This is a genomic window from Pseudarthrobacter sp. 10T415 (genome assembly GCF_056394175.1).
Genome location: NZ_JBFTHJ010000014.1, coordinates 1 through 110,501, shown reverse-complemented (window position 1 = coordinate 110,501; position 110,501 = coordinate 1). Strand labels below are relative to the sequence as shown.

Below are 110,501 nucleotides of genomic sequence, written 5' to 3'. Positions count from 1 at the left end.
GGCGCGGTGGCCAGCAACGTCCGGATCACCGGCAAGGGCGTGGTGGACGGCAACGGCTGGAAGCGCACCAGCGCCGGAACAGTAACAGATGAGGCGGGCAATGAGCTGCCGCAGTACGTGGCCAGCAGCGCCGGCAAGGTACTGGATGACGGGCTGCTCGCGGCCAACCAGTTCCGCAACGCCAAGGCCAACCCGGACGCCCTGACCGGCATCGTCAACAGGCCGGACACATTCGAGGATTCCGTGCTGTACGGCCAGTACCGTTCCAGCCTGATGACATTCATGGGCGTCGACAACCTGTACCTGGAGGGCGTCACGGCGGACAATCCCGCGTTCCACGGCGTGATGATCGTGGACAGCGAGAACACCACTGTCAACGGCATGCGGCACACCACCTACAACACCAACAACGGTGACGGGCTGGAGTTCGGCGGCACCAGCAACGGGATCGTGCTTAACAACTTCTTCGACACCGGCGACGACCAGGTCAACTTCGCCGCCGGCCAGGGCAAGTACGGTGCCCAGGGCAGGCCGAGCGAGGACGTCTGGATCTTCAACAACTACATGCGGATGGGCCACGGCGGCATCGCGGTGGGCTCCAACACGGCGGCCTGGGTGCAGCGCGTGCTGGCCGAGGACAACGTCATGTACAAGGTGGAGACCGGCGGGCTGCGGATGAAGAGCACCTCGGACATGGCCGGCGGCGGGCGGAACTTCCTCTTCCGGGACACCGCCATGGCCTGCATGGGCAGCAGCGCGTTCATCATGACGCTCAGCTACAACCAGTCACCCAGCGGGTACGTCGTCGCTGATTCGGCCACCTTCAAGGACGTGGTGGTCCGCAACGTGTCCGTGGACGGGAACAACTCGCCCAGCTGCGGCATGGCCGTCTCCGACAGCAAACCGGTCATCGACATCCAGGCCGGACCCGCCCTCGGCGAAGGGACTGCCACGCTCAGCAACTTCACGTTCCAGGACGTGGTGTTCCGGAATGTCAACCCTGCCAACATCAAGGGCCTCACCAATTCGGTGTTCGACGGCGTGACGTTCCAGAGCGTCCGGAACAACGCCAACCCCTGGCGGTTCGACCGGTACTCCACCGGCAACGCGTTCACGGACGTGTCGCCCGCGCCCGCGGCGCTTCCGGCCGGCTAGGAGCTCTCCGGCAGAGCGTACGACGGCGGCACCCGGCCTGGGTGCCGCCGTCCGCGTTGGGGGAGGCCCTAGACTCGGAACATGTCAGCTTCTGGGGGGATGCCGGCCCGGCGAACGGGGTTAATGTTTCTAGCAGCCTTTGCGGCGGTGGTACTCACCGGCTGCGAATACACGGGCCCGGAGGAGCCGGCCGCGGCAGCCTCCTCGCCGGCGGCGACCCGGCTTGAGACCCCACCACCCGCATCCTTCGAGCAGAACGTGGAAGAAGTCGCCAGGAAGCTCAAGGCTGCCCCCACCGACGCCGGGATGCCATCGGACGCTGAGCCCGCCGGGAAGCTGGTCCTCGACCAGGGCCCGGGGGACTACACCATCACCGGAGCCTGTGCCGGCGTGTACGGGGCGAAGCTCACCGTCATCCGGGAGGATGGCGTGCCGGAGGCGGCGTACTTCGAATGCAAGGACACGCTGGACAAATTCTTCAGGCACGACGGCGGACCCCTCACCATCAGTGCGGTTCCACCGGAAGGCAAACCGGCAGCGACGGGCGTCTCTGTCCAGCGCAACCAGGACCCCAGGGCGTCGGCACTCGAGGACTTTTCGGATTGGTCTGGGGAGCAGTTGCAGCCGCCGGTGCCCGGGGAGCTGCGCGGGGCCAGCAGCGGTAACGGGCGCACCGGAACGACGTTGATGGCAGACCCGGGCCAGTACCACCTGGACTTCCTCTGCGCCGGACCGTCCTTTGCCGAGCTGTCCGTGTCCACGGCGGCCGGGGCGGAAGTGCTCGCACCGGTCCGCGTCCCCTGCGACGGGCAGGCCGTCAGGATGCCCCTGCAGCTGTCCACCCCGGGGGCGGACTTCAGCATGAGCCCGCTCGAGGGCATTGACGGCAGGTACGCCTACCGCCTGGTGCCCGCCGGGCAGCCCTGACCGGCGGAGCCCGACGCTTCCCGCGAGACCGGCCCGGGCTCAGACTAGCTGCAGCCCGTCAGCCACCACTCCGCCGCGGTGGATCACGGTGCGGCCCGGAAGCTTGTCCATGACGGCCGCCGCCACGGTGTCACCCTCCACGAGGACCAAGTCGGCGGGGTCACCCACCGCGAGGCCCGGCCGGTCAGCCACCGAAGTCAGCCGCTGCGCCCCAGGATCGATCACGCTGGCGCCGCCCATGGTCGCCACGGCCACGCAATGCTCAATCAGTTCGTCCGCCCGGAACCTGTTGGTGAACGCCAGCTGCCAGGTACGGTCCAGCATGTCCGCGTTCCCGTAGGGGGACCAGTAGTCGCGTTGCCCGTCCTCGCCCAGGCCCACGCGGATGCCTGCGGCCGTGAGCTTCTCCAGCGGCAGGGGCGTAGCCGGCGCAACGGTGGCCACGGAAACATCCAGCTCGGCCATCTCCGCCAGCAGCCCGTCCAGCTGGCCGTGGGGCAGATCAGCAAGGGCGAACGCATGCGAGATGGTCACCAGCCCCTGCATGCCCAGCGCCCGCGTCCGCTCCAGGATCAGTTCGATGCTGAACAGTCCCAGCTGGCCGGGCTCGTGCAGGTGGATGTCCACCGGCCGGCTGTACTTCTGGGCGAGACCGAACACGATATCCAAATGCTTCACGGGGTCCCGGTCCAGGGCGCAGGGGTCGATCCCGCCCACCACGTCAGCCCCCAGCTTGAGCGCCTCCTCCAGCACTCCCGCGCTGCCCGACTCCCGCAGCAGCCCTGCCTGCGGAAACGCGATCACCGCAACGTCCGCCCGGCCGCGGTGCGTTTCACGCGCCGCGAGGACGGCTTCGAAACGCTCCAGGCCGGCGTCGGCGTCCACCTGGGCGTAGCTGCGCACCCGCGTGGTGCCGCGTTCGATCATCGCGCCGAGGGTGTGCGTGGCCCGCTCAGTGATGGAGGCTTCGGCGTCCCGCCAGTTGTTCCGGTCGTTGAGCATCAGGTTCCAGACGCCGGGTGAGCCGGTGTGCGGGCGGAACGGCAGCCCCAGCCGGGTGGAATCGAGGTGTACGTGCACGTCGGAGAAGGACGGCAGCAGGATCCGGCCGCGCCCGTCCAGCGCGCCGGCTCCTGGCGCGGTGCCCGCGTCCGCCGAAGCAGCCCTGTCCTGGGCGGCGGGGACGACGGCGGTGATCGCGCCGCCGTCGAGCGTCACGTCGGAAGCGGTTCCGCCCCAGGGGCGGACGTTGCGGAGAACGAGGGGCATGCGTGCGTTCCTCTCGAAAGGCTGTAGGGGGTGGATTTCAGTCTAGGGCCCGGGCCGGGACGGGGCGGGGAAGCTTGGCGCGGCAACGCAAACCCATTGCACCGTCCGGAAGCGCGGTCCAGTATTAAGGCGCGGGAAGGCTGGGGCCTCACCAACAGTGCCCACCTGAGGATCAAGGATTCGCCATGACCAGTGGTTCCGTTTTGCCCACCCGCCGCACGCTGCTGAAGTCCGCCGGGATCGGTGCTGCCGGCGTGCCCTTCCTGACCGCCGGTACTGCGCCGCCGCAGCGTCCCGCCTCGGTTCCCGCGGCGCTGCTCCCCGCCCCGCCGGGGCAGGTCCCGCCGCTGCTGAACAGCGCCAAGGTGAACCGGGCCGTGGCGCGGCTGGACGGGTTCGTTGAAGACGCCATGGCGCAGACCGGGCTGCCGGGGATGGCCGTGGCCGTGGTGTACCGGGACGAGGTGCTCTATGCCAAGGGCTTCGGCGTGAAGGAGGTGGGCAAACCGGGGAAGGTCACGCCGGACACGGTGTTCCAGGTGGCATCCGTGTCCAAACCGCTGGCATCCACGGTCATCGCGGGCGTGGCGGGGCAGAAGGTCCTCGCGTGGACGGACCCCGTCATCAACTACAACAGGGACTTCGCGCTCAACGATGACTACGTCACCCGGAACGCCACCTTCGCGGACCTGCTCTCGCACCGCAGCGGGCTGCGGACCGGCGCGGGCGACCTGCTGGAGGACCTCGGCTTCGACCGGGAATACATCCTGTCCCACCTCCACCAGCAGCCCCTGGACGCGTTCCGGTCCAGCTACCACTACAGCAACTTCGGTTTCACGGAGGCCGGCCAGGCGGCCGCCGATGCCATGGGCACCACATGGGAGGAGCTCGCGGACCGGGTCCTGTTCAGCAAACTGGGCATGTCCTCCTCCAGCTACCGGCTCGGCGATTACGAGAAGGCTGCGGACAGGGCCGTGCTGCACGTGCCGGTGGGGGACCGGCAGTGGGCGGCGAAGTACCGCCGCGATCCCGACGCCGAAGCCCCGGCCGGCGGCGCAAGCTCGTCCGTGCGGGACCTGGCCCGGTGGCTCCGGCTGCAGCTGGGCAACGGCACCTTCGAGGGCCCGCCGGTGATCGACGCCGCAGCCCTGCAGACCACCCATGTGCCGCACTCGGTGTCCGGGCCGGCCGCGGCACCGGCGGCCCGCTCACGCTTCTACGGGCTGGGCTGGAACGTCTCGTACGACGATGAGGGCCGGGTCCAGCTGGGCCATTCGGGCGCCTTCAACCTGGGTGCCGCCACCGCCGTGTCCATGCTGCCCGGTGAACAGCTGGCCATCGTGGCACTGACCAACGGCCGCCCGCAGGGTATCCCGGAGGCGGTGAACGCAGACTTCTTGGACACCGCGCAGAACGGCGCGCCCACGGTCGACTGGCTGACCTTCATTGCCGGCATCTTCCGGCAGCAGGACGAGGCCGATAAGCCCGGGGTCGATTACACGAAGATCCCGCCCAACCCCGCCCCGGCCGGGCCCAACCGCCGGTACACGGGCACGTACGGCAACTCCTACTACGGGCCGCTGGTGGTCTTCGAGGACGGCGGCGGGCTCGTCATGAGGATGGGTCCGGAGGGCCGGCAGACGACGTTCGCCCTGACCCACTTCGACGGCGACACGTTCAGCTTCGGGAGCATCGGAGAGAACGGCAACGGCCTGGCCGGCGCGATTTTCGCGGACGCACGCCACAGCTCAGCGCCGCAGGTCACGCTGGACTTCTACGACAGCACCGGGCTGGGGACGTTCACCAGGCGCGGGCGGTAACTGGGGACCCTACGGCAGGGACGGGTGGCCGAAGAGCGGACGCTGGCCGGACCTGTAGGCAAAGTCGATGACGGGCTCCAGTTGCTCGTACACGGTGTCGCTTCCGGGGAGGACCACGTGGGCCAGGAACTCCGATTCGAGGGTGGCAATGCCAGCGGACGCTGCCCCCAGCTTGGCGTCGATTGCCGAGGCCAGGGCCTGCCAGGATTTGCGGTTGGTGCGTTCCAGGCTTTTCGCCTTCGCCTCCCGGAGCTGGCCGTCCGCGATGTCACTGCGGACTGCAAAGGCGCCTTCAGACTGCAGTAGCTGCATGACAATCCTGTACTGCCGGCCGTCACCCTTGAACGCCACCGCTCCCAGGCTGCCCCGCTGACCGAAGATGATGTCCGTCGCACCGTAGTTTTCGAGGGCGTGCTTGATCTGTTTCCGGGAAGCCTCGCTGCTGTAGGAGTCACCTCGGGTGTATGGACCTGTCATTGTCTAACTATGCGCTCTTTTTCGGCCGCCGGGTGGTGCGCCGGCTTTCCGGTGCGCTACCCGGCTGCGGCGAAGACCTCCTTGGCGACGGTGATGGCGCTCATGGCCTTGGGCCAGCCGGCGTAGAACGCCAGGTGGATGATGGCTTCCTTGAGTTCGCTTTCGGTCAGCCCGTTGGCGCGTGCCCGGGCCAGGTGCCCGCGCAGCTGGTCGGTGCTGCCGCTGGTGACCAGGCTGGCGACGGTGATGAGGCTGCGGTCCCGCGGGGAGAGCTCGTCCCGCTCCCAGATGTCCCCGAACAGCACGCCGTCGGTGAGCTCCACGAGTTTCGGGGCGAAGTCGCCGATGAGTTGCTGCGCCCTGGTCTGGGACGTTGGTGCTGAGGGCTGGGGTGAATCGCTCATGGGTGGTCCTTTCGGGTTTGTGTTGATCAATCGGGCAAGAGGCCGGTGCTGCGGAGCCAAGCCTCCACGGCTGCACCGGCGTCGCTGACTTCCTCGCCTTTCACGGCGAGCCCGTCACCAACGGCAGCGCCGGGACAGAACCGGGCGTAGTCGCGGCCTGTGGTGCCCAGCCCGCTCATGGCGTGGGTGGTAACGGGGTAGACGGTCTTGCCGGTGAAGTCGAGGCTTTCGGCGAAGGTGGCCATGATCATGGGTGCCCTGACGTTCCAGATGCCGCTGGCCAGGATCACGCTGCTGTACTGCCCGATGCCGGGCAGCGGGTTGGAGATGGCCGGGCGGGCGTTTAGGTCCTGTTCACGGACATTGCGCGCCACGGTGTCGTCATACCCATCAGGGTAGGGATCGGCCGCCTCGATCCGGTGCACGTCGCAGGGGACCAGCGCGCTGATCATGCCGGCCAGCACCTCGGTGTTGCCGACCTCGAGATTCCGCCGGCCGCCGTAGTGGTAGTTCTCGCCCGGGCGGGAGAAGTAGGCCAGCAGGATCCGGCCGCCGGTGCTGGGTGAGGGAACCGCGGTCGGTGACGGCACAGGATCTGTTCCTTTCGGGGCGCAGCCGGCGGTTCCGGCGGCGAGCAGGGCTCCGGCCAAGCCGGCGGCCCCGCCACGGAGGGCGGACCGCCGGCTGAAGTTCAACGGATTGGTGGGCACGCTTAGCTGTACCGGCGGCCGCCGAGCCAGCTGACCATGTTGGGGTCACGGTGGTCGAAGAACTGGCTGGCGCCGGTGTCCAGGGCTGCGATGCGGCCCATCTGCTCGTCCGTGAGGGTGAAGCCGAAGACGTCCAGGTTCTGCGCCATCCGCTCGGGCCGGACTGATTTGGGGATCACGACGACGTCGCGCTGGATGAGCCAGCGGAGCACCACCTGCGCTACCGACTTTCCGTGTTCCCCGGCGATGGCGCTCAGCGCGGGATCGGTGAAGAGGTTGTTCTTGCCCTCGGCGAACGGGCCCCAGGATTCGATCTGGACGCCGCGCCCGCGCATCAGTTCCTGGTCCGCGGCCCGCTGGTGGAACGGGTGGGTCTCGATCTGGTTCACGGCCGGGGCAATCTCGTTGTGGTCGATGAGGTCCACCAGCCGGTCGGGGTGGAAGTTGGAGACGCCGATGGCCCGGGCCCGGCCTTCCTTGTTGATCTCCTGCATGGCGCGCCATTCGCTGTAGTAGTCACCCAGCGGCTGGTGGATCAGGTAGAGGTCCACGTAGTCCAGGCCGAGCCGGTTCAGCGAGTTCTCGAACGAGCACTTGGTGTCGTCAAAGACGCTGCCGGTGGGGGCGTGCTGGATCCACAGCTTGGTGGTGACGAACAGTTCGTCGCGGGCGATGCCGCTGGCTTTGATGGCCGCGCCCACCGCCGCCTCGTTGCCGTAGGACGCGGCGGTGTCCAGGTGGCGGTAGCCGGTGGCGAGTGCCGCTTCCACGGCGGCCTGGGTTTCGTCGTCCGGGATCTGGAAGACGCCGAAGCCCAGGATGGGCATTTCGACTCCGTTGTTCAGGGTGACATTCTTCATGGGGTGTTCCTTAGCGTTGTTCGGTGGTGGGCGGCCTGGTAGTCGTGTTCGGTGACGGCTTCGAGCCACGTGGCCGTGTGGCCGGCGTCGTGCTCCACCATGGCGAGGTGGCACATGTGGCTGTCCCGAGTGGCGCCGTGCCAGTGTTCCTCCCCGGCGGGGGTGTGCACGGTGTCACCGGCGCGCATGAGGATGGCGCCGCCGTCGCGGGTTGCCACCAGCCCTGTGCCCTCGGTGCAGTAGAGCGTCTGGCCCAATGGGTGGGAGTGCCAGTGGGTGCGGGCCCCAGGCATGAAGCGGACGACGGCGGTCCTCAGGCGGGAGGGCTCCTCACCGGAGTGCAGCGCACTGAGGCGGACGTCGCCGTCGAACTTCTCGGCAGAGCCTTTGGCCGCGGCGCCTGGAATGGCGAGGTGCATGGCTGCTCCTTGGGTTGGCGTCGGGGTTCTGATTCAAGGAAACCAGCTCCCGGGCGGGCGTGGGAGTGTCTGTTGTGAGGTGTACTGGCAGTTCCTGTCAGGACTGCCCGTCCCGCCGTAGCGTAGGAGCATGGACAACACCAAGGACGTCCGGGAGTTCCTCATGAGCCGCCGGTCCCGCATCACCCCGGCGCAGGCGGGGCTGCCCGCCTACGGTGGAACCCGGAGGGTGGCCGGTCTCAAGCGTGAGGAGGTGGCCATGCTCACCGGTGTGAGCACCGAGTATTACGCCCGGCTGGAGCGGGGCAACCTGCGGAGTGTGTCCGACTCGGTCCTGGATTCGCTGGCCCGGGCCCTTCAGCTGGACGAGGCGGAACGCGCCCACTTGTTCGACCTGGCAAAGGCCGCCGCCCCGAGCCCGTCCGCCGGCACCCGCCGGGCGAAGACCGAGGTGCGTCCCAGCATCGAACGGCTGCTGGCCGGCATGACCGGCACCCCCGCCTACGTCCGGAACGCCCGTACGGACGTGGTGGCCGCCAACAGCCTCTGCTTCGCCCTGTACACGGACATCCTCAAACCGTCCGCGCTGCCGTTCAACCTGGCACGGTTCATGTTCCTGGACCCCCGCTCGCGGGAGTTTTTCGTGGAGTGGGAGAGCCTCGCGGACGACTTTGCCGCGGCCATGCGCGCCGAATCCGGCCGCAGCCCGCGCGACCGTGCACTGAACAGCCTCATCGGAGACCTCGCCGCGGGCAGCACCGAGTTCTCCATCCGGTGGGCCCGGCACAACGTCCGTTTCCACCGCACGGCCCGCAAGACCCTGCACAACCCGCTCGTGGGGGACATCGAACTCACCGGCGACGCCCTGGAGCTCCCCGGCGAAGGGCTGACCATGATTGCCTACACGGCCGAACCCGGCAGCCCGGCCGAGGAAAAGCTGGCGTTCCTGGCGAGCTGGAGCACCACCAACATTGGCAGGGCTGAACCTGCGCCGGTGGAGCCGCCCACGGTGTAGCGGCGGCCTAAGCCGGGTGGAAGGCAGTGCGGGAACGTCCCGGGGTTCCCTGCGCTCGCCGGTGGATGAAGTATTCCGCCACCGCCAGGCTGAGGACCCAGGAGGAGCCGATCAGGAGGGCACGCGACAGCTCGGTCACCGGCCCCACCAGGGCGATCCAGGGGATGGTGACCACAACGATGGTGCCCTGGGCGATGCCGATGGCGTACGCCCGGGACATCCATTCCGAATGCCGGACGTAGTTTCTGCGCCGCACGGCGATGAATCCCAGGACAATGAAAGCCACCATGGCGGACCCGAACACCAGCCGGAGGGCCAGCAGCAGGGGCCCGTCCAGGGGCGGCAGGTCGTAGAACACTGCCATCCACAATCCGGACAGGGCGGCCAGCAGCCCGGTGGGGACCAGGATGCGTCCGGCCGTTTTATGCCAGCTGGCCCGTCCGCGCTTGCCGCGGCGAAGCGGCGGCACGAACTGGAACGCGCCGAGCACCAGGTACACGGTGACGGTGGGGATGTGGATCAGGACTGGGACCGGAGAATCGAAGAACCGGGCGTTGTCCGGTGTGACCTGGCCTGCCGAGAGTTCGGTCAGTCGCAGGGACCCGGCAATGATGGGCACCATGCTGAGGAGGATGAGGGCGGCGGGGACGAGCCACCGGGTCTGGGGACGGCGGCTAAGGGAAATGGGTGCAAGGTTCATGGGGCGGCTTCCCTGGCGTGGCTGGGTTGTGCCCGCGTTTGTTCGCCACTGTTGCAGGCGGACTGCAGGCGTTCGGCCACCGGAACAGCGCTGCCCAGCTGCGCGTGTTCGCACGGTGTATGGCCAACGTACTGCACCGGCTGCCCATCCGCGATAGGTGGAAGCGCGGTGGGGAACCCGCGGTGCCCGCGCCGTGCCGCCGTCGTCCGCTTTTTATGCTTGCGGCGCCACGCCCGCAGCGGGATGATCGGGAGAGTTGGGCTGCTGGGGGACAGGTGAGCCGGACGAACGCCCGGCCCGGGCCCAGCGGACGAACGATGCGGCGGTGAACGGGCAATGACAGAACACAACGGGCTGCGGCGGCTGAAGGTCAGCGACGTCAACGTGGTCAACCAGCGCACGCTCAAGAAGGCGCTCGGCGGCACCATCGTGGGCAACACCATGGAATGGTACGACGTCGGCGTGTTCGGCTACCTCATCACCACCATGGGACCGGTGTTCCTGCCCGAGGCGGACAAGGCCGTGCAGAACCTGTTCCTGCTGGGTACCTTCGCCGCCACGTTCATCGCCCGGCCCCTGGGCGGCATCTTCTTCGGCTGGCTGGGCGACAAGATTGGCCGGCAGAAAGTCCTGGCCATGACGCTGATGATCATGGCCGCCGCCACGTTCGCCGTCGGCCTGCTGCCCGGGTATTCGGTGCTGGGCATCTGGGCGGCGGTGCTGCTGGTGGTCACCAAGCTGGTGCAGGGTTTCTCCACCGGCGGCGAGTACTCGGGCGCCACCACGTTCGTGTGCGAGCACGCCCCGGACCGGCGGCGCGGCTTCTACGTCAGCTTCCTGGACATGGGCAGCTACCTCGGGTTCGCCGTCGGCGGGCTGGTGGTGTCCGTCCTGCAGCTGGTGCTGGGGCAGGAGCAGATGGAGGCGTGGGGCTGGCGGCTGCCGTTCCTGGTGGCCGGCCCGCTGGGCGCCGTGGCCGTCTACTTCCGGATGAAGATCGAGGAGTCGGCAGCCTTCAAGGCCACCATGGAAGCCGAAGCCGTGGTGGCGAAGCATCCCGAAACGGGGGAGGACCTGCGGCCCGTTGGCCCGTGGGGGATCCTGAAGGCGCACTGGCGGCCCATCCTGCTGGCCATGATCCTGGCGGCCGCCGCCAACACGGTGGCCTACGCCCTGACCTCGTACATGCCCACGTACCTGACCAGCAACAAGGGCTACAGCGAGGTGGACGGCACGCTGCTGACCATCCCGGTGCTGGTGGCGATGGCGCTGTGCATCCCGTTCACCGGGCGGCTCTCCGACCGGATCGGCCGCCGCAAGGTGTTGTGGATCGGTGCGCTGAGCACGGTGGTGTTCGCGATCCCGGCGTTCCTGGCCATCTCAGCGGGCAGCGTCCCCATGACGTTCCTGGGCCTGGCGCTGATCGCCTTCCCGGTGGCGTTCTCGGTGCCGAACCTCGCTTCAGCCTTGCCGGCTCTGTTTCCCACGGAGCACCGTTATTCGGCCATGGGCATCGCCTACAACTTCGCCGTGGCCATCTTCGGCGGGACGGCGCCGTTCATCATCGCGGCCCTCATCGAACTGACCGCGAACGACATGACCATCGCCTACTACCTGATGGGCGTGGCCCTGATCGCCGCCGTCGCCATCTTCTTCCTGCCCGAGTCCGCCGGCCGGCACCTGCCCGGGTCCATGCCCAGCGTGGACACGCAGGAGGAGGCCCGGCACCTGGTGGACACGCAGGACAACAACCCGCTGCTGGACCTGGAATCGCTGCCGTTCGAGGAAAGCTTCGCGGCTGCACGGGAGTCGCACAACCGGAAGCCCACCGTCATGTAGGGAAGGACGTACGACGGCGGCGCCGGGGTTGGGTGCCGGCAGCTACGCCTGACGCTTCTCCCGCTGGTAAGCCCGCACGGCCTCGCTGGTGGTGGGGTAGAAGTGCGCGGGGGAGAAGCGGGCGCCCATCCCGTACCGCAGCAGCCTGTCCTTGACCGGGCCCTTCATTTCTGCGAACACCAGGTCCACGCCGTGCCGTTCCAGCCATTCGTCCAGCTCCACCAGCTCGTCCAGGGCGGTGGTGTCGATCCCGGTCACGGGCTCGGCGGCCAGCACCACGCGTTCGGTGCCGGGCGGGGCCCCGTCCAGCTCGTCGCGCACGAAGGATCCCAGCAGCGCACCGTTGCCAAAGAACAGCGGGGCGTCGAAGCGCAGGATCAGCAGGCCGGGGATGCGCTCGCCGTCCGGGTGGCGGGTCACGTCGTGGTAGCCGGGTACACCGGGCACATCCACCAGCTCTGCGCGGTATGGGTCCCAGGCCCGCCGCAGGAAGTCGAGGATGGCCAGGCCGACCGCCACCACGATGCCCGGCAAGACACCCAGGATGGTGACCCCAAGGAACGCCGCGAGCATCACCAGCGTTTCGCTGCGGCTCATGCTCACCAGCCGGCGCACTCCCGCGGGGTCGGCGATTCCGGCTGCCGCGGCGATGACGATGGCGGCCAGGGTGGCGGAGGGCAGGAATTCCGTGACGCCGGGCGCTGCGAGCATGAAGCCAAAGACCAGGAGGGCACCCACCACTCCGGTCAGCTGGGATTTCGATCCGGACTCCACCGCCACAGGCGTGCGGGAAGTGCTGGCGGAGATGGGGAAGCCGCCCAGCAGGCCGCTGGCTGCGTTCGCCGCGCCGAGGGCCGCCATCTCATGGTTGCCGGACACTTTGCCGTTCCTGGCCGCAGCCAAAGACTGGGACAGAGTTCCGGTGTCCACAAAGACGATCAGGGCGATGCCGGCGGCGGCGGGCAGCAGCGCCAGGACGTCGGCCCAGCCGATCCCGCCGAGGGCCGGCGTCGGGAGTCCCTGGGGGAGGGCCCCGGTGACCTTGACGTCGTCGTGAAGACCCAGCAGTGCCACGGACAGGCAGGAGACGACGACGGCGATCAGCACGCCGGGGACCTTCCACTTCAGCCACCGCGGCACCAGGATGAGCGCCAGCGAGGCGAGTCCCAGCAGGAGCGCGGCGAGGTTGGTTTCGCCGTCGAGCACTTTGGGGACCGCGGCCAGGAGTTTGTCCCAGGGGGTGTCACCGTCCACGGGGATGCCCAGGAGGACGGGGAGCTGGGACGCCACTACCAGCAGGGCGATGCCGTTGAGGTAGCCCAGCCGGATGGGCTTGGACAGCAGTCCCGTGACGATGCCCAGCCGCAGCGCCGATCCGATGAGCATGATGGCGCCGATCAGTACGGCCAGGAGTCCCGCCAGGGCAACGGACCGTTGCTCGTCCGCCGCAGCCAGGGGAATCAAGGCGGCGACGATCATCGGGGCGAGCGCCGAATCGGGACCCAGTACCAGCACCCGTGACGGCCCCACGATGGCGTAGGCGATCAGGGGCACCACCGTGGCGTAGAGGCCGGTCACGGGTGGGAGTCCGGCGGCTTGCGCGTAGGCCATGCCGGCGGGGACCAGAACCGCGAAGAGAGCTGCCCCTGCCACCGCATCGTGCCGCAGCCACCCGGGCTTGTAGCCGCGTAGGGCCGGCGGGACCCACCAGGGCTGGGGGATTCCGGAGCGGCTCATGCTCCGATCATGGCCCATCCCGGCGGAGCCCGCCATCAGCCCGAGGGCTAAGCGGTTTCCTGCCTAGGAGTCCTGGTCCACGGCGACGATGATCTTGCCGCGGGTGTGGCCTTCCATGTTGGAGCGGAAGGCATCGGCGGCCTTCTCCAGCGGGAAGACCTCGGCCACCTCCACCCGGAACTTCCGGCTGTCCACGAGGTCGGCGAGTTCCTGCAGGTCGGCGCCCACCGGGTTGACCCACATCCAGTCCCCGCCGTGCTGCTCCACGTCGCTGTCGGCGATGGAGGCGTGCCGGCCGCCGTCGGCGAGCACCGCCAGGGTGGCCTCGAGGTTTCCGCCCACGAAGTCGGCCACCACGTCCACGCCGTCGGGGCGCAGCTCACGGACGCGGTCCGCGAGCCCGTCGCCGTAGGCCACCGGCTCGGCGCCCAGGGAGCGGAGGAAGTCGTGGTTCTTCTCCGATGCGGTGGCAATGACGCGTGCGCCCAGAGCCACGGCGATCTGGATGCCGAGCGAGCCGACGCCGCCGGAGCCGCCGTGGATCAGGACCGTTTCGCCGCCCTTCAGGCCCAGCCGGTTGAGGACCTGGAAGGCGGTGAGCCCTGCCAGCGGCAGGCCGGCCGATTCGTTCCAGCCGAGCGAGGCGGGCTTGCGGGCCAGGAGCCGCTCCGGCAGGGCGATGTACTCGGCGAAGCTGCCGCCGTGGACGTAGTCCTTCCGTCCGTAGGAAACTACTTCATCGCCGGGCTGGAACTGCCGGGCATCGATGCCCACCGATTCCACCACGCCGGCCACGTCCCAGCCGGGGATCGCGGGAAACTGCAGGTCCATGACGGCGTCCAGGCCGCCGGCCATGATCTTCCAGTCCACCGGGTTCACCGCCGCTGCCTTAACTTTCACCAGGACCATACCCGGTCCGACTTTCGGCATCGGCTGCTCGCCGTATTCGAGGACGTCGGGGTTTCCGTATGAGTTGTACGTGATTGCCTTCATGCCTGCGACAACCACGCGGTCCGGCGTCGCTATTCCTGATAAACGCCGAAAGTGGCCTATGGCACGGGCAGGTGAACCAGCAGCGATGCAATGCCGTGTCAAATGACTTCAAAGCTAGTAGTGGCTCGGGAGGACGGTTGGTCCCGCGGTCTGGAGCGCACTTCCGGTTTGCAACTGTACGGGCCTGACCACATGTTTTAGTCTGGACCTCAGCGCATCCCGCGCTTAGGCACTTGTTCATGGGGGAGACATAATGCGATTTTCAGCGAAACTTGGTGCCGGTCTAGCCGTTGGGGCACTAACTGCGCTCGCGGGCGTGGCCGCCCCGGCACAGGCTGCCACGGGTTGGGATCGTTGTCCGGAAGCTCATTTCTGCGCGTTCGCGGGCCCGAACGGCTCTGGTCTCATGGCGGCGTACCAGGTCGGTGACCCGAACCTAGCGGACGGGTATGGCCCTACTGGGATGAACGACAACATTGAGAGCATCTGGAATCGTACCGGCTCGCAATGGGGTGTATGGCGGACTATCGGCGGACAGCAAGGGCTCGCCCTTCCCGCGTACTTGAAGTACAACATGCATAGTGAGTTCGTTAACAACATCTCTGTGATCCAGCGGTTCTGACCGAGCTAGCGCGTCCCAGCGCGGAGGGTTGGAGCGCCCAGCCCCCGATCAGCGCGCCATTTGTGCGCAGGACGTAGGTCTCCTTCGCTGCCGATGAGCAGGCGACCGCTCGCAGAACCTTTGCTGCTTCGTTGGCCTCAAGATTCAGGGAGTCAGGGGCAGGTGGAGTGGCCATCGTCCTGCCCAGGGCATCACAAAAGCGCGGCCACCAATGTGCGCCCGCACGTGGCCCTGCCTTAATCGACCCCTGCCCAGCATGTTGTCGGCGGCGCTCCACGGACAGCACCGCTGCGGAAACGGTTTGGCCGGTCACGGGCGGGCTCATGACAGGTCCACTGGACCACCCGTCAGCAGGTGAGGGAGGCCGATGCCCTTAAAGAGCATCGGCCTTCTTCGTTCTGACTTCGTGCGGTCAGGTCTGTAAGTGCGCCTTTTGAATACAGTTTCCCGAAATAAGCTCCACGTGAGCCCGTAGGGCCGGAGTCAAAGGGCGCAGTTACTCTGCAGTCGCGAAATCTGGATCCGGGGCGAGCTAACCCGCCACCGCTGCCTTCGCTGCCCGGGTGGCGTTCATCCACTCAGTCAGCCACGGTGCCCGGACGCTGGACGTGATCCGGCAGTCCGCCACGAATGTGCCGCGGGCGCCGGCGTCGATCCAATCCTGCAGCGCGGACAGATCAGACAATGACCGGATGACAGCCGACTCGGCACCCAGAGCCCGCGCAACACCGCTGAAGTCCACCTCGGGGATCAACATGGGCTTCTCGGTCAGGCCCTGCGATCCGTACTGGTGAATCTCGGCACCATACGCGGCGTCGTTGTAGATCACCGCGATTGCGCTGCGGGCCGCGCCTATCAGCGATTCGAGGTCGGCCAGGCCCATCAGGAACCCGCCGTCGCCGGAGGCCAGCACCAGGGTGCGGCCGTCCTCCACCGCGCGGGCTGCCCCGACGGAACTGGCCAGGCCCAGCCCGATCGACTGGAACGCGGTCCCCACCATCACTAGGTCCTGCGGCCGCGGGATGTTCCAGTACATGGGCGCCCACCCGATGAAGTGCCCGCCATCCTGCACCACCGTGCGGCGCTCCGGCAGCACGGCATCCAGCGCGGAGGCCAGGGCCCGCGGGTCCAGCCGGCCATCCACCGTCTCAACGGATCCAGCAGCGTGGCCCGGCCCAACAGCCAGACGCCGAGCGGCCTCAGCACGCCACGCCCCGGCAACAGCCCTGCCATCAAGCAAAGTCAGCAGCCGCGAAGCAGCAGCCTTCACATCCGCCTGGACGAACAGGTCCACCCGCGGATTCGTAGGTTCCACCGCGGTGTCGATCTGAATGACCGCGGCATCGGGGCCGAGCAGATGCCCGAACCGCATGGTGAACGGGCTCAGGCTCGCCCCGGCCATCAGGACCACGTCGGCCTCGCCCATGAGCCCGGCCGCGGTGTCGGTGCCGAAACCGCCGGCCACGCCCAGGTACCCCTCGCCATTGAGGAGGTTGAGCGCCAGGGCAGTTCCGGCGGTCAGCGCGCCGAGCCGGTCGGCGAGTTCGCGGAGCTCAGGGCCGGCGCCGGCGAGGTGCGCGCCCCGGCCGGCCAAGACCAGCGGCCGCTTCGCCCCGGCGAGCAGGCGGGCGACCTGCCCAAGGTCCGTGCCGCCGTCGTCCGTCACCTTCAAAGTGGCCGGCTCCGGAAGGTCCCCGTCTGCAGCTTCGAGTGCGGCGAGGTCGTAGGGGATGGCGAGCACGACGGCGGTGCGCCGGGTGAGTGCGTACTCCACCGCCTGCCGGGTGACGGCGCCCGCGGCATCGCGGGTGACCGTGAAGGTGGCTGCGCCGAGGCCCGCGGCGATGGCCGCCTGGTCCACGTCCCAGGGCCGGGCGCCGGTGGTGGGGGCGTCGCCGGTGACCAGCACCACCGGGATCTGCGCCTGGACCGCCTCGGCGAGGGCGGTGAGCGCGTTGGTGTAACCGGGGCCGTAGGTGGTGGTGCCCGCGGCGAGCCGTCCCGAGGCGCGGTAGTAGGCGTCGGCCGCGGCGATGGCGGCGCCCTCGTGCCGGACGGGCGTGAAGCGGAGACCCTGCTGCTCCGCGGCGTCCAGAAAGTAGACGTTGCCGTTGCCCATGACGCCGAAGACGTCGCTGACATAGCTGCTGAGAACCTGTGCCACGCGGCCCGAGACGGTAAGAGTAGTCATGCAGGCATCGTGTGGCTTGCATCTCACGTTTGCAATACCGCAGGATTCAGCTGGGACTTTTGGCAGCAGGGGAGCTGGAAAGTGACAATACGCCCACTTGTGGTGCGTGTCATGCCACCCGCTCAACGAGTGCCCGGAACGTTTCCAGCTCACCTTTGAAACTGCCCCGGTACGAGCCCGTGGCGAAGATCCAGCCGAAAATCGCGGACACGATCCCGCGGGTCGTGAACACCTGGTCAATGCGGGTGCCCGCGCCATCGGGGGTGAAGGTCACGTCCGACTCGCCCTTCAGGATGGCGTTGCCGAAGCGGGTGCGGATGTGGCGGGGCCGCTCGGCCTCGAGGACTTCGGTGCGGCTCATCCGCCCGCACTGCACCGTCTAGCGGCTGCCGGCCTCACCGGCAGGACCGACGCGGTCGGTGACGCCGGTGACTCCGCCAATCCATTCATGGAACCTGTCGGCATCGGTCCAGGTGGCGAAGACGCGCTCCGGCGGCGCTGCTGCAAACGTGGACAGCCGGAAGGTTGGCATGCGTTCAGTATGCGCTCACCGGCACGCGGAGGCGAGGGTGGCGGCTTGCCCTCCCGCCGGTCAGGCCGCAGCGACGTACGCCGCCCGATGCGGTCAGTCCGCAGGGCGCGCTTCCTGCTCCGACAGCCGGCTGATCAGCCCGTCGTACCGGGGCGGCATGAGTTCCAGGATGGAGATGGCTGTGCTGGTCCGCTGGATCCCGTCGATCTCCAGGATCTGGTTGGTGATGCGGTAGAGGTCGGTGGTGCCGCGGGCCACCACCTTGGCCATGAGGTCCGCGTCGCCGGTGGTGGCGTGCACCTCGATGACCTCCGGGATGGCAGCGAGGCCGTTCTCCACCGACCCGGTCCGGGTCTGGCTGATGGACAGCGAGAGGAAGGCCATCAGTTCGTAGCCCAGCGCGGCGGGGTCCAGCCTGCGGCTGAAGGAGCGGAGCGCGCCGCTGCGCTCCAGCCGCGCCAGCCGGGCATGGACGGTGTTGCGGGCGACGCCGAGTGTCCGGGAGAGTGCCAGGGCGCTGGCTTCGGGGTCCTTGTCGAGGGCAAGGATGATCCTGCCGTCGAGCGAATCGAGGGTGCGAGAGTTCGCGATGGTCATATTTTCACCAGAGCTACTAGAAGTTGAGCAGAAGTCCCAAGCACGGAAGCGTACCTTGCATTGTGGCCCGGGTCACTTCCATGATCGGTCTTCATGAGCCCTGATCAACTCCTGGCCCCGCCGGCAACAAAGCTGCCCACCCTCCGCAGCGCGGTCACCGGACTTCCCGCCTACGTACCAGGCCGGCGAAGCCTCGGCGCGGACATCGCTGCCCTCGCCAGCAACGAAAGCCACTACGAGCCCCTGCCCGCAGCCGCCGCCGCGGTGGTCGAAGCGGCCGGCAGGATGAACCGTTACCCGGACATGGCCGCCGTCGAACTCCGCGAACGGCTCGCCCGGCACCTGGGCGTCACCGCCGAGGAGGTGGCGGTGGGGCCCGGCAGCGTGGGCGTCCTGCAGCAGATCATCACCGGACTGTGCGACGCCGGGGACGAGGTGGTGTTCGCATGGCGCTCCTTCGAGGCCTACCCCATCCTGGTGGAGCTGGCAGGCGCCCGGCCGGTCCGCGTCCCGCTGGACGACGCCGAGGGCCACGACCTCGACGCCATGGCCGCCGCCGTCACCGGCCGCACCAAGGTGATCCTGCTCTGCACGCCCAACAATCCCACCGGCGTGCCGCTCAGCCACGGCCGCCTCGAGGCCTTCCTGCAGTCCGTCCGCTCCGACGTCCTGGTGGTGTTCGACGAGGCCTACGTGGAATACGCCGACGCCGGCAGCGGCCCCGATTCCCTGGCGCTCTACCGCCGGTACCCGAACGTCTGCATCCTGCGCACCTTCTCCAAGGCCTACGGGCTCGCCGGCCTGCGCGTGGGCTACGCCGTTGCCGCGCCGGCGATTGCCGACGGTCTGCGTCGCACCGCCCTGCCGTTCGCCGTGAGCGCGCTGGCGCAGAAGGCGGCCATCGCGTCGCTGGATGCGGGGGAGGAGATGGCAGCGCGTGTCTCCCTGGTGAAGCAGGAGCGCGCCCGGATGGCTGCCGAGCTGGAAGCCCAGGGCTGGAACCTGCAGCCGAGCCAGGGGAACTTCCTGTGGATCCGCGCCGACGATCAGCTGCTTGCGCGGCTGGTGGACGCCTTCAATACCGCCGGGATCATGGTCCGCGCGTACCAGGGCGACGGCGTGCGGATCACTGTGGCCGACCCCGCCTCCAACAACCGCGTGCTCCGGCTCCTCGCAGCCCACGCGGCCTGACACCTTTCTGACTTCTCTCCACTCCGTTCCACCTACAACCAGAGGAATTTCCATGGAACAACAGACAACGACGTCTGCGCGCCCCCTCGGCGCAGCCCTCAAACCCCGCCAGCTCACCATGATGGGACTGGGCAGCGCCATCGGTGCGGGCCTCTTCATCGGCTCCGGCGCCGGCATCCAGGCCGCCGGCCCGGCGGTGCTGATCTCCTACCTCGTGGCCGGCACGCTCATCATCCTGGTGATGTGGGCGCTCGGCGAGATGGCCGCCGCCAACCCGGACAGCGGCGCGTTCTCCGTCTACACCGCCAAGGCGTACGGGCCGGTGGCCGGCGCCACGGTGGGCTGGCTGTGGTGGATCCAGCTGGTGGTGGTCATCGCGGCCGAAGCGCTCGGTGCGGCCGGGCTCCTGGCCATGATCTTCCCGGCGCTGCCGGTGTGGCTGATGGCCCTGGTATTCATCGTGGTGCTCACCGCCGTGAACCTGACCAGCGTGAAAAACTTCGGTGAGTTCGAGTTCTGGTTCGCCTTGCTCAAGGTGGCAGCGATCGTCGGGTTCCTGCTGGTGGGCTTTGCGCTGCTCTTCGGCTGGCTGCCGGGTGTGCAGTCGCCGGGCCTGAGCAACTTCATGGGGGAGGGCTTCGCGCCGAGTGGGTTCGGCGGGATTGCGACGGCGCTGTTCGTGGTGGCGTTCGCGTTCGGCGGTACCGAGATCGTGTCCGTGGCAGCAGCCGAAACCGCGGAGCCGGCACGCAGCGTGAAAAAGGCCGTCCGCACAGTGCTGTGGCGCATCCTGGTGTTCTACATCGGTGCCATCTTCGTCATCGCGGCCGTGGTTCCCGTTGGTTCTGCGGGCCTGAAGAGTCCGTTCGCCGCCGTGCTGGACGCTGCCGGCCTGCCCGGTGCGGCCACGGCGATCACCCTGGTGGCCGTCGCGGCCCTGCTGTCCGCCCTCAACGCCAACCTCTACGGCGCCTCCCGGATGGCGTTCTCCCTTGCGGAGCGGGGCGAAGCGCCGCGTCTGCTTGCTGCGGTGTCCAAGGCACGGGTCCCAGTGGTCGCGGTCCTGGCCAGCGTCGCGTTCGGCGTTGTTACGGTGGTGCTGGAGCTGATGTTTCCCGAGATGGTCCTTGGCATTCTGCTGAACATCGTGGGGTCTACGTGCCTGCTTGTGTGGACGTCCGCGCTCCTGGCCCAGCTGGCACTGCGCCTGCGCGCCGACCGGGAGGGGACGGAGCTTCCCCTGCGGATGCCCGGCTTCCCGTGGCTCACATGCTTTGGCTTGGTCATCCTCGCGGCGATCTTCACGGTGGGCTTCATCGGCGAGGATTCCCGGCCGCAGCTCTTGAGCACTTTCGCGCTCGTTGCGCTTTTGGCGGTGGCGAGCTGGCTCCACCACCGGAACCGGAAGGTTGCGCTCGTATTGGAACCTTCCGATCACGCCAAGCCTCCGGTGCTCATCGACTGAAACGGTGCGTAACACTTCGCGGATTCGACAGATGAAGGGTGCGTCCGGCCTAGCTGGACGCATCCTTTTGCAACTAGTGCCAGACCAGCGCGCTTATTACCTGAAGGTGGGGCTCTCAAAGTTTCCTGGAGCGGTTACGAGAAAGCTCAGCCAAACGAATCGCGGGTGGCAAGCAAATCAACCCCAATTTCGCAGGGTCATAGGAAATCAAGTCGCATCCTTATCCATTTGTGACATCTGTTAGTAGCGCGAGTTGAATTCTTCTCAATTATGCTGAGCAGACTTCGTTCGCACGAGTCCAATGGGGGACCACATGAAATACAAGTACCTAGCCGCCATTGCCCTGCTCCCCCTGCTTTTGGCAGGTTGCGGTGAGGCGCCGGCGGCAAGCCCGAGCGCGCCCTCGGTTGAACCCGCAACACAGGCACCCGTAAAGAGTGGCGCAGCCGCCGGGGCCAAGTCCTCCCGAGGCAACCTGATCAAGAAAGTCGGGGAGGGCGCGTCTGTCACTGACAAGGACAAGACGGTCGCCAGTTTCGTGGTGAACTCAATTCAGGTGGACCCCACCTGCACCAATACGATGACGATGCCCTCGGAGCACGGTCACTTCGTAGCACTGAACGTATCCATGGAAACTGACCCCGCGCTTGCCGAGTCAGTAAATCCTCAGTTTGGTCTGGCAGGTTACGGATGGAAGGCGATCGCTGACAATGGCACGACTTTCAATGGTAATATCACCACCTTTGCTGCGACCATGTGTCTTAGCGACACAGAGCGCTTCCCGTCAGCGCTAGGCCCGGGGGAGAAGGCAACCGGAACAATCATCATGGACGTACCAACGCCTACCGGCGTTCTGGTCCACCAGCAGGGCTTCATGCCCTTGGGCTGGGAATGGGAGTATCCCGCCAAGTAGTCGATTACAGACTCCTGAATTCTTAATTCGAGAAGACTCTTCTAAGCAGCATGCTGTGCTGCTGGCCCCCTGAACTCATATCGACTTAGTGTCATGACAGAACATTCTAGAGATGCAGATACAAGGGGCCTATGGAAATTTCAACCACAACATGGAGTTCCACAGTAGGAAAGCTTCTGGAAGAAATCTCATAGGAGAACGTCAGGAACTATAGAGCCGGGGGACAGGGGGGTGAGAACGTATTGACCGCAGAATTGCTCGTCGGCTTGGAGTTCTTGCCGAGGCAGGAATTTCTCGGACGCATCATTCAATTGGCACACGGCGCAGACGAAGTCAGATCAAAATTTGCGGCCGAAGCAGAAGAGCCGCAAGTTCATTCTCTTCCGGGTGACCCGGGGCCGGTTCCGGGTGAGCACAAGGGGCGACTTTACGTGCAGCCCAACGCGATCTTTGAGGCACCAAAGTACATACGCACTAGTCAAAGACAGACGAATACGATGTGGAAGCTCTCAGCCGGAGCAACGCGCTCGTGAAAATGTGGCACACTTGTCCAATGCGGGACCAGCGAAACCTATCCTCTTGCTTCTAGGTGCCATGTTACGGCGCGACACGCCCGGTTGGTTATGAGCACCACCGTCAGCGGAGAAGAAGACCCCGACGACTTCAACTACTTCGCGGGGATTGACGCGTACAACGCTGCTAAAGAAGTGGCTGACCGGATGCGGGAATACACTTCCGGCCCCCAATTCCAGACTGATGCCATAGAGGCAATGCAGTCGATGAGTGCAAGAATGAGGGAATACACCTCCTCGGCTCAGACCCAATTCGACGCCATGGAGGCTGCTCGGGCGGCAATCAAACGCATGCGGCACCAGGCGGCGGCGTTGGACAGCCTTAACCGACCGAAGGCTCATTTAGCAGTTCGTGCAAACGAAGATTGGCTAAAGGCGGAAGAGAGAAAAAGGGCACTCGCCGACGCCAAGCGGGACGACGCCGAAGACGACGACAGCCAGCAGGACGAAGGTCCCGCCGCGCGGCGGCAGGCGGACGAAGCAGCCACACGCCGCGAGGAAGAGGCGACGGCCGAGCAATTTCATGCTGTGGAGATGCTTGCCATGCTAGAGGGCATCCGCACATGGACGCAGGCGTCGGCGCAAAGCCTGGAAGGGTCAGCGCAGAGCCTGAGGGAGATTCGCAGCGCCCACGGCCTCGCCGAGCGGCGCCAGGCATTGGCAGACCAGCGGCAAGTCTTGGCGGAAAGCCGGCAGCGTTCGCAGGAAAAAGTTAACTCGCGCTTCACCATCTTCGGACTGTCTTTGGCAGGCATATCGTTAGTCGCCGCAGTGGTTATGCCGATGATCGAACACTTCGTTTGGGATGCTGAAAAGGAGAAGCGGGAGGCTGCTAGAACCACCGCCCCGACCGCGTCTCCGACGATGGATTCATCCCCAATGCAGCCCACAGCCCCGGGTAATGATTGCCTCCCTGATATGCCACCCGCCCAGTTCTTGTCCTGCTTGGTACCGCAACGGTGAACTAGTAGTTCTGAGAATTTTCGAGATCTGCCGGACGACTGGCTGGGACGGACAGCTGGTCCGCACTCGTCCTGAATTCAAGGCGTACCGCTGATGAAAATTCACTTATTGCCTTCCTGAGCGCGTCTAGGTTGGACTTCCAGTCACTGGTTACCTCCTTTTGGCGCTTCCTCTCCTCCCACCGATCTTCTCCGGTGAACATCGAAATAGTCGCGTGGAGTTTGTTCCTCGCGATGAGGGCCTTCCCAACCGCAAGGGTAAGGTTGTTTGCTTCCTGCCGCATTTCCGGGCTCCCAATCAAAGTTATGCGTGCCCGGTGTGTCCGAAGTTTCTGCAGAGCCCCAAGCTCAATTTTTTCCGTTGGATACTCGCCGAGACGTACATGGTGCAGCTCGGCTTCGTCGAAGAAGGCTACATAGGATTCTTCACGGCGATCCCGCAACCAAACTTCATGTTCCCTTGCGTGCGTCCGCAGCCATTGGTCTTCGTGTGTTTGCCGCGTCGCGTGGAGTGTGGCAGTGGTGTTCTTCCTGTTGATCCAACCCGTGATACCGGCGCCGCCTAAACCAGCTATCACTGCACCACTCGCTGTGACTATCAATCGAATTGTCTCGGGATCCATACCCCCAAACCTACACATTGTGGTGGGCCGCCAGTGCATTGCTCGTGGTCCCGTCCTGCGACTGGAACGCCATCTGTGGTGGAGCTTCCACCTAGCGGCGGGCACCGAGGCCGCCGATAGGCGGCGCGGGGCTTGGCCACAGAGTCGGTGCTTGCGTTCGCCATAGTTGTCGAGTTCCATTCGGGTAGGGTCTACCCGTTCGTTGTGTTTGCCAGATTGGAACGAACTGGTTTGCACGAATTCCACCGACACTCAGGGGGAGTCTGGGTTCCGTATGATGGACGCATGGCGGACTTCATGAGCCCCGAGCAGCGAAGCGCCCATATGTCGAAGATTCGATCCAAGAACACCAAGCCAGAAATCCTGCTCCGTAAGAAAATCCATCGCGAAGGCTTTCGGTACCGGCTCCACGATCCCAAGCTTCCAGGGAAACCTGACCTCGTATTTGCCGGCAGGCGAAAGGTGATTTTCGTCCACGGGTGCTTCTGGCACGGGCACGAGTGTCCCGTAGGGGTGCGTTTGCCCAAATCAAACACGCCCTTTTGGACCGAAAAGAGGCTGCGGAACCGCGAGCGCGATCTCCGGCAAACCACCGAACTTCGTGCTTTAGGGTGGGAAACGCTCGTTGTATGGGAATGCGAAATAAAGAGTAATCCCAAGGTGCTAGATTTCGTTAGAGATTTCTTGGACGGTTGACTTCGCCCCCGAACAAGTCAGCCCGGACCAAATTCGAGTACATGTATGACAGGACTGTAAGCGGTCATGAAAAACTGCCCATTGGCGGCCACGTGATTGCCCACTGACGGCCAGTAGAGCTGCCCATTGCGGGACATGAGGATCTGCCCACTTCCTTACTGAACCTGCCGCGTCTTAAGCGGTAGGGTCTCTCCCCGGGTTCTGATGACGGTGTCTAGTCGCACCGTCCTAGGAAGTGGCCCTGTATGAAGCATGGCGGAGAAATATGGAGTATCTGCTGCCTACGAGCTGACCGGATCGTTGCGCGCCACCGCAGAGCTCACGGGCTGCTCGCACCACACCGTTGTCCGACACGTCGCAGCCCGTGATGCCGGCCGGCCAATCGCAGAACCGGTGCCTCGGCCCAGGGTCACGGATGCCTACCTGCCCAAGATCGAGGACTGGGTCGAGGCGTCCAAGGGCCGGATCCGCGCCGACAAGGTCCACGAGAAGCTGCTCGCCCTGGGCTATGTGGGGTCGGAGCGGTCTACCCGCCGGGCGATCGCGCAGGTCAAGGCCGCGTGGCGGCTCGGACACACCCGCGTGCACCGGCCGTGGACCAGCGAATCTGGCATGTGGCTGCAGTACGACTTCGGCGACGGGCCACGGATCGGCGGCGCGAAAACCATCCTGCTCGTGACATGGCTGGCGTGCTCCCGCTTCCTGATCGTGATCCCGCTCAGGGACCGGACCGCGACAAGCGTGTTCGCAGCTCTGGACCGGTGCTTCCGGATCCGGGGCGGGGCACCGACGTATGTGCTCACGGATAACGAGAAAACCGTGACCACCGCCCGTGTTGCACGGGCCCCGGCGCGGAACCAGCAGACCCCGGACTTCGCCCGGAGGGGCCGGCGCACATGCGCCGACCCCTCCGTATATATCTAATTAGTGGCGCTTCTATGCCACTTCGTCGTCCTCGATGAATTCCTCGCCGAAGTATTCGTCCTCATCGTCCTCCTCGTGGAGGGGGGCGACTACCGGACCGGTGCGCTCGGCGGTGCGGTTCCAGGTTTTCAACTCGAAGGCGAGGTCGTCGAGGATTGTCCATTCCTCATTCTCGAGGGCAAGTCCTTCCTTGTCGATTAGGTATTCCCCGCTGGCGAGTTTGATTCGCTTGAGCTGGTCTGCGATTTCCTTCAGCTCCGCCGTACGTTCGGTAAGGCGTCGGCGGTAAATGTCGCGTGCCACATGAGGGTCGTCGGACGGGTCGATCTTGCCGGTCCAGTTTTCCTTCTTGAACCGGTACAGGTCGTTGGGGTCCAACAGCTTCGAGTCTTCCGCGCTTTCACTTCCTGCGGTTTCTCCATTAAGCAAGCGCCGCGGTGCGCGGCGGCCGCGGACGTCAAGCACTGCTTGCGCCAACTGCTCGATGCCAGGCTCGGTGGAGACCATCTTTTCAATGATCTGTTGCGGTTCGGGCATGTACTCGCCGTTGATGCGGGTGTTCGAGCGGGTGAGTAGTGGCCGGGCGTGCCCGTCTTTCAGGCTCATTACGCCCTCAACGAGGCAGTACAGCCCGAGCACGCCGAGTTCGGCGGCGTCGGCGGAAACTTCCCGGCCAAGGTCCTCAAAGTTGTCTCGCTGTCCCCGAAGCTTGCTCAGCGCGGCGTCCCTGATTTCCAAGATAGGCCGGCCCGTCAAACGGGCGTTATTTAGGGTTGGGGCGGCAAGGACCTTCTGCATCGTCGAGCGGCGGCCCTTGAACGCGGTGTCTTGTTCCTGGCCAAGGGCGATGCGGTTCACGCGCATGGCCGTGTCTGCCGCCAGGGCAGCGCGTTCGGGCTTCATCGGCTTCTTTCCGGTGAGGGAGTAGAGGGCCGCGTTCACGACCACGGTCCGCTTCCTGTCCAGCGGGGAGATCAGCGCCTCCGAAGCGAGGAGTAGGATTTCGTCGGGGTGCAGCCCGCCGATCGAACCAAGGCCTCCCGGAACGGGATTGTTCTCCGCAGCTTCGGACCTCAGTATGCCGAGGACATCGTCGGCCGCAAGCCCCGCGACCGGCGGCATCATGTTCTCGTTATGCACGGCTTCGAGGGCAATGCGAGCCTTGAGGGCATTTTCGGTGCTGTCCGCAAAAGGCAGAGGCGGCTCGAGGTGGATGTGGCCGACTAGAGAACGGCGGACTTCGTCGAAGGGAGGCTGCGCGTCGCCGGCCCGAATGCCGATCTTGCGGTAGCCGACGATAATCTGGGCACGGGGCATGACGCTGGAGCGCAGGCGGGCAGCCGCAACTTCCCCGGCCTCGCTTTCGAGGTCCGCCTCGCCCGAATCTCGGAGGTCGATCAGTTCGTTCCGCAGCTTGTGCTCGGTGGCGTCCCGCTGTAGGTCGAACAGGACTTCGTCGATGTCGATGCCCGAGCCTCTTTGGGCACCTACAGTGCGGCTGAATCCGTCGGTGGCGTCGAGGATTCCGATCTTTTCGTTGTCGCCGAGGGCGAGCCGGGTGATGGAGAGCAGCCCCGGGGTTTCAATGCCGCGCATCGGAATGGACCGGGAATGAGGGTTCTTCTCCCAGATGGTCTTCGCCTGGTCCTTCAGGGTGCGGATGACGTGGTCCGGGTCGGAGTATTTCAATCCCAATACCGGTTGGGCGTTGATCGCTGTCCCATAGCGCAGAGCCTGTCCCGATTTCCATGCGCGGTCTCCTTCGAAGCGAATGTTCTCGAGGGAGGGAAGGATGCGCCAGGTCACTACGTCAACTTCGATGAAGCTGATCTCGTACTGGCCGTAGCGCCGCGTCTGCGCGGTACGGGTGGCCTCCTTGAGCTGGCTCAGGTCGGCCACGGAGCGCGCGATGGTGTCGGCGTCGAACGGCTGCAAGCCGAATTCCCGAACCAGCAGGTCGACGGCGGCGGTGCGGGCCTTGGCGTTCTGGGTCCGGAGGCTGGCGGAGATTAGGTCGTAGGGGGTGGCGTAGTCGTTGTTCTGGCGGCTCTGGTCGAGGTGGCGGGCGACGGTTGCTGCGCGATTCTTTTCAGACATGAAAAAAGCCTCTCGGGCTAGTCCGGGACCGAAGTCCCTACCGGAACCGATCTGATCCCGGTTTCGGGTAGCCCGCCGAGGCGAGAAACCCATATCGGCTCGGACGCCCGGATGGGCGCCATGGAGCACATGGGGCACGCGCGTCTCGATCTGCGTTCAGTCACTCATGCTCGCGGTCCGTTCTAAGCTGGATCCGATTTGCATGCACTGACTTGGTTGTTCCCCGGTTAGCGGGAAGCGCGTGTCATGTGTTTGAAACATATAGTGAGATTAGTGACAATGTCAACTGTGCGCGTTGACTCATAGAAAAGCTCCGCGTATCGGATACGTTGTCTCTTCTTGCATACCTAGGCCAAGCGGCGTGGTTTCCGGTGGTGGCGGCGGGTGCAGGCTATGCACGTTTTCAATGGAGCGCACGATGGCCCAGCGGCAAGCTGTGACGAAGAAAGGCCCTCGTCTATCATGGTGCTGCTCGGGCCGGGAAGTCCAGGGTCCTGAACCGGCTGGTGGGATCTGACCGTCTGGCACCGCGACATTGCCAGAGCCGCCCCACGGGACGCGCTGGTGATAAAAATTGTCAGGCCACGGCCGGCAAAGGCACCGGTCTATGGCCCGAAGCTGCTACCGGTACTGGTCAGGTGCTGCGGCCGGTGCGGAACAGGCCCGCCAAATGGGTCTTCGAGGCCCTCGAACACGTCACCGCCGTGTTCCCGTTCCCGTTCCCGATCATCGGCACCGATTCGGACAACGGCTCCGAGTTCATCAACGAGCACCTGCTGGCCTTCTGCCACGCGCAACAGACAACCTTCACGCGCTCCCGGCCGGACAACAAAAACGACGGTGCTCAATTGGAGTAGAAGAATTGGGCCCGGGTCCGGGAGATTGGTCGGATACCTGCGCTACGCCACCGCCGCCGATCCGGAGAAGCTCATCCAGATCCGGGAACTGGACCGGGTCTTGACCAACTACCTGCTGCCCATGAAGAAGCTGGTCGCCAAGCAGCGCCACGGGGAGAAAGTCAGCACAGCACGATGCACCCGGCACAACACACCATCCGTCACGAACGGATGCACAAACGCCCGGTCATCCAGATGAATGCCGCCTTCAAACGCATCAAACCCGGCGCCATCTCGCGCCAGATCCAGACCCTCACCGCCGAGCTGGAATCACTGGCACTGGCCAAAACCGGCACCGCAAAACCCGTCAACGTGTCTGGAACAGCTAGCCAACCGGAAGATTTCTCGACGGGGTCGTAAAGGCGCCATCCGGAGGCTCTCAAATGAGGCAATCTATTACTCTTCCCGAGGTATTGCAATGCGGCAACAGGCTGTGACCGCTATCAGAAGCAGAACTTGCTTTCAAAAGCGGACCTAAGTGGCTGGATTAGACGAGGCGATAAGACTTGGAATGGTCGAAAAGAGAGCTGACCTCATCGAGAAGTATCTTGAAAGGATACCCATGGTCACCGTCTTCCCGGATGAGGAAATCGACCGTTACGGCACCCTTCCTGATCAATCCGTCCAGCTCTTCGGGGCGCTGTCCCCTGGTGTGTAGCACGGTATGGAACTGGAAGTATTCCCGGGCGCCGATCCGTTCGACGGCAGCTTCGACCCACACGGATTCTGCATGCTTGGTTGCTAGACGTTCCTTCAGCAGGGCCAGCTCCCATAGCACGACTTCGCGTGGATTTAACTCGTCCTGCCGAACCCGAAGCAGGCCGGCATCCCGATCAATCTGGAGGTACAACTCCTGCGTGTTAGCCTTGCCGGCGCTGATCGTGCACGACAGGGCGCGCCCCTCGGGCTTCTCTCTGCCGAAGGCCGCAAGCAGTTCCCCGGAGCCGGCGTACGCGCTTCGGGACCAGTCCGGAACCTGGGCGAACACCGTTGCGCGGCGGCTGCCTGACCTTGCTGACTTGACCTCGATGCCGTGGAAATCGGCGGTCTTTGATGAGTTCATTTTGATGCCCAGCTCGGATTCGAGCAGGCGTCCAACCGAGGTCGATCCCTCGACCGGTGCCGGAATGAAGCCCTTTCTGGCGACCGCCTTGAGCTTGGCGAACAACTCGGCAGAAACGCTCGGATCCACGGGTGCTGCTTCTTCTGCCGCTTCAATCGGCGCGACTTCGCCGGCAAGGATCAGCGAGGGGTGAAGATCCTCTTCCGAGGCATTGACCAGGCTCAGGGCTTTCCCGCGCTTGATGCACAAGACCAGATCGCCAGCCCCAGCAATCTCGGGAAGGTCCTTGATCCAGACCCGAGAGTCACCCCTCTTCGTTTGGTACAAGGATGCCGTGGACTCCACCAGTTCGCCGTTTGGGTGGATGAGGACTGCAGGAACATACGCCTTGTGTTCGGGGCCGAGTTCCTGAAGCCGGAAATCATGGATCCCCGCCTCCATCAAGAACGTCCTGAACGGGACGATAGCATCCAGAATCGCCTTGCTTAGGCCAAGTCGCGTAGGACGAAGCCAGCCATGATCGATCCCGTGCCGCTGCAAAAACGAGATGTTGCGCATCTCCTGTTCCGTGCGTGCGATCATTCGCTGCGGCCCCCCGGTGCTCATTCGGCTGGGCTCATAACCAGCACTTGTGCAATCATCCTACCTACGGCGTGGGCCAAGAAGGGGGAGACTGCGTTTCCGACCTGCGAATACTGCGGCACCTCTACCCTCCGCCGCAAGGAACCGGTGGTCTCCTTCCCCTGGAACTCGAAATCGTCAGGAAACCCTTGGAACCGTGCCAGCTCCCGCACCGTAAAGATCCGGGGGACGCTGGGATGCACGTAGTCATCCGGCAGCGTGACGACCGTAGGGGCCTGAGTGTTCCAATTAAGCGCCTTTTGGGAGTGCTTCTTTGTGGCGAGCCGCTTCATCTCACGCAAGACTTCGTGGCTGTTTTCCGCTATCTTCGTCCCATCCAACGCGACGGCGGGGAACTCCACGCCCTTCATCCGCTGCAGGACCTCGTCGTCGGTCGTTACTCCCCTTGCAATGTCGGTCAACAAGCGCGGCGGAATGGAGTTGTCGCGCATCCACTGGTACATGCGGAACCGGTCCTGTGTTTTGGGACTGTGCCGGCGCGGGTTCTGGTTGCCAGGGCCGATGCGGTGCGACCGTGATGAGGGGAGGCCCCACGTCTCCTTGGCCCGGATTTGGCTCCTAAACTTCTCGGTTCTAGCGCTGTGCACTTCGGGTAGAACGGACTGCAAGTCGGCGATCGCATCGGCAATGGTGGGGGCCTCGTCTCGTGCGACGGTTGGCTGTGGTGCCAGAGATGGCACAGAGGAATTGGGCAATTCGTCGGCGAACGCTGAGCGCCACAAATCCCCTGTGGAGCGGATACCCTTCGCCTCGGCGATATCGCTGCGCAGCCCAATGATCATCAAACGCGGGCGGCTCTGCGGAGCACCATAGTGGACTGCGTTTACGGCGACCCCCTGGACTTCATACCCTGGCCCTGTCTCCCGCAGCGCCTGCTGTAGTTGGTTGAATGCCGAGTCCTCGGCGGTTGAAAAGCGGTGGCTCATTCCCACAACGTTCTCGATGACCACCGCTTTGGGAGACGTGCGCTCCACAAAAGCGAGATATTCCCATGGAAGCTTGTTGCGGACATCGTCCGGATTGCGCCGCCCGGCCAACGAGAAGCCTTGGCACGGGGGGCCGCCAACAACGAGATCTAGATTCTCGGCCGCGAGCTCCGCCATGAGTGCGTCGCTTTCCAACACGCACCCTAGTTCCGAGACAGCCACCCCGTGCTTGGCCTGGATCTCCAAGGGGTGCTCGAGGTAGGCCTGCCAATCGCCGGTGTTGAGGATGGGCTGAAAGAAGTTGTGGTACAGCGTTCGGGCCGCCATATCCGATTTCTCAACAGCCAGCAGGAGGTCTCCTCCGGCCCTTTCGATACCGAGGGAAAGGCCACCGCAGCCAGAAAACAAATCAACGTACTTCATAATGCCTCCATCTTGAACGGTCATGCCCCAGAAGTCCAGGCGGATGCCGTCCCGCGCCCATGGCGCCCAACATGGCTATGTCCTAGCCGACCCTTAATCATCCCTCATACCCAACCTGCTTCTAGTATGAGGCGGGGGTACGACAAACCGCGGTATCCCAACATACCAACTAGCGCTATGCCCGCTGTGGGCAGGTGAGGCCTCCGCGCAGCTCGAAGCTGTCCACCTTGGGGTATACCCCGAAACAGTCGGATCCCTGGCAGAGCGCGGTTCGCACCAGGCAGGATTCAGCCCCATACATGACTGGGAATGCTGCATCACCGAGTGGTGCCCTGCCCCGGCCGGGCGTTCCCTAGTAAAGTGACCTCTCCCGTGCACGTTATGGTGAATTCAAGGATCCTCCTCCACAGGCAATACATCCCAAAAGAAAAAGAGCGCAAGAGACATGACAGCCCCTGCACCAGAGGACTTCGACAAGCAGTGCGACAAAGTATTCGAGGAAATGCTAGGTAATCTTGAACTCGACGCCGACGAGATATTCGAGGTCCTTTGTGGCCCCCGAAAGTGGAACAGGAAAACTGACAAGCGTGTTGTGGACTACGTCTCCGGCGAATTTCCCACGCGACAGCAACTGCACGGGTTTGAACGGGCTCCCTTTCGCGAACGGCAGATGCTGCTCGCCCGTTTGCACGGCCTGCAGGCAAAGACCAGTCCTAAGTTCATTCCCATAGCTATGGGTTACCTAGCCGCGACCGTCGCACTCGCTGCGTTAATGCTGAGGGAAATGATGCCGACCCAAATCGGACAGCTCCTCGCTTCGATCGTGTTGGTGTTGATCCTCTTCCTTGGCCTCTACCTGCTCTGGGAAAACCCCCGATCTTCACGCAGAGACGCAAACCTAGCCTCTTGGGTGGAGTCCTTCAAGGACAGCCACGCTCTTGCAACGGAAAAGGAGAAAGAGCAGCGAAAGCCTGTCACTCCTTAGCGAAACGCCGCGCTGGGGGAATGTACAGAGTCTTGAACATAAGTCTGAGACTCGACGAAATCATGCATAGTCACATCGGCGTCGGCGGAGCCCTGCTGGTCGGAGAACTGGACGCAGGCGTTGGGGCCGGCAATCTGTAAGTAGATGCCGTCATCCTGGTGAAGTAGGTAGCTTGTCCCGCAGGCCCCCGTAAAGGTAACTCTTTGATTCGGAGCGGTGAACTACTTCTGCCGGCCGTCAGGCAGTTCGATGAGTTTTGTCTTGCCTGAAAGCTGGGCCGTCAGGGTTTTGCCGTCTGGACACGGAACGTCGAATGGGGTGGTACCAACAGACCCCGGCGGTTTTGGTGCGGCGGTAGCCAGAGCGGCCAGTCAGCTGCTGGGGCGACGGTGATGGGCCTGGCTATGCGAGTGAGCCAGTTCTTCATTGAAGTACTCCGTTGTAGCTTCTGAATAAAGTTCCGCAATAAACGGGACAAGTCCCTGACTGCAAGGACTTGGAGTTATGTAGTAGCTTTCAGTGCCATCACGAGTAGGCGATACTCACATCTGGAAATTAGGGACACGTGCGTACGAACTCTATTCCATAGCGGGCACCCCTGAAGGCGTAAATTGGCCAGGTAATGGATGCGGACGGTGCATCGGAACGAATGTTCCCAGACTTACGGCCGAACTTGTGTGGCGGCCTCGTTACCCACCACCGTCGTCCACGGGCGGGCGGTCCACGACGTCACAACGCCGCCCGTGACATAGGGGTCGGCGGTCAGTATGAGGTATTCATAGACATGAAATCTGTACCACTCACTATTGAGGGGGCGGCCCTTCTCCGCGACGTAATTTCTGACGCCATCGGGGCTATAGAACGGTAAGCATCCAGTTGACATGAAATCTGGGCGTGCACGGCTTCACAGCTGCGGGTCTGGGGGACGGCGTTGGCGCCAGAATAGTTCCGTCAGAGCTCACCGCTCTGGTGCTGGCTTGGCTGGCGACACGAAGCCGAGCGGCATTCTCGGAGTCTTTGGCTGCGCTGAAGACATCAGCGCGCAAGGAGCCTGACTGTCTTTCTCGTGGCGCCGTTCGCGGGCCATTGCGCTTCTTTCGGTTACGCCACCGTCGTTTGCATCATTGTGCATCTCGTCACCAGTCTTTTCGTCGCCGCGCTAAGGGGGAGGCCCTCTGATACCTGTTCATACCAAAAGAGGAACTGGGGTTCTGTTGGTGGACACCTGAATTAGCGGGATCCTGGGATTCTACGGGAAGGTGTTCTTGTGAGCACGACACGACGTAAATTCACTCCTGAGTATCGGCGGGAGGCCGCGCGCCTGGTGATTGATACCGGCATGCCGGTGGCGCGGGTGGCGCGTGAGCTGGGTCTGGGCGGGCAGCTGCTGGGCCGGTGGGTGGTCCAGGAGAGGGCGCGTTTGGAGGCTCCTGAGGAGTTCGCGGCGGCGGAGACGGACAAGTCGGAGTTGGAGTGGTTGCGTCGGGAAATGCGCAGCTGCGGATGGTTAACGAGTTCCTGGGAAAAGCCGCAGCCTTCTTCGCCTCCAAGCAGCAGAATCGGAATGCTTCGAACTGATGGAAAGCCGAGAAGGCTAACTATCGGTCCAATGGATGGCCCGGCTTCTTGGCGTGTCCCGGTCTGGTTTCTACGCCTGGCGTCGACGAAGCTCCGAGGTGTCAGTGCTGGACGTTGAGCGGGCGGAACTGGATGCGAAGGTCCGGCGGGTTCACCGGGATTCGACCGGGATTTATGGGGCGCGGCGGGTGCAGTCGGCGTTGGCCAGGACCGGGTCCGGGACGGGGGGCTGACCGGAAGACCGCGGCCGCTTCGATGCGCCGGCAGGGCCTGGAAGGGATTTCACCGCGCCAGTTCCGGCCGGTCGCGCCGATCGGTGAGGTGCGGGGGCGTTCGATCCCGGATCTGGTGGCCAGGAAATGGGACACCGGGACTTCGGACGCGGTCTGGATCTCGGATCACCTACCTGCGCACCGATGAAGGGTGGGTCTACTTATGCGCCGTCCGGGACGCCTGCTTCCGACGGGTAATCGGATGGGCGATGGACTCAACCCAGACCACCAGCCTGATGGAGCGCGCTTTGCGTATGGCCTTCATCCTCCGCCGCGGCGGTCCTGCCGGCGTGGTTTTCCACGCCGACAGGGGCACCCAGTACACCTCGACCCAGCTCAATGACGTTTGCGCAGGGCTGGGCATCCGCCAGTCCGTTGGCAGGACCGGGGTGTGCTGGGACAACGCGATGCAACTGGGCCACCCTGAAAGCCGAGTTTTACGACCGCCGGCGCTGAGTAACCAGACAGGACGCGATCCAGGCCACCGGACGTTGGATCGCGGAGTTCTACAACTGCGCCCGGCTCCACTCAAACATGCCCTAATCGGAGACCGCAGCCACCTCAACCTCAACCCCCGCATCGCGGAACTTCTGCACCTGGGCGGGGTCGGCGCCGTCGTCCGTCACCAACGTCCAGGGCAGCGCCAGCCGCGCCCACGCGTGGAAGGGCCGGAGCCCGAGTTTGGAGGAGTCCGCCAGAACATAAACTGACCGCCCGCGCCGGGCCATGAGCTCCTTTAGCCGGGTCTGGGCGTGGTCGGCTTCGCAGATGCCGTCCTCGGCGGTGACGGCGTCGGCGCCCAGGAACACCCGGTCGAAACTCATCCGCTCCAGCGCCGCCTCGGCCAGCGGCCCTACGAAACTCTGCGAAACGCCCCGGAGCCGGCCGCCCAGGCAATCCACCTCGATGCCCTCGCAGTCGGCCAGCTCCTGCAGCGTGTTGATGCCCGGCGTCGTCACGGACAACGGGCCGGACCCGCGCAGCTCATGCGCCAGGGCACCCGCGGTGGAGCCGGCGTCGAGCAGGATGTTCTCACCCGGCTGGATCACCGAAGCCGCCCACCGGGCGATCGCATGCTTCTGCTCAAACGCCTCACCCGTGCGCTGCCGCAGCGACGCCTCCGGGTGCGCGCCCAGTGCCATCGCCCCGCCGTACGTGCGGGCAAGCTTCCCTTGGGAATTCAGCAGCGCCAGGTCGCGCCGGATGGTGGACGCGGTCACCTCGAACCGGGCCGAGAGCTCCTCCACGGAGGCCAGGCCGGTGGTCACGGCAAGGTGGTAGATCTCCTCGCGCCGCGCGTTTGCGCTGAGCATTCCCGGTCTCCTTCCCGTGGGCATGGCGGTGGCAGTGCTACCCATGCTAGTTCCGGCCCCCATCAAACCCAGGAACTACACGGCCACGGCCGGGCGGGTGGCCATCTCCGCCGCCTGGTGAAGCGCCTCCACCATGGACCGGGAATCGGCGATGTTCTTGCCGGCAATGTCGAACGCGGTGCCGTGGTCCACGGACGTGCGGATCACCGGCAGGCCCACCGTGATGTTCACGCCGGCCTCGATGCCCAGCACCTTCACCGGCCCGTGGCCCTGGTCGTGGTACATGGCCACCACCAGGTCGTAATCGCCCCGGCCGGCCAGGAAGAACAGCGTGTCCGCCGGCAGCGGGCCCACCGCGTTGATCCCGGCAGCCTGCGCCGCTTTCACGCCCGGCTCGATCTTCTCCGCTTCCTCGCCCTGCCCGAACAGGCCGTTCTCGCCCGCGTGCGGGTTGATGGCGCACACGCCGATCTTCGGGTTGGGAATGCCCGCCCGCACCAGCGCCTCGTGGCCGCGGCGGATGGTGCGCTCCACCAGGTCCGGGTTGATCTTCCGGACGGCATCCATCAGCCCGATGTGCGTGGTCACGTGGATCACCCGGATCTTGGGCGTGGAGAGCATCATGGACACTTCCTCCGTGCCCGTCAGGTGCGCCAGCAGCTCGGTGTGCCCGGGGAAGATGTGCCCGGCGGCGTGCAGCGCCTCCTTGTTCAGCGGCGCGGTGCAGATGGCCTGCACCTTCCCGGCCATCGCCAGCTCGCTGGCCACCCGGATGTACTCGTACGCAGCATGCCCGGCCACGGGGGAGAGCTGCCCCCACGGCAGGTCCTCCGGCAGCAGCGCCAGGTCGACCACGTTCACCCGGCCGGGCGTGAACACTGCGTCCTCCACGTCCGTTATCACCTGGATGTCCGCCTGGATGCCCAGCACCTCGGCGGCCTGGCGCAGCCGCAGCGCGTCACCGATGATCACGGGACGGCATTCGGCGTTGCTCTGCGGATCCAGTGCGGCGGCCACCACCACCTCGGGGCCCACGCCGGCGCCATCGCCCATGGTCACGGCCACGAAGGGAAGCTGGTTCGGGTTTGCTGCGTCAGTCATTGTTGCTCCAGATTGTTCGGAAGTCTTGCGGGGAAGGGTGTTGGCGGGAGCACCCGCGGACTGGCTGCGGCGCTCCCGGATTTCGTCGTAAAGCTGCAGGAGGGCCAGGTCATCGCCGAAGCTGCCGGGCTTGGTGCCCACCAGCGTCCCGTCATCGGCGCGGCTCAGCACGGCCCCGTGCTGCACCGCCGCGAGCGGCACCAGGCTGGAGCGGCCGACGGCGTCCAGGACTTCCCGGGCCGTCTCACCGCCGGTAAGGATCAGGTCAGCAGCGGTGGCCTTCGCAGCCTGGGCCGCGAACGCAGACAGTGCCTGCACGATGCTCGCCGCGCGCGCCGGGTCCACCTTGCCGGCCGCCAGGGTGACGGCCACGTTGCTGCCGTCCCGAAGCGCCTGCTTGGTCTCCTCGAGCTGCGGCCCGTATGCACCGGTGGCGCCGGCGTACTGCGGGTGCAGCCGGACCACGGTGAAACCTTGGCCTTCGAGCTTGGCCAGCTGGGCCTGCGCGGTCCGAGAAGCGGAGCCGACGACGGCGAGCACCGGCCGGTCCGCCTCCTGCGGTTCCGCGGCGGGTGCGTCCGTCGCTGCCGTACTGTGCGCATTCCGCGCAGTTTGGGTGGCCAGCCGCTGCGCGAGGACATCGGCCGCTCCGCCGGTTCCCACCAGCACGATGCGGCGCCCGCCGGACTGGAATCCCAGCTCCAGCAGGGCATCCACCACGTGCTGCAGGTCCTGAACGGTTTCGCCGTCAGCCACCACCAGCGCGGGCCGGCCGTCCAGCAGCCCGGCCAGGCGGGACGGCACTCTGCTTGACCGCACCGCCTCAAGGTCCAGGGACTGCACCGATGCCGGTTCTTCCGGGCGGAGCAGCGACGGAATGTCCACCGGCGGGGCTGAAGCCTCCGCCTGCCACAGGTCCGTCTCCGCCAGGGGAGAACCGGCAACAAGAGGACGGCCGGCGCGCACTGTGCGCTGCAGCTGGGGGAGTGCCCCCGCAACCACAACGTGATAGCCGAGGCCCGCCAGCGCGGCGGTCTCGGCGCTGATGTTGCCGCGCCACAGGGAGTCCATCTTCTTGAACATCACCTGCGCATTGGATGCGGCGGGTGCGGAGAATGCGTCTTTCACCAGTGCTTCGGCATCGCTGCCGGACAACCCGCGGGAGTGCGTATCGATGACCACCACGTCGGTGACCGGCGCACCCACGGAAGCGACGCCGTCGTACGTTGCGCAAACAGTGCCCGTGCCCAGTGAAACCTGCGCGGACAGGCCGTGCTCCACAAAGCAGCAGCCAACCTCGGCGGCTCCGGAGAAGTCGTCAGCCTGCACAAATACGGAAGCCACGGCGCTCCTCTCGAAATCGGTAGTGGGCTGGAACCCGCTGACTGCGGGAAGCTTTCCATCATCATGACACGGTTGCGCGAAACACGCTAGAGGGGTTGCGCAAACTGCGCAGGAGTGGCAAAGTGATGGACACAACATTCGGCGCCGCCACCCCGGCGCCCGCCGAACCCCCCAACCTACCGAGAGGTCAACGATGACCGTTCTTCCTCAAGGAAGTGAGATTTCCCGCCGCCGCCTGCTGCAGTTCGGCGCGGCTGCAGGGTTTCTGCTGGGTACTGGCAGCCTCGCCGGCTGCGCAGGCCCCACCGGCCTCCCGGGTCCCAGCACCCTGACCCTGGCACTCAACCGCTCCCTGGTCAGCCTGGACAACAAGCTCAACCAGTTCGACGCCGCCGTCACCGTGCAGCGCGCGGTCCGCCAGGGCCTCACCGCCATCGGCCCCGAAACCAAGCCCATCCTGGTCCTGGCCGAACGGTTCGAGATGACCGGCCCCACCGAATGGACCGTTACCCTCCGCGAAGGCATCCGCTACTCGGACAACAGCCCGGTCACCGTGGAGGACGTCGCCACCGCCCTGAAGATGTACAAGCAGGTACAGGGCTCCTTCGTGGCTGGCTTCTTCCCCGAATTCCCCGAGGTTGTCCCCGTGGACGAGCGCACCTTCAAGATGGTGTCCAAGAAGCCCGTCCCCATCCTGGACTCGCTCATGAGCATGATCCTGATAACCCCCGCCGCGCAGAACAAGCCTGAAGAACTGCAGGAAGGCCTGGGCACCGGCCCCTACGTGGTCACCAAGTTCAACCGCGGCGCCGGCACCTACAGCCTGGAACGCAACCAGAACTACTGGGGACCCGCCCCGCAGGTGGACAACGTGGAAGTCCGTTTCCTCCCCGAGGAATCCAGCCGCGTCATCGCCCTGCGCAGCGGCGAGGTGGACGTGATCGACTCCATCACCCCGGACTCCCGCGAACAGCTGGGCGGCCTGCCCGGCGTCACGCTGCAGGAATCCTCCAGCCTCCGCCTGAACCAGATCTTCTTCAACTTCCGCAAGCCCGCCGGCCACCCCCTGGCCGATCCCCGCGTGCGGCAGGCCCTCAGCATGGCCATTGACGGCCAGTCCCTGGTGAAGGACGTCCTGGTGGACTCCGTCACCCAGGCCGAAGGCGTCACCCCCTCCAGCCTCACCGGCTACTACAAGACCGGCGAATACGTCTACGACCCCGAGCAGGCCAAGGCCCGGCTCGCCGAACTCGGCGTCAAGGACCTCACCCTGAAGATCATCTGGGAAACCGGCGAGTTCGCCTCCGACACCTCCGTGATGGAAGCCCTGGTGGAAATGTTCGGCAAGATCGGCGTCAAGGCCGAGCTGCAGCAGTTCGAACCCGGCGGCAACATCCTCGCGTGGCGCCAGGGCAAGCAGGGCGACTGGGACCTCCTGGGCAACGGCTACCCCAGCCCCACCGGCCTGGCCATCACCATGCTCCAGGGCATGTACACCGGCACCCCCGAAAAGGAAGCCACCCGCGACACCTACCAGGGCTACGTGATCCCCGAGGTCACAGCCAAGATCCAGGCAGCCTCCGCCGAAGCGGACCCGGCCCGCAGGACCGAACTGCTCAACGAAGCCCAGCAGGCGGTCTGGGACACCTGGCCCTGCGCCTGGGCCTTCGTCCCCAAGTCAGTCCTCGCCCACCGGGAACGGGTGTCCGGGATCAACCTGGCCCCCACCAACTCCTACCCCCTCGTTGATGTCCGGCTGGAGGCCTAAGCCATGACGAACTACATCCTCAAACGCCTGGGACAGGGCCTGCTCACCGTGTTCCTCACGGTGTCCACCGTGTTCATCCTCATCCGCATGGCCCCCGGCGACCCCGCCGTTTCCTACGCCGGCCCCCTGGCCACCAGCGACCAGCTCGCCGCCGTCCGCGAACAGTTCGGCCTGGACAAGCCCCTGCTGGAGCAGTACTGGATCTTCATCCAGCAGCTGGTCACCGGCAACCTGGGCCAGTCCTACTCGTTCCAGGCACCCGCCATGCAGGTGGTCTTCGAACGCATGCCCTACACCCTCACCCTGGCCACGTCCGCGATCCTGCTGACCGCCGTCGTCGCCATCCCGCTGGGTGTGTGGATGTCCCGCCGCCCGGACACCGGCCGCGAGTTCGGCGTCAACGTGCTAACCATCGCCGGGCAGTCCATGCCGGACTTCTGGACCGGCATCATGCTCCTTACCGGCTTCGCCGTGCTGGTCCCCATTTTCCCGGCCTCCGGCTTCGGCACCTGGGGCGGGCTGGTACTGCCCACCATCACCATCGCCATCCTGCAGATCGCCCTGATCTCCCGCATGGTCCGCCGCGAAATGACCGCCAACTTCGCCGCCCCGTACCTCACGGTGGCCCGCTCCCGCGGCGTCCGCAGCTCCCTGCTCACCTGGCGCTACGCCATGGGCAACTCCGCCATCCCCGTCTTCACCGCCCTGGGCACCCGGTTCGCCGCGATGCTCAACGGCGTGGTGGTTGTTGAGGTCGTGTTCGCCTGGCCCGGCGTGGGCTCCCTGATTGTCCGGGCCCTCGAAACCCGCGACTACCCCCTCATCCAGGCCACGGTCCTCATCACCGCACTCCTGGCGGTGGGCGTGCAGCTGCTCATCGACCTCGCCTACCCGCTCCTTGATCCCCGCGTTCGTCTTGGAAAGGCGGCCACAGCATGAGCATCGATACGGTAACTCCCACGCCGGGTGCGCCCGGCGCACCGGCCAAGCAGCCCAGCCCCAGCGCCGTCACCAAGGCGGACATCGCCAAGGCAGGCGCCACCCGGCGTCGTAAATCCGCCCAGTGGAAACTGGTGGTGGGCACCATCTGCACCCTGCTGGTGATCATCCCCATCATCCTGGCCAACGTGCTCCCGCTGCCGGACGCCAACTTCCAGGACCTCGCCGCCCGGCGCCTGCCGCCGCTGACGGACGGGCACCTGTTCGGCACCGACCAGCTGGGCCGCGACCTGCTCTCCCGCGTCCTCCACGGCGGCCAGGTCTCGCTGACCATCGGCGTGCTGGCGGTGCTGGTTTCCGGCGCCATCGGCGTGATCCTCGGCTCCGCCGCCGGCTACTTCGGCGGCTGGGTGGACACCATCATTTCCCGCATCCTCGAAGCCCAGATGTCCCTGCCGCTGCTCATGATGCTGCTCCTGGTGGTGGCCCTCTTCGGCCCGTCCATCCCCGTGATCACGTTCGTGATCGCCATCGCCCAATGGCCCGAAGTTGCCCGCCTCACCCGCTCCCTGGTGCTGGTGGAACGCGAAAAGCCGTACGTCTCCGCCGCAAGGATCCTGGGCCTGCACCGCATCCAGATCCTCATCCAGCACATCATCCCCAACGTCATCAAGCAGGCAACCCTGGTGGTGCTGCTCCTGCTGGCCCAGGCCGTGCTGCTCGAATCCGCGCTGTCCTTCCTGGGTGCCGGGCCGCAGCGGCCCTTCGCCACCTGGGGCCGCATCATCTCCGACGGCCAGGACTACATCACCACCTCCTGGTGGATGGTCACCCTGCCCGGCCTGGTGATCGTGCTCATGGTGGTGGGCGTCAACCTGCTGGGCGACGGCCTCCGCGACCGTCCCCGCCGCAAGAAGAAGGGTGCCTGACATGACCGCCTCATCCGAGACCCCGGCCGTGAAGGCCGCTGCCACTTCGGCCGCTTCCACAACGGCCACCGACCAGGCGAAGTTCACCGAACAGCCCCTGCTGGAGGTCCGCGACTTCCAGGTGGAACTGATCACGGACACCGCCATCATCCGCGCCGTGGACGCCGTCAGCTTCAGCATCCACCGCGGCGAAACGGTCACCATCATCGGCGAGTCCGGTTCCGGCAAGTCCACCACGGCGATGGGCATCCTCCGCCTGCTGCCCGAGGACCTGGCGGTACTGTCCGGCACCGTGCTGATTGACGGCGTCGACATCTCCGCAGACCCCAAGGCCATCAACAAGGTGCGCGGCAAGACCCTGGCGCTCATCCCGCAGGACCCCATGACGGCGCTCAGCCCGGTCCACTCGATCGGCAGCCAGCTGTTCGAAGCCATCAGCATCGCCGGCGCCGCGTCCGCCAAGGACAAGGCCGCCCTGCAGGCCCGCGCGGTCCGGCTGCTGGAACAGGTGCACATCCCCACCCCGGAAAAGCAGCTGAAGAAGTACCCGCACCAGCTCTCCGGCGGCATGCTGCAGCGTGTGCTCATCGCCATCGCGCTGGCCTCCGAGCCGCAACTGCTGGTGGCGGACGAGCCCACCTCGGCCCTGGACGTCACGGTGCAGGCCGGCATCCTGGACCTGCTGCTGGAACTGCAGGAACAGCGCGGCATCGGCATCCTGATGATCACGCACGATCTCGGCGTGGCCCGCCTCATCTCGGACCGCATCCACGTGATGAAGGACGGCTCGTTCGTCGAATCCGGCGAGGTCCAGCAGATTGTGGACCACCCCGCCACCGAATACACGCAGACCCTGCTGGCCGCCGTGCCCGTGCTGGGGGAGTGGGACGAAACGCCCGCCGCCACCGGCCGCCGTGCCGCCATCACTGACCCCGCCCTCACCCAGACCGGAGCACGCAATGACTAAGCCGTTCCTCGCCGTCGACAACCTGGTGGTGGACTACCACGTCCCCGGCGGCACGTTCCGGGCCGTGGACAACGTCTCGTTCTCCGTGGACAAAGGCAAGACGATCGCCGTCGTGGGTGAATCCGGCTGCGGCAAATCCACCATCGCCAAGGCACTCATGCGGCTGGTCACCCCCACCAGCGGCAGCATCAACCTGGACGGCACGGACATCGCCGCCATGAGCGAGGCCAAGCTCCGGCCCATGCGCTCAAAGTTCCAGATGGTGTTCCAGGACCCTTACGGCTCCCTGGACCCGCACATGACCGCCCAGGAAATCGTGGCCGAACCGCTGAAGCTGCAGGGCATCCGCTCCAAGGCCGAACGGCACAAGGCCGCCGCCAAGCTGATCGACCAGGTGGGCCTGCCCGTCCGGTCACTGGACAAGCACCCCGGCGAGTTCTCCGGCGGCCAGCGCCAGCGTATCGGCATCGCCCGGGCGCTCGCATCCAAGCCCGAACTGCTGGTCTGCGACGAAGCCACCAGCGCCCTGGACGTCTCCGTGCAGGCGCAGGTGCTGCGTCTGCTGAAGTCCATCCAGGACGAAACCGGCATCACCTACGTATTCATCTCGCACAACCTTGGCGTGGTGCAGGAGATCAGCGATAGCGTCATGGTGATGCAGCGCGGCAAGCTCGTGGAACACGGCAGCACCGCGTCCGTCCTGACCGCCCCCAAGGAGGACTACACCCGCAAGCTCCGCCGCGCGGCCCTGGACCCCTCCACCATGACCGGCCTGAAGCCGCGGCACATTGTCCGCTCCCTGGCCCTGTCCAACCAGTAACTCTTCCAGCACCCGCAACCACGAGGAATCAACGCATGAGCACGCAGCCCGAAGGCGCCCAGGTGGACGGCCTGAAACTCCCCATCTCCCGGCTGGTCCTGGGAACCATGACGTTCGGCGACACCGTTGACGAGGCCACCGCCGGCCGCATGGTGTCCGAGGCGCTCGACGCCGGCATCACCACCATCGACACCGCCAACGCGTATGTCGGCGGGGTCACCGAGGAGATGCTCGCGCGCCTCCTGAAGGGAAAGCGCGACGGCGTCATCCTGGCTTCCAAGGCCGGCATGCCGCACGCGGACCACGGCTCCAATTCACCGCTTTCGCCGGAGGGGCTCCGCGCCAGCGTGGAAGGCAGCCTGCGCCGCCTGAACGTGGACAGCATCGACCTGTTCTACCTGCACCAGCCGGACCGGGCCACGCCTTTGGCTTCCACCCTCTCGACTGTTGCCGAGCTGGTGGCTGAGGGGAAGATCGGCGCGCTGGGCGTGTCCAACTTCGCCGCCTGGCAGATCGCCGACGTGATCCACACGGCGCGTGAAGTGGGGGCGCCACAGCCCGTCGTCGCGCAGCAGCTCTACAACCTGGTGGCCCGCCGGCTGGAGGAGGAATACCTCGAGTTCGCGTCCACCCACAACGTGCACACCATGGTCTACAACCCGCTGGGCGGCGGCCTGCTCACCGGCAAGCACAGCTTCGAAGCCAAGCCCACCGAGGGCCGCTACGGCGATTCCAAGCTCGCCGCCATGTATACACAGCGGTACTGGGACAAGCAGCTGTTCGACGCGATCGGCGAGCTGTCCCGCATCGCCGCCGACGCTGACGTGACCCTCGCGGAACTCTCGCTGCGCTGGCTGGCCTACCGTGACGGCGTCGGGTCCCTCCTGCTGGGCGGATCCAAGGTGGAGCAGCTGCGCGCCAACATCGCCGCCGTGGGCAACGGACCGCTGCCGGCCGACGTTGTGGAAGCCTGCGACGCCGTGGGCACCTCGCTGCGCGGCCCGATGCCCGCCTACAACCGCTGACCCTTTCCTGCACACTGCCTGACCGAAACTGACTGAAGGACTCTGATGACCTCCGAACTGGCCCTCGAATTCGCCCGCAAGATCCGCGCCCGTGAGCAGGCGGTGGGCTACTGGGCGGTGCTGGACGCGCCCGTGGCCACCGAACGCATCGGCCGCCTCGGCTACGACTACGTTGCCCTGGACGCGCAGCACGGCCTGCTGGGCTACTCCGGCGTGCTCAACGGGCTGATGGCCATCGACGCCGGGCACACCGCCGTCGGGATGGTCCGCGTGGAGGCCAACGACTTCACCGCCATCGGCAAGGCACTGGACGCCGGCGCCGTGGGGGTCATCGTCCCGCTCATCAACAACGCCGCGGACGCCGCCGCGGCCGTGGCGTCCGCGAAGTACCCGCCGCTGGGTGGCCGCTCCTACGGCCCCATGCGCTCGGCGCTGCGGATCGGCCCCGTCCCGGCTGAAGCCAACGCCACCACCATGGTCTTCGCCATGATCGAAACCCCCGAGGGCCTGGCCAACGTCAAGGAAATCTGCGCCACCCCCGGCCTGGACGGCATTTACGTGGGGCCGTCCGACCTCGCGATCGCGGTGGGCGGGGCGTTCCCCGGGGATCCCGCCGTCGAAACCGAATTCAACGCCGCCCTGGAGACCATCGCTGAGGCCGCGGCATCGGCTGGCATCGCCGCCGGCATCCACACGCCCGCCGGGACGGTGGCTGCGCAGCGTCTGCAGCAGGGCTACACCTTCACCACCATCGCCTCGGACCTGACGCACCTGGAACAGATCGCCAAGTCCCACCTCGACGCCGCTACTTCGAAGGATTGATCCCATGACGAACACCACCACCGACGAGTACAGCACCATCACCCCGGACGGCGTTGTAAAAACGGCCGACGGCGCCGACTTCGCCTACCTGCCTGCGCCCACCGTGCAGAGCCACGCGGCCAACCTGCTAACCCTCCCGGACGGCCGGTTGGGCTGCGTCTGGTTCGGCGGCACCCAGGAAGGCGTGCCGGACATTTCCATCTGGTTCTCAGCCCTGGAACCGGGCAGCAGCCAGTGGTCCGCGCCGGAGCAGCTCTCCGACGACTCGGCGCGCTCGGAGCAGAACCCCATCCTGTTCACGAATACTGACGGCGCCCTGTGGCTCCTGTATACCGCGCAGAAGGCGGGCAACCAGGACACGGCCGAGGTCCGGCGTCGTATTTCCCTGGACAGCAGACGCACCTGGGGCGACGTGGAGACGCTCTTCGCCGCCAACGAAACCGGCGGCGTGTTTGTCCGCCAGCTGCCCGTGGTGCTCCCGTCCGGCCGCCTGATCATCCCCATCTTCCGCTGCATCACCACGCCCGGCGAAAAGTGGGTGGGCAACAGCGACGACAGCGCCGTGATGATCTCCGACGACGCCGGCGCCACCTGGACCGAAACCGTCCTCCCCGGCAGCCTGGGCTGCGTCCACATGAACATCCAGCCCGTAGCCGACGGCACCCTGCTGGCCCTGTTCCGCAGCCGCTGGGCCGACTCGATCTACGAATCCCGCTCCACCGACGACGGGTCCACGTGGAGCGAACCGGTCCCCACCGAGCTGCCCAACAACAACTCCTCCATCCAGTTTGTTGCTTTGGCCGACGGCCGCCTGGCCCTGGTCTACAACCACTCGCGTTCGGGCGAGGGCACCGAACGGCGCCTCTCCCTCTACGACGAAATCGACGACGACGGCCTGGCCGAGGAGCAGGGACAGGTGGCCGAGCCGGACGCCTCGGCTTTTTCCGAGGACGACGGCGTGAAGCGCGCCTTCTGGGGCACGCCGCGCTCGCCGATGACCCTGGCCGTCTCCGAGGACTCGGGCCGCTCGTGGCCGATCCGCCGGAACCTGGACGTGGGGGACGGGTACTGCCTGTCCAACAACTCCCGCGACGGGCTCAACCGCGAATACTCCTACCCGTCCATCCACCAGGGCCCGGACGGTGCGCTGAACATCGCGTACACGTACTTCCGGCAGGCCATCAAGTTCGTCCGGGTGGACCCGCAGTGGGCGTACGACGGCACACAGACGCCGGGTGGCCTGGAGGACGGCTCCATCAATGATTGAGCAGGGGAGTGGTGCCGGCGGCCAGGCTGCGGGCGCCGGGCAGGCTGCCGGTGGCGAGCTGCATGCAGTGGTGACCGGGTGCAGCTCGGGAATCGGGCAGGCCATCACCAAGCGGCTGCTGGCCGACGGCTGGTCGGTCACCGGGCTGAGCCGCACTGAGACGTCACTGGACGGGAAGTTCGAGTGGCTGCAGGCGGACCTGTCCGATCCCGAGTCCCTGGCTGACGCCGTGGCCGGGCTGCGGCCGGCCCACGCCCTGGTGCACGCCGCCGGGTTCCAGCGGACCGCCCATATCGGCTCCCTTGACCCGGCCGCGTTGGCGGGGATGTTCACCGTCCACGTGGCGGCGGCGTCGGTACTGGCCAACGCGCTGGTGCCGTCCATGCCCGACGGCGGCCGGATCGTCCTGCTGGGCAGCCGCACCTCCACGGGGATGCCGGGCAAGAGCCACTACGCAGCAACGAAGGCCGCCCTGATGGGGCTGGGCCGGACGTGGGCGCAGGAGCTGGCGCCGCGGGGGATCACGGTGAACGTCCTCTCCCCGGGACCCACCGACACCCCGATGCTGAACGACCCCGGCCGCGCCGCAACCCCGGTGAAGCTGCCCGCACTCGGCGCCCTGGTGGACCCGGAGGACGTCGCCGCCCTGGCCGCGTTCCTGCTGGGCCCGCACGGCAAGTCCATCACCGGCCAGAACTACGTGATCTGCGGCGGCGCCTCCCTCTGACGCCCGCTCACTTGTGGCGGCTTCCCCGGGGACGCGCGCTCTGTTGTGGTGGCTTTCCCGGGGACGCGCGCTCTGTTGTGGTGGCTTTCCCGGGGACGCGCGCTCGGTTGTGGCGGGTAAACCCGGGTTCTCTCCGCTCGAGAGGCTCGCACAATCATGCGGGGCAGGGCAGGACGCGGTTAGCCAGGATGCAGCTGATGGGGACGCCCCGGGTCAGGACGCAGCGGAGGGAACAGCCTCGTGATGCCCTGCGGGACGGCCCTCCGCCACAGCCCAGTGCCGGTGCAGCGACTCCGCCAGCCGCTCGGGTTCGATCCGGTGCGGCGGGTCGAAGTGGTGGCGCCGGGGAAATACCTCAAGGTGGAAGTCCGGGAAGAAGACCCTGGCCAGCCGGGCAGCCACATCGCCCTGGTCATCGGGATGGCTCAGGCCGCCCACGGCGTAGTAAACGGGCTTGCTGAAGGCGGCGAGCCGTGACCGGTCCAGGTCATAGTCACTGAAGGTACGCAGGAAAGCACGGATCCCGGCGGGCCGCTTGGCCATCCACGGCGGCGGGGGACCGGCCTCCGGTGGCGGCAGGACGACGTCGTCCCTCACCTGGAGCCGCATGAATTCGGCCATGAACTCGTCCGGCGGAAGCGCCTCAAGTTCGTCGTACAGGCGGCGGTGTTCCGTGTAGGCGTGGCTCCAGTCCCAGTTTCCCGCCCAGGCCGGCTCCAGCACGGCAAGGCTCTGCAGCCGCTCCGGATGCTGAGCGGCGAACGCCAGCGCCACCGCACCGCCGCCCGAGTAGCCCAACAGGTGGAAGGTCTGCCAACCCCGCGCATCTGCTTCCCGCAGGACGCCTTCCACCTCAGTGTCCAGGGTCCAGTCAGCGGGCGGCGCGGCCTCCCGGTACAGCTCAAGTTCCTTGGCGACGGCACTCACGTCCGGCCCCAGCGCTTCGATCAGGCGGGCATAGGCCAGGCCCGCGGGCAGCACTGCGCCGGGCAACAGGATGACCCGAATCGGTTCCATGCAAGAACTGTACGCCCGCACCGGAACCGCGCAATGGGGCCGGAACAGGTGGGAGGTCAGCGGGTGCGCAGTGGCCGGCGGCGGAGGTTCCGGGCGTGGAGGCAGACCATCAGCACCAGGAGCGGGACGTGGATGGCGGGCAAATTGCGGGCGAACCATCGGGGCAGGTAGATGTCCGTGACGGACCCGCTTTCAGCGCCGTAGCGTTCGGCGAGGCCGGTGAGCGGGCACCTGAACCCGTTGGCCGCGAACACCAGGGACTCGCCGGCTACTACCGCGGCCGCCACTCCAACCCGACGGTCGGTCCGCCCCGCGAGCCCTGCAATGAGCACGTAGACCACGCAGGATTCGATGGAGAACCACGCCAGCGTGTGCACTGCCTTGACCGCCACCACCGCGGCCCCGCGCCGGTCCATCCGCGTCCCTACAGCGTCTCCGGAACGGGCCTGCCCGGGAACAGCGTGGCGTACTGCTTCCGGTACATCCGGCGGCCCACCAGCTTGTACGCCAGCCGGACCGGTGCCGGGATCTCCTTGAACAGCTCAATCCGGTCCGCCGGAGGGTTCGTGGCCAGCACCATGCCCAGGTAAGAGACCATGAATTTCTTGTCGAACCTGTCGATCCCGTGCTGCCCCACCGCAGCGGCTTCCTTCTCGGTCATCACCCGGTCCACCACCGGCATGACCTCCGTGACCTCGCGGCGCAGGTGCACGTCCAGCACGGCCTTCAGGTCCTCGTAGAGCGCGGCGAGTTCCGACGCGTCTGATACGTCCGCTGTCCGCATCCAGCGCAGCCGCGCCGGCGCAATCCGTTCCAGCCGCTGCGTCACCTGCCGGTGGTGCTCCAGCATCTGCGCGATGTGCAGGACACAGCCGGGGGCGCGCTCCTCCAGCGGCGGGTACATCAGGAGGTCCTCGCCCTCGTGGTGCACGTGAAGGACCATGTCGAAGTTACCCAGCACCTCCCCGACGTACGCGGCCCGCCCGGTATCGCCCGCCGTCACGGAGCGGACCAGGCCGGGCGCCTCGCCGTATGCCCACAGGAAGAAGCGGTGGATGCGCCGCATGGCCGCGGTCCCGGTACACAGGACGGGCCCGGGCGGCAGGGGAGCGGCTGTCTCCCCGGGTTGCATGGTGAAGAAGTCGGTCACGGGATGGCCCCCCTACTCGTCGCGAGACCAGGCCTCTCCCCGCGAGCATCGTATCCCCGCACCACACCCCGCACAATGACCCGCTGCCGCCGGCTGTCCGGGGCGGCACCAAGGCGACGCGTACGACGGCGGGAGGCACCGTCGTCGTACGCGTCGCCTAAGTGAGGGGCTGCTTCCCCTACCCAGCCTGCCTGCGCGGGCGCAAGATATCCCCTATGACAAAGAAGCTGACAGGTGTGTTGCTGCTACTTCTGGGGCTGTTGGCCGCCGGAACGGGCCCTGCTGCCGCAGCGCCGCTCGCGGGAACAGCCGACCCGGTGGGCAACGACGTGTCCTGGCCCCAATGCGGCAAAACCCTCCCGGCCGCGCCGGCGTTCGCGATCGTCGGGGTGACCGGCGGGCTGGCCAACAACACGAATCCCTGCCTGGCCGAGCAGCTTAGTTGGGCGGGCAAATCCTCAACCGGGGGAACCAGCCAGCCCAAGGTTGCCCTGTACGTGAACACTGCCAACCCCGGGCACTCGGGCTCCTGGTGGCCGTCGTCCAACACCTACGCCAACGTCAGCGTCTCCAACTCGTATGGAACCTGCGGTTCCGGCGGCGGGGCACCAGGGCCGGTGGACCTGCCCTGCTCCTACATGTACGGCTACGCCAAGGCCTATGACGACGCCACCATCCGCGGCATCACGAACCCCGGCACCTACTTCTGGTGGCTGGATGTGGAGACCGGCAACAGCTGGCAGACCGGCACCTCAAACGCCACGGCCCTGAACCGCGCCACCCTTGAAGGGATGGCCACCTACTTCAAAGGAATTACCGCCGGCAAAACGGACTCAGACGGCAAGCCAGCCGGTGCCGGGATCTACTCCACCGGCAGCCAGTGGGGGACCATCGCCGGGACGGTACCGGCCGGCAGCGCCCTGGCCGGCGTGCCCAGTTGGCTGGCAGGTGCCAAGACCCTGCGGGGAGCGAAATCCAACTGCTCACTCCCCGGCCTGACCCCCGGCAGCCCGGTCACCGTGACCCAATACGTGTCGGCCGGACTCGACTACGACTACGCCTGCAGGTAAGCGCACTCCGCGGCCCAGCAACGCGGGAGGCACCGTCGTCGTCCGGGTTGCCTAATCTGCGCTGGCAACCCGCCGGGTTGTCAGAAACCGGCGGCCCGAGCCACATCGATCGAACCAGCCAGCAGCGCTACCCGCCGGGCCACTGAGGAACCCCGCGGCGCGGACACTTTCAGCCCGCGGTAAACCTCACTCTTCGGGCCACCGGAAGCGGAATCCAGCGCGGCGCTCACCGATCGGATCGCCGCAGGAGTCAGCAACGACGCCGGCTCCACGGGTGCGGGCGGCACGTGGCAGTCATCCCATGCTTCGCCGAAACGGGTGGCTACCGGGGCGCATCCGGACAGGACAACCCCGGCCAGCAACTCCGAGTCCAGGCACGCACGGATGTGGCGAAAGGCGGCAACTCCGTCGCGGCCTTCAATGGCTGAGCGCCCCCAGTTGACCGCCACTCCCGTTCCAGTTCCGGAGGCGGTGACTGCCTCCAGTTCCTCCTCCAGCGTCAGGAAGCCCTTAACCGGAGTTTGGCCAGGTGTTGCCGCGTCACAGTGCTCCAGCACGGCCCGTGCACCATCCCAGCCGAACCCCGCCAGCTGCTCCAGCGAGGCAGCCAGCGGGCCGATGCCCGCGACGCCGGGAGGCACACCGTGGGGAACAGGGCGCGGCGCGCTGAACAGATGCACCGCAAGGACGGCCGGGCGGCCCAGTTTGGCGTTGAGCGCCCGCACGGCCCCTGCGGCTGTGGCGGCACGCGCCACGGCGGCCTGCCTGCCGGCCGCAGTCAGGGACGCAAGCCCGAAGTCGGCTGAGCCATCCAGCCGGGACATCGTGTCCGGAATGGTGGTCACCACAAATGCCAGATGGTCGGGAAGGTGCCGTACCTGCTCAAGGAACCAGTCGCCGTCGTACTTATGCAACTGGCCCGTGGGGTAGAACGGAATCTCAAGCCCGGACACGCCGGGCAGCCTGGCTGCCGCGTGCAGGAATGCCGCCTCAGCCTCAGGGTCCCATCCGTCCAGGGCGGGCGCTGCCGCGTAGCTGCTCAGGATCAGGCCCGCACCGCCGCTCACACCAGGGCCGCAGCTGCGGACATGACAGGGTTCCGCAGTGTTCCCACGCCCGCAATTTCCACCGAGACGGTGTCTCCCGGGCTGAGCTCCAGGACGGACTCGTCGGCTGCCCACGGTGTGCCGGTGAGGAGCACATCGCCGGGGTAAAGCGTCATGAAGCGGGAACAGAACATGAGGAGTTCCGCCACGCTGAAGACCATGTTTGCCGTGGACGAGTCCTGGACCTGTTTGCCGTTCACCGTGGTCCTGATGCGGAGTGACTGCAGGCCCGGAATCTCGTCCAGCGTCACCAGGTCAGGGCCGAGGGGGCAGAACGTGTCCAGGCTTTTCCCCCGCGTGGACTGCACGTCCTCAGCCTGGAGGTCCCGGGCCGACACGTCATTGGCCACCGTCACACCAGCCACCGCCCACAGTGCCTCCTCGACGCTTCCCGCGTCTTTGAGGAGGCCTCCGATGACGACGGCGAGCTCGCCTTCGCAGACCACCTGACCGGCCAGTGCCGGGTCAAGGATGATCGGGGCACCGTCCGTGGCCAGGCTGCCCGCGAACTTGCCGAAGACCAGGGGGATGCGTCCCGGTGCCCGCCGGTCCGGGGCTGTGCCTCCGGCGGGCCCGGGGGAGAAGGGAGCTTCCGGCCCAGGCGAGGGCCAGTAATTTTCGCCAATGCCGATCAGCTGCCCTGGTATCCGGACGCCCGGCAAAAGAGCGCAGGCCAGGGACGGACGCAGGTCCGGACCCGGCTCGGCCAGGACCAGGGGGTGCCTGGCCATTCAGTGGCTCAGGTGCGAGGCGTACACGCGCAGGCGGGGGTGCTGGAACACTTCGTCCGGCGGCCCTTCCGCCACAATGCCTCCGTGTTCCATGAAGATCACGCGGTCGGCGACCTCGCGGGCGAACTTCATCTCGTGGGTCACGATCACCATGGTCATGCCGGTCCTGGCCAGTTTCGCCATGATGTCCAGCACCTCATTCACCAGCTCCGGGTCCAGGGCGGATGTGGGCTCGTCGAACAGGATGGCCTTGGGGTCCATCATCAGCGCCCGGCAGATGGCAACCCGCTGCTGCTGCCCGCCGGACAGGTCCGCCGGGTAGGCGTCCGCCTTGTCCTCCAGGCCAACGGACCGCAGCTTTTCCATGGCCCGGGGAACGGCGTCGGCCCGTTTCTGCCCTTTGGCGATCACCGGGCCCTCCAAGAGGTTGTCCAGGACCGTGCGGTGCGGCCAGAGGTTGAACTGCTGGAACACCATGGCGATTTCCCGCCGGAGCCAGGTCAGCCGGAACTGGTCCAGCACGCCCAGCTTGCCCCGCCCGTTGGGTGTGTAGAACACCTGGCGGCCGTCCACGTGGATCCGGCCGGCGTCGGGCACCTCCAGCATGTTGATGCACCGCAGCAGGGTGCTTTTCCCTGCTCCGCTGGGGCCGATGATGGCTACCACCTCGCCGGGCAGGATCCGCAGGTCCACGTCTTTCAGGACCTGGCGCGAGTTGTAGCTCTTGGTCAATCCGGTGATGCCGATCATGCCATGCTCCCTACAGCTTCACGGAGTTGCTTGGTGGTGCCCATCTTGCGGCCCATTTTCTTTTCGATGATGAGTTGCAGGACCATCAGGAGGCTGGTCATGACCAGGTACATGGCCGCCACGACGCCCAGGGTTTCCATGACGTTGTAGGTGGAGTTGTATGCCTTCTGGCCCTGCAGCATCAGGTCCGGCACGGTGATCACGGAGATCTGTGCCGACTCCTTCAGCATGATGATGCAGTTGTTGATGTACGGGGGAGTCATGAGCCGGATGCCTTCCGGCGCCGTGACCCGGACGAATTTCTGCAGGGGGTTCATGCCCACAGAGTCGGCCGCCTCCAGGTGGCCCGCGTTCACCGATTTGAGCCCGGCCCTGATGATCTCGGAAAAGAACGACGCCGAGTTGAGGCTCATGGCGATCAACCCCGCCGTGAACGCATCCATGGTCAGCCCGAACGGCTTCGTGTAATAGAAGAAGAACAGGGACAGCATGAGCGGCAGGCCGCGGAAGAACCATACGTAGGCGGCCGCAAAGATCCGCAGTGCACGGACCCGGGAGAGCCTCAGGGTGGCGATGACGTAGCCCAGGACGGTGGCGCAGACGATCGCTGCGGCAACGATTCCCAGCGTGGTCAACGCCCCGGCCACGAAGATCGGAAAGTATTCGGCTGCTACAGAGCCGGGCTCATAGGTGTTCATGGGTGATCAGGCGGAGGGGATCTCGACCGTGAATCCGAACCACTTCTGGTTCAGTTCTTCGAGGGTGCCGTCGGCCTTGAGCTCCTCGATGATCTTGTCCACCTTGGGCTTCATTTCGGTGTCGTCCTTCGGCAGTCCGACGCCGGCGGGCTTGGTGCCGTAGACGTCGCCCACAATTTTCAGTTCCGACGCCAGGGGGGAGTTCTTCATGAAGTTCTCTGCGGCGATCCTCCCGGTTGCGAAGACCTCGATCCGGCCGGCGGCTACGTCTGCGAATCCTTCGGGGGCGCCGGGGTAGGCCTTCAGTTCGGTAAACCCGCCGATGCCCTTGACGTCCGATTCCGTTCCGGAACCGCCGATGGCTCCCACCACCATGCCGTCCAGCTTGCTGAGCTGCTCCACCTTCGTGTTGTCCTTCTTCACCACCGCCACGGCGCCGTCCGCCAGGTAGGGCGTGGAGAAAGTGATGGACTGCTTGCGCGCGTCCGTCATGGTCAAGCCGGACATGACGGCGTCGAACTTGCCGCTGTTCAGGCCCGGGAGCAGCCCGGTCAGCTGGCCTTCCACAAATTCCGGCTCCATGCCGAGCTTCTCCGCAATCAGGGTGCCCACTTCAATGTCGAAGCCGGTGAGCTTGCCGGCTTCAGAGAAGGTGATGGGCCGGAACGTTCCGCTCGTGGCGATGGTGAACTTTTCCTTTGGCGCGGACTCGGCGGATGCGTTGCTGGTTGCTGCGCAGCCACTGGCAGCGAGGGTCAGCGCTGCCAGGGCGGCTACTACGGCGGCTTTGCTGGTGCGTGAAAACATGCGGGCTTCCCACTTTCGGTGATCCATGTGCCAGTGATGTGCTGACACGGATGACGCTATGGGTTCCGTGTGTCCGGGAATCGCCTGCTTCATTTCCGGAACGTTAATTATGAATTCTGTAGACACTTTGACGAAGCGGGGCTACAGGATGGGCCCCTGTGCGGCGCCGGTTTCAGCCGGGGTCTGCCGCCAATTGCTCCAGGAGCTCGGCAAACGCGAGGGCAGCCAGCTCCCCGCCCGGAGGGGCCACCACCTGCACCGACAGTGGAAGGCCCTCGGCGGACAGCCCCACCGGAAGCGACACCACGGGGCATCCCGTGAGTGTCACCGCCCGGCACGGGCCCATGATCTCCCATCCCTGCAGCTGCTCGCCGTCGACATCCAGCGTGCCGTCCACCCGGGCGGCGGGACCGCCGGCTACGGGAAGCAGGGCGATGTCAACGGACTCGAGCTGCCTGATGGCGCCGGCGCGGGCTGCGTCCGCAGCCAGGCGTGCCCGGGCGGTTTCCCCGGGCGACGCTGCCAGCGATTTTTTGATGGTCTGCAGGTTGGCGCCGGTAATGGCATCCTCCCTGCCGGCAACCGCGGCGGCGTGGTCCACCATGGGGTCCAGTTCGCGCAGCCGGTTGTAGGTGGGCAGGCAGTCGGCAAAAAGATCCGGCTGTTCCGTGGCCAGATGGCCCGCCGCGGCGATGGCAGCAGCCAGCCGCGCCATGACCTCGGTGACCTCCGTGCGGACCGGGCCGAACACCCGGCCATCGCTCCACGCAACCCGGATGGGCTCCTGCAGCGTGGGCAGCGGCTCCGCAGGCGCACCGGCCATCACGGTGTACGCCGCCCGGAGGTCACGGACGGAACGGGCCAGCGGGCCCACCGTCTGGAAGGACCCCTGCATGCCGGGGCTCACGGCCGGGAGCACGCCGTCGTCCCCGAAGTTGCCATCAAGGCCCGGTACCTGCCCCTCGCCGGGGATCGCACCGATTCCGGGCCGCAGGGCAGCGATGCCCACGCACTGCGCGGGCCACCTAAGTGACCCGCCGAAGTCTGTTCCTACGCCCAGCGCAGAGATGCCTGCCGCGACCGAGGCGGCCTCACCGCCGCTGGATCCGCCGGGGGTGGCGTCCGGATAGCGCGGATTGCCCGTCCTGCCCAGCAGCGGGCTCTCACAGGTCATGCCGAAGGCGAATTCGGGGCAGTTGGTCTTGCCCACCAGGATGGCGTCAGCGTCCAGGAGCCGCTGAACCGCGGGGGCGGTGGTGTTTGCCCTGGTGGTGGCGAAAGCCTTGCTGGCGGCCGTGACGGGAAGCCCTGCCACCGCAATTACGTCCTTGACGCTGAACGGGATCCCGGCCAGCGCGCCCAGTGTCCCGCCCGCGGCCCGGCGGGCATCGAGGGCTGCAGCGGCCCGTTCGGCGCCATCCCAGTCTTCGCTGATGAAGGCGTTGAGGTCCTTGCCCTGCCCGGAGCCGGCACGGACGCGGGCTTCGGCGAGGACAGCGACGGCGGATGTCCTGCCGGTGCGGACAGCCTCGGCGATGGCCGTCGCGTCCGCGATTCCGGAGTTCAGTTGTGCAAGCAGTGAGCCGCTCATTCCCCGGCCGCCTTCTTGGCCGCCGAGCCCTGCCGTGCGAGGTAGTCGCGCTCGCCGTGCTCCTCGAACTCGCGCCGGATCCGGTCTGCGTCCCCCGAGCGGAGGCACTCCAGCAGCTCGGCGTGCCTGTCGCACCCCTTGGACAGGTCGCCCTTGGACCGTTCCTCGTTCAGCACATTGGCCGCCATGGAGACCTGCATCTGCACCATGAGGGAGCGGTAGGTGTCGCTGAGCCTGCGGTGGCCGGCCGCATCAACCAGTGCGGTATGGAAGTCGATGTTTGCCTGGACCACAGCGGGCCGGTCGCCGCGCCTTGCTGCTGCCCGCATGGCCTTCATGATCGGGTCAAGCGATGAGTATGCGCCAGGGTCCTCCCGGGCCAGGAGGCGGTCCAGGGCGAACATCTCCAGTGCGCGCCGGAGCGAGTAGATCTCGTCAATGTCGGTGTCCGTCATGGACACCACGCGGTATCCGCGCCTCGGCGACTGCTCAAGCAGGCCCTCGCTTTCGAGGGTCCGCAGGGCTTCACGCAGTGGAGGACGGGAAATGCCCAGCTTTTCGGCGAGGGGAGGTTCGTTCAGCTTGTCGCCGGGCACCAGTTCGCCACTGACAATCAGCTGTCGGATCTCCCTGGCGGCCAGTGAAACGAGGCTCTCTTGCTGGATCATGCATCAAGACTACTGTCTACATTTTTCCGGCCGCTTGTTCGGCGCTGAGTTTACGTAGGGTTTACACAAGGAGCCGTTTCGTAAAAATGTCTACAGTATTCTTATCCTTGCTGCCGACGTAAGGATGACTGTTCGATGGGAAAAATACGGGCACGTTCCGGTTCGGTGCGCCGAAGATTCGGATGGGCTGATCCCTTTGTGCTGCTGCTTCTGGCCACTCTTGCAGCAGCCGCGCTGTGGCCGCCCCACGGCTGGGTGGGCCCGGTGCTCTCCACCGCTGCCGGGATCGCCGTTGGTTTGCAATTCTTCATCAGCGGGTTGAGGCTACCGCCGTCGGCTGCGCTCCAGGGAGTGAAGGCCTGGCGGCCGCACCTCGTCATTGTCGCGTTTTCCTTTGCCGCCTTTCCGCTGCTTGGACTCGGCGTGGCTGCCGGTTCCTCGTGGCTTCTTTCGCGCGAACTCATAGCCGGGCTGCTGTTTTTGACCATGCTCCCCACGGCGGTGCAGACCGCCACCACCTTCACCGGCATCGCCGGGGGAAATACGGCGTTGGCCGTGTGTGCCGCCTCGATCTCCAACCTTTTGGGGGTGGTGGCCACACCACTCCTGGCTGCCTTGGTATTGGGTTCCTTCGGCGGCCTGCATGCGGACGCGGTGTTCAAGATCGCGCTGCAAATCATTGCGCCGTTCGTGGCGGGGCAGCTGCTTCATAAACCGTTGGCGCGGTGGACCGTCCGCCGGGCTAAAACGCTGAAGGTGGTAGACCGCAGCGCCATCCTCCTGGTGGTGTATGGAGCCTTCGGGGCGGCTGTGGCCGGTGGTCTGTGGCAGCAGATTCCGCCTGCCCAGCTGGCCGTGGCGGCGGGGATCTGTGCAGCACTGTTGGCGCTCATGCTCTTCGCGACATCTTTGACGGCACGCAGGTTGGGCTTCGGACGTGCTGATGCCACAGCAGTCCTCTTCTGCGGTTCGCAGAAGAGCCTGGCCAGCGGGCTGCCACTCTCGGCCATCCTGTTCCAGGGGCCACTTGCCGGTGTGGTGATCCTGCCGGTCATCATTTACCACGCCATGCAGCTGATCGTGTGCGCGGCCATCGCCCGCCGGTTGGCCAGACGGGCCGAACAGGCCGTTGCCAAGGCCCCGCTCGACGCGTTTGCGTAACCAACTGCCAGCACCGGAACCGGAACCCCACAGAATCGGGGATTTCGGCCGGCAGGCGGCTCAAAAGTCACGCAAACGCGCCGCACAGACGGTCAGCCGCGCGCCTGCAGCCCCGGGACGCCGTCGCGGATCTCGAAGGAGGCTTTCGTGGAAACCGGTGCGCCCGGCGTCGTGACGTGGTCCAGGACCCGGAAGTCCGCGGTCATGGAGTCCTTGGTGATACGGGTGTTCACGTAGCCGCGGTTGTCGTTGTAGAACTTAAGGTGCGGGTTCCACGCCATCACGGGATCGGTGGTGGAGCCGGTGCCGTCGCCGGTTGAGGTGATGGACGTGCACACCAGCTCGGAGCCGACCACGGGGGAGGCCGGGTCCTTGTAGTCCACCTTGACGTCGTTGGCCCAATTGCGGTGCACGTCGCCGGTGAGGACCACGGCGTTGCGGACGTTCGCGTCCACCCAGCCCTGGGTGATGCGGCGCCGGGATGACACGTACCCGTCCCAGCCGTCCATCGAGACATCGTCCACGTCCAGGGCCTGGGCCCGGTCCCGCTCGGCGAAGAAGACCTGCTGGCCCAGGACGTCCCACCGCTGGGTGGAGTTCCTGAAGCCGTCCAGCAGCCACTTCTCCTGCTCGGCGCCGGTGATGGTGCGGTCCTCCGCCAGGCGCTCCGCCACGTTCTTCTTCCAGCCGTCGCCGGCCAGCTGGTCGTCACGGTACTGGCGGGTGTCCATCATGTGGAAGTTGGCCAGCTGGCCCCACTGGATCTTCCGGTAGATCTTCATGTCCGGCCCGGCCGGCAGGGAGGACGGACGCAGCGGCATGTTCTCGTAGTACGCCTGGAACGCGGCCGCGCGGCGCTGGCGGAAGTGTTCGGTGGTGTCGTTGAGCTGGCCGGCGTCGCTGTTCTCCGGCACTTCGTCGGCCCAGTTGTTGTCCACTTCGTGGTCATCCCAGACCACCGCCCACGGTGCGATGGCGTGCGCGGCCTGCAGGTCGGCGTCGGCCTTGTACTGCGCGTGGCGCTGCCGGTACGTTTCCAGGGCGACGGTCTCGGGGCCCTCGTGGTCGCGCGGGTTGCCGCCGCCGATCACGTAGCTGCCCTTCTTGTACTCGTAGAGGTAGTCGCCCAGGTGCAGCACCAGGTCCGGGTGGTCCTCGGCGAGCCGCCTGTACGCGGTGAAGTAGCCGTGCTCGTACTGCGCGCAACTGGCGAACGCCATGGCCAGCGCGGCGGGCGTCTCGTGCAGCGCGGGGGTGGTGAGCGTGCGGCCCACGGGGCTCAGGTGCCGGCCGGTACGGAACCGGTAGAAGTATTCGCGGCCGGCTTTGAGGCCGCGCAGCTCCACGTGCACCGAGTGCGCGGTCTCGATCCGGGCGTGCTCGACGCCGCGGGCTACTACCCGGCGCATGCCTTCGTCCTCCGCCACTTCCCACTGCACCGCAACGTTGCGGGCGGGCATGCCGCCCAGGCCGTCCTCGGCCACCGGGTTCAGCGCAAGGCGGGTCCAGAGCACGAAGCCGTCCGGCCACGGCTCGCCCGACGCGATGCCGAGCAGGAAGGGGTTGGTGCGGAGGCCGGCGTCGTCAGCGGTGGAAACCGCGACGGCGGCACTCGGCAGGGCGGCGACGATGCCTGCGCCCAGGCCGGCGGAGATCAGGGTTCTGCGGGAAATATTGTCCATGCTTTCGAACCTAGGGAGGCCGGTTGGACAGGTTCCGTGGGGGATGTGAATGGCGGGTTAACTGCGTGACAAGATCAGTCGATTGCTGTCCCGGGGCCGGAAGAGCTGCGCAGGGTCCTTGGACTCTGGCCCCGCCGCCGGCAGCCGGGAAGAGTGGATGCCGACCCCCATCCGGCCTGCCTAAGGAAGCCGCCATGCCCCGCACTTCAGTCATCACCGGCGCCGCATCCGGCATCGGGAAGGCCACGAAGGAACTGCTCGAGGAACGCGGTGAGCGCGTCATCGGCGTTGACCTCCATGACGCCGACGCCGTGGCGGACCTGTCCACGGCAGGCGGCCGTTCCGCAATGGTGGATGCGGTGCGGGACGCCAGCGGCGGCAGCATCGACGCTGTCTACGCGGTGGCCGGGCTCGCCTTGCCGGCCCCCGCGACGGTTGCAGTGAACTTCTTCGGCACCCTGGCAACACTGGACGGACTCCGCCCGCTGCTGGCCGGCTCGGACGCGCCGCGGGCCCTGTTGGTCTCCTCGATGGCTGCCCTCATGGCCAGCGACGACGAGCTCGTGGCGCTGCTGGCCGCCGGCGACGAACCGGCAGCCCTGGCCCGCGCCGAGGTCCTGGCGAAGGAACCGGCCGTCACCGGCGGGCTCATCTACGCGTCCACCAAACTGGCACTCTCCCGCTGGGTCCGCCGGCAGGCTGCCACGCCCGCCTGGGCCGGTGCCGGCATCCCACTGAACGCCGTCTCGCCCGGCATCATCGAAACTCCCATGACGGCGGACCTGATCGATACGGAACAGGAGCGGGAGTCGCTGCTCAAGATGGTCCCCATGCCGCTGAACGGCATCGCCGAACCGATTGTGGTGGCCCGCCTGCTGGCCTGGCTCAACAGTCCCGAAAACACCCACCTCTGCGGGCAGGTGGTGTATGTGGACGGCGGCAGTGACGTGGTGCTGCGCGGCGATTCGGTGTGGTGAAGAGCCGGGGTTCACGCGCCGGCGGCCGCCCGGAAGGCCAGGTATCGGGCATCGCTGTGGCCCACCAGCCGGCCTAGGGCCTCCACTGCCCGCGAATCCGTGGCGCCCATGTCCGTGGAAAGCCACCGCATCAGCAAGGAGGCGTCCCCGCTGGCCCGCACGGCCGATCCCACGGCTAGGTCCAGCTGGTCCCGCAGCAGCTGCACAGCCAGGGCGCCGGACCGGCTGAGCAGGGGAGCGCGGTACGCCTCCAGCGCTTCGGCCACCCGGCCACCACGCAGCAGCCGCAGCACCCGCCCCGAGTCGGAGCGCCCGGCTAACCCCGGGGCCAGCCGGTAGGGGTTGGACTCCACGGCGCCGCCCAGCAGTGACCGCACCCGGAACATTTCGGTCCGGATGGCCTGCGGCGTTCCCGAGTCGCCGTGCAGTTCGTACGCCAGTTCCTCCGCGGACCAGCCCTGCGACCGGGAGTCCAGCAGTGCCAGGATTTCGGCCCGGCGGAGCGTGAGGGCGGTTCGGCTGCCATCGTCGAACACCGCCGCAGCCTTGTCACCCAGCAGTTCAAGGGATGCCACGACGGCGGCGGGTCGGCCAGTCGGCGCTGGCCGCCGGGCGCGGACGGGAGCCGCCGCACCCAGGGAGGCGCCGCCGTCGGACGTCTCCAACATGGCCTCCGCCACGCGGACGGCGCACCGCACCATCCGCAGCGTGTCAGCGCTGATCGTGTCCAGGGGGCCGGAGACATCCAGGACGCCCAGCACCTCGCCGGTGGCAGGGTCCGTGATGGGCGCGGCGGTGCAGGCCCACTCGTGGTGGGTGCGCACTAGGTGCTCGGCGGAAAACAGCTGCACGGCACCGCCGGTTACCAGGGCCTCGCTGATGGCGTTGGTCCCGATGCCCGCCTCGGACCAGTCCGCGCCTTCGGAGAACTCCAGCGTGTCGGCCCGGCGCAGGACCGCGGGGCTGCCCACCCGCCACAGAATTTCGCCGCCGGCGTCGGTGAGGACCAGCAGGTGGCGCCCGTCCCGCGAGTCGTCCGCCAGGAGCTCGTGCAGCGCCGGCATCACCCGCTGCAGCCGGTGCCCGCGCCGCAGTTCCAGCACCTCGGACACATCGTGCAGGTGCCGCGGGCTGTGCTGGTCCGGGCTGATGCCCAGGGCCATGGACCGGTGCCAGGAGTCCACCAGGCTGGACGGGATCTCGGGGCGCGGCACACCGGAGATGACCAGCTCATGCGCGCGCCGCAGCCTCCGCGCATACCGTGCCGGGTCCGAAAACCTCTGACCGTAGTCCACCGTGTCCTCCTCGCCGCCGGCGTCCTTGCCAGTCCGGTGGGCGTGTAACGCACCTGTTACCCCCGCCGCGTTCCACTAGTGATGCAGCTCACGCCCGCCTCAGCATATCGCAGGCACCCCGGCGGGACAGGGCGGCCAAGCACCAACACAAAGGAGTGGAGATGACCGAAACACCCACCGCCGCCGCCAAGGCCTGGCTCGCCGGCCTGGACGAGGCGCTGCAACGGCGCGACGTGGACGCAGCACTTGGGCTCTTCGAGGACGACAGCTACTGGCGGGACTTCGTGGCCTTCACCTGGAACCTCAAAACCCTGGAAGGAAAAGCGGACATCCGGCGCATGCTGGAATCCACGCTGGACCGCGTGCAGCCCACCAACTGGGCGCTCGCCGAGGACGCCACCGGAGACGCGGACACCGCGGAAGCCTGGATCACGTTCGAAACCGGTGACGCCCGTGGCTACGGCCACCTCCGGCTCCGGAACGGCAAATGCTGGACGCTGCTGACCACCATGCAGGAGCTCAAGGGCTTCGAGGAAAAGAAGGGTCCGCGCCGTGAGCAGGGCGTGGCCCACGAGATTGTCCGCGGCCGCCGGTCCTGGAAGGAACTCAAGGAAGAGCGGGAAGCCAGGCTCGGCTACGAGGAGCAGCCTTACTGCGTGATCATCGGCGGCGGCCAGGGCGGGATCGGCCTCGCTGCCCGGCTGAAGCGACTGGGCGTGCCCACCATCATCATCGAAAAGAACCAAAACCCCGGCGACTCCTGGCGCAACCGCTACAAGTCGCTGCACCTGCACGACCCCGTCTGGTACGACCATCTGCCGTACCTGAAGTTCCCGGACGACTGGCCCGTCTTCGCCGCCAAGGACAAGATCGGCGACTGGCTGGAGCACTACACCCGCATCATGGAGCTGAACTACTGGTCCGGCACCGAGTGCGTAGGCGCAGCGTACGACGACGGCACGCAGGAATGGGAGGTCAGCGTCCTTCGCAATGGCGAACCTGTGACGCTCCGACCGAAGCAGCTGATCTTCGCCTTGGGCGTGTCCGGTTACCCGAACATCCCCACGTTCGACGGCGCCGAGAGCTTCCTGGGCGAGCAGCGCCACTCCTCCCAGCACTCCGGCGGCGGGGACTGGACCGGCAAGAAAGCCGTGGTGATCGGCTCCAACAACTCGGCCCACGATATCTGCGCCGACCTCTGGGAGCATGGCGCCGACGTCACCATGGTGCAGCGCTCCTCTACGCACATCGCCCGCAGCGAGTCCCTGATGGACCTTGCCCTGGGGGACTTGTACTCGGAGCGGGCGCTCGCGGCAGGGGTGACTACCGAGAAGGCCGACCTGCTGTTCGCCTCGCTGCCCATGCGCATCCTGCCGGAGGCGCAGGTGCCCGTGTACCAGGAGATGGCATCCCGGGACGCGGAGTTCTACTCGCAGCTGGAGGCCGCCGGGTTCGGCCTGGACTTCGGTGTGGACGGGTCCGGCCTGTTCGTGAAGTACCTGCGGCGCGGCTCCGGCTACTACATTGACGTCGGCGCCTCCCAGCTGATCATCGATGGCAGGGTGAAGCTGAAGACCGGGCAGGTCACCAAGATCACCGGCAACGCGGTGGTGATGGACGACGGCACCGAGCTGGAGGCGGACCTGATTGTCTACGCCACCGGCTACGGCTCCATGAACGGCTGGCTCGCGGACCTGGTCTCGCCCGAGATCGCGGACCAGGTAGGGAAATGCTGGGGATACGGCTCAGACACGCCAAAAGACCCTGGTCCGTGGGAGGGGGAGCTGCGCAATATGTGGAAGCCCACCAACGTGCCGCAGCTCTGGATCCACGGCGGCAACCTGCACCAGAGCCGGCACTACTCCGCCTACCTGGCGCTGCAGCTGAAGGCCCGGATGGAAGGGCTGGACACCCCCGTCTACGAACTGCAGCCCAGCCACCACACCCGCTAGTTCGCGTTCACAGCATGGAGGAATCATGAAGGCAGCACGTTTCCACGCCCGCAGGGACATCCGCATCGAGGACGTCCCGGAGCCGGAGCTGAGGGCAGGGGCGGTGAAGATCGACGTCGCGTGGTGCGGCATCTGCGGAACCGACCTGCACGAGTACCTGGAAGGGCCCATCTTCTGCCCGGCGCCGGGCCACCCGCACCCGCTGTCCCACGAGGAATCCCCGGTGACCCTGGGGCACGAATTCTCCGGGACTGTGTCCGAAGTGGGCGAAGGCGTGGACGGGCTGGCAGTGGGTGACAACGTCGTCGTCGAACCCTACTTCGTGGACAGCGACTGCGACATGTGCCAGGCGGGCAGCTACCACTTGTGCCGGCAGATGGGTTTCATCGGGCTGTCCGGCGGCGGGGGAGGGCTGAGCGAGAAGATCGTGGTGGACCAGCGCTGGGTGCACCCCATCGGGAGCATTCCGCTGGATGAGGCGGCGCTGATCGAGCCGCTGTCCGTGGCCCACCATGCGGTGGCGCGCAGCGGCGTGAAGGAAGGCGACGTTGCCCTGGTGGGTGGCTCCGGTCCCATCGGTCTGCTCGCGGCGGCGGTCCTCAAAGGCATGGGGGTGACCACGATCATCAGCGAGCTCACCCAGGCCCGCAAGGAGAAAGCCACTTCCAGCGGGGTGGCGGACCATGTGCTGGACCCCAGCAAGGAGGACGTACCGGCCCGGGTGCGGGAGCTCACCGGCGGCGCCGGGGCTGATGTCGCGTTCGAATGCGCGGGTGTGAACGCGGTGCTGGACACCATGCTCGACGCAGTCCGGCCCGGCGCGGTGGTGGTGAATGTGTCCATCTGGGGTGCACCCGCCACCATCGACATGCAGAAGCTGGTGCTCAAGGAAATCGACCTGCGCGGCACCATCGCGTACGTCCGGGACCACCCGGCCGTCATCAGGATGGTGCAGGAGGGCAAGGTGGATCTCAAGCCGTTCATTACCGGCCGGATCGCCCTGGAGGACCTGGTGGAGCAGGGCTTCGACACCCTCATCAACCACAAGGACACGGCGGTGAAGGTGCTGGTGCACCCGTAGTAGTGTGTGCCGCCGGACTTTAGTCCCTGTTGTGGAGTAACCCTCCGGCGTAGCTTGAATGTGGGTCCCGCACTCCGCGGGCCCACATTCAAGGGGGCATCATGACCAGGCCCAGGCATCCGGTTCTTGGCATTCTGGGGCTCAGCGGCCTGATAGTGCTCACAGGCTGCTCCGGCCCTCCCGCCCCGACGCCCACGGGCAGTTCCGCCGCGCCAGCCCCCACCGCGAGCGCTTCCGGCACCACGGTTCCAAGCACGACGGCGACCCCCACCACCGCGCCCACCACGACTTCGCCGGCCAGCACCTCGGCCGCGCCCACCACCAGCGCCGCCGCGCCGCCGTCGTCCGCCCCCGCCAGCCAGCCTGCGACGGAGGAACCGCAACCCACCGGCCTGCCAGAACAAACGGGACCGCTGACCGTGTACTACGTGGCCGTTGGCGACAACGGCACGTCCGGGCCCCTCATCGGCTGCGGCGACAGCCTGGTGGCCACCACCACCGCACCGGTCACGTACACGGATCAGGTGGGCCCCAGCGTGGGAACGCTCCTTGCCAACAAGAGCCGCGACGTGGGACTGTCCGGCCTGGTCAACGCGCTGTACCAGTCGAACCTGACGTATGTGGCCGGTGAACTGACGGGCAGCACCATCACCATCTGGCTGACCGGGCAGTTCATGCTGGGCGGCGTGTGCGACATCCCCCGCGCCAAGGCACAGCTGGAATACACAGCCATGGCAGCCTCCGCAGCCACCAGTGCACAGGTGTTCGTCAACGGCCGCCCCATCGACGAGGTGCTGAGCCTGAAGTAGCGCGCCCGGCTTCGCGCACGTACCGCCGGGGGGGCTTTGTGCCCTACCCGCTGCTTCCGGCCGGAGCCTAGCCTGAAGGCAGCAGCGGCACACTGTCGCCTGCCATGACCCGGGAGGCAGGCGGTGAAATCGGCTAACGCGAGCATTATCGCCGGCATCGTCCTGATGATGCTGGGTGTCCTGCTGATGCTGGACCGGGTGGGCGTGCTCAACAGCGGGGCGATTGTTGCGCCGCTGGTGTTCGCTGCCGCCGGTGTCCTGTTCCTGTCCGTCTTCGTCCGACGCCGGGAGCACTGGTGGGCGGCCATCCCCGGTTCCGTCTTCCTGGGCCTCGCCGCGGTGGTCACCTCCGCCGAACTCACCGGCAGCGGCGCGTCCGCGGGCTTCCTGTTCCTCTTCATGGGGGCGGGCTTCGCCGCTGTCTACATCCGCGTCCCGGACAACTGGTGGGCCATCATCCCGGCCGGCGTGATGCTGACGCTGGCCGTGATTGCGGCCCTGCCGCCGGCGTTCCAGGGCACACTAGTTGCCGCCGTGCTGTTCCTGGGCCTGGCGGCCACCTTCGGGGTGCTGACCTTGATTCCGGTGCCTGGTTTCGATGGTGCCAACAACGGGACCAGCTCAGGCACCGGCCACCTCAAGTGGCCACTGATCCCGGCCGGGGTCCTCGCGGTACTCGGCGTAATCATGGCCCTCCAGGCGTCGGCGCTCCTGATCCCGATGGACTTCGCCGTTCCCGCGGTGATGATCGCAGCCGGGATTGCGCTGGTGGTGTACGCGTTCCTCGCCCGGACCGGCAAGCGCCACAAGGTCCACGGCCCCGGCTAGCCGGCAGGCGGGCTGACCGGGCCGCGAGGCAAACCCGGCTAGTTGGAACGCGACGCCAGGTGTTCCGCCACGTATTCGGCGTCCGGGCCCACGCCGGGCAGCGTCGCCGAGATGTGCATGGTCAGCCAGGGGAGGCCGACGGCGTACAGGCCCGGGTGCTCCGTCACGCCGCGCAGGTGGCGGGGGTAGTTCCACTCATCCAGGAGGGCAAGGGACGGATCCAGCATGCTGAAATCCAACCCATAGCCGGTGCACCAGACCACTGACGTGATGCCCTCCGCCGCCAGGTCCAGCCGGGCGCCGGACTCGGACGGCAACCAGCCGTCCGGCTCGGGGATTTCGGCTGGCGGGGCGTCGATGCCGGCAGCTTTGATGTACGCGTCTGACAGGCGGCCCAGCCGCTGGCGGAATCCGGCCTCCACCAGCGTGAGGCGCTCGGCGAGGTCGTCCGTGAAGACGGGACCGCCGTGGTGCATTCCCTCGAAGCGGCCGTGCAGGCGGACGCCCCTGCGGCCCAGGGAGCGCAGGCGGATGCTGCGGCCGCCGCCGTTGCCGGACAGCAGCGGATTGCACATGAACCGGCCGGCGGGGGACGGGAGCTGGTCCACCTGCAGGGCGTTGATGCCGTACTCCGGCCCGTGCACGTTCACCTGCATGATCCAGTGGAAGACGTCCTTGCCGCGGTACCGCCGGGGCGCCTCCGGGCAGGACGAGACGGACAGGTGCACCGTCCGGCCGGCGTCCAGCAGGTCCTCGGTGATCTGCCCGCCGGACTGCCCCGTCCCCACCACCAGCACCGCACCGTCCGGCAGTTGGGCGGGATTGCGGTAGTCGTGGCTGTGCAGCTGCAGCACGTCCGCGGAGATTCCGACGGCGGCTGGCGGGATCCGCGGCCGCTGGAACGCGCCGCTGGCCAGGACGACGTTGCGGGCAGCCCACGCGCCGCGGTCTGTTTCCACCGTGAACCCGCCGTCCGACGGTGAGATCCGGGTTACAGCGGTATCCAGCTCCACCGGCGCCGCGATGTCCTCCGCGTAGCCCCGCAACCAGCCGATGGTGGCGTCCCGCGGCTGGAACCCGTCCGGCTTGGACCCGGAATAGGCCTTGCCGGGCAGGTCAAGGGAGAAGTTGGGGGTGTTCAGGAAGAAGGAATCCCACCGGTCCTGCCATGCCCCGCCCAGCGCCGGCCGCCGCTCCAGCAGCCGGTGCTCCACCCCGTGCTGGCTGAGCCAGTAGCTGGTGGCCAGGCCGGCCTGCCCGGCACCCACTATGACTTTGTTGGTTTCCTGCCGGGAGGCTGCGGGGGAGGACATGGCTACTTCGCGGCTGCCCGCGGGGTGCCGGATCTTGGCGCCCTGGCCTTCGGCTCCTTCGGCTCCTTCGGCTCCTTTGGCTGCTTGGGCGGCAGCGTGGCGATGTAGGCCAGGGCTTTTTCGGCCCAGGCCCTGGCGCGGGTGTCGTCGCCGTCGCCCTCTTCGTTCCAGACCTCCGGCAGGCCGGTGTACCCGCCCATCGGCCGTTCTGCGGGGCCAAACGGTACGGTCCGCTCGGAGGATTCCAGGATGGCCCGGTCCGCGTCGGAGAGTTTCACGCCGATGGTGGATCCGAACAGGCCCGCGAACATGTTGCCGTTGATGAACGCGCCCAGGTTGCCGAACATCGGCTTCACCACCACCTCGGGATGGTCAGGCACCACACGCCGGAACCGTTCCTTGTCCTGCTCGGACGCCTTGGGCATGTCCATGGATGTCATCTCCCGGGGAAGTGGACTGGATCTGGATGCAGGATATGCCTATTCGCTGTTGCGGTCGAGGGTCCGCCGGACCTGGCCGCGGCCGGTTGCCGGGTGTGCTCACGCCCGCAGAAAATCCGCCCCTGAACAGGTCAAATATTTAGCGGCGGTGCTATACCTAACCTAGGGCAACTAATTTTGATGCGGTCCGGGGAGCTGCGGGAACCCGGGATGTGCCGGGGTTGGGAGGCAAGGGTGCCGGATACGCCAGCCACCGCCCCGCGCCGGTTCCTGACCCTGGGCCTCGCCGCTTTCGCCATCTGCTTCCTTGCAGGCTGCAGCGGTGGCATCAGTGAATCTGTTTCCACCGCCGCGAAGGACAGTTCGTCCGCCGTGGCCACCGCCCGCCTGGCCCTCAAACAGGACATGGACGGCAAGCTGACCCGCGCCGCCACCGCCACCACACTGGATGACGCCCAAAAGGAGGTTGAAACCAGCCGCAGCACCGTGCAGAAACTCTCGCCCGCCACCCCGGCGGACCGCGATACCCAGCGGCAGGCACTCGACGTCCTGGACCGGTGTGCGGCCGGCTTCTTCACGGCACGCGCCGCCGTATCCGCGGACGACGGCGGGGCGGCGCCTTCCACGGCAGACGGTGACCGGGCGCTCGCCGCCGCGCAGGACGCCCTGGAGCAGCTCAGCCATAAGGTGGGGTCACGGTGAAGCGGCTGCTCGGCGTCGCGCTCGGCGTCCTCACCGCCATAGGCGGCTTCGTGGACATTGGGGACCTGGTGACCAACGCCGTGGTGGGCTCGCGCTTTGGCTTGTCCCTGGTGTGGGTGGTGGGCGTTGGGGTGCTGGGGATCTGCCTGTTCGCCAATATGTCCGGGCGTGTGGCGGCGGCGTCCGGCCGGGCAACCTTCGAGGTGATCCGTGAGCGGCTGGGGCCGCGGGCCGGGCTCGCCAACCTGTCGGCGTCGTTCCTGATCAACCTCATGACCGTCACGGCTGAGATCGGCGGCGTGGCCCTGGCGCTGCAACTGGCCAGCAGCGTGCACTACCTGCTCTGGATTCCGGTGGCGGCCGTGGCCGTATGGCTGGTGATCTGGCGGGTGAAGTTCTCCATCATGGAAAACGTCACCGGCCTGCTGGGGCTGACCCTGATCGTGTTTGCGGTGGCGCTGTTCCTGCTCAAGCCGGACTGGGGTGTCCTCGCCGGGCAGGCCCTGGCGCCGGCCGTGCCGGCGGAAGAAACCGCGCCCACGTACTGGTACTTCGCCATCGCCCTGTTCGGCGCGGCCATGACCCCCTATGAGGTGTTCTTCTTTTCCTCCGGCGCTGTGGAGGAAGGGTGGACGGTGAAGGACCTGGTCCAGTCCCGAATCAATGTCCTGGTTGGCTTCCCGCTCGGCGGCCTGCTGTCCGTGGCCATCGCCGGGTGCGCCGCCGTAGTCCTGCTTCCGGCCGGTATCTCCGTCACCTCGCTGTCCCAGGTGATCCTGCCCGTGGCCGAAGGCGCCGGAAAGCTCGGACTGGCTTTCGTCCTGGTGGGCGTGGTGGCCGCGACCTTCGGCGCCGCGCTGGAGACCACGCTCTCCAGCGGCTACACCCTCGCCCAGTTCTTCGGCTGGTCCTGGGGCAAGTTCCGCAGGCCGGCCCAGGCAGCCCGGTTCCACCTGGCCATGATCATCTGCATGCTGGTGGGCATTGGCGTGCTGGCCACCGGGGTGGATCCGGTGCTGGTGACAGAATATTCCGTGGTGTTTTCAGCCATCGCCCTGCCGCTGACGTACCTGCCCATCCTCATCGTCTCCAACGATCCGCAGTACATGGGTAAACACGTCAACGGGCGAGCCGTGAATGTTCTTGCCATGGTCTACCTGGTGATCATCCTGGTGGCCTCCGTGGCTGCCATACCCCTCATGATCGTGACGGGAGCCGGAGCATGACATCCCCGGACCTGGTCCCGCTGCCGCCCACGCCGGGGCGGATCCTGGACGCACAGCTGCACCTGCTGGACCGGCAGGTGCTGGACCACGACGGCGTCCCTGTCACCACCGTGGACGACCTCGAGCTGAGCGGGCCGGACATCGGCGCGGAGATTCCGCAGGGCACCCCGGCGCCGCTGCTCGACGCCCTGCTGACCGGGCCGGTGCTGGGCACTCGCATCTTCGGCGGCAGGCCGCCGCAGTCCCGGCTGATCCGGATCCCTTGGAAGGACGTGGCGGACGTCGGCGTGGTGGTGCGGCTCGGCGTCGGCGGCGAGGGGCTGGACGCCAGTTGGGTGGAGCGGTGGGTGCGGGACAAGATCATCGCCCGCATCCCGGGAGGCCGCCATGATCCTCGGTGACCTGCTGGGCATCCCGGTCCTGGACTCCGGCGGCGGCCGGCTGGGTAAAGCAGCCGATGTCCGGTTCGTGCTGGACGGCGCCCCGCACCAGCTGATGTCCAACGCTCGGATGCTGGGGATCGTGGTCAGCCCGCACAGCGCGGCGTCGTTCCTGGGCTACGAGCGGACCAACCTCACGCAGCCCTGGCCGCTGGCGCGCCTGCTGCGGTGGCGGCACCGGGGGTCCTTCCTGGTGCTGTGGGAAGACATCGCGCTGATAGGGAAGGAATCGGTACGGCTCCGCCCCGGTTTCACCCGCTACAGTCCTGCGCTGGAGGACCCTGACCAGCGGCGTTAGGCAAGTCGCCGATGCCCTGGTTCGGCTGCGCCGGAAAATCCTGTAGTGTGGTACATGTTGTTGTGTTTATGCAGTTGGTAGTTCAGGCAGTACGCACGGTCGAAAGTCCGTGTTCTTCTGAAGTAGCGGTTTTTGAACACCCCACGCCGGAGGGCCCGAAAGTCGGGATGTTCCCTCCACCTTCACGAAGGACAAAAATAATGGCTACTGGTACCGTCAAATGGTTTAACGCTGAAAAGGGCTTCGGCTTCATCTCCCCGGACGACTCCTCACAGGACGTTTTCGCGCACTACTCCGCGATCAACTCCAACGGCTTCCGCTCCCTCGAAGAGAACCAGAAGGTTTCCTTCGACACCGAGCAGGGCCCCAAGGGTCCCCAGGCTACCAACATCCAGGCTCTCTAATTTCCTAGAGTTCCGGGACCGTTAGGTTTCATAAAGCAGGGCTTGCCTTCGGGCAGGCCCTGCTTTTGCTTAACCCGGGTGTGCCATGTCAGCTTCCGGCGTCCAGCGTGGGGATCCCCAGTTCGGCGCAAACGCTGTGCGGCCCTGGAATGATGGCCACAGCGTTGTCCACTACGCAGGCCGTCAGTTCCGGCACGTAGTGGCCCGGGCCGAAGTTGTTGGGCATGGCCGTGGCAGGGTTCCCCTGCGCATCGGTGACCCCGCTCTCCAGGTCCTGCGGGGGACGGGCCCCGGGGCCCTCGAAGCCGGGCGGAATCAGGTCATCCGTGGCGCCGCCCGGGTTCATCAGCCCCTGGTCCCAATTGAAGGAGCAGAGCGCCACAGGATCCTCGATTTGCTTCTTGCCGGCCTGGGGATCTGTCCCTGGATTGGCCATGTCAAAGTCCTCGTCCATGGCTCCGGACGAGAGGTATGGCCCCACGGTGGCGCCGGAACCATTTCCCAACGGATACGTGCTGGTGAGGTCGGCGCGGTAGTAGCAGCGGATATCCCGTTTGTCCTCCACCGGTGCGAAGGCAACATAGGCCACGGCCGCCGTCGAACCCGCTAAGGCGATACCCGCGAAGGTCAGGGCTGCGGGGCGGCGCCACCACGGCGTACGACGGCGGGATGCAGCTTCGCGGACCAGCGCCGCGCGGACCGCCGGGCGGGTGTCCCCGGGAAACTCGATGTGTGAAAGGTTCATGACTGCCTCGACTCTTCATGGTTCTCCAGCGACTGACGCCCCAGAACGGTGGGGGCTGCGGCTTGGAGCTTGCTCTTTGCGCGGTTGACCCGCGACTTGATGGTGCCAACACGGACCTTAAGGGCTTCTGCCGCCTCCTGGTAGGAGCAGCCGTGAACGGCGCACAGCCAAAGCGCGTCCCGCTCTCCGTCGGTCAGGCTGGTGGCCGCCGCCAGCAGCTCCCGGACCTGCTGTTCGGCATCCAGCCGCTCCGCCGTCGCCGTCGAATGGTCCGGTTCCACAGGGGAGTGGGGCAGTTTTGCCAGGAATTGGTCGTATCGCCGGCGGGACCGGTTGCGCATCACGTTGGTAGCGACGCCCAGCAACCAGGGAAGCAGGGAATCCCGCTCCAGCACCAGGTTCCGGCGTTTCCCCCAGGCCTCCAGGAAAGTCACCGAGACCAAATCCTCCGCGTCCTGCCAAGAGCCGGTTCGGCTCAAGCAGTAACGGAAAACGGCATCGGCGTACCTGTCGAATAATTGCCCCAACGCCTCCGGATCGTCACTCGCACACCGGCTCCACAGCACCTCATCTGGTTCCCCCAACCGTTCCATACCTCATAGTGTCCGCAGGCCCGTGGAATGTTCCCGGCAGGAAAGGACCCCGCCGGGAGGATTGTGCAGCAAAGGTTATCTGACCTCTACTCGGGCACTCCGGCAGCATCAACGCCGGTGCCGCTCGGCCAGGAACGCCGTCAGGGCAGGGTTGTCGATTTCCCTGGCCAGCCAGGGGACGGCCTCCGCGGCGGTTTCGTCCCCGAGCAGGGCACGGTGGGACTGGCCCCGCACCACGAACTCCCGCATCCCGCTGCGGCTGGCCAACTCGCCCAGCCGGTCCACGAAGCCGGCGGCGCGGGGTGACCGGATGGCGATGGCGACTTCCGCGGCCGTGTCCAGCAGCCTTGCCGAATACCAGAGGTACCAGGGCTTTGGCTCCAGGCCACGGTCGATCCAGTGTTCAGCAGCTGCGAGGTCGCCGTGCTTTGCGAACAGCCGTGCTTCGGCCCCGGCCGCCAGGGCCATGTAACAGTGGTCGCCCGCCAGCTCCGCCATTACCCAGGCCCGGTCGATAAATGCGGCCGCTTGCTCCATCTCCCCGGCGGCAAGGTACGTTTCCCCGCGGACCCCCGCGACGAACGGCTCGAACGCCGTCCAGTGCTCCTCCGCGATCCAGGCCAGTGCCCGGTCCAGGACAGCCCCCGCAAGGTCCAGTTCGCCGCGGAGCAGGTGTACCCGGCCCAGGAGGGCCGCACTGAACGCCTGCTGCCGTCGGTTCCCCACCGCCCCGGCAAGTTTCCCGGACTCCGTAAGCGCCGCTGCGGCTGCCCCGTACCGCGCAGTGTCCGAGGCCAGCATGCCCTGGATGGCCAGGATCCGCGCCTGTTCGTCGGGAAAGCCGCCCGCCGCCTGCATCGCCTGGTCCAGCCACCCGGCGGCCCGGTCCGGCACGCCCCGCTGAACGGACAGGTAGCCCAGCTCGCGGTAGGCCGCAGCGGCGGTCCGGGAGGCGCCGTCGGGCCCCTCCGCCTGGAGTGCCCGGTGCAGGAGGTCCGCCACCTCGGCGCCCCGGCCGCCCGCCTGGTGGATCAGCGCCCCGGACAGCGTCACCAGCGACTCGGCCACGAGGTGGCTGTTGCCCGTATGCTGCGCCAGACTGACCGCAAGCCGCAGCTGCTCCAGCCCCCGGTCCACGGACCCGGCCCACAGCGACGCCCCGCCCGCATCCAGGTAGGACCGTACGGTTGCCGCAGTGGCCGGTGTGCCGGGATCGGGCTCGGGATCCGCGTCGAACAGCGCACGGCGGACCTCCGCCGGCAGCGGCAGTCCGAGCTCCTGCCGGTACAGGTTGCCGCAGTGGACGGCGTGCGCACGGGCCTTGCGGTACTCGCCCGCGGCAATGAGCGCCTTCACCAGGACGGCGTTGCAGTCCGCATGGAAGGGATCCCGCTCCAGGGCCAGGGTTGCCAGTTCCGCAGCCTCGCCCGCGGCGCCCGATGCCAGCGCCGCCAATGCAGCCTCGTACAGCAGCGACTGGACCACGTTGTCCAGGCGGTAGCGCTGGTCCGCCAGCCAGGAATCGAACACCGGGGAATCCGCGAAGGCCAGGCCCTCCAGCAACTGCCCGGTGAAGCGGCGCGGGTCCGTGCCCGGACCGGTGGCCGGGTCCATCGCGTCCAGTGCATCGCAGCGCCACGGCGGCAGCAGGTCCAGCCGCAGGGGATCGCCCGCCACGGTCACGCCGTCAAGGGCCCGCCGCAGCTCCGACAGGTTCCAGCGCAACGCCCCCAGCGGGTCCGCCGCATCCGGAAACAGCAGGGCAGCAGTGCGGGACCGGCCGGTGCCATCGGCCTGCAGCGCAAGGTAGGCCAGCAACGCCCAGGCCTTGCGGCCCCGGGGTTGCGGGGGAGTGGTGCCGGGGGACTCGATCGCGGGCGGACCGAGGAGCCGAATCCAGTTCTCGGCCATAGGGCTCATGGTACGCCGCGGGGTTGGCGGCGTCAGCGGCCGTCACACGGTTGCTCACACGCCTGCCGAACACACTGAAATCGCCCCATCCGCACACTCACCAGAAAGCACCAACCATGGAACTGCTCGGCCTCCTGCTTTTCGTTCTTTGGGTTCTCATCGCAACCATCTGCACCATCCTGGCTGACGGCCGTGGACACACCCCGGACATCCGCTCCGGATCGCCATGGTCGGCAGGAAACCTTCCCAGTGAGCCCTACGCATCACTGCGCATGTAGGCCACGCGCAGGCCATTAGGGTTCACCTCAATAGGGCCCACCTCCAGGACGTACGACGGCGGGACCCGCATAGTTGCCGGGCCCCGCTGTCCATGGTTCTTGCGCATGACCGGCTCGGAACCGCATGTCCGTTGCGGGTCAGCAGCGGTTATGCGGTTCCGGGCCGGTCATGCGGAAACTCTGGAGTCAGGGGACGTTTGGCTGGGACCGGGTACCTGTTACCCCCGCTAACTACGGCCTCTGACGTCAGGTTTCGCGGAAGTTATGCGAGGGCTTCACAAATATTCGTTACCTGACCGTCCGCAGGATTGAACGGCGTCACCTCCCCGCCCTTTGGAGTGAGGACGAAGTTGAAATTACCCACGACAAGGAAGATTCCGGGTTGGGCCGTACTTTGATTGTTGATCAGGATGTTTCTTCCAGTAACGTTTACGTCTAAGTTCCCATCGGTCCTGACAACCTCGCGGCGAGTGCCCGTTATAACGTAAGAAACAGTTTTATTGCCGTTTCGAAGGGTAATTTTCTGGGCGGGGGAAATGGTTATCGTGCGTCCGGTGCCGGTTGTGATTACTTTTGTCTTTCCTGTGACCGAGTATGGAACTTCGAAGCTGCAGAATCCGACAAGGGTGCCGCTGTCGATGACAGCCGGGGGGCCCTTAGGGGTAGCGGGTGCAGCGGCCGCAGGGGCAGCGCTGAAGCCTAGAGTCGACAACACTAAAACTGCGAGGGGAAAAAACCGTTTCATGCTTCAGACCAACTTCCTTTTGGGTGGCCTCCAGTCATACAGAGAAAGGCTGCGCCTGGATCGTCTATCTATACCTGGAGTGTGTGTTCCTTGAAGCTCCCCATAGGGAGCCGCGATGTGATGCAGGCCAAGGCATCACCACTACTTACTTAGAGTAAGCGGCAATCTAAGCAAATTCTTCGTTGAATTATGCCTAGATGCAGGATCATAGACCGTACGGAAGTGCACAGGAAGTAGATCGGCTACGGTGTTTCTACAATAGGGGTTTCTCCCAAAGGCCCTATAGCGCTTGAGGACCAGGTGCTTCGCCTATATCAATAGGCTGAACCTTCCCGGGTACCAATGCGCCGACCGGGTCTCAGCGTAGCCCCATGGCCTCGCGGACCTCATCGAGGATGTGGTGCATGGCGCGCTCAGCGGTAGCGGTATCGCCGCCCGCCACGGCAGCTGCCACATCCTCATGCGCCTGCAGGGCCTCGTTGCGGGGCTTGAACGGCATGAGCCCCTGCTGGGTGCGGCTGGTCAGGACCTCCGCCACCATGCCTTCGAGTGCCCGGAACATTTCGTTGCCGCAGCTGCGCAGCAGGAGCTGGTGGAATTCGATGTCCACCGCCAGGAAATTCTGCAGGTCGCCGGCCTCACCCAGCCGCCGGAGGTCGCCGGCAAGGGCCAGGAGTTGGGCGCGTTCGTCGGCACTGGCCCGCCGCGCTGCGCCGGCGGCGGCTATGGGCTCGACGGCGATGCGCAGCTCCGTCAGGCTGCTGTACTGGACCTCGCGGCGGTCCGAGGCGAGTCGCCACCGCACCAGCTTGGGATCGAAGACATTCCAGTGCTGCCGCTCCTGCACCACGATCCCCACCCGGCGCCGCGAGTACACCAGGTTCATGGACTCGAGCACCTTCATGGTGTCCCGGGCAACCGTCCGCGAAATCCTGTACTCCTGCTGCAGCCCTTCCAGGGTGAGCCGGCTGCCCGGCGGAAGCTTGGCGGACGCTATGGCTATGCCCACCGCCTCGAGGACGCGCTCATGCATTGCTACGGATGTCCCGCCGTCGTGCGCGTCATCCGTCTCTTCAACTGTCGCCGTTGACATTCCTGCCGCCTCTCTCCGCGCCGCAGCGCACCTCCAGAATAGCGGTGAAACGCGCAAAGGTATGACTTGTGACACTGAAAGATAGTATTTATAGCTCTGAAAGGTGATACCTTATGGCGTAGCCCACGCCAACTGGGCACCGCAGGGAGCTTCTTCGAAAGCCAACGACGTCTTCTCCGGAGGTACAAACATGCAGTATCCACCCACGCACCTCGTGGTGATGGGCGTTGCCGGGTCCGGCAAATCCACCCTCGCCGCAGCCCTTTCCCGCACGCTGGGATGGGCCTGCGCCGAGGCGGACGAGTTCCACCCGGCCGCCAACATCGCCAAGATGAGCCAGGGCATTCCCCTCCAGGACGACGACCGCTGGCCCTGGCTTGGCGAGATCCGGGACTGGATGACCGGCAAGTCCCGGGACGGCCTGAGCACCGTCCTCACCTGCTCGGCCCTGAAGCAGAGCTACCGCCGGCTCCTGTCCGAAGCCGGGGGCCGCGTGGTCTTCCTGCACCTCGACGGCGGAGCAGACCTGATCGGCCAGCGCATGCAGGGCCGCGAAGGCCACTTCATGCCGCCAACGTTGCTGCCCAGCCAGCTCGCCACCCTGGAGCCCCTGAGCCAGGAAGAGCTCGACGCCGGCAGCCTCCGCCTCGACATCTCGCGCTCACCGGAGGAACTGGTCGCCGCCGTCGTCCAAGCCCTTGGCCTAGACGCGGACCAGGCGCCCCGCGCTTCCTAAGCACCCCCGCAAAAAAATCCCCCACCAGAAGTACTGTTTCAAAGGAGAACCATGACCATCGAAGGATGGACCCAAACGCTGGGAGCAGGCCCCCTGCTGCTCATCGCCGCAGCAGCGATCCTCGTCCTGCTGTTCCTGATCATCAAGCTGCGCGTGCACGCCCTGATCGCCCTGATCCTCGTCAGCCTGGCCACGGCGTTTGCCACCGGCATCCCCGCCAACCAGGTGGTTCCCGTCCTGGTCAACGGCTTTGGCACCACTCTGGGAACGGTGGCGCTTCTCGTGGGTCTCGGCGCCATGCTGGGACGCATCGTCGAAACCAGCGGCGGCGCCAAGGTCCTGGCCGACTACCTGATCGGCATCTTCGGCGAAAAGCGCGCCCCCTTCGCGCTGGGCCTCGCCTCCCTGATCTTCGGCTTCCCCATCTTCTTCGACGCCGGCCTCGTGGTCATGCTGCCTGTGGTCTTCGCTGTGGCCCACCGCCTGGGCGGTGGCGTACTCCGCTACGGCCTGCCTGCCGCCGGTGCGTTCTCCGTGATGCACATCTTCCTGCCGCCGCACCCGGGCCCGGTTTCCGCTGCCGCGTTCTTCGAAGCCAACATCGGCCTGGTGACCATCGCCGGCCTGATCGTCGCCATCCCCACCTGGTACGTCACCACCTACCTCTACGGCCTGTACACCGGCAAGAAGCTGGTCCTGCCGGTGCCGGAAATCCTGGGCCACGCCTCCGCCGAAGCAGAGTCCCACCCGCCGCGCTTCCGCACCATTATCGGCCTGCTGCTCCTGCCGCTGGTCCTGATTTTCGTCAATACCGGCCTGAACACCCTGGCCTCCTCCGGCGTACTGGCCGAGGGCACCAAGGACCAGCAGTGGTTCCAGGTCCTGCGCACCCTCGGTGAAACCCCGGTGGCCCTTCTGATCGCCGTGCTCGTGGCCCTGTTCGTCCTCGGCGCCCGCCGCGGCAAGGACGCCGGTGCACTGGAGAAGCTGCTGGAGTCCTCGCTCGGGCCCGTCTGCTCCGTTATCCTGATCACCGGTGCCGGCGGCATGTTCGGCGGCGTGCTGCGCACCTCCGGCATCGGCAAGGCACTGGCCGACGTCCTGGGCGGCCTGGGCATCCCGCTCATCCTGGCCGGCTTCCTGATCTCCGCCATCCTCCGCATCGCGCAGGGTTCCGCCACCGTGGCACTCACCACCACGGCGGGCCTGATCGCTCCCGCCGTGGCCGCCGGCGGGCTGAACGGCATGCAGGTGGCCGCCATGGTCATTGCCGTGGCCGCCGGTTCAGTGGTGGTCTCGCACGTGAACGACTCCGGCTTCTGGCTGGTGGGCCGCTTCTTCGGCATGGACGTCAAAACCACGTTGAAGACCTGGACCGTGATGGAAACCCTGATCGGTGTCATGGGCTTCGCCATCGCCGCAGCCATCTTCCTGGTGGCCGGGCTGGCGGGTTAGCGTCCGTCCAACCACGTAGCGCCAACTCTCGTTCCGGAGGCTCGGAACGGCAGTTGGCGCGGCGTACTTTCGCGGCGGCGGGGCGGCTGGTGGGAACACCGGCCGCCCCGCCGTCGTTGTTCCCCCTATGTGCGCCTGTCCGATCCACAAAGGACAGGGCGCAGCCGCTCCGAGCAAAGGACACCCCTTGACCCAACGCACCATTGTGATTACCGGCGCCAGCGACGGCATCGGCGCAGCAGCCGCCCGGACCCTGGCGAAGGGAGGCGACCGGGTGGTGGTCGTGGGGCGTTCCGCCGAGAAGACCCGTGCGCTGGCCAAGGAGATCAACGCCGACTACTTTGTTGCCGACTTCGCCGACCTCGCACAGGTCCGCACCCTCGCGGCGCAGCTGAAGTCCGACTACCCGCGCATCGACGTCCTGGCCAACAACGCCGGCGGCATCATGGGCAAGCGCACCCTGACCGTGGACGGCAACGAAGCCACGTTCCAGATCAACCACCTGGCACCGTTCCTGCTCACCACACTGCTGCTGGACACCCTGGCGGCCAGCAACGCCAAGGTCATCAATACCTCCAGCGCCGCCAACGGCTTCGGCAAGCTGGACCTCTTCGACCTCACCTCCGAGCACAGCTACTCCGTCAACCGCGCTTACGGCACCGGCAAGCTCGCCAACATCCTCTTCACGTCCGAGCTGCACCGCCGCTTCCACGAGCGCGGAATTACGACGGCGGCGTTCCACCCCGGTGTGGTCCGCACCAACTTCGCGGCGGAGTCAGCGAGTCCGATGCGGCACGCGTACAAGACCATCCTGAACCGGTTCATGCTCACCCCGGACCAGGGCGCCGACACCATGCTGTGGCTCATCAACGGCACCGCCGGCACCGACTGGATCTCCGGCGCCTACTACGCCAAGCGTGCGCTGGCCAAGGCCAACAAGCAGGCCTACGACGCCGTCCTGACCCGCGAACTGTGGGACAAGAGCGAAGAGCTGGTCAAGCCCGCCTAAACACCGTTTCGGTGGCGCTCAACCCTGCCGCGCCAGCGCCTCGCCGATCACCTTGACACCTTGGGGATACGCCGCCGGGTTCGGGCCGGAGTAGTTGAGCCGGACGAACGGGCCGGCGGGCTCCGCCGGGAACCAATCCGTTCCGGCGGCGATGATGACGCCGTTGTCCTCGCAGTCGCGCATGAGCCGGGGCAGGTCCGTGCCGTCGGGCATCCGCAGCCAGAGGTTCAGCCCGCCCTTGGGCAGCAGCTCGATGTGGGCGTCCGGCACGTGCTCGCGGATGCTGGTCACCAGCAGGTCCCGGCGGGACTGCAGCTGCTGGCGCAGGTTCCGCAGGTGGGTCTGCCAGCCCGGCTGCGTTACCACATCCAGCGCAGCGGCCTGCAGCAGCCCGCTGACGTACATCGACTCCGCCGCCCGGTGCGCCAGGATCCGCTCCCGGGCCGGACCCCGCGCAACAACCGCGGCAATCCGCACCGACGTGGACACGCTCTTGGTCAGCGACCGGACGTAGATGACATGCCCGGAATCGTCCTGCGTCGCCAGCGGCACCGGTGTTGAGGTGATGCCGAAGTCATGGGCCCAGTCATCCTCGATGACGAACGCCCCGTGTGCGCGCACCACCTCCAGGACTTCGCCGCCCCGCGCGGGTGCCCACTGTGCACCGCTGGGGTTAGCGTAATTGGGCTGCGCGTAGAACGCCCGCGCCCCGGTCTCCTCGAATGCCCTGGCCAGTCCCACCGGGTCCGGCCCGTCCGGTCCGCTGGGTACCGGCACTACCCGCACGCCCGTCTGGGCGGCAGCCAGGATGGCACCCCAATACGTGGGCGACTCCATCAGCAGCGGCTGCCCGGCCCCCACCAGCGCCCGGAAGATCGAGCTCAGACCGCTCTGGCTTCCCGGCAGCACGATCACGTCGCTCGGCATTGGGGGAGTGATGCCCACCGGCGTCGCCGCCCCGAGCTCCTGGGCAAACCACTGCTGGAGCTCCGGCATCCCGGCGGCCGGCGGGCGGGACAACGCGGCGTCACCGCGTGCTGCCCGGGCCAGCGCAGCACGCACCAGGCGTTCCGGCAGCAGTTCACGGTCCGGGTAGCCCGAGTGGAACCAGATGGCGTCGTTGGGCGCCGTGCGCATGGTGGACGACGACGGCAGCGCGGCCGACGGCGAGCCCAGCGCCGCGGTCTGCCAGCCGTAGTCCGCGGGACGCGCCGTCCGGACTGCCCGCACGAAGGTTCCCACGCCGGGACGGCTTTCGATCAGCCCCTGCGCCGTCAACGCCTGCAACGCCTTCTGCACCGTCACCGGGCTGGCCTGGTAGTCCGCCACCAGCGAGCGCGTGGACGGCAGTTTCGCGCCGGGCGCGGCGGCGGTGATCCACGTTCTGAGTGCCAAGACGATGCGCGAACTGCTATCGTTGCTCATGAGAGAACATAGTAGCGCTACTGTCCTGCCGGAGCCAGTGATACTGCCAGTCCGGCACAACGGGACCGCCCCGGCCGGGACGTCCAACGGCATCTGGTGGGGACTCCTTGGGGTCGCGGCCTTCTCCTTCACGGTGCCGTTGACCCGGATGGCGGTGGCGGGGCTGTCCCCGCTGTTCATCGGATCCGGCCGTGCAGTCGTCGCCGGAGTCCTCGCAGCCGCAGCCCTGGCACTCACGCGGCAGAGGCTTCCGCAGCCACGCACCTGGGCGAGGCTGGCGCTGGTGGCCGGGGGCGTCGTCGTCGGCTTCCCTTTGCTGACGTCCTACGCGCTCACCGCCGTTCCGGCCGGGCACGGTGCCGTGGTGATCGCCCTCCTCCCCGCCGTCACAGCTACGGCCGCCATCCTGCGGACCCGGGAGCGTCCCCGCGCAGCCTTCTGGGCAGTTATGGCGCTCGGGTCGCTGGCCGCCCTCGCCTTCGCGTTCCTGCAATCGGGCGGGATCGGCCACCTGCACTGGGCAGACCTCCTGCTGCTCGGCGCCGTGGTGTGCGCCGCCGTCGGGTACGCCGAGGGTGGCCTGCTGGCCCGCGAACTGGGCTCCTGGCAGACCATCGCCTGGGCGCTGGTCCTCGCATTCCCGCCCATGCTGGCACTGGCCGTGTTCGACCTCGCCCGCCAGCCGCCGTCGGCCACGCCCGCCCAGTGGGCAGCCTTCGCCTACCTCGCCGTGGTCAGTATGTTCCTCGGCTTCTTCGCCTGGTACCGCGGCCTGGCCATCGGCCCCATGGCGCAGGTCAGCCAAATCCAGCTCCTGCAGCCCGTACTGAGCATCTGCTGGGCGGCGCTCCTGCTGGGCGAAGCCGTCACCTGGACCACTGCCATCGGCGGCCTGGCCGTCATCCTCTGCGCCGGCGCCGCCGTCCGCGTCCGGCTCAAGCCCAAAGCCTGACCTGCCTCCTACAACCCGAAAGGACATCCCCATGTACATTCCCGCCCACTTCGCCGCCGGCCCCGACGCCGTCCGGCACCTGCTCGCCACCCCCGGAGCGGCCAACCTCATCACCATGACCGACGGCGGGCTGCTGGCTACGCTGCTGCCCTTTGTCTACGAGCCGGACGTGGGGGAGCACGGTGCCCTGCACGCGCACGTCGCCCGGAACAACCCGCAGGCCTCCGCGGCTGTTGCCGGTGAGGCGCTGGCGATCATCCAGGGCCCCGACGCCTACATTTCGCCGTCCTGGTACGCGTCCAAAGCCGAGCACGGGCGGGTGGTGCCCACCTGGAACTACAGCACCGCGCACGTGTACGGCCAGCTGGTTATCCATGACGACGCCGGCTGGCTGGCACGGCACGTCCGCCGCCTGACGGACCGGCACGAGGGGGAACGTGAGCATCCGTGGAGCGTCGGGGACGCCCCTGAAAAGTTCATCGCCGGGCAGCTGCGCGCCATCGTGGGCATCGAGCTGCTGATCACCCGGATCGAGGCGAAGGAGAAACTGAGCCAGAACCGGTCCGCCGCCGACGCCGCCGGTGTGGTGGCCGGGCTGCGGTCCAGCGGGCAGGAAGCCAGCGCGGCCGCCGTCGAACGCGTCCTGGCCCAGCGAACTCCGGAAAGCTAGGCGGCCCGCTCCAGCAGGACCATCACTTCGTAGTGCGTGGTCTGCGGGAACATGTCCAGGACCCGGGCCCGCCGTGCCGTGAACGAGGGGAGGGCGGCCAGGTCACGGGCCAGGGACTGGGCATTGCAGCTGGAGTAGACCACGTGCCGGACGTCGGAGGATTCCAGCCAGCCGCACAGCTCCTTGCCGATGCCCCGGCGCGGAGGGTTTACGATGACCAGCTCCGGCGCTTGCGGGGCGGCAAGAGCGAAGGCGGTGGCGTCCCCGGCCTCGAACTCCATGCCCTGCAGCCCTGCTTCGTCGCTGCTGAGCCGGGCCGAGACGATGGCCTCGCTGCTGGTTTCGATGCCGGTCACCGTGCGGGACGGATCGGCCACGTGCAGGGCGAACCCGCCCACGCCGCAGTACAGGTCCCACACTGACGCCGGCGCCAGGTCGCTGACCCATTCGCGCCCCTGCCGGTACAGCGCCGCGGCCATCGCGCTGTTGGTCTGGAAGAAGCTCTGCGGGCGCAGGTGCAGGTTGATGTCGTTCACCCGCATGTTCAGCGTGGACTGCTCCGTCAGCAGAATCTCCCGGTCGCCCTCCAGCACCGCCTTGTGCTCGGGGTGCAGGTTGATGGACACCACCTTCACCTGCGGCAGGGCGTCCAGCAGCTCCGGAAGGTGCTTCCGGATGCGCGGCACCAGCTGCTCCGAACGGAGGACCAGGCGCAGCATGATCTCGCCGTCCGGGGACTCGGTGACGATCAGGTGCTTGAGTTCGCCGCTCCGGCTGGGCACGTCATAGGGCGTCAGGCGGTTGCTGCGGATGAAGGCGGCCACCACGGGAAAGACTGCGCGGAGCCCAGGGGAGCAGACGCCGCATTTGCGCAGGTCGATCCCGTGGCCGTCGGCGTCCAGGATGCCGATGGTGGGGTTCTGGGCCGTCCCGCTGACCACCATTTTGGCCTTGTTGCGGAACGCTGATTCCTGGCTGGCCACGGGCTCCAGCCACTCCAGCGAGGCGTGGCCGGAGAGGAGCGTCTGGCAGTGGGCCTGCTTGCCGGCCAGCTGCTCGCCGTAGGGCGTGCCCATGAGGGTGCAGGAGCGGCAGCGGACGGCATCAAAGTAGGAACAGCGCATGGCCCTCCAATTTTACCTGCTGCCTTTGGGGGCGCCCGACGCCGGCACCTGGGGGAGTGCCGCCGTCGATTGTTCCGTGGGTGGGCGCCGCCGGTTCCCTGGGTCGGTGGAGCCGCCACCGTCGCGGGGCACATTGGGGCCGCTCCCGGGCGCTCAGCCTCTGCAGCCCGGCGTGTCCGTGTCAATGTGCCCCGCGGCGGCGCGCGCTGACTGCCGGCCAAGGCCCAGCATGTAACAGCGTGCAATATAAGCAAGCCCCCATGCCTTTAATGACCGTAAATTCGGCAACCGTGCTACTTTCGGCTCTGTCGGCGTTCACTTCTTCGATCCCCGGGTTCTGCGAAGCGCATCTGCGAAGCACGTGAGCCCGCGGAGCACCCAACACTGCCGCCACCACCCGCACCGATCACCCGCACTGGAGAAACCCGTGGAACCCTCATTGCCTACGCTCGACACCAGGCCGGACCCGGCGCAGCCGGTCAGCTCCGGACTCCGCCGCTCCATGGGGCCGCGGCACCTGGTGATGATCGCGATGGGCGGCGTCATCGGCTCGGGCCTGTTCCTCAGCTCCGGCTACACCATCTCCCAGGCAGGCCCGCTGGGCGCGGTGATCGCCTACCTCATCGGGGCGTTCGTGGTGTACCTGGTGATGGCCTGCCTGGGCGAACTGGCCATCGCCTATCCCGTGTCCGGGGCGTTCCACATCTACGCGGCCCGCTCCATCGGACCCGCCACCGGTTTTGCCACCGCCTGGCTCTATTGGCTCTGCTGGGCCGTGGCCATCGGCTCCGAGTTCACAGCGTCCGGCCTGCTCATGCAGCGGTGGTTCCCGGATGTGGCCGTGTGGGTCTGGTGCCTGGTCTTCGCGGCCATCCTCTTCGGCTTCAATGCTGTGTCCGCCCGGTTCTTCGGCGAGTCCGAGTTCTGGTTCGCCATCATCAAGGTGGCCGCCATCATCGGCCTCATCGTCCTGGGCGGTGCGGCCCTGTTCGGCTTCCAACCGCTCGGCGGCGGCGGGGACGGGCACCCGTTCCTGTTCGAAAACTTCGCCACCGAGTCCGGCCTGTTCCCCAACGGCTTCACCGGCGTCCTGGTCACCGTGCTCGCCGTCTTCTACGCCTTCTCGGGCTCCGAACTGATCGGCGTTGCCGCCGGCGAAACCAGGGACCCGGCCACGGCCATCCCCAAGGCCATGCGCACCACCGTCATCCGCCTGCTCATCTTCTTCGTCGGCGCCATCGCCGTCATCGCCGCCACCATCCCGTACACGGAGGTGGGGCTGGACGAGAGCCCGTTCGTGACCGTCTTCTCCGCCATCGGCATCCCGTTCGCGGCCGACATCATGAACTTCGTCATCATCACCGCACTCCTGTCCGCCGGCAACAGCGGCCTGTTCTCGTGCGCCCGCATGCTCTACTCGCTCGCCGACGAAGGCCATGCACCGCGCGCCCTCAAGAAGCTGACCCGCCGCGGCATCCCCCTGGCCGCACTCTCCCTGAGCATGGTGGGCGGCCTGGCATCCCTGATCAGCAGTGTGGTGGCACCCGAGACGGTCTACCTGGTCCTCGTGTCAGTGGCCGGCTTCGCGGTGGTGGGCGTCTGGATGTCCATCACGGCCTCGCACTTCTTCCACCGCCGAGCTTTTATCCGTGGCGGCGGCGATACCTCCACCCTCGCCTACAAGGCGCCGCTGTTCCCGCTGGTCCCCATCCTGGCGTTCACCCTGTGCGTCGTTTCGCTGATCGGCATCGCGCTGGATCCTGCCCAGGCGCCCGCCCTCTACTTCGGTGTGCCGTTCGTTGCCGCCTGCTACCTCTACTTCCACCTTCGGCACGGCCGCAAGAGCGTTCAGACACGGCGCTAAGCCGGGAACGGACGACGACGGCCGTGCGGCAGGCGCGCCCGGCACCTTCGCCGGCGCGCGCCGTCGTCGTCCCCGGCCTGGGTGCCGAGGCCGCCTGCGGTGACCACGGGGTGGCGATGACAGGCGTCGCACCTCTAAGGCCGTGGAAGAATGGGGCGCGTGACCGGCGGGAGGGGCAGGGAAAGCGTGGATTCATCCGCTGAGGCGTCGTCAATGGCCCAGGGGCTCCGGATTGTCCGGCTGGTGGTGGACCGGGAGAAATCCGGGCGCCCACTCCTGGGTGTATCCCAGCTCGCCGCGGCGTTGTCGATGGACCAGAGCAGGGTTTCGCGGCTTGCCCAGGAACTCTGCGACCTTGGACTGCTCGAACGCCCGGAGCGCGGTCCGTTCCGGGCCGGGCCGGAATACTTCAGCCTGGCCGCGGCCCTCAATACCGGCTGGGTGCTCGCCGCCCGGACCGAACTCGAATCCCTGGTTTCCGTGCTGGGCCTGCGCGCCAGGCTCTCCGTCCGCGACGGCTACCGGGCCATCCTGCTTCGGAACTCCAGCAACGACTCCGTGCCCGGCAGCTTCGTCCAACCCGGCATGGTCAGCCCGGTGTGGTGCACGGGTGCCGGCCGGGCCCTGCTGTGGGACCTGGCCCGGCCGGCCCTGGAGGGGCTGCTGCAGGACGTGAACTTCATTGGCATCGGCGGCCCGGGCGCGGCGCACACCGTCGACGGCGTCTGGGAGCTCATGGCCCGGGACCGCCAGGCCGGAGTGGTTGCCGCCGTCGAGGAATTCGAACACGACGTTGTTGAGCTGGCCGTGCCCGTGCGGGACGGGTCAGGAGAAGTGCGGGCCTCGCTAAGCGTGCTCGGCGGTCCCGGCCTGGCGGAGCGCCGTGACGCGGCGGCCGCCCTGGCTGCCGCCGCCAAAAGGCTTAGCGCTGGGGTCGTGCCCCGCTAGTCCTGCGGCCGGTACCCCAAGCCCGCTTCGAGCCACCGCTCCTGCTGGAGCAGCGCCGCGGCGCAGGCCTCCCGGCGGGGTTCCAGCCGGTCCCTGATCCCCACGATCTGCAGGGCTGCCACCACCTCTCCCTTGAAATCGCGGACCGGGACTGCCAGGGAGTACAGCCCCGGTTCGGCCTCCTGGTCCACTATCGAATAGCCACGCCGGCGGGCCGCTTCCAGCCTGGCCAGGAAGTCTTCCACGCTGTCCGGCGTGTTGGGGCCGTGCCGGACAAAGTCGACGTCCGCGAAGACGGTGCGGACCTCCGCGTCGGAGGCCTCCCAGAGCACTGCCTGCCCGGCGTCGCTGCAGTAGGCGGGGTAGGGCCGGCCAAGCCAGGAGCCCACCAGGTTGCTGCTCGCGGGAACGCTTTCGCCGATGGTCACGGTGCTGTTCCCGTGCAGGATGCCCAGGAAGCAGGCTTCATCAGTTTCGCCGGCGAGCGTGTCCAGGGCAGTGGCGCCGTCAGATTCCAGCCGGCGTGCCGTCAGTTGCTGGGCGTCGGTGAAGACTTCCCAGTCCAGCGCGTACGTGCGGTGGACGATGCGGGCCAGGAAGCCCTCTTGCTCCGCGCTGCGCAGGTACCGTGAGACCTGGCTGCGGTCCTTGCCCAGGCCGGTGGCGATCTCCGCCACCGTTCCACCCGGATGCTCAGCCGCGTGGCGGGATCCCACAGCCAGCAGGGCCATGATTCCGCGGCCCATGCTGGATGATTTCGACATGGCTCCGAGTGTAGTTGGGGTGTGGTCCCGGCCGGTTCACGCACCCGTAATACCCGGCATGCGCATATATGAATGCGTATAGTGACCATCATGCCTGTAATCCCCACGCTGTCCGCCCTGCTCGACGCCGGGGAATCCCTGACCACCGACGGTGCACTGGCCACGGAACTCGAGGTGCGCGGCTGCAACCTGGACGATCCGCTGTGGTCGGCCAAGGTCCTGCTGGAACAGCCGGGCCTGATCCGGGACGTGCACCGGGACTACTTCGCGGCAGGTGCCAGGATCGCCACCACCGCCAGCTACCAGGCCACACCGCAGGGATTCGCGGGCCGCGGAATGACGGAGCAGGAGGCGCTGGACCTCGTGGCCCTGTCCGTGCGGCTGGCTGACGAGGCGCGGCGTGACCATCTGGCCAACCATCCCGAGGCCGGGCCGCTGTTCATCGCGGGTTCCGTGGGGCCTTACGGCGCCTACCTTGCCGACGGCTCGGAGTACCGCGGCGACTACGCCCTGACACCCGCCGAGTTCCGGAACTTCCACCGTCCCCGCCTCGAAGCCCTGGCCCAGGCCGGTGCGGACCTCCTGGCCTGTGAAACGCTGCCCTCCTTTGCCGAAGCACAGGCCCTTGCGGAACTGACCCGGGACCTCGGCGTCGAATCCTGGTTCTCCTTCTCCCTCCGCGACGCCGGGCACATCAGTGACGGCACGCCCCTGGCCGCCGTCGCGGAACTGCTGGACGCGGAGTCCCACGTGGCCGCCGTCGGGGTTAACTGTGTGCCGCTGGCGCTGGTTGCCCCCGCGCTCACGGCCCTGCGCTGTGGCACCAACAAGCCGCTGGCGGCCTACCCGAATTCCGGGGAAACCTACGATGCGGGCACCAAAACCTGGGACGCAGCACCCACAGCCACCACAGCCCCTGCAGCGCTGGTCGACGGCGTGCCTGCCTGGCAGGCCCTCGGCGCCCGGATCATCGGCGGCTGCTGCAGGACCACGCCGGCCGACATCTCCGCCGTCGCGGGGCACATCCACCGCTAAACAGGCGGCCAGAGCGCCATGACGCGGCGTTTCCGTGTCAATGTGTCCCCGGACGGCGGCCACACAGTGCCAGAAGCCGTTCAGCCGGGAGAGCCGGGAGGCCAATGCCCGGGGACGCAGGCAGCCTAGTCGCCCCGGAGCCCGTAGGTGCTGAGCACGTTGCCCTTGCTGGTGCGCTTCTCATCCAGCAGGACCAGCCGGGTGAGGGGATCGCCGTCTTCGAACAGCCGCCTACCGCTGCCTGCAATCACGGGGTGCGTCATGAGCTGCAGCGAATCCAGCAACCCCGCAAACAGCAGCTGCCGGGTCACGGAGATGCTGCCGCACACGGCAATCTCACCGCCGTCGCTCTCCTTCAGCTTCGCCACGAACTCCTCCAGCGGTGCGTCCATCAGCCGGGAGTTCTGCCACTCCAGCGGCTCGCTCAGCGTCCTGGACACCACAAACTTCTCCACCGGGTTGATGAACGCAGCGAAGTCCTGGTCCGCAGACGCGTTGGGCCAGTAGGACGCCCACTCCTCGTAGCTCTTCCGGCCCAGCACCACGGTGTCCACGGAGTTAATCATGGCGGTCAGGCCTTCGCCGAGCTCGGCGTCGAAACTGTCGAACTGGAACTTGAACGGATCCGAAACCACTCCGTCAATGGAGTGGAACAGTCCGGCCGTAACTTTGCGCATGCGGGTCCTCCCGGGTTCGTTGGGTCAAGGAACAACCTATGCGCCGGGCGGTTCCGGCGGAAGACCAAATAGCGCCAAGGCACGTCGGATTGCCGCCAAAAACGGGGACGACGGCGGCGCTCCAGTTACGTTCATCACTCGCCGTGGCGTCTTGCCGTGATTCGGCGGAAAAGGGCCCCATACTTAGGGTGATGCGGCCACTTTCCGCAGCCCCGGCCAGGCAAGGAGGAAGTGCATTGGAAACCCTGAAGAAGATTGTGCGGAACCAGTACTTTCCCGCCGGAGCTGTCCTCGCGGCGGTCATCCTCTTCTGGCTCGTGGCGATCCTTGGCGGGCTGTCCCTCCTGCACAACAACCAGCCGCCGTTGACCACCCTCACCTGGATGCTCTTCGTCTACACCGCTGCGGTGCTCACACCGCTCGCGGGCCTGCTGGCCGCTGTGGACCTTATCCGCCGCTGGCGCCGCAACCGCGCCGCCATGGCAAACCCCGCTGATGCGTTCGTCCCGGCTGAAAACGCTGTCAACGAGGACGGCGTTATCGAGTATGCCCTTGACGAGGAATCAGCCGGACAGGCCAACGTTGCCCCGGCTGCCCAAGCCACTGCCCGGGAATCCAGCGCCGCGGAACCGGCTGCCGGATCATCCGCCCAGGACTCTGCACCGTATGACCACGCCCAGTCCACCGCCCCCGAGGCGCGCGAGCATCAGGACCGCCCGGCCACTCCGCCGCGGCCGGCAGGCCAGCCCCTGGGTTCGGGAAAGAAGCCCAAGCAGCCCGGCGGCAGGCAGGCCGCCTAGCAGCCGGAAGGGCCGGCGTCGTACCCGTCCCGCAGCCGCCGGCTAGCGTTGGTGCAGCGCGCCCAGCACCTCTTCGGCCCGGCGCAGCGCGTGCCCCAGGCGCGAGGCGGGCTCGGGCAGCGAGAACAGGTAGCCCTGCAGCGAATCGCAGTCGAGTGCCGTGAGGTAATCAGCCTGTGAGGCCGTCTCGATTCCCTCCGCGGTGACTGTCAGCCCCAGGCTGTGCGCCATGTTGATCATGGAGCTGAGGATGGGCAGGCGTTCGCTGCCGGTCCGCACCATGGACACAAAGGTCTTGTCGATCTTCACGGTGTCCACCGGCAGGTCCTGCAACCGCCCCAGCGAGGAATAGCCGGTGCCGAAGTCGTCCAGGGCAACCCGGGCGCCCGCATCCCGCAGCGTGCTGAGCTGCCTGATCAGGTCGCAGTCGGCGTGGAAGAACACGCTCTCGGTGACTTCCAGCACCAGCTGGCGGGTGGCCACGCCGTTGGTCTCCGCCAGGCCCAGCACCTTCGCGGCAAAATCGTGTTCCTGCAGCTGCACCCCGGACACGTTCACTGCCAGCGACCGTGCCGGGTCCTCGCCCAGCCAGTCCGCCAGCTGCGCCATCGCCTGGGCCATCACCTCAAGGCCGATGTCCCGGATCAGCCCCGTGCGTTCTGCCAGTGGAATGAAGTCCGACGGCGGCACCCGCCCGGCGCCGCGGTCCCACCGTGCGAGGGCCTCGAACTGGACCACCTGCCCGCTGCGGTGCGACACGATGGGCTGGAAATCCACTGAGATCTCCCCGCCCTGCAGGGCGAACTGCAGGCCGCTTTCCATGTCCGTCCGTTGCACCAGGGCAGCCATCATGTCCGGATGGAACCGCAGGAAGCGGTTCTTCCCGGCGGCCTTCGCCGCATACATGGCGATGTCCGCCTGGCGGAGCAGCTCCGACGGGCCCACCTCGTCCCGGCCCCGCGATGCCACTCCCAGGCTCAGGCTGGGGCGGAGCGCGCGGCCGCTGATGGTGACGGGGACGTGCAGGCAGCGGACAATGCACGCCGCGATGTCGTCCACGTTGGGGGAGGCCGTCAGGAGCACCACGAACTCGTCGCCGCCCAGCCGTGCCACCACGTCCGCGGCGGGGACGCAGCCGCGGAGCCTGCGGGCCACTTCGATCAGCATGTCGTCCCCGGCCTGGTGGCCCAGGAGGTCGTTGACTTCCTTGAAGTCGTCCAGGTCCAGGAGCAGCACATCTACGGACTTGAGCCGGGGTTCCTGCAGCGACCCGGCCAGGGCGTCGTTGAATACGGCCCGGTTGGCCAGGCCGGTGAGCGGGTCCTGGAAGGCCATGACGCGCAGCTTTTCCGCCTGCTCCGCCAGGTCAAGCATCGCCTGGTGCGCTTGTTCCTGGGCCTTGCGGCGGGGAGTGACGTCCCGGAAGCTCCACACCCGCCCCACGACGTCCTCGCCCACCTTGTGGGGACGCGAATATCGTTCGAAGGTGCGGCCGTCCTTGAAGTCCACAACGTCGTGGCTCTCGGCGGTGGTGTTGCCCTGGACTTCCATGAGCCTGGCCAGGAACGTCCCGGGGTCCGTGAGCTGGCTGGTGATGCGCTCCATCACCGGGTCCGCGCTTTCGCCTTCCATGAGTTTGCGGGGAATGCCCCACATGGTGAGGAACTGATCGTTGTATCCCGCCACGGTGCCGTTGGAGCCCATCACCAGGATGCCGTCCGCGGTGGACTCCAGGGTGGACGTCAGCAGAGACATCGCCTGGCGAAGGTCCGCACTCGTGGCCTGCCGGTGCGAAGTACCCCGGACCGAGAGGAGGACCTGTGCCCTGGCCGGGACGCCGTCGTCGGGCGCGGTGTCCTTGGCGTCGCCGGCGCCGGCCGCTGCATTCCCGGGCAGCTGCCCGGGCCCGGCGGGAAAGAGGGACCCAGCCACTTCGGCGGAGAAGCTGGTGCCGTCGGCATGGACCCAGGCCACTTCCCGCGGGTGCGCGGCGGACCGGGCCAGGATCTGGTGGAAGAGCCTGTCCACCTCGGGGTGGGAGCGGTCATCCAGCAGCGTCCGGTAATCCAGGCCGGTAAGGAACCTGCGGTCCAGTCCAAAGAGGGTTGTTGCTGCCTTGTTGGCCAGGGTGATGGTGCCATCCGCCGCGAGGGCCAGGAAGGCATCCGGGCTGGCGTCAAGCATCGCCTCGAACGTCCGGACTGCCGTTGTGCTTTCGTGGCTGGATTCAGCCATACCACCACCCCCTCGCACATCATAAGGTGCGAACTGCCGGGAATGGGGGCCGGCTTCACTACGGATTGGGCACGAATACCGGTTCCGGCCCGGAACGCAGAAACGCCGCCCCGCTGCCGGGACGGCGTTTCTGCGCTAATCGATAGAGGGGCTGCTAGGCCCGGTGTCCGCTGCGGTTCATGACTGCGCCGTAGATCAGCAGGACCACGATGGATCCGAGGATGGCCAGCAGCCAGGTGCGGATATCGAAGAACTCGGCCAAGCCGCCACCGAAGATCAGGGACCCGATCCAGCCGCCAAGGATAGCGCCGACTACGCCGAGGACCATGGTCACCACCCAGCCGCCGCCCTGACGGCCTGGCAGGATGGCCTTTGCAATGGCGCCCGCAATCAGGCCCAAGATGAGAAATCCGAGAATGCCCATGCTGTCACTCCTTATTAGTAAGTTGTGCCGTGCCCCCATCTCCGGTTCCCTAATTCAATCAGCGTGCTTACTTCGCTGCAAGGCTTTCAATATCACAGGATGACTATCAGTTTTCCCGGTAAACACCCGCCTGAGCAGCCATCTTGGCCTGGCGGGGCGCCGTATTCCGGGCCTTCGATAGGATGGATTGTCCCGCTCAGCACATCCTTAGGAGCCCGGCATGTCCAGCCAGCAAACAGACCGTCCGCGCGCCATTTTCCTCGACATTGACGGGACATATGCGGACCACGGCCTGGCCCCCGCGGCCCACGTGGAGGCGGTGCAGGAAGTGCGCCGCCGCGGCCACCTGGTCTTCGTGTGCACCGGGCGTCCGTTGTCCATGGTGCCGGCCCACATCCTGGAGGCAGGGTTCGACGGCGTGATCACCGGCGCGGGTGCCCGGGTGGAAATGAACGGGGAGGTACTCAAGGACACCCGGTTCGAGCCCGACGTGGCGGCCCTCATCGTGGACACCCTGGACGCCCACGATGTCGCCTACATCCTGGAAGCTCCCGAAGCTTTGCGCGGCCGCACCGGAGTGGGCGAGCGGCTCCGGCGGATCCTGAATCCCGTCTTTGCCGGCCGTTCGCGGCACGACGGCGTCCTCAGCACCGACGTGGATCCCGTGGAGGACATCCTGGGGCCGGTCCAGTACAGCGACGACCTTCGAGGCGCGTCCTTCGCCAAGATTTCCTGCTTTGATTCCCCGGTACCGCTGACCGGCCTCATGGCTGGCCTCGGCCCGCAGGTGGGGCTCATCCCCAGTTCGTTGTCCGCCCTCGGCGACTCCGCCGGCGAGATCTTCATGGCCGGCACCCACAAGGCGGTGGGCATCCGGGTGGTGGAGGAACGCCTGGGCCTGCGCCGGGAGGACATTGTGGCCATCGGCGACAGCGCCAACGACATCGAAATGCTTGAGTACGCCGGGGTGGGCATCGCGGTGGAGGACGGCCATCCCGGCGTGCTCGCCGTCGCCGACCGGCTCACACCCGGCCCGGCCGGCAATGGCGTGGCGCTCGCCTTCGCCGGCCTGGGCCTCCTGGACTGATACGTCCACTGGCCTGATGCTGGGCTACGCCGACGCCGGGACAGGGGCGTCGGTAGGGTAAAAAGAACCCCTGGCCGCGGACGTGCCAAGGCCGCGCACCACCCAGCCCTCAGCCTGCCAGGCCGCGGCATCCAGTGCGTTGCGCGCATCCAGCAGCACCCGCCGTCGTACCAGGCTGCCTGCGACGGCCGGGGACAGCCGGCGGTACTCATCCCACTCGGTGAGGAGCAGCACCAGTTCTGCGCTTTCCAGGGCCCTCGTTGCCTTGGCCTCGAACCGCAGTCGGGGGTAGCGCCGCCACGCGTTGTTCACGGCCTTGGGGTCGGTGACGGTCACGTGTGCTCCGGCCGCGGCGAGGCGGTCTGCCACATCCAGGGCGGGGGAGTCGCGGATATCGTCCGTGTCCGGTTTGAAGGAGGCGCCCAGCACGGTGATGGTCCGGCCGGCCACGGTGCCGCCGCAGAGCTCCGTCGCCAGGTCCACCGTCCGCTGCCGCTGGCCAAGGTTGACCGAGTCCACCAGCTGCATCCAGTCCGCCACGGCACCCACGCCGTGGCCTGTGGCCTGCGCCCGGAAACTGCGGATGTCCTTGGGCAGGCAGCCGCCGCCGAAGCCCAGCCCGGCATGCAGGTACCGGTTGCCGATCCTCGGATCCAGTCCCATGGCCTCGCTGAGTTCCGCCACGTCCGCGCCGGACGCATCGCACAGCTCCGACACCGCGTTGATGAAGCTGATCTTGGTGGCCAGGTACGCGTTGGCCGCGGACTTGATGAGTTCTGCCGTGGCGCAGCTGCAGACCTGCCGTGGAATGCCTGCGCGCAGCAGCGGCTCGTAGACCGCATCCAGGGCTGCCGTCACCCCTGCCGGAGCGCCCGTGGACCGGTTGAACGCAGCGGCTTTGCCGCCGTCCACGCCGTACACCAGGCGGTCCGGCACCAGCGAGTCCTTGACGGCCGTGCCCTGGCGGAGGAACTCCGGGTTCCAGCCCAGCAGGACATCGGGACGCCGGCCCAGCACCCCGCGCAGCATGTCCACAGTGCCCACCGGCACCGTGGATTTACCCACGACGACGGCGCCCGCGGCCAGGTGCGGCAGCAGGGCCCGGGTGGCGGAGACCAGATATGACAGGTCCGCGGCGTCGGAGGCCTTGTCCTGCGGTGTGCCCACGCACAGGAAGTGCACCTGGGCGCCGGCGGCGTCCGCGATGTCCGCGGAGAACCGGAGCCGTCCGGTGGCGCTGCCGTCCTGCAGCAGCTCGTCCAGGCCCGGTTCGTGGAAGGGCGCTGCCCCGCGGGCCAGCTGCTCCACTTTTGCGTGGTCCACGTCGATGCCCACCACTGTGTGGCCCATCGAGGCCAGCGTGGCCGCATGCACGGCGCCCAGGTAGCCGCAGCCGATCACCGAAATTTTCATAGAGCAGCTCCCTTGGCTTTGTAGGAACCGGACAGGGCCGGCTGTTCGGCAATGGCATCGGTGTAGTGGCTGATCAGTTCCGAGCACAGAGCCGGCCACGTGCGGGCCTGTACCGAGGCGTGCGCCGCGGCCGCGAACGCACGGCGCTTGGCGTCGTCGCCCATCAGGTCCAGGACGTGGCCGCGCATGGCGGACAGGTCACCGGGCTCGTAGAGCCAGCCGGTCCGGGAGTTCTCCACCAAGTCCAGTGGCCCGCCGCGTCCCGTGGCCACCACCGGCACCCCCGATGCCATGGCTTCCTGGATGGTCTGGCAGAAGGTTTCGAACTCGCCCGGATGGACGAAGAGGTCAAAGGACGCCACTGCGCGGGCCAGGTCATCGCCGCCCAGGAACCCGGTAAAAACGGCTCCCGGGAGGGCTTCCTGCAGGGCCGCACGCTGCGGCCCGTCACCCACCACCACCAGGGTGGTGTCCGGCATTCCGGCCAGGGCGGCGAGGTCCTCCACCTGTTTTTCCACGGCCAGCCTGCCCACGTAGCCGATGATCTTGTGGCCCGCCGGGGCCACCGAAGCCCGCCACCCGTCGTCGCGCTTGTCCGGCGAAAACCTGGCCGTGTCCACCCCGCGGCGCCACATCCGCACCCGGGGAATGCCGCGTCCGCGCAACTGGTTCAGCGCGAACGTGGAGGGCACCAGGGTCCGGGAGGCGAGCAGATGGATGTGCTCCACGCGGTTCCATGCCCAGTTCTCCAGGAAGGGGACGCCGTAGCGGGCCGCGTAGCCGGGAACCTCCGTCTGGTAGACGGCAACGGTGGGGATGCCAAGCTGGGCCGCCGCCTGGGCTGCCCGCCAGCCGAGGACGAACGGCGAGGCCAGGTGGACGACGTCCGGTGCGTAGTCGGCAAGGATTCGCTTGACCCGGTACACACCGCCCATCGCCACCCGGACATTCGCGTATCCCGCAAGCGGGACTGCCGGAAGCCGTTGGATCTCGGCGCCCTTGACGTGGTTCTCCGCACCGCCGTCATGCGTTGACGGCGCAATGACCAGGACGTCGTCGCCCCGCTCCTGCAGATGGTCCAGCACCCGCAGGATGGAGTGCGTGACCCCGTTCATCAGTGGCAGGAATGATTCAGCAACAATTGCGATCCTCACCCCTCCACGGTGGGTGCCGGCCCTGACGCGGCGGGGATGAAGGCATGGCCCGGAGGGAAAGGTTCGGTGAACAGCAGGGAGTGCGCCATCGCGGGTCTTTTGTAAAAATTACTAAGCAGACTTCCCATTTGATGCTAAGCATGCTTACTGTAGTGGGGCAGCCAGCGCAGTGCCTCAAGCAACGGGGCGGGAGCCGAAGACCGGGGGAATCCCGTGCCGGAAAATCCGCAGCTGGCGCATGCCCAGTGCAACGATCATCCAAGGAGAAGTCATGCTCAACCGGGAGAACATTGAGACCCTGCTCCACAAGGGCGGCAACGTCATCGGAGCCGACGGCGACAAGATCGGTTCGATTGGCCAGCTCTACGCAGACGACGACACGGGTGAGCCCACCTGGGTCACCGTCAAGACGGGCCTCTTCGGCACGTCCCAGTCCTTCATCCCTGTCGAGGGCGCGCGCAGCCAGGACGACGACCTGGTGGTCCCGTACACCAAGGACCATGTGAAGGACGCCCCGCGCGTTGACGTCGACGGCCACCTCACCCCCGAGGAAGAGGACCGGCTGTACACGCACTACGACCGTGGGGCCACCACGTACTCGGAGTCGCAGGACAATACGCGCAACGACGTCGACCTCCAGGGCGATGCCGACCTGAATGCCGGGACGCCCACCGCCGGTGTCACGGGCGGCGGCGACGCCGGCCGCGAACGGGACTACGACGGCGGCCGCGGCGTGGGGCAGGACACCTCCGGCCCCAATACTGACGACGCGATGACGCGGTCCGAGGAACGTCTGAACGTCGGCACCGAACGCGAAGCAGCCGGCCGCGTCCGCCTGCGGAAGTACGTGACCACGGAGAACGTCACCAAGACCGTGCCTGTCCAGCGCGAGGAGGTCCGGCTGGAGCGAGAGCCGATCACGGACGAAAACCGCGGCGCGGCACTCTCCGGACCGGACATCAGCGAAGAGGAGCACGAGGTGATCCTCCACGAGGAGCGCCCCGTGGTGGAGAAGGAAGCCGTTCCGGTGGAGCGGGTCCGGCTCGACAAGGAAGTGGTCCAGGACGACGTCACTGTAAGCGAGGAAGTCCGCAAGGAGCACATCGACGCGGACGGCCTGGACGGCGACCGCCGCACCGGGGACGACAAGCGCCTCTGACATAGCGCGCACCACCGGAGCTGCGAAGCAGCGTCGAACGCCTCGACGCCGGACGGCTCCGGAAGTGGGTGTGCGGATCCTGCGAATGCCGGGAGTCCCTTCGGGGGCTCCCGGCATTCGTGTGCCCGCACTCCGGGGGCCTGTCGCTGGCGGGCAGTCCGGGCCCGGCGTGACACCATGGATCACGATGAAACTGCGCGCTGACCAGACCGGAGACCGTGGCCTTCCCATGCCCTTGTGGCTGCAGGGAGCTATTGAAACAGCGCAGGCGGCGATCATCTCGGCGCTGGCCGTGCTGGTACCCATCATTGCCGTGTGGGCAACGGCGGGCTTCCAGGACGACGGGTTTGAGACGCTGGCCCGGCTCGCCGGCCAGTCCTGGCTCCTGGTGCACGGTGTCCCGCTGGAACTGGCAGCGGCCGGATCCACCGCCGCATCCCACACCGGCTCAGGCCTGCTGACGCTGGTGCCCCTCGGCCTGACACTGATCCCGTTCCTGCTCGCCTGGCGGGCGGGGCGACGCCTGGCCCGGGCCTCCTACACGGACCAGTTGTGGCAGGCGCTGCTGGGATCATGGGTGGTCTACTCGGCGTTCGGCGTGGCCACCGGTTTCGTCTGCCGCACTCCGGACGTCGGCATCAACCTCGGTTACGCCATGGTGGTTCCCCTGATCCCATTCGCCCTGGGCATGGTCATCGGCGCCCGCCGCGAAGCCGGATCGTGGAGCCGGCTGATCGGTGTGGACGCCGTCGACTGGATCTCGCGGACCAGCCAGCATTCACGGTGGGCAGGGTCCTACCTCGCCTCGGTGGTGAAGGCCGGGTTTGTGGCGGTTGCTGCTGCCCTGGCACTGGCCGCGGTGCTGCTGGCGGTGGACCTGTTCGTCCACTGGAACCTGGTGCTGGCGGTCTATGAAGCGCTCGACGCCGGTGCAGCCGGAGGCGCGGCGCTCACCGTCGCGCAGCTCGGCTACCTTCCCAACCTGGTGGTCTTCGCCCTCGCCTGGACCTCGGGCTCCGGCTTCGCCATGGGCGTCGGTTCCCAGGTGGGCCCGCTGGGTACCGCCGTCGGGCCCCTGCCGTCCATCCCGGTTCTGGCTGCCATTCCCGCCGGAGCCCTGGACTACGCCTTCGTGGCCCTTATGGTGCCGGTCATCGCCGGCGTGCTGGCCGGCTGGTGGTTCCTCCGGGAAGGCGAAAACCACTTCGACGAATGGCTCTCCATCAAGGTCCACGCCCGCTGGTTCACAGCCACGGTGTCCACCCTGGTCCTGGGAGTCTTGGCAGGGGTGGCTGCGGGACTCCTGGCCATGGGGCTGGCCTGGCTTGCCCGCGGCTCGGCCGGCGTCGGCCGGCTGACCGAGATCGGTCCGGACCCTCTGTGGACGGGAGTCTGGCTGGCCGCGGAGGTGGGTGCCGGCGTCGTGATCGGTTACGCTGCCGGGCCATGGCTGGAACGTGAGCGGGCCGTGTCGGAAGACGACGCCGAGCTGGTCCACTAGCTGCGAAAAGCGGGCCCCGTGGGTCCTTGGCCTGTCAGCAAAGGCGCGGCTACGGCGCCTGGCGGGGGAGCGATCCCTCCAGCTGCACTTGGCAGCTCCGCTGTGCCTGGTCCGTGAGCGCACGGTTCACGCACGCCTGATACTCCGCTGCCTGGTTGAAGAACAGGGCCGAGGCCAGGGTCAGCACCACCATGCCCGCGGTCACCATCAGGCCGCAGATGGTGGCAAACAGAACCAGCCGCGACTCCTTCGAACGGAACCACCGGATCAACAGGACGATGCCCAGGGCCAGCGCGGCAACGGTCAGGATTCCCGTCAGCCAGAGATAACGGACATCCAGCTGGTAGACGAAGAATGACCCCAGCACGGACACGATGAACATTCGGAACAGAGTGTGGGTCTTGGCCCTTGAGGCTTTTGCAGCCTCGCTGAGCGGCGGTTTTGTCCGCTGGGGCCCGGCCGGTTCCGGTGTGGAGTTCATGTTTTCCAGCCTACGCGAGCCTGCCCATAAGCTAGACGCATGCGCATCGTAGTCCTCGTTTCCGGTACCGGCTCCAACCTCCAGGCTGTCATTGACGCGGTCAAAGCGGGGGAGCTGGACGTGGACATCGCCGCCGTCGGAGCGGACCGGCCCGGCACCTACGGCGTGGAGCGTTCGGCCGCAGCCGGGATACCCACCTTCGTGGTGGACTTCAAGGAGTACCCGGACCGGGTCCAGTGGAACGCCGCATTGACCAGGGAGGTGGCCGCATTCCAGCCGGACGTGGTGGTGTCCTCCGGCTTCATGCGGATCGTCAGCCCGGAATTCATCGACGCTTTCGGCGGCAAGTACCTCAACACCCACCCTGCCCTGCTTCCGGCGTTCCCCGGTGCCCACGGTGTCCGTGACGCGATGGCCTACGGGGTCAAGGTCACCGGCTGCACGGTGCACTGGGCTGACGCCGGCGTGGACACCGGACCCATCATCGCCCAGGAGGCGGTGGCCATCGAGGACGCCGACACCGAGGAGACCCTGCACGAGCGCATCAAGGTGGTGGAGCGCCGGCTGCTGGTGTCCACCCTGGCCAGCCTCGCCGCTGCCTCCTAACCCTTCCCAACTAACTGGCAGTTGTTGTCGTTCTGGGCCTTCAGAACGACAACAACTGCCAGTCAGTTGGCAGTAGGCGCCTTAGCCTGTGGATAACCCGATCCGTTGGTGAAGGTTTTGCGATTATGTTGCCGTGAAGACCCCTCGCCCGCTGCCAACGCCACTTGCCTATCTGCCATTCACTTTCCAGGACGCGGTCGACGCCGGCGTGAGCCTCAGGCGGTTGCGTCATGTCGCGCTGAACTCGCCCAGCCGCGGTATCCGGGTTCCGAACGATGACATGCTTCCCGGTCCGGGCACAAGTCCTGGACCCGAAGTCGTCGTGCCGTACGCGAGAATCACAGCATTTTCGGCTGCGTCCCACGCAACGGCGTTTGCCTTTTGGCGGTTTCCTGGTTTTCTGCCCGGGGAAAGCTCCCTGATACACCTTTCCAGGCCTGACACGATGGCGATTCCACGCCGTAGGGGCGTTGTGGGTCACGTAGGGCAGTTCTTCGAGGACGAGATCGTATGCGTTGACGGGTTACTGGTGACGAGCAGGTCCCGAACATGGCTGGACAATGCCCGGCGGATGAGCGTTGACGAGATCACGGTTGCGGCAGACCACCTCATCCGCGTACCTCGGCCGGTCTTTGAGGCCAGAACGGATCCATACTGCACCCTTGAGGATCTGGCCGAGATGCTGGACCGGCACAAGGGTACACCGGGCATCCGGAAAGCCCGCTTGGCGTTGGACCAGGCTCGGGTGGGTGCTGACTCTGCGCCGGAGACGCGGCTGAGGCTGGCACTGGAGTGCGCAGGGCTTCCTGTGCCGCAGTTGAACGTGCCCACGGAACTGCGTGCCGCCGTCGTACGCCAACCTGACCTGAGCCACCCGGAACAGAAAGTGGCCGTGGAATACGACGGGGACGTGCATTCGACTTCGGAACAGATCGTCCGTGATATCTCTCGAGAGGAGGATTTTATCCGTGGAGGCTGGGTTCTCGTCCGGGTCTCCAAGCGTCACATGACAAACGGCGCTGGGGCAGCCGTCTCGAAGGTGCGGAGAGCACTGATCGGCCAAGGCTGGTCACCCGGCTCGTGAGTCGAGTTTCCTACTGAAGCCTCATGTCTGGTCCCGTTGGGAGTCTAAAGAGGCGTATGGTGTCGAAGCCGCCGGAGCTTACGAACGGTCCGGACTCTCTTCATCGCGAAGCGCCACGAATCCACGTCTCTCGGTGGCTTCTTCATAGGTGATGTGGATGCCAGCCCGGCGGAATTCCTTGCCCGCCGCTGCCAAACAAGCAGCCAAACGCCGGTAGCGATGATTGTCAGGCGGTAGAGCCAACCTTGCAGCGAATCTGGACTCAGTTGAAGACTAGCCAGGAGTTGGTCATTGAATACCACCGTCGCAGTGACCGCCATGAGAACCGCTACCGAGGCTGTGCGTGAAATGAACTTGACCCGCATCTCGGCCGTGTCCAGCAGGTCTTGTGTGTGGACTTTGAATGCATTGTGCTGTCGGGAATTGGCTTCCGATACCCGTTGTTGCACAGTCTCATAGTTGGCCTGAAGAACTCCAATGCGGGCCTCGAAGGAGGCCAGCTTGGCTTCCTCAGCAGCCTGGTCTTCCGCCTGGATCCTTCGCTCAGCCGTGTGACGCATCGCCCTTGTCTGCTGCCGGCGATGGAAGGCTAATTCGTTTGCGATCGCCTCTGCCGCGGCCGTGGGTGTGGTGAATGACAATGAGGCAGCCCGGTCAGCCACGGAAACATCTGCGTCATGCCCCACGGCCGTGGCGACGGGTACGGAGGACCTCTGAATGGCAAGCCCGAGGTCTGCTCGTTGGTAGCCCCGTAGCCACCTCCAGTGACCGCCACCCCGAACCAGCAGCACCAGATCCAGGTCCAGTTCCTCTGCTTCCCGGAGATGTGCCTGAAAATCCTCCATCTTGGCGTCGACACTCCACGAAAGGGTTCTGTAGAAGACCTCGGGTGAGGAGCCACCACTATGGGAGAGCCGACGCTCCAGATCTCCAACTCCTTGCGCGTTGGCAGGTCCAACGACCATGACGCGTTCCGGTTTGCAGTCAAGGTTCTTGAACGCGTTCTCAGGATTGTCGTGTACGAACGTCCTGGCAAGGCGACTTCCGGGAACGCCTGCCGCCCGGAGCGAGGCGATCGCCCTATTATCTTCAAGATAGAGTGCGCCGCGGCGGACGAAGCCAGGTTCAATCGCTGTGACCCTCATGCCGACCGTTCCTTCGGCGTTAAGCCATAGGGAGCCTTTTAGCGTCAATACCATGCCGCTGGTCATGGCCTTATCCAACGATGAGTTTCGTGTGCATAGCTGCGCGTCGATTTTGGGAACCATGTCTCCCCAGACAACGCATGGGAGGAGCTCCACTCCTTTCGGGGACACCGATACTAGATCAAAATTCCACCTCAGGCCGATCTTCCGTGGTGCCATGCACTCACCGCGGACTGTGATTTCGGTTTGTCGAACGCGGCTTCCAACCCAGCTGCGGACTGCACTGACTGAACTTCGAGACGAAGTCGTAGCCTCTGGTTGTTGGTTAAAATACACACGGCCTCCCCATCCGATACCCGAAACGCTTTTCCGCCCTTCGTTGTGGAGCCTAGCCGCGACCTCAGACACGGGCGAGTCAACTTTCCAGGGCCGCCATTCAACTGACTCGCAGTTGTTGTCGTTATCCGGCCTCAAAACGACAACAACTGCGAGTCAGTTGGGTGGGTGAGGGTGGAGGTGAGGGTGAGGGCCGGCTGCGGGGTCAGTCGAGGCGGCGCTGGCGGGTTTCGGGGGAGAAGAAGGCCATCCACAGCACTGCCAGCAGCACCAGGCCGCCGGCCAGGGCGAAGGACGTAGCCAGGCCCAGCTCAGGCCAGAAGTAGTTGGCGAAAATCAGCGGACCGAAACCGGCGCCCAGACGCGAGAACGTGGATGCCCAGCCAAAGCCGGTGCCGCGCAGCTCAGTGGGGTAAAGTTCCGACACGTAGGCGTACAGCACCGGTATGGCCACCTGCACCACGAACCCGAACACCAGCAGCCAGAACACCGCTGCAGACGGGATGTCCACCACGAACGCCACGATCACCAGCGTCAGTGCGGACAGCGGGCCGGTGATCGCAAGGATCCATTTGCGGCCCACGCGTTCCACCAGCAGGGCGGCAACGATGACGCCCAGGAGCCCGACGGCGGCCATGGACGCCGTGGTGACGAACGCCTTGTATTCGGCGAAGCCTGCGCCAATGAGGATCCGTGGCATCCACGTCAGTGACAGGTAGTAGACCAGCAGGATGCTGAAGAACAGGGCCCACGCGGCGGTGGTGATCTTCCAGTTGAACTGCCACACCGACCGCAGCTGGGTCCAGGCGCTGCCGGCGGAGAGCCGGGGTACGTCCTTCGCATCCGGCAGGCTGTAGGCCCGGGCTTCGGCGCCCGTGGCTGCCACCAGGCCGTCGATGACCTTCGCAGCCTCGTCCCGCCGGCCCTTGCGGATGAGGAACAGCGGTGACTCCGGCACGCTTCGCCGGACCCAGAACACCAGCAGCGCAGGCAGGACCATGACCAGCATGGTCAGCCGCCAGTCACCGTAGAGAGCCACCAGGCCAGCGGAAACGAAACCCGCCAGGGCAGCGCCCACCGGCCACCAGCCATCCATGGCGGTGAGTACTTTGCCGCGCTGCTTCCGGGGAGTGAACTCACCCACCAGTGCATAGTCCACCGGAATGCAGCCGCCCAGGCCAAAGCCGGCCAGGAACCTGAAGACACAAAACCAGATGAAGTCCGGGGCGAAGGCGCCGGCCACGGTGAAGACGGCGAACAGCAGCAGCGTGGCGGTGAACGCCTTCTTCCGGCCGATGGTGTCCGCGATGGTGCCCCAGATGAAGGCCCCCAAAGCCATGCCAATCAGGTTCGACGTCCCCACCCACGCCACCTCGCCGGGGGACAGTGCCCAATGCTTTGACAGCAGGGGAATCAGAATGCCGTTGAGCGTCACATCCCACGCGTCAAACATGAATCCGAGGCCGCCGATCAGGAAGATCCGCCCCTGGACTTTCCATCGCCAGGGCAGTTCCTGGACCACCTGTTCGCCGCTGGGCACAGTGGTGTAAGTGTTCATTGCCGCCTCCTTCTGAAACTTTAGCCCCGCCCACCGGCGTTCACACTCCGGCGGACACTCGGGGCAACGTGCGCTACGCGATAAACTGGCCCTATCCCCACCAACCGCGGCACTGAACCGCGAGATAAGACGGAGACATTTGTGAGCTTCACGCAGCATGAGCGCGTATCCATTGACCGTGTACCCATCCGCCGGGCCCTGATCTCGGTTTACGACAAGACCGGCCTGGAGGAGCTCGCCACAGGCCTGCACGCAGCGGGTGTGAAGCTGGTCTCCACCGGTTCCACCGCGAAGAAGATCGCTGCTGCGGGCATCCCCGTGCAGGAGGTTGAGGAAGTCACCGGTTCCCCGGAAATGCTGGACGGCCGCGTCAAGACGCTGCACCCCCGTGTCCACGGCGGCATCCTGGCAGACCGCCGCGTCCCCGCCCACATGGAGACGCTCGAAAGCATGGATATCGAGGCCTTCGACCTGGTGGTGGTGAACCTCTACCCGTTCGTGGAGACCGTCAAGTCCGGTGCCGCGCAGGACGACGTTGTCGAGCAGATCGACATCGGAGGCCCCGCCATGGTGCGCTCGGCCGCGAAGAACCATGCCGCCGTCGCCATCGTGGTGGACCCGTCCTTCTACGGCCAGGTGGTGGCTGCTGCCGCCGCGGGCGGTTTCGACCTGAAGACCCGCCGCCGCCTCGCCGCCAAGGCTTTCGCGCACACGGCGTCCTACGACAACGCCGTGGCCACCTGGACTGCCAGCCAGTTCCTTGATGAAGACGGCGACGGCATCATCGACTGGCCTGCCTACGCCGGAATGTCCCTGGAACGTTCCGAGGTGCTGCGTTACGGCGAGAACCCCCACCAGCAGGCTGCGCTCTACGTGGACAAGGCTGCCCCGGTGGGCATCGCCCAGGCCGACCAGCTGCACGGCAAGGCCATGAGCTACAACAACTTTGTTGACGCCGACGCCGCCCTGCGCGCCGCCTTCGATTTCAGCGAGCCGGCCGTGGCCATCATCAAGCACGCCAACCCGTGCGGCGTTGCCGTCGGTTCGGCAGACGCCGCGGACCCCATCGCCGACGCCCACGCCAAGGCCCACGCCTGCGACCCCGTGTCCGCGTTCGGCGGCGTCATCGCAGCCAACCGCCCGGTCACGGCGGCCATGGCCAACACCGTGAAGGACATCTTCACAGAGGTTGTCATCGCGCCCGGTTTCGAGCCCGAGGCCGTGGAGATCCTCTCCAAGAAGAAGAACATCCGGCTGCTCGCCCTGCCCGAGGGCTACGGCCGCTACCCCACGGAGTTCCGCCAGGTTTCCGGCGGCATGCTGGTCCAGGTCAGCGACAAGGTGGACGCCGACGGCGACAACCCCGCCAACTGGACGCTCGCCGCGGGCGAAGCCGCCGATGAGAAGACCCTCGCGGACCTCGCCTTCGCCTGGACCGCCTGCCGTGCAGCAAAGTCCAACGCCATCCTCCTCGCGGACCACGGCGCAGCAGTCGGCATCGGCATGGGCCAGGTCAACCGCCTCGACTCCTGCAAGCTGGCCGTGGAACGCGCCAACACGCTGGGCCTGCAGGTGGATTCCGACGTCGACGGCGCCGGCGGTGCCTCCAACGCCACGGGTGCCGGCGCACCCCGGCGTGCCCAGGGCGCTGTGGCAGCTTCGGATGCCTTCTTCCCGTTCGCTGACGGCCTGCAGATCCTGATCGATGCCGGGGTCCGCGCCGTTGTCCAGCCGGGCGGATCCGTCCGCGACGAGGAAGTCATCGCTGCGGCCAACGCCGCCGGCATCTCTATGTACTTCACCGGAGCGCGCCACTTCTTCCACTGAGCCGGTTGATCGGCTGCTCCGTAGATGCCGTTTTGAGACACCAAAAGGGCGTCTACGGAGCAATGGATGGACTTTAATTGACGACGGCGCCCGTCCCCTTCGCAGGGGGCAGGCGCCGTCGTTATTTTGTTGGCCTAGTCCTTGTCGGCCGGGTGCTGCTCTTCAGGTTTTGGCCGCAGCACAAGCTCCCGGGGCTTGGCCTCCGCCATCCGTTCATCGGTCCAGTACTTGAGGATTTCCTCGTGCGTCTGGGTTACCTCGATGTGGGCCACGCCGTCATCGGGCTCTTCGCTAGGACCGTGACGCAACGCGGTAGGTCTTTTCAATCGAGTCACCCCAGTACGGGCCGTACATGACCTTGGAGCCGCTGTAGCCGTAGCTGTTGATCGAGTTCTGCAGTCCATCCGGGCCGGAGCCGATGAACCACGGGCCGCCGGAGGAACCGCTGGTCATGTCGCATGGGATGCCCTGGGTGGTGAAAGCCGGGTTGACGGTGTCGTTTGTGGCAGTGCCCGCACAGCTCTTCAGGGTCTCGCCGTTGTACTGCTTGTCTGCAGGGTAGCCGTAAGACGTGTAGGACAGTCCGCGGTCCTCATTGAACGCCACTCCGGAGCCGCCCACCACGTCGGTCAGCAGGTCCCCGTCGAGGCGGTCCATCACGGCGAACGCCGTGTCGTAGGAGATGTCGCCGGAGGCGGTCCATTCGCTGGTGGTGTAGAGGTCGGTGGCGGTCCACTTTCCATAGGGCGCTTGGCCGTTCTCGTAGGCGGGAACGAAGACGAAGTTCGTGGCCTCCTGGCCCGGGCCGCCAAAGACGCAGTGGCCGGCTGTAGATACGGTGCTCTTGTTCCTGGACGTCACGGCGTTGCCGGAGCAGACGTAGTTGGCGCCGCCCATGGTGAAGAAAACCTTGCCAATGTGGGTCACGGAACCGGTTGTTGCTGCCTTGGCCTTGCTGGCGCCAACTTTGGTGTTCTTTCCTTTGGCCACTGTTGCGGGATTGGAACGGGGGCTCGTTGCCAGGGCTTTCCCGGCCAGGACATCACCGGGGCGGGCACCCTCCATCCGGTCCGCGGTCCAGTAGTCCGCGGCACCAGTGCTGTTAACGGCAAGGCGGGCGACGGAGGGGAGCAGGGCGTCTTCGGAGGGCGATGGGGAGGCCGGCGCGGCGGAGGCGCCGCCGGCGGTGGTCAGAGCCAGAACGGCTGCGGCGGAGAAGCTCAGGATGCCGGAAGCCAGGGACCGGGTGCGTGTCATTGTTGTCCTGTCTGAACGGAAAATGCCCCGGGGGAGAGGGCGCGGATCGACTTCAAGAATTTATCGCGCGCGTCACATATAAGTAAACAGGAGTGACTTACCCTGCAGCGGAAAGGGGGCTGTGGAGCCGCAGGTCAGGAGCAGGACGCGGGGCGGGGTGGGGCACCTGGGCGGGCGCCGCCGTCGTACGCTTCTCCATCGCTGTAATCCTGCTCACGGCGGGGTCATCCAGCGTTCCCGGTAGGGTTCAAACCCGTGTCCTCGGGTAAGTTGTACTTGGTGAAATAGACAAAGGTTTCACAACCAAGCCGACCTTCAGGGAGACGCCCGCGCATGTCCAAGATTATCTACACCCACACCGACGAAGCGCCGATGCTGGCTACCTATTCGTTCCTGCCGATCATCGAGGCGTTTGCTTCGACTGCAGGTGTGGAGGTGGAGACCCGCGACATCTCGCTCGCCGGCCGCATCATCGCTGTGTTCGGCGATTACCTCACTCCGGAGCAGCAGACCGGTGACGCCCTTGCTGAACTGGGTGAACTGGCGAAGACGCCGGAAGCCAACATCATCAAGCTGCCTAACATCAGCGCCTCCATTCCGCAGCTGAAGGCCGCCATCGCTGAGCTGCAGGGCCAGGGCTACGCACTGCCGGACTACCCGGACAACCCCTCCTCGGATGAAGAGACGGCCGTCCGCTCGCGCTACGACAAGATCAAGGGCTCGGCAGTGAACCCGGTCCTCCGCGAAGGCAACTCGGACCGCCGCGCGCCGCTGTCCGTTAAGAACTACGCCCGCCAGAACCCGCACTCCATGGGTGCCTGGACCGCTGACTCCAAGACCAACGTGGCCACCATGGGCCAGAACGACTTCCGCTCCAACGAGAAGTCCGTTGTCATCGAATCGGACGGCACCATCGCCATCCAGCTGGTCCGTGAAGACGGCTCGGTGAAGGTCCTCAAGAAGGCTTTCCCGGTCCTGGCCGGCGAGGTCATCGACGGAACTGTCATGCGCGCCGCAGCCCTGGACGAGTTCCTGAAGGCCCAGGTTGCCCGCGCCAAGGAAGAGGGCGTGCTCTTCTCCGCACACCTCAAGGCCACCATGATGAAGGTCTCGGACCCCATCATCTTCGGCCACGTGGTCAAGGCCTACTTCTCCGAACTCTTCGACACCTACGGCAAGCAGCTCGCCGCCGCCGGCCTGAGCCCCAACAACGGCCTCGCTGCCATCGTCAGCGGACTCGAGGACCTGCCCGCGGATGTCCGCGACGGCGTCCAGAACCTGATCAAGAAGGGCCTTGAAGACGGCCCGGCACTGGCCATGGTGGACTCGGACAAGGGCATCACCACCCTGAACGTCCCCTCCGACGTCATCGTGGACGCGTCCATGCCTGCCATGATCCGCAGCTCCGGCCACATGTGGGGCCCGGACGGCAAGGAAGCCGACACCCTGGCAGTCCTGCCGGACAGCTCCTACGCCGGCATCTACCAGGTGGTCCTTGACGACTGCCGCGCCAACGGCGCCTACGACCCCACCACCATGGGCACCGTCCCCAACGTGGGCCTCATGGCACAGGCAGCCGAGGAATACGGCAGCCACGACAAGACCTTCGAGATCCAGGAAGCCGGCACCGTCCAGGTTGTGGATGGATCCGGCAAGGTCCTGCTCGAACACGAAGTTTCCGTCGGCGACATCTGGCGCGCCTGCCAGACCAAGGACGCCCCCATCCGTGACTGGGTCAAGCTGGCCGTCACCCGTGCCCGCGCCTCGCAGACGCCCGCAGTGTTCTGGCTGGACGAGGAGCGCGCCCACGACGCCAACCTCATCGCCAAGGTCAACGAGTACCTGAAGGACCACGACACCGAGGGCCTGGACCTCCAGATCCTGTCCCCGGTCAAGGCCACCGCGTTCACCCTGGACCGGATCCGCAAGGGCGAAGACACCATCTCCGTCACCGGCAACGTCCTCCGCGACTACCTCACGGACCTGTTCCCCATCCTGGAACTGGGCACGAGCGCCAAGATGCTCTCGGTTGTTCCGCTGATGAACGGTGGCGGACTCTTCGAGACCGGCGCCGGCGGATCCGCCCCCAAGCACGTCCAGCAGCTGCTGAAGGAAAACCACCTCCGCTGGGACAGCCTGGGCGAATTCCTTGCCCTGGCCGTCAGCTTCGAGCACCTGGCCACCACCACCGGCAACGCCCGCGCCCAGGTCCTGGCGGACACGCTGGACCGCGCCACGGGCACGTTCCTGCTGGAGAACAAGTCCCCGAGCCGCCGCGCCGGCGAACTGGACAACCGCGGCAGCCACTACTTCCTGGCCCGCTACTGGGCCGAGGAACTGGCCAAGCAGACGGACGACGCCGACCTGGCCGCCGCATTCAGCGCCGTCGCCAAGGAACTCTCCTCCCAGGAGGAAGCCATCGTTGGTGAGTTGGCTGCGGTCCAGGGCTCGCCCGTGGACGTCGGAGGCTACTACCACCCCGAAGACGCCAAGGCCTCTGCTGTCATGCGGCCGTCCGCAACCCTGAACAAGGTCATCGACAGCCTGAGCTAGCTGTAATTCCCACGGACGTTGTGAACAGCGTGGCGTGATGTAAAGGGCGAGGGCCTCCGGTATCGATTTGGGTTACCACACTCATCTCGATGCCCAGGAGGCCCTCGTGTCCTACGTTACTCATGCCAACGCCGACCTCACACC

At 66.5% G+C, this 110,501-nt stretch carries 104 protein-coding genes and 3 pseudogenes (1 of these 107 running past the window's edge); 55 read left to right on the top strand and 52 right to left on the bottom strand.

Annotated elements, in window-relative coordinates; genetic code table 11:
* Positions 1-1,155 carry the 3' portion of a glycosyl hydrolase family 28 protein gene (locus tag AC1DBN_RS16665; RefSeq protein WP_477723714.1) on the top strand. The gene continues 903 nt to the left of window position 1, outside the view, so the window shows 1,155 of its 2,058 coding nt (coding positions 904-2,058); its start codon lies off the left edge, out of view; its stop codon occupies positions 1,153-1,155.
* A gap of 123 nt (positions 1,156-1,278) precedes the next feature.
* Complete coding sequence (locus tag AC1DBN_RS16660; RefSeq protein WP_477723713.1) at positions 1,279-2,082, top strand: hypothetical protein; 804 nt, start codon at positions 1,279-1,281, stop codon at positions 2,080-2,082.
* A gap of 39 nt (positions 2,083-2,121) precedes the next feature.
* Here AC1DBN_RS16660 and AC1DBN_RS16655 read toward each other — a convergent pair whose 3' ends face one another.
* Positions 2,122-3,351 carry an amidohydrolase family protein gene (locus tag AC1DBN_RS16655; RefSeq protein ID WP_477723712.1) on the bottom strand — a complete coding sequence of 410 codons (1,230 nt, stop codon included), beginning with the start codon at positions 3,349-3,351 and terminating at the stop codon, positions 2,122-2,124.
* Positions 3,352-3,536: 185 nt separating this feature from the next.
* Here AC1DBN_RS16655 and AC1DBN_RS16650 point away from each other — a divergent pair, with 185 nt between their 5' ends.
* The gene (locus AC1DBN_RS16650; protein WP_477723711.1) at positions 3,537-5,171 is read left to right on the top strand and encodes a serine hydrolase; all 1,635 of its coding nucleotides are present in this window, start codon (positions 3,537-3,539) and stop codon (positions 5,169-5,171) included.
* Positions 5,172-5,180: 9 nt separating this feature from the next.
* Here AC1DBN_RS16650 and AC1DBN_RS16645 read toward each other — a convergent pair whose 3' ends face one another.
* The 5 genes from AC1DBN_RS16645 to AC1DBN_RS16625 form a co-directional block, all read right to left on the bottom strand.
* Positions 5,181-5,648: a hypothetical protein gene (locus AC1DBN_RS16645; RefSeq protein WP_477723710.1), complete on the bottom strand. Its 468-nt coding sequence runs from the start codon at positions 5,646-5,648 to the stop codon at positions 5,181-5,183.
* A 56-nt stretch (positions 5,649-5,704) separates the two neighbouring features.
* Entirely contained in the window at positions 5,705-6,052 is a 348-nt protein-coding gene (locus AC1DBN_RS16640) for a carboxymuconolactone decarboxylase family protein (RefSeq protein ID WP_477723709.1), read from the bottom strand.
* Positions 6,053-6,078: 26 nt separating this feature from the next.
* Entirely contained in the window at positions 6,079-6,642 is a 564-nt protein-coding gene (locus AC1DBN_RS16635) for a flavodoxin (protein WP_477723708.1), read from the bottom strand.
* Positions 6,643-6,764: 122 nt separating this feature from the next.
* Entirely contained in the window at positions 6,765-7,622 is an 858-nt protein-coding gene (locus AC1DBN_RS16630) for an aldo/keto reductase (protein ID WP_477723707.1), read from the bottom strand.
* Positions 7,619-8,041 (bottom strand): (R)-mandelonitrile lyase, encoded by a 423-nt coding sequence (locus tag AC1DBN_RS16625; RefSeq protein ID WP_477723706.1) that lies wholly within the window; start codon positions 8,039-8,041, stop codon positions 7,619-7,621. The genes AC1DBN_RS16630 and AC1DBN_RS16625 overlap by 4 nt, the downstream gene beginning before the upstream one ends.
* Positions 8,042-8,171: 130 nt before the next feature.
* Here AC1DBN_RS16625 and AC1DBN_RS16620 point away from each other — a divergent pair, with 130 nt between their 5' ends.
* Positions 8,172-9,056: a helix-turn-helix transcriptional regulator gene (locus tag AC1DBN_RS16620; RefSeq protein WP_477723705.1), complete on the top strand. Its 885-nt coding sequence runs from the start codon at positions 8,172-8,174 to the stop codon at positions 9,054-9,056.
* Between the two features lie 7 nt (positions 9,057-9,063).
* Here AC1DBN_RS16620 and AC1DBN_RS16615 read toward each other — a convergent pair whose 3' ends face one another.
* Positions 9,064-9,756, bottom strand: coding sequence for a DUF2306 domain-containing protein (locus tag AC1DBN_RS16615; RefSeq protein ID WP_477723704.1), 693 nt, complete (start codon positions 9,754-9,756; stop codon positions 9,064-9,066).
* Between the two features lie 336 nt (positions 9,757-10,092).
* On the opposite strand from AC1DBN_RS16615, the gene AC1DBN_RS16610 reads away from it, so the two are divergent.
* Complete coding sequence (locus AC1DBN_RS16610) at positions 10,093-11,595, top strand: MFS transporter (protein ID WP_477723703.1); 1,503 nt, start codon at positions 10,093-10,095, stop codon at positions 11,593-11,595.
* A 42-nt stretch (positions 11,596-11,637) separates the two neighbouring features.
* On the opposite strand, the gene AC1DBN_RS16605 is transcribed toward AC1DBN_RS16610, so the two are convergent.
* Positions 11,638-13,332 carry a SulP family inorganic anion transporter gene (locus tag AC1DBN_RS16605; protein ID WP_477723702.1) on the bottom strand — a complete coding sequence of 565 codons (1,695 nt, stop codon included), beginning with the start codon at positions 13,330-13,332 and terminating at the stop codon, positions 11,638-11,640.
* A 63-nt stretch (positions 13,333-13,395) separates the two neighbouring features.
* Entirely contained in the window at positions 13,396-14,325 is a 930-nt protein-coding gene (locus AC1DBN_RS16600) for an NADP-dependent oxidoreductase (protein WP_477723701.1), read from the bottom strand.
* A 253-nt stretch (positions 14,326-14,578) separates the two neighbouring features.
* On the opposite strand from AC1DBN_RS16600, the gene AC1DBN_RS16595 reads away from it, so the two are divergent.
* Positions 14,579-14,947: a peptidase inhibitor family I36 protein gene (locus AC1DBN_RS16595; protein WP_477723700.1), complete on the top strand. Its 369-nt coding sequence runs from the start codon at positions 14,579-14,581 to the stop codon at positions 14,945-14,947.
* 532 nt (positions 14,948-15,479) lie between these two features.
* On the opposite strand, the gene AC1DBN_RS16590 is transcribed toward AC1DBN_RS16595, so the two are convergent.
* The 4 genes from AC1DBN_RS16590 to AC1DBN_RS16575 all read right to left on the bottom strand — a co-directional run bounded on the left by AC1DBN_RS16590 (position 15,480) and on the right by AC1DBN_RS16575 (position 18,267).
* Positions 15,480-17,138, bottom strand: a complete 1,659-nt coding sequence (locus AC1DBN_RS16590; protein ID WP_477723699.1) for a thiamine pyrophosphate-binding protein — start codon at positions 17,136-17,138, stop codon at positions 15,480-15,482.
* Positions 17,139-17,247: 109 nt separating this feature from the next.
* Positions 17,248-17,499, bottom strand: coding sequence for an SRPBCC family protein (locus tag AC1DBN_RS16585; protein WP_477723698.1), 252 nt, complete (start codon positions 17,497-17,499; stop codon positions 17,248-17,250).
* 18 nt (positions 17,500-17,517) lie between these two features.
* Entirely contained in the window at positions 17,518-17,670 is a 153-nt protein-coding gene (locus AC1DBN_RS16580) for an SRPBCC family protein (protein WP_477723697.1), read from the bottom strand.
* A 93-nt stretch (positions 17,671-17,763) separates the two neighbouring features.
* Positions 17,764-18,267, bottom strand: coding sequence for an Lrp/AsnC family transcriptional regulator (locus AC1DBN_RS16575; protein WP_477723696.1), 504 nt, complete (start codon positions 18,265-18,267; stop codon positions 17,764-17,766).
* 93 nt (positions 18,268-18,360) lie between these two features.
* Here AC1DBN_RS16575 and hisC point away from each other — a divergent pair, with 93 nt between their 5' ends.
* The 4 genes from hisC to AC1DBN_RS16555 all read left to right on the top strand — a co-directional run bounded on the left by hisC (position 18,361) and on the right by AC1DBN_RS16555 (position 23,371).
* Positions 18,361-19,458, top strand: a complete 1,098-nt coding sequence (hisC, locus tag AC1DBN_RS16570; RefSeq protein WP_477723695.1) for a histidinol-phosphate transaminase — start codon at positions 18,361-18,363, stop codon at positions 19,456-19,458.
* A 52-nt stretch (positions 19,459-19,510) separates the two neighbouring features.
* Complete coding sequence (locus tag AC1DBN_RS16565) at positions 19,511-20,923, top strand: amino acid permease (protein ID WP_477723694.1); 1,413 nt, start codon at positions 19,511-19,513, stop codon at positions 20,921-20,923.
* 313 nt (positions 20,924-21,236) lie between these two features.
* The gene (locus AC1DBN_RS16560) at positions 21,237-21,836 is read left to right on the top strand and encodes a DUF4352 domain-containing protein (RefSeq protein ID WP_477723693.1); all 600 of its coding nucleotides are present in this window, start codon (positions 21,237-21,239) and stop codon (positions 21,834-21,836) included.
* Positions 21,837-22,459: 623 nt separating this feature from the next.
* The gene (locus tag AC1DBN_RS16555; RefSeq protein WP_477723692.1) at positions 22,460-23,371 is read left to right on the top strand and encodes a hypothetical protein; all 912 of its coding nucleotides are present in this window, start codon (positions 22,460-22,462) and stop codon (positions 23,369-23,371) included.
* A gap of 1 nt (position 23,372) precedes the next feature.
* On the opposite strand, the gene AC1DBN_RS16550 is transcribed toward AC1DBN_RS16555, so the two are convergent.
* A complete protein-coding gene (locus AC1DBN_RS16550) occupies positions 23,373-23,993 on the bottom strand; it encodes a hypothetical protein (RefSeq protein ID WP_477723691.1) in 621 nt (206 codons plus the stop codon).
* A gap of 285 nt (positions 23,994-24,278) precedes the next feature.
* Here AC1DBN_RS16550 and AC1DBN_RS16545 point away from each other — a divergent pair, with 285 nt between their 5' ends.
* Both AC1DBN_RS16545 and AC1DBN_RS16540 read left to right on the top strand, forming a co-directional pair.
* Positions 24,279-24,689, top strand: coding sequence for a very short patch repair endonuclease (locus AC1DBN_RS16545; protein WP_477723690.1), 411 nt, complete (start codon positions 24,279-24,281; stop codon positions 24,687-24,689).
* A gap of 252 nt (positions 24,690-24,941) precedes the next feature.
* Positions 24,942-25,571 (top strand): annotated as a pseudogene (locus tag AC1DBN_RS16540) (DDE-type integrase/transposase/recombinase); the annotation flags it as partial.
* A 54-nt stretch (positions 25,572-25,625) separates the two neighbouring features.
* On the opposite strand, the gene AC1DBN_RS16535 reads toward AC1DBN_RS16540, so the two are convergent.
* Positions 25,626-27,710, bottom strand: a complete 2,085-nt coding sequence (locus AC1DBN_RS16535; RefSeq protein WP_477723689.1) for a hypothetical protein — start codon at positions 27,708-27,710, stop codon at positions 25,626-25,628.
* Between the two features lie 650 nt (positions 27,711-28,360).
* Between AC1DBN_RS16535 and AC1DBN_RS16530 the strand changes: the two genes are divergently transcribed.
* Together AC1DBN_RS16530 and AC1DBN_RS16525 are read left to right on the top strand one after the other, a co-directional pair.
* On the top strand, positions 28,361-28,567 hold the full coding sequence (locus AC1DBN_RS16530) for a hypothetical protein (RefSeq protein WP_477723688.1): 207 nt from the start codon (positions 28,361-28,363) through the stop codon (positions 28,565-28,567).
* 174 nt (positions 28,568-28,741) lie between these two features.
* Positions 28,742-28,966 carry a hypothetical protein gene (locus tag AC1DBN_RS16525; RefSeq protein WP_477723687.1) on the top strand — a complete coding sequence of 75 codons (225 nt, stop codon included), beginning with the start codon at positions 28,742-28,744 and terminating at the stop codon, positions 28,964-28,966.
* A gap of 127 nt (positions 28,967-29,093) precedes the next feature.
* Here the strand turns inward: AC1DBN_RS16525 and AC1DBN_RS16520 are convergent, their stop codons facing one another.
* Both AC1DBN_RS16520 and AC1DBN_RS16515 read right to left on the bottom strand, forming a co-directional pair.
* On the bottom strand, positions 29,094-30,227 hold the full coding sequence (locus AC1DBN_RS16520) for an MvaI/BcnI family restriction endonuclease (RefSeq protein WP_477723686.1): 1,134 nt from the start codon (positions 30,225-30,227) through the stop codon (positions 29,094-29,096).
* Positions 30,228-30,271: 44 nt separating this feature from the next.
* Positions 30,272-31,660 (bottom strand): DNA cytosine methyltransferase, encoded by a 1,389-nt coding sequence (locus tag AC1DBN_RS16515; RefSeq protein ID WP_477723685.1) that lies wholly within the window; start codon positions 31,658-31,660, stop codon positions 30,272-30,274.
* A gap of 445 nt (positions 31,661-32,105) precedes the next feature.
* Here AC1DBN_RS16515 and AC1DBN_RS16510 point away from each other — a divergent pair, with 445 nt between their 5' ends.
* Positions 32,106-32,645, top strand: coding sequence for a hypothetical protein (locus AC1DBN_RS16510; RefSeq protein ID WP_477723684.1), 540 nt, complete (start codon positions 32,106-32,108; stop codon positions 32,643-32,645).
* 661 nt (positions 32,646-33,306) lie between these two features.
* On the opposite strand, the pseudogene AC1DBN_RS16505 reads toward AC1DBN_RS16510, so the two are convergent.
* Positions 33,307-33,405, bottom strand: a pseudogene (locus AC1DBN_RS16505) (YciI-like protein); the annotation flags it as partial.
* A 507-nt stretch (positions 33,406-33,912) separates the two neighbouring features.
* On the opposite strand from AC1DBN_RS16505, the gene AC1DBN_RS16500 reads away from it, so the two are divergent.
* Together AC1DBN_RS16500 and AC1DBN_RS16495 are read left to right on the top strand one after the other, a co-directional pair.
* Complete coding sequence (locus AC1DBN_RS16500) at positions 33,913-34,341, top strand: transposase (protein ID WP_477723683.1); 429 nt, start codon at positions 33,913-33,915, stop codon at positions 34,339-34,341.
* 198 nt (positions 34,342-34,539) lie between these two features.
* A pseudogene (locus AC1DBN_RS16495) lies at positions 34,540-34,872 on the top strand (transposase); the annotation flags it as partial.
* Positions 34,873-35,034: 162 nt separating this feature from the next.
* Here the strand turns inward: AC1DBN_RS16495 and AC1DBN_RS16490 are convergent.
* Positions 35,035-35,808: a DeoR/GlpR family DNA-binding transcription regulator gene (locus AC1DBN_RS16490; RefSeq protein WP_477723682.1), complete on the bottom strand. Its 774-nt coding sequence runs from the start codon at positions 35,806-35,808 to the stop codon at positions 35,035-35,037.
* A 75-nt stretch (positions 35,809-35,883) separates the two neighbouring features.
* A complete protein-coding gene (gene pdxA, locus AC1DBN_RS16485) occupies positions 35,884-38,253 on the bottom strand; it encodes a 4-hydroxythreonine-4-phosphate dehydrogenase PdxA (protein WP_477723681.1) in 2,370 nt (789 codons plus the stop codon).
* A 193-nt stretch (positions 38,254-38,446) separates the two neighbouring features.
* Between pdxA and AC1DBN_RS16480 the strand changes: the two genes are divergently transcribed.
* The 9 genes from AC1DBN_RS16480 to AC1DBN_RS16440 are packed head-to-tail and all read left to right on the top strand — an operon-like array spanning position 38,447 to position 47,517.
* Positions 38,447-40,021 (top strand): ABC transporter substrate-binding protein, encoded by a 1,575-nt coding sequence (locus tag AC1DBN_RS16480; RefSeq protein ID WP_477723680.1) that lies wholly within the window; start codon positions 38,447-38,449, stop codon positions 40,019-40,021.
* A 3-nt stretch (positions 40,022-40,024) separates the two neighbouring features.
* Positions 40,025-40,960 carry an ABC transporter permease gene (locus AC1DBN_RS16475; protein ID WP_477723679.1) on the top strand — a complete coding sequence of 312 codons (936 nt, stop codon included), beginning with the start codon at positions 40,025-40,027 and terminating at the stop codon, positions 40,958-40,960.
* Positions 40,957-41,889 carry an ABC transporter permease gene (locus tag AC1DBN_RS16470; RefSeq protein ID WP_477723678.1) on the top strand — a complete coding sequence of 311 codons (933 nt, stop codon included), beginning with the start codon at positions 40,957-40,959 and terminating at the stop codon, positions 41,887-41,889. Before AC1DBN_RS16475 ends, AC1DBN_RS16470 begins: the two co-directional genes overlap by 4 nt.
* A gap of 1 nt (position 41,890) precedes the next feature.
* Positions 41,891-42,856: an ABC transporter ATP-binding protein gene (locus AC1DBN_RS16465; protein WP_477723677.1), complete on the top strand. Its 966-nt coding sequence runs from the start codon at positions 41,891-41,893 to the stop codon at positions 42,854-42,856.
* A complete protein-coding gene (locus tag AC1DBN_RS16460; protein WP_426766169.1) occupies positions 42,849-43,676 on the top strand; it encodes an ATP-binding cassette domain-containing protein in 828 nt (275 codons plus the stop codon). The genes AC1DBN_RS16465 and AC1DBN_RS16460 overlap by 8 nt, the downstream gene beginning before the upstream one ends.
* A 35-nt stretch (positions 43,677-43,711) precedes the next feature.
* A complete protein-coding gene (locus AC1DBN_RS16455; protein WP_477723676.1) occupies positions 43,712-44,701 on the top strand; it encodes an aldo/keto reductase in 990 nt (329 codons plus the stop codon).
* Between the two features lie 45 nt (positions 44,702-44,746).
* The gene (locus AC1DBN_RS16450) at positions 44,747-45,523 is read left to right on the top strand and encodes an HpcH/HpaI aldolase family protein (protein ID WP_477723675.1); all 777 of its coding nucleotides are present in this window, start codon (positions 44,747-44,749) and stop codon (positions 45,521-45,523) included.
* Positions 45,524-45,527: 4 nt separating this feature from the next.
* Positions 45,528-46,790 carry a sialidase family protein gene (locus tag AC1DBN_RS16445; RefSeq protein ID WP_477723674.1) on the top strand — a complete coding sequence of 421 codons (1,263 nt, stop codon included), beginning with the start codon at positions 45,528-45,530 and terminating at the stop codon, positions 46,788-46,790.
* Complete coding sequence (locus tag AC1DBN_RS16440; protein WP_477723673.1) at positions 46,783-47,517, top strand: SDR family NAD(P)-dependent oxidoreductase; 735 nt, start codon at positions 46,783-46,785, stop codon at positions 47,515-47,517. Before AC1DBN_RS16445 ends, AC1DBN_RS16440 begins: the two co-directional genes overlap by 8 nt.
* A 213-nt stretch (positions 47,518-47,730) precedes the next feature.
* On the opposite strand, the gene AC1DBN_RS16435 is transcribed toward AC1DBN_RS16440, so the two are convergent.
* Genes AC1DBN_RS16435 through AC1DBN_RS16425 form a run of 3 tightly spaced genes read right to left on the bottom strand, consistent with a single transcriptional unit; the run spans position 47,731 to position 49,684 of the window.
* Positions 47,731-48,534: an alpha/beta fold hydrolase gene (locus tag AC1DBN_RS16435; RefSeq protein WP_477723672.1), complete on the bottom strand. Its 804-nt coding sequence runs from the start codon at positions 48,532-48,534 to the stop codon at positions 47,731-47,733.
* Positions 48,535-48,590: 56 nt separating this feature from the next.
* Positions 48,591-48,950: a hypothetical protein gene (locus AC1DBN_RS16430; RefSeq protein WP_477723671.1), complete on the bottom strand. Its 360-nt coding sequence runs from the start codon at positions 48,948-48,950 to the stop codon at positions 48,591-48,593.
* Positions 48,951-48,958: 8 nt separating this feature from the next.
* Positions 48,959-49,684 carry a hemerythrin domain-containing protein gene (locus tag AC1DBN_RS16425; RefSeq protein WP_477723670.1) on the bottom strand — a complete coding sequence of 242 codons (726 nt, stop codon included), beginning with the start codon at positions 49,682-49,684 and terminating at the stop codon, positions 48,959-48,961.
* 215 nt (positions 49,685-49,899) lie between these two features.
* Here AC1DBN_RS16425 and AC1DBN_RS16420 point away from each other — a divergent pair, with 215 nt between their 5' ends.
* Positions 49,900-50,754: a glycoside hydrolase family 25 domain-containing protein gene (locus AC1DBN_RS16420; protein WP_477723669.1), complete on the top strand. Its 855-nt coding sequence runs from the start codon at positions 49,900-49,902 to the stop codon at positions 50,752-50,754.
* Between the two features lie 80 nt (positions 50,755-50,834).
* On the opposite strand, the gene AC1DBN_RS16415 is transcribed toward AC1DBN_RS16420, so the two are convergent.
* The 7 genes from AC1DBN_RS16415 to AC1DBN_RS16385 form a co-directional block, all read right to left on the bottom strand.
* On the bottom strand, positions 50,835-51,821 hold the full coding sequence (locus AC1DBN_RS16415; RefSeq protein WP_477723668.1) for a DUF4862 family protein: 987 nt from the start codon (positions 51,819-51,821) through the stop codon (positions 50,835-50,837).
* On the bottom strand, positions 51,818-52,591 hold the full coding sequence (locus tag AC1DBN_RS16410; protein WP_477723667.1) for a fumarylacetoacetate hydrolase family protein: 774 nt from the start codon (positions 52,589-52,591) through the stop codon (positions 51,818-51,820). The genes AC1DBN_RS16415 and AC1DBN_RS16410 overlap by 4 nt, the downstream gene beginning before the upstream one ends.
* Positions 52,592-53,341: an amino acid ABC transporter ATP-binding protein gene (locus AC1DBN_RS16405; protein ID WP_175318648.1), complete on the bottom strand. Its 750-nt coding sequence runs from the start codon at positions 53,339-53,341 to the stop codon at positions 52,592-52,594.
* Entirely contained in the window at positions 53,338-54,039 is a 702-nt protein-coding gene (locus tag AC1DBN_RS16400) for an amino acid ABC transporter permease (RefSeq protein ID WP_477723666.1), read from the bottom strand. The genes AC1DBN_RS16405 and AC1DBN_RS16400 overlap by 4 nt, the downstream gene beginning before the upstream one ends.
* A gap of 6 nt (positions 54,040-54,045) precedes the next feature.
* On the bottom strand, positions 54,046-54,846 hold the full coding sequence (locus AC1DBN_RS16395) for a transporter substrate-binding domain-containing protein (RefSeq protein ID WP_477723665.1): 801 nt from the start codon (positions 54,844-54,846) through the stop codon (positions 54,046-54,048).
* A gap of 172 nt (positions 54,847-55,018) precedes the next feature.
* A complete protein-coding gene (locus AC1DBN_RS16390) occupies positions 55,019-56,437 on the bottom strand; it encodes an amidase (protein WP_477723664.1) in 1,419 nt (472 codons plus the stop codon).
* Complete coding sequence (locus tag AC1DBN_RS16385; RefSeq protein WP_477723663.1) at positions 56,434-57,105, bottom strand: GntR family transcriptional regulator; 672 nt, start codon at positions 57,103-57,105, stop codon at positions 56,434-56,436. Before AC1DBN_RS16385 ends, AC1DBN_RS16390 begins: the two co-directional genes overlap by 4 nt.
* Before the next feature lie 198 nt (positions 57,106-57,303).
* Here AC1DBN_RS16385 and AC1DBN_RS16380 point away from each other — a divergent pair, with 198 nt between their 5' ends.
* A complete protein-coding gene (locus AC1DBN_RS16380; protein WP_477723662.1) occupies positions 57,304-58,266 on the top strand; it encodes a bile acid:sodium symporter family protein in 963 nt (320 codons plus the stop codon).
* A gap of 92 nt (positions 58,267-58,358) precedes the next feature.
* Here the strand turns inward: AC1DBN_RS16380 and AC1DBN_RS16375 are convergent, their stop codons facing one another.
* Positions 58,359-59,948 (bottom strand): alkaline phosphatase D family protein, encoded by a 1,590-nt coding sequence (locus AC1DBN_RS16375; RefSeq protein WP_477723661.1) that lies wholly within the window; start codon positions 59,946-59,948, stop codon positions 58,359-58,361.
* A gap of 194 nt (positions 59,949-60,142) precedes the next feature.
* Here AC1DBN_RS16375 and AC1DBN_RS16370 point away from each other — a divergent pair, with 194 nt between their 5' ends.
* Positions 60,143-60,925: an SDR family oxidoreductase gene (locus tag AC1DBN_RS16370; protein WP_477723660.1), complete on the top strand. Its 783-nt coding sequence runs from the start codon at positions 60,143-60,145 to the stop codon at positions 60,923-60,925.
* 11 nt (positions 60,926-60,936) lie between these two features.
* On the opposite strand, the gene AC1DBN_RS16365 is transcribed toward AC1DBN_RS16370, so the two are convergent.
* Positions 60,937-62,220: a GAF domain-containing protein gene (locus tag AC1DBN_RS16365; protein ID WP_477723659.1), complete on the bottom strand. Its 1,284-nt coding sequence runs from the start codon at positions 62,218-62,220 to the stop codon at positions 60,937-60,939.
* Between the two features lie 161 nt (positions 62,221-62,381).
* Here AC1DBN_RS16365 and AC1DBN_RS16360 point away from each other — a divergent pair, with 161 nt between their 5' ends.
* The 4 genes from AC1DBN_RS16360 to AC1DBN_RS16345 all read left to right on the top strand — a co-directional run bounded on the left by AC1DBN_RS16360 (position 62,382) and on the right by AC1DBN_RS16345 (position 66,890).
* Positions 62,382-64,172, top strand: a complete 1,791-nt coding sequence (locus AC1DBN_RS16360; protein WP_477723658.1) for an NAD(P)/FAD-dependent oxidoreductase — start codon at positions 62,382-62,384, stop codon at positions 64,170-64,172.
* Positions 64,173-64,197: 25 nt separating this feature from the next.
* Positions 64,198-65,253 carry a 2,3-butanediol dehydrogenase gene (locus AC1DBN_RS16355; protein WP_477723657.1) on the top strand — a complete coding sequence of 352 codons (1,056 nt, stop codon included), beginning with the start codon at positions 64,198-64,200 and terminating at the stop codon, positions 65,251-65,253.
* Between the two features lie 101 nt (positions 65,254-65,354).
* The gene (locus AC1DBN_RS16350) at positions 65,355-66,062 is read left to right on the top strand and encodes a hypothetical protein (RefSeq protein ID WP_477723656.1); all 708 of its coding nucleotides are present in this window, start codon (positions 65,355-65,357) and stop codon (positions 66,060-66,062) included.
* A 123-nt stretch (positions 66,063-66,185) separates the two neighbouring features.
* A complete protein-coding gene (locus AC1DBN_RS16345) occupies positions 66,186-66,890 on the top strand; it encodes a hypothetical protein (protein ID WP_477723655.1) in 705 nt (234 codons plus the stop codon).
* 38 nt (positions 66,891-66,928) lie between these two features.
* Here AC1DBN_RS16345 and AC1DBN_RS16340 read toward each other — a convergent pair whose 3' ends face one another.
* Complete coding sequence (locus AC1DBN_RS16340; protein WP_477723654.1) at positions 66,929-68,203, bottom strand: flavin-containing monooxygenase; 1,275 nt, start codon at positions 68,201-68,203, stop codon at positions 66,929-66,931.
* Positions 68,204-68,205: 2 nt separating this feature from the next.
* Positions 68,206-68,634: a TfoX/Sxy family protein gene (locus AC1DBN_RS16335; protein ID WP_477723716.1), complete on the bottom strand. Its 429-nt coding sequence runs from the start codon at positions 68,632-68,634 to the stop codon at positions 68,206-68,208.
* 243 nt (positions 68,635-68,877) lie between these two features.
* On the opposite strand from AC1DBN_RS16335, the gene AC1DBN_RS16330 reads away from it, so the two are divergent.
* From AC1DBN_RS16330 to AC1DBN_RS16310, 5 genes are all read left to right on the top strand, one after another.
* Positions 68,878-69,345, top strand: a complete 468-nt coding sequence (locus tag AC1DBN_RS16330) for a hypothetical protein (RefSeq protein ID WP_477723653.1) — start codon at positions 68,878-68,880, stop codon at positions 69,343-69,345.
* Positions 69,342-70,571, top strand: a complete 1,230-nt coding sequence (locus AC1DBN_RS16325; protein ID WP_261620073.1) for an Nramp family divalent metal transporter — start codon at positions 69,342-69,344, stop codon at positions 70,569-70,571. Before AC1DBN_RS16330 ends, AC1DBN_RS16325 begins: the two co-directional genes overlap by 4 nt.
* Entirely contained in the window at positions 70,568-70,972 is a 405-nt protein-coding gene (locus AC1DBN_RS16320; RefSeq protein ID WP_314216385.1) for a hypothetical protein, read from the top strand. The genes AC1DBN_RS16325 and AC1DBN_RS16320 overlap by 4 nt, the downstream gene beginning before the upstream one ends.
* Positions 70,959-71,309, top strand: coding sequence for a PRC-barrel domain containing protein (locus tag AC1DBN_RS16315; protein WP_314216386.1), 351 nt, complete (start codon positions 70,959-70,961; stop codon positions 71,307-71,309). Before AC1DBN_RS16320 ends, AC1DBN_RS16315 begins: the two co-directional genes overlap by 14 nt.
* Before the next feature lie 200 nt (positions 71,310-71,509).
* Positions 71,510-71,713, top strand: coding sequence for a cold-shock protein (locus AC1DBN_RS16310; RefSeq protein ID WP_009372930.1), 204 nt, complete (start codon positions 71,510-71,512; stop codon positions 71,711-71,713).
* An 88-nt stretch (positions 71,714-71,801) separates the two neighbouring features.
* On the opposite strand, the gene AC1DBN_RS16305 is transcribed toward AC1DBN_RS16310, so the two are convergent.
* From AC1DBN_RS16305 to AC1DBN_RS16295, 3 genes are all read right to left on the bottom strand, one after another.
* Entirely contained in the window at positions 71,802-72,458 is a 657-nt protein-coding gene (locus tag AC1DBN_RS16305) for a hypothetical protein (protein WP_314216393.1), read from the bottom strand.
* On the bottom strand, positions 72,455-73,051 hold the full coding sequence (locus AC1DBN_RS16300) for an RNA polymerase sigma factor (RefSeq protein WP_477723652.1): 597 nt from the start codon (positions 73,049-73,051) through the stop codon (positions 72,455-72,457). Before AC1DBN_RS16300 ends, AC1DBN_RS16305 begins: the two co-directional genes overlap by 4 nt.
* A gap of 108 nt (positions 73,052-73,159) precedes the next feature.
* Entirely contained in the window at positions 73,160-74,962 is a 1,803-nt protein-coding gene (locus AC1DBN_RS16295) for an AfsR/SARP family transcriptional regulator (protein WP_477723651.1), read from the bottom strand.
* A gap of 116 nt (positions 74,963-75,078) precedes the next feature.
* Here AC1DBN_RS16295 and AC1DBN_RS16290 point away from each other — a divergent pair, with 116 nt between their 5' ends.
* A complete protein-coding gene (locus tag AC1DBN_RS16290) occupies positions 75,079-75,240 on the top strand; it encodes a hypothetical protein (RefSeq protein WP_172829926.1) in 162 nt (53 codons plus the stop codon).
* A gap of 262 nt (positions 75,241-75,502) precedes the next feature.
* On the opposite strand, the gene AC1DBN_RS16285 is transcribed toward AC1DBN_RS16290, so the two are convergent.
* Together AC1DBN_RS16285 and AC1DBN_RS16280 are read right to left on the bottom strand one after the other, a co-directional pair.
* Positions 75,503-75,985, bottom strand: a complete 483-nt coding sequence (locus tag AC1DBN_RS16285) for a hypothetical protein (protein ID WP_477723650.1) — start codon at positions 75,983-75,985, stop codon at positions 75,503-75,505.
* Between the two features lie 358 nt (positions 75,986-76,343).
* Positions 76,344-77,078 (bottom strand): FadR/GntR family transcriptional regulator, encoded by a 735-nt coding sequence (locus tag AC1DBN_RS16280; protein WP_082497439.1) that lies wholly within the window; start codon positions 77,076-77,078, stop codon positions 76,344-76,346.
* Between the two features lie 190 nt (positions 77,079-77,268).
* Between AC1DBN_RS16280 and AC1DBN_RS16275 the strand changes: the two genes are divergently transcribed.
* The 3 genes from AC1DBN_RS16275 to AC1DBN_RS16265 all read left to right on the top strand — a co-directional run bounded on the left by AC1DBN_RS16275 (position 77,269) and on the right by AC1DBN_RS16265 (position 80,278).
* Positions 77,269-77,814: a gluconokinase gene (locus tag AC1DBN_RS16275; protein ID WP_477723649.1), complete on the top strand. Its 546-nt coding sequence runs from the start codon at positions 77,269-77,271 to the stop codon at positions 77,812-77,814.
* A 51-nt stretch (positions 77,815-77,865) separates the two neighbouring features.
* Positions 77,866-79,269 carry a GntP family permease gene (locus AC1DBN_RS16270; RefSeq protein WP_261620081.1) on the top strand — a complete coding sequence of 468 codons (1,404 nt, stop codon included), beginning with the start codon at positions 77,866-77,868 and terminating at the stop codon, positions 79,267-79,269.
* 187 nt (positions 79,270-79,456) lie between these two features.
* Positions 79,457-80,278, top strand: a complete 822-nt coding sequence (locus tag AC1DBN_RS16265; protein ID WP_477723648.1) for an SDR family NAD(P)-dependent oxidoreductase — start codon at positions 79,457-79,459, stop codon at positions 80,276-80,278.
* Positions 80,279-80,296: 18 nt separating this feature from the next.
* Here the strand turns inward: AC1DBN_RS16265 and AC1DBN_RS16260 are convergent, their stop codons facing one another.
* A complete protein-coding gene (locus AC1DBN_RS16260) occupies positions 80,297-81,703 on the bottom strand; it encodes an aminotransferase-like domain-containing protein (RefSeq protein ID WP_477723647.1) in 1,407 nt (468 codons plus the stop codon).
* Between AC1DBN_RS16260 and AC1DBN_RS16255 the strand changes: the two genes are divergently transcribed.
* The gene (locus AC1DBN_RS16255; protein WP_477723646.1) at positions 81,702-82,655 is read left to right on the top strand and encodes a DMT family transporter; all 954 of its coding nucleotides are present in this window, start codon (positions 81,702-81,704) and stop codon (positions 82,653-82,655) included. The two genes, AC1DBN_RS16260 and AC1DBN_RS16255, sit on opposite strands and share 2 nt — an antisense overlap.
* A gap of 31 nt (positions 82,656-82,686) precedes the next feature.
* Positions 82,687-83,325 (top strand): FMN-binding negative transcriptional regulator, encoded by a 639-nt coding sequence (locus tag AC1DBN_RS16250; RefSeq protein ID WP_477723645.1) that lies wholly within the window; start codon positions 82,687-82,689, stop codon positions 83,323-83,325.
* Here the strand turns inward: AC1DBN_RS16250 and rlmC are convergent.
* Positions 83,322-84,449, bottom strand: a complete 1,128-nt coding sequence (gene rlmC, locus AC1DBN_RS16245) for a 23S rRNA (uracil(747)-C(5))-methyltransferase RlmC (RefSeq protein WP_477723644.1) — start codon at positions 84,447-84,449, stop codon at positions 83,322-83,324. The genes AC1DBN_RS16250 and rlmC overlap by 4 nt on opposite strands.
* A 427-nt stretch (positions 84,450-84,876) precedes the next feature.
* Here rlmC and AC1DBN_RS16240 point away from each other — a divergent pair, with 427 nt between their 5' ends.
* Together AC1DBN_RS16240 and AC1DBN_RS16235 are read left to right on the top strand one after the other, a co-directional pair.
* Positions 84,877-86,313 carry an amino acid permease gene (locus tag AC1DBN_RS16240; protein WP_314216405.1) on the top strand — a complete coding sequence of 479 codons (1,437 nt, stop codon included), beginning with the start codon at positions 84,877-84,879 and terminating at the stop codon, positions 86,311-86,313.
* Between the two features lie 186 nt (positions 86,314-86,499).
* Entirely contained in the window at positions 86,500-87,261 is a 762-nt protein-coding gene (locus AC1DBN_RS16235; RefSeq protein ID WP_477723715.1) for an IclR family transcriptional regulator, read from the top strand.
* On the opposite strand, the gene AC1DBN_RS16230 is transcribed toward AC1DBN_RS16235, so the two are convergent.
* A complete protein-coding gene (locus AC1DBN_RS16230) occupies positions 87,258-88,025 on the bottom strand; it encodes an IclR family transcriptional regulator (RefSeq protein ID WP_477723643.1) in 768 nt (255 codons plus the stop codon). The genes AC1DBN_RS16235 and AC1DBN_RS16230 overlap by 4 nt on opposite strands.
* A gap of 90 nt (positions 88,026-88,115) precedes the next feature.
* Between AC1DBN_RS16230 and mmuM the strand changes: the two genes are divergently transcribed.
* On the top strand, positions 88,116-89,060 hold the full coding sequence (mmuM, locus tag AC1DBN_RS16225; protein WP_477723642.1) for a homocysteine S-methyltransferase: 945 nt from the start codon (positions 88,116-88,118) through the stop codon (positions 89,058-89,060).
* A gap of 125 nt (positions 89,061-89,185) precedes the next feature.
* On the opposite strand, the gene AC1DBN_RS16220 is transcribed toward mmuM, so the two are convergent.
* Positions 89,186-89,737, bottom strand: coding sequence for a dihydrofolate reductase family protein (locus AC1DBN_RS16220; RefSeq protein WP_091718834.1), 552 nt, complete (start codon positions 89,735-89,737; stop codon positions 89,186-89,188).
* A gap of 236 nt (positions 89,738-89,973) precedes the next feature.
* Between AC1DBN_RS16220 and AC1DBN_RS16215 the strand changes: the two genes are divergently transcribed.
* Positions 89,974-90,537, top strand: coding sequence for a hypothetical protein (locus AC1DBN_RS16215; RefSeq protein WP_231994472.1), 564 nt, complete (start codon positions 89,974-89,976; stop codon positions 90,535-90,537).
* Positions 90,538-90,579: 42 nt separating this feature from the next.
* On the opposite strand, the gene AC1DBN_RS16210 is transcribed toward AC1DBN_RS16215, so the two are convergent.
* Positions 90,580-92,772, bottom strand: a complete 2,193-nt coding sequence (locus tag AC1DBN_RS16210; protein WP_477723641.1) for a putative bifunctional diguanylate cyclase/phosphodiesterase — start codon at positions 92,770-92,772, stop codon at positions 90,580-90,582.
* Between the two features lie 154 nt (positions 92,773-92,926).
* Positions 92,927-93,196 carry a GlsB/YeaQ/YmgE family stress response membrane protein gene (locus AC1DBN_RS16205; protein WP_015936364.1) on the bottom strand — a complete coding sequence of 90 codons (270 nt, stop codon included), beginning with the start codon at positions 93,194-93,196 and terminating at the stop codon, positions 92,927-92,929.
* A 220-nt stretch (positions 93,197-93,416) separates the two neighbouring features.
* On the opposite strand from AC1DBN_RS16205, the gene AC1DBN_RS16200 reads away from it, so the two are divergent.
* Positions 93,417-94,283 (top strand): HAD hydrolase family protein, encoded by an 867-nt coding sequence (locus AC1DBN_RS16200; protein ID WP_477723640.1) that lies wholly within the window; start codon positions 93,417-93,419, stop codon positions 94,281-94,283.
* A 24-nt stretch (positions 94,284-94,307) separates the two neighbouring features.
* Here AC1DBN_RS16200 and AC1DBN_RS16195 read toward each other — a convergent pair whose 3' ends face one another.
* Together AC1DBN_RS16195 and AC1DBN_RS16190 are read right to left on the bottom strand one after the other, a co-directional pair.
* Positions 94,308-95,696 (bottom strand): UDP-glucose dehydrogenase family protein, encoded by a 1,389-nt coding sequence (locus tag AC1DBN_RS16195; protein WP_477723639.1) that lies wholly within the window; start codon positions 95,694-95,696, stop codon positions 94,308-94,310.
* The gene (locus AC1DBN_RS16190; protein ID WP_477723638.1) at positions 95,693-96,850 is read right to left on the bottom strand and encodes a glycosyltransferase family 4 protein; all 1,158 of its coding nucleotides are present in this window, start codon (positions 96,848-96,850) and stop codon (positions 95,693-95,695) included. The genes AC1DBN_RS16195 and AC1DBN_RS16190 overlap by 4 nt, the downstream gene beginning before the upstream one ends.
* Before the next feature lie 271 nt (positions 96,851-97,121).
* Here AC1DBN_RS16190 and AC1DBN_RS16185 point away from each other — a divergent pair, with 271 nt between their 5' ends.
* Together AC1DBN_RS16185 and AC1DBN_RS16180 are read left to right on the top strand one after the other, a co-directional pair.
* On the top strand, positions 97,122-98,009 hold the full coding sequence (locus AC1DBN_RS16185) for a DUF2382 domain-containing protein (RefSeq protein WP_314216427.1): 888 nt from the start codon (positions 97,122-97,124) through the stop codon (positions 98,007-98,009).
* Between the two features lie 187 nt (positions 98,010-98,196).
* Entirely contained in the window at positions 98,197-99,510 is a 1,314-nt protein-coding gene (locus AC1DBN_RS16180) for a cell division protein PerM (protein ID WP_314216414.1), read from the top strand.
* 49 nt (positions 99,511-99,559) lie between these two features.
* Here the strand turns inward: AC1DBN_RS16180 and AC1DBN_RS16175 are convergent, their stop codons facing one another.
* Positions 99,560-99,991: a hypothetical protein gene (locus tag AC1DBN_RS16175; protein ID WP_477723637.1), complete on the bottom strand. Its 432-nt coding sequence runs from the start codon at positions 99,989-99,991 to the stop codon at positions 99,560-99,562.
* 39 nt (positions 99,992-100,030) lie between these two features.
* On the opposite strand from AC1DBN_RS16175, the gene purN reads away from it, so the two are divergent.
* A complete protein-coding gene (gene purN, locus AC1DBN_RS16170; RefSeq protein WP_349033701.1) occupies positions 100,031-100,597 on the top strand; it encodes a phosphoribosylglycinamide formyltransferase in 567 nt (188 codons plus the stop codon).
* A gap of 571 nt (positions 100,598-101,168) precedes the next feature.
* On the top strand, positions 101,169-101,681 hold the full coding sequence (locus tag AC1DBN_RS16165; protein WP_477723636.1) for a hypothetical protein: 513 nt from the start codon (positions 101,169-101,171) through the stop codon (positions 101,679-101,681).
* Positions 101,682-101,725: 44 nt separating this feature from the next.
* Here the strand turns inward: AC1DBN_RS16165 and AC1DBN_RS16160 are convergent, their stop codons facing one another.
* The gene (locus AC1DBN_RS16160; protein WP_477723635.1) at positions 101,726-102,892 is read right to left on the bottom strand and encodes an exodeoxyribonuclease VII large subunit; all 1,167 of its coding nucleotides are present in this window, start codon (positions 102,890-102,892) and stop codon (positions 101,726-101,728) included.
* A 475-nt stretch (positions 102,893-103,367) separates the two neighbouring features.
* Positions 103,368-104,720 (bottom strand): MFS transporter, encoded by a 1,353-nt coding sequence (locus AC1DBN_RS16155; protein ID WP_056082135.1) that lies wholly within the window; start codon positions 104,718-104,720, stop codon positions 103,368-103,370.
* A 141-nt stretch (positions 104,721-104,861) separates the two neighbouring features.
* Here AC1DBN_RS16155 and purH point away from each other — a divergent pair, with 141 nt between their 5' ends.
* A complete protein-coding gene (gene purH / locus AC1DBN_RS16150) occupies positions 104,862-106,547 on the top strand; it encodes a bifunctional phosphoribosylaminoimidazolecarboxamide formyltransferase/IMP cyclohydrolase (protein ID WP_477723634.1) in 1,686 nt (561 codons plus the stop codon).
* A 134-nt stretch (positions 106,548-106,681) separates the two neighbouring features.
* Here the strand turns inward: purH and AC1DBN_RS16145 are convergent, their stop codons facing one another.
* Positions 106,682-106,855: a hypothetical protein gene (locus AC1DBN_RS16145; RefSeq protein WP_477723633.1), complete on the bottom strand. Its 174-nt coding sequence runs from the start codon at positions 106,853-106,855 to the stop codon at positions 106,682-106,684.
* Complete coding sequence (locus AC1DBN_RS16140; protein WP_261621159.1) at positions 106,839-107,804, bottom strand: trypsin-like serine peptidase; 966 nt, start codon at positions 107,802-107,804, stop codon at positions 106,839-106,841. The genes AC1DBN_RS16145 and AC1DBN_RS16140 overlap by 17 nt, the downstream gene beginning before the upstream one ends.
* Before the next feature lie 333 nt (positions 107,805-108,137).
* Between AC1DBN_RS16140 and AC1DBN_RS16135 the strand changes: the two genes are divergently transcribed.
* Entirely contained in the window at positions 108,138-110,357 is a 2,220-nt protein-coding gene (locus tag AC1DBN_RS16135; protein ID WP_477723632.1) for an NADP-dependent isocitrate dehydrogenase, read from the top strand.
* Positions 110,358-110,501 lie beyond the last annotated feature (144 nt).

Excerpts from the sequence above, each read along its gene's own strand:
- AC1DBN_RS16445 (WP_477723674.1), top strand. The coding sequence starts at position 45,528 with ATGACGAACACCACCACCGACGAGTACAGCACCATCACCCCGGACGGC.
- AC1DBN_RS16285 (WP_477723650.1), bottom strand. The coding sequence starts at position 75,985 with ATGAAACGGTTTTTTCCCCTCGCAGTTTTAGTGTTGTCGACTCTAGGC.
- AC1DBN_RS16340 (WP_477723654.1), bottom strand. The coding sequence starts at position 68,203 with ATGTCCTCCCCCGCAGCCTCCCGGCAGGAAACCAACAAAGTCATAGTG.
- AC1DBN_RS16595 (WP_477723700.1), top strand. The coding sequence starts at position 14,579 with ATGCGATTTTCAGCGAAACTTGGTGCCGGTCTAGCCGTTGGGGCACTA.
- AC1DBN_RS16185 (WP_314216427.1), top strand. The coding sequence starts at position 97,122 with ATGCTCAACCGGGAGAACATTGAGACCCTGCTCCACAAGGGCGGCAAC.
- AC1DBN_RS16465 (WP_477723677.1), top strand. The coding sequence starts at position 41,891 with ATGACCGCCTCATCCGAGACCCCGGCCGTGAAGGCCGCTGCCACTTCG.
- AC1DBN_RS16625 (WP_477723706.1), bottom strand. The coding sequence starts at position 8,041 with ATGCACCTCGCCATTCCAGGCGCCGCGGCCAAAGGCTCTGCCGAGAAG.
- AC1DBN_RS16515 (WP_477723685.1), bottom strand. The coding sequence starts at position 31,660 with ATGAAGTACGTTGATTTGTTTTCTGGCTGCGGTGGCCTTTCCCTCGGT.
- AC1DBN_RS16155 (WP_056082135.1), bottom strand. The coding sequence starts at position 104,720 with ATGAACACTTACACCACTGTGCCCAGCGGCGAACAGGTGGTCCAGGAA.
- AC1DBN_RS16480 (WP_477723680.1), top strand. The coding sequence starts at position 38,447 with ATGACCGTTCTTCCTCAAGGAAGTGAGATTTCCCGCCGCCGCCTGCTG.
- AC1DBN_RS16165 (WP_477723636.1), top strand. The coding sequence starts at position 101,169 with ATGAGCGTTGACGAGATCACGGTTGCGGCAGACCACCTCATCCGCGTA.
- AC1DBN_RS16660 (WP_477723713.1), top strand. The coding sequence starts at position 1,279 with ATGTTTCTAGCAGCCTTTGCGGCGGTGGTACTCACCGGCTGCGAATAC.
- AC1DBN_RS16205 (WP_015936364.1), bottom strand. The coding sequence starts at position 93,196 with ATGGGCATTCTCGGATTTCTCATCTTGGGCCTGATTGCGGGCGCCATT.
- AC1DBN_RS16455 (WP_477723676.1), top strand. The coding sequence starts at position 43,712 with ATGAGCACGCAGCCCGAAGGCGCCCAGGTGGACGGCCTGAAACTCCCC.
- AC1DBN_RS16420 (WP_477723669.1), top strand. The coding sequence starts at position 49,900 with ATGACAAAGAAGCTGACAGGTGTGTTGCTGCTACTTCTGGGGCTGTTG.
- AC1DBN_RS16350 (WP_477723656.1), top strand. The coding sequence starts at position 65,355 with ATGACCAGGCCCAGGCATCCGGTTCTTGGCATTCTGGGGCTCAGCGGC.
- AC1DBN_RS16220 (WP_091718834.1), bottom strand. The coding sequence starts at position 89,737 with ATGCGCAAAGTTACGGCCGGACTGTTCCACTCCATTGACGGAGTGGTT.
- AC1DBN_RS16520 (WP_477723686.1), bottom strand. The coding sequence starts at position 30,227 with ATGCGCAACATCTCGTTTTTGCAGCGGCACGGGATCGATCATGGCTGG.
- mmuM (WP_477723642.1), top strand. The coding sequence starts at position 88,116 with ATGCCTGTAATCCCCACGCTGTCCGCCCTGCTCGACGCCGGGGAATCC.
- AC1DBN_RS16645 (WP_477723710.1), bottom strand. The coding sequence starts at position 5,648 with ATGACAGGTCCATACACCCGAGGTGACTCCTACAGCAGCGAGGCTTCC.
- AC1DBN_RS16565 (WP_477723694.1), top strand. The coding sequence starts at position 19,511 with ATGGAACAACAGACAACGACGTCTGCGCGCCCCCTCGGCGCAGCCCTC.
- AC1DBN_RS16555 (WP_477723692.1), top strand. The coding sequence starts at position 22,460 with ATGAGCACCACCGTCAGCGGAGAAGAAGACCCCGACGACTTCAACTAC.
- rlmC (WP_477723644.1), bottom strand. The coding sequence starts at position 84,449 with ATGCGCTGTTCCTACTTTGATGCCGTCCGCTGCCGCTCCTGCACCCTC.
- AC1DBN_RS16300 (WP_477723652.1), bottom strand. The coding sequence starts at position 73,051 with ATGGAACGGTTGGGGGAACCAGATGAGGTGCTGTGGAGCCGGTGTGCG.
- AC1DBN_RS16210 (WP_477723641.1), bottom strand. The coding sequence starts at position 92,772 with ATGGCTGAATCCAGCCACGAAAGCACAACGGCAGTCCGGACGTTCGAG.
- AC1DBN_RS16355 (WP_477723657.1), top strand. The coding sequence starts at position 64,198 with ATGAAGGCAGCACGTTTCCACGCCCGCAGGGACATCCGCATCGAGGAC.
- AC1DBN_RS16160 (WP_477723635.1), bottom strand. The coding sequence starts at position 102,892 with ATGACCAGCGGCATGGTATTGACGCTAAAAGGCTCCCTATGGCTTAAC.
- AC1DBN_RS16395 (WP_477723665.1), bottom strand. The coding sequence starts at position 54,846 with ATGTTTTCACGCACCAGCAAAGCCGCCGTAGTAGCCGCCCTGGCAGCG.
- AC1DBN_RS16640 (WP_477723709.1), bottom strand. The coding sequence starts at position 6,052 with ATGAGCGATTCACCCCAGCCCTCAGCACCAACGTCCCAGACCAGGGCG.
- AC1DBN_RS16400 (WP_477723666.1), bottom strand. The coding sequence starts at position 54,039 with ATGAACACCTATGAGCCCGGCTCTGTAGCAGCCGAATACTTTCCGATC.
- AC1DBN_RS16510 (WP_477723684.1), top strand. The coding sequence starts at position 32,106 with ATGACAGCCCCTGCACCAGAGGACTTCGACAAGCAGTGCGACAAAGTA.
- AC1DBN_RS16600 (WP_477723701.1), bottom strand. The coding sequence starts at position 14,325 with ATGAAGGCAATCACGTACAACTCATACGGAAACCCCGACGTCCTCGAA.
- AC1DBN_RS16435 (WP_477723672.1), bottom strand. The coding sequence starts at position 48,534 with ATGGAACCGATTCGGGTCATCCTGTTGCCCGGCGCAGTGCTGCCCGCG.
- hisC (WP_477723695.1), top strand. The coding sequence starts at position 18,361 with ATGAGCCCTGATCAACTCCTGGCCCCGCCGGCAACAAAGCTGCCCACC.
- AC1DBN_RS16295 (WP_477723651.1), bottom strand. The coding sequence starts at position 74,962 with ATGGCCGAGAACTGGATTCGGCTCCTCGGTCCGCCCGCGATCGAGTCC.
- AC1DBN_RS16250 (WP_477723645.1), top strand. The coding sequence starts at position 82,687 with ATGTACATTCCCGCCCACTTCGCCGCCGGCCCCGACGCCGTCCGGCAC.
- AC1DBN_RS16260 (WP_477723647.1), bottom strand. The coding sequence starts at position 81,703 with ATGAGCAACGATAGCAGTTCGCGCATCGTCTTGGCACTCAGAACGTGG.
- AC1DBN_RS16550 (WP_477723691.1), bottom strand. The coding sequence starts at position 23,993 with ATGGATCCCGAGACAATTCGATTGATAGTCACAGCGAGTGGTGCAGTG.
- AC1DBN_RS16305 (WP_314216393.1), bottom strand. The coding sequence starts at position 72,458 with ATGAACCTTTCACACATCGAGTTTCCCGGGGACACCCGCCCGGCGGTC.
- AC1DBN_RS16140 (WP_261621159.1), bottom strand. The coding sequence starts at position 107,804 with ATGACACGCACCCGGTCCCTGGCTTCCGGCATCCTGAGCTTCTCCGCC.
- AC1DBN_RS16560 (WP_477723693.1), top strand. The coding sequence starts at position 21,237 with ATGAAATACAAGTACCTAGCCGCCATTGCCCTGCTCCCCCTGCTTTTG.
- AC1DBN_RS16270 (WP_261620081.1), top strand. The coding sequence starts at position 77,866 with ATGACCATCGAAGGATGGACCCAAACGCTGGGAGCAGGCCCCCTGCTG.
- AC1DBN_RS16180 (WP_314216414.1), top strand. The coding sequence starts at position 98,197 with ATGAAACTGCGCGCTGACCAGACCGGAGACCGTGGCCTTCCCATGCCC.
- AC1DBN_RS16655 (WP_477723712.1), bottom strand. The coding sequence starts at position 3,351 with ATGCCCCTCGTTCTCCGCAACGTCCGCCCCTGGGGCGGAACCGCTTCC.
- AC1DBN_RS16310 (WP_009372930.1), top strand. The coding sequence starts at position 71,510 with ATGGCTACTGGTACCGTCAAATGGTTTAACGCTGAAAAGGGCTTCGGC.
- AC1DBN_RS16630 (WP_477723707.1), bottom strand. The coding sequence starts at position 7,622 with ATGAAGAATGTCACCCTGAACAACGGAGTCGAAATGCCCATCCTGGGC.
- AC1DBN_RS16535 (WP_477723689.1), bottom strand. The coding sequence starts at position 27,710 with ATGTCTGAAAAGAATCGCGCAGCAACCGTCGCCCGCCACCTCGACCAG.
- AC1DBN_RS16605 (WP_477723702.1), bottom strand. The coding sequence starts at position 13,332 with ATGAGCCGCTCCGGAATCCCCCAGCCCTGGTGGGTCCCGCCGGCCCTA.
- purN (WP_349033701.1), top strand. The coding sequence starts at position 100,031 with ATGCGCATCGTAGTCCTCGTTTCCGGTACCGGCTCCAACCTCCAGGCT.
- AC1DBN_RS16135 (WP_477723632.1), top strand. The coding sequence starts at position 108,138 with ATGTCCAAGATTATCTACACCCACACCGACGAAGCGCCGATGCTGGCT.
- AC1DBN_RS16230 (WP_477723643.1), bottom strand. The coding sequence starts at position 88,025 with ATGTCGAAATCATCCAGCATGGGCCGCGGAATCATGGCCCTGCTGGCT.
- AC1DBN_RS16335 (WP_477723716.1), bottom strand. The coding sequence starts at position 68,634 with ATGGACATGCCCAAGGCGTCCGAGCAGGACAAGGAACGGTTCCGGCGT.
- AC1DBN_RS16575 (WP_477723696.1), bottom strand. The coding sequence starts at position 18,267 with ATGACCATCGCGAACTCTCGCACCCTCGATTCGCTCGACGGCAGGATC.
- AC1DBN_RS16375 (WP_477723661.1), bottom strand. The coding sequence starts at position 59,948 with ATGGACAATATTTCCCGCAGAACCCTGATCTCCGCCGGCCTGGGCGCA.
- AC1DBN_RS16470 (WP_477723678.1), top strand. The coding sequence starts at position 40,957 with ATGAGCATCGATACGGTAACTCCCACGCCGGGTGCGCCCGGCGCACCG.
- AC1DBN_RS16385 (WP_477723663.1), bottom strand. The coding sequence starts at position 57,105 with ATGATCCAGCAAGAGAGCCTCGTTTCACTGGCCGCCAGGGAGATCCGA.
- AC1DBN_RS16175 (WP_477723637.1), bottom strand. The coding sequence starts at position 99,991 with ATGAACTCCACACCGGAACCGGCCGGGCCCCAGCGGACAAAACCGCCG.
- AC1DBN_RS16430 (WP_477723671.1), bottom strand. The coding sequence starts at position 48,950 with ATGGACCGGCGCGGGGCCGCGGTGGTGGCGGTCAAGGCAGTGCACACG.
- AC1DBN_RS16590 (WP_477723699.1), bottom strand. The coding sequence starts at position 17,138 with ATGACTACTCTTACCGTCTCGGGCCGCGTGGCACAGGTTCTCAGCAGC.
- AC1DBN_RS16610 (WP_477723703.1), top strand. The coding sequence starts at position 10,093 with ATGACAGAACACAACGGGCTGCGGCGGCTGAAGGTCAGCGACGTCAAC.
- AC1DBN_RS16275 (WP_477723649.1), top strand. The coding sequence starts at position 77,269 with ATGCAGTATCCACCCACGCACCTCGTGGTGATGGGCGTTGCCGGGTCC.
- AC1DBN_RS16585 (WP_477723698.1), bottom strand. The coding sequence starts at position 17,499 with ATGAGCCGCACCGAAGTCCTCGAGGCCGAGCGGCCCCGCCACATCCGC.
- AC1DBN_RS16360 (WP_477723658.1), top strand. The coding sequence starts at position 62,382 with ATGACCGAAACACCCACCGCCGCCGCCAAGGCCTGGCTCGCCGGCCTG.
- AC1DBN_RS16615 (WP_477723704.1), bottom strand. The coding sequence starts at position 9,756 with ATGAACCTTGCACCCATTTCCCTTAGCCGCCGTCCCCAGACCCGGTGG.
- AC1DBN_RS16195 (WP_477723639.1), bottom strand. The coding sequence starts at position 95,696 with ATGAAAATTTCGGTGATCGGCTGCGGCTACCTGGGCGCCGTGCATGCG.
- AC1DBN_RS16620 (WP_477723705.1), top strand. The coding sequence starts at position 8,172 with ATGGACAACACCAAGGACGTCCGGGAGTTCCTCATGAGCCGCCGGTCC.
- AC1DBN_RS16490 (WP_477723682.1), bottom strand. The coding sequence starts at position 35,808 with ATGCTCAGCGCAAACGCGCGGCGCGAGGAGATCTACCACCTTGCCGTG.
- AC1DBN_RS16390 (WP_477723664.1), bottom strand. The coding sequence starts at position 56,437 with ATGAGCGGCTCACTGCTTGCACAACTGAACTCCGGAATCGCGGACGCG.
- AC1DBN_RS16320 (WP_314216385.1), top strand. The coding sequence starts at position 70,568 with ATGACATCCCCGGACCTGGTCCCGCTGCCGCCCACGCCGGGGCGGATC.
- AC1DBN_RS16460 (WP_426766169.1), top strand. The coding sequence starts at position 42,849 with ATGACTAAGCCGTTCCTCGCCGTCGACAACCTGGTGGTGGACTACCAC.
- AC1DBN_RS16200 (WP_477723640.1), top strand. The coding sequence starts at position 93,417 with ATGTCCAGCCAGCAAACAGACCGTCCGCGCGCCATTTTCCTCGACATT.
- AC1DBN_RS16410 (WP_477723667.1), bottom strand. The coding sequence starts at position 52,591 with ATGGCCAGGCACCCCCTGGTCCTGGCCGAGCCGGGTCCGGACCTGCGT.
- AC1DBN_RS16580 (WP_477723697.1), bottom strand. The coding sequence starts at position 17,670 with ATGCCAACCTTCCGGCTGTCCACGTTTGCAGCAGCGCCGCCGGAGCGC.
- AC1DBN_RS16290 (WP_172829926.1), top strand. The coding sequence starts at position 75,079 with ATGGAACTGCTCGGCCTCCTGCTTTTCGTTCTTTGGGTTCTCATCGCA.
- AC1DBN_RS16280 (WP_082497439.1), bottom strand. The coding sequence starts at position 77,078 with ATGTCAACGGCGACAGTTGAAGAGACGGATGACGCGCACGACGGCGGG.
- AC1DBN_RS16440 (WP_477723673.1), top strand. The coding sequence starts at position 46,783 with ATGATTGAGCAGGGGAGTGGTGCCGGCGGCCAGGCTGCGGGCGCCGGG.
- AC1DBN_RS16475 (WP_477723679.1), top strand. The coding sequence starts at position 40,025 with ATGACGAACTACATCCTCAAACGCCTGGGACAGGGCCTGCTCACCGTG.
- AC1DBN_RS16370 (WP_477723660.1), top strand. The coding sequence starts at position 60,143 with ATGCCCCGCACTTCAGTCATCACCGGCGCCGCATCCGGCATCGGGAAG.
- AC1DBN_RS16450 (WP_477723675.1), top strand. The coding sequence starts at position 44,747 with ATGACCTCCGAACTGGCCCTCGAATTCGCCCGCAAGATCCGCGCCCGT.
- AC1DBN_RS16405 (WP_175318648.1), bottom strand. The coding sequence starts at position 53,341 with ATGATCGGCATCACCGGATTGACCAAGAGCTACAACTCGCGCCAGGTC.
- AC1DBN_RS16525 (WP_477723687.1), top strand. The coding sequence starts at position 28,742 with ATGCACCCGGCACAACACACCATCCGTCACGAACGGATGCACAAACGC.
- AC1DBN_RS16315 (WP_314216386.1), top strand. The coding sequence starts at position 70,959 with ATGATCCTCGGTGACCTGCTGGGCATCCCGGTCCTGGACTCCGGCGGC.
- AC1DBN_RS16255 (WP_477723646.1), top strand. The coding sequence starts at position 81,702 with ATGAGAGAACATAGTAGCGCTACTGTCCTGCCGGAGCCAGTGATACTG.
- AC1DBN_RS16545 (WP_477723690.1), top strand. The coding sequence starts at position 24,279 with ATGGCGGACTTCATGAGCCCCGAGCAGCGAAGCGCCCATATGTCGAAG.
- AC1DBN_RS16650 (WP_477723711.1), top strand. The coding sequence starts at position 3,537 with ATGACCAGTGGTTCCGTTTTGCCCACCCGCCGCACGCTGCTGAAGTCC.